Source organism: Streptomyces sp. V1I1, assembly GCF_030817355.1.
Classification (GTDB): Bacteria; Actinomycetota; Actinomycetes; order Streptomycetales; family Streptomycetaceae; genus Streptomyces.
In genome coordinates this window covers 4,269,098-4,375,000 of sequence record NZ_JAUSZH010000001.1, presented here as the reverse complement: position 1 = coordinate 4,375,000, position 105,903 = coordinate 4,269,098, and the positions used below count along the sequence as shown (strand labels likewise).

The 105,903-nt window shown below is 69.7% G+C and carries 92 protein-coding genes, 10 tRNA genes, 1 other RNA gene, 4 pseudogenes and 1 riboswitch (1 of these 108 running past the window's edge); of the genes and pseudogenes, 52 read left to right on the top strand and 55 right to left on the bottom strand.

Going from position 1 to position 105,903, the window contains the following annotated elements:
• Positions 1 to 620: 620 nt before the first annotated feature.
• Entirely contained in the window at positions 621 to 1,205 is a 585-nt protein-coding gene (locus QFZ67_RS20625; RefSeq protein WP_307662551.1) for a MarR family winged helix-turn-helix transcriptional regulator, read from the bottom strand.
• A gap of 145 nt (positions 1,206 to 1,350) precedes the next feature.
• Here QFZ67_RS20625 and QFZ67_RS20620 point away from each other — a divergent pair, with 145 nt between their 5' ends.
• On the top strand, positions 1,351 to 2,625 hold the full coding sequence (locus QFZ67_RS20620) for an MFS transporter (protein WP_307662550.1): 1,275 nt from the start codon (positions 1,351 to 1,353) through the stop codon (positions 2,623 to 2,625).
• Between the two features lie 18 nt (positions 2,626 to 2,643).
• On the opposite strand, the gene QFZ67_RS20615 is transcribed toward QFZ67_RS20620, so the two are convergent.
• Together QFZ67_RS20615 and QFZ67_RS20610 are read right to left on the bottom strand one after the other, a co-directional pair.
• Entirely contained in the window at positions 2,644 to 4,293 is a 1,650-nt protein-coding gene (locus tag QFZ67_RS20615; protein WP_307662549.1) for a SpoIIE family protein phosphatase, read from the bottom strand.
• Between the two features lie 116 nt (positions 4,294 to 4,409).
• The gene (locus QFZ67_RS20610; protein WP_307662548.1) at positions 4,410 to 5,933 is read right to left on the bottom strand and encodes an FAD-dependent oxidoreductase; all 1,524 of its coding nucleotides are present in this window, start codon (positions 5,931 to 5,933) and stop codon (positions 4,410 to 4,412) included.
• 326 nt (positions 5,934 to 6,259) lie between these two features.
• On the opposite strand from QFZ67_RS20610, the gene QFZ67_RS20605 reads away from it, so the two are divergent.
• Both QFZ67_RS20605 and QFZ67_RS20600 read left to right on the top strand, forming a co-directional pair.
• Positions 6,260 to 7,018 (top strand): TetR/AcrR family transcriptional regulator, encoded by a 759-nt coding sequence (locus QFZ67_RS20605; RefSeq protein WP_307662547.1) that lies wholly within the window; start codon positions 6,260 to 6,262, stop codon positions 7,016 to 7,018.
• A gap of 240 nt (positions 7,019 to 7,258) precedes the next feature.
• The gene (locus tag QFZ67_RS20600; protein WP_307662546.1) at positions 7,259 to 9,253 is read left to right on the top strand and encodes a sigma-70 family RNA polymerase sigma factor; all 1,995 of its coding nucleotides are present in this window, start codon (positions 7,259 to 7,261) and stop codon (positions 9,251 to 9,253) included.
• 78 nt (positions 9,254 to 9,331) lie between these two features.
• Here the strand turns inward: QFZ67_RS20600 and QFZ67_RS20595 are convergent, their stop codons facing one another.
• Positions 9,332 to 11,443, bottom strand: a complete 2,112-nt coding sequence (locus tag QFZ67_RS20595) for an asparagine synthase-related protein (protein WP_307662545.1) — start codon at positions 11,441 to 11,443, stop codon at positions 9,332 to 9,334.
• A 764-nt stretch (positions 11,444 to 12,207) separates the two neighbouring features.
• Between QFZ67_RS20595 and QFZ67_RS20590 the strand changes: the two genes are divergently transcribed.
• From QFZ67_RS20590 to QFZ67_RS20575, 4 genes are all read left to right on the top strand, one after another.
• Positions 12,208 to 13,626, top strand: a complete 1,419-nt coding sequence (locus QFZ67_RS20590) for an MFS transporter (RefSeq protein ID WP_307662544.1) — start codon at positions 12,208 to 12,210, stop codon at positions 13,624 to 13,626.
• An 89-nt stretch (positions 13,627 to 13,715) separates the two neighbouring features.
• Positions 13,716 to 14,984 carry an L-2-hydroxyglutarate oxidase gene (gene lhgO / locus QFZ67_RS20585; RefSeq protein WP_307662543.1) on the top strand — a complete coding sequence of 423 codons (1,269 nt, stop codon included), beginning with the start codon at positions 13,716 to 13,718 and terminating at the stop codon, positions 14,982 to 14,984.
• A 158-nt stretch (positions 14,985 to 15,142) separates the two neighbouring features.
• Positions 15,143 to 15,934: a tRNA (guanosine(46)-N7)-methyltransferase TrmB gene (gene trmB / locus QFZ67_RS20580; RefSeq protein WP_307662542.1), complete on the top strand. Its 792-nt coding sequence runs from the start codon at positions 15,143 to 15,145 to the stop codon at positions 15,932 to 15,934.
• Positions 15,935 to 15,994: 60 nt separating this feature from the next.
• A complete protein-coding gene (locus tag QFZ67_RS20575) occupies positions 15,995 to 17,338 on the top strand; it encodes a PrsW family intramembrane metalloprotease (protein ID WP_307662541.1) in 1,344 nt (447 codons plus the stop codon).
• Here QFZ67_RS20575 and QFZ67_RS20570 read toward each other — a convergent pair.
• From QFZ67_RS20570 to QFZ67_RS20515, 12 genes are all read right to left on the bottom strand, one after another.
• Positions 17,335 to 18,282 carry an aldo/keto reductase gene (locus QFZ67_RS20570; RefSeq protein ID WP_307662540.1) on the bottom strand — a complete coding sequence of 316 codons (948 nt, stop codon included), beginning with the start codon at positions 18,280 to 18,282 and terminating at the stop codon, positions 17,335 to 17,337. The two genes, QFZ67_RS20575 and QFZ67_RS20570, sit on opposite strands and share 4 nt — an antisense overlap.
• 218 nt (positions 18,283 to 18,500) lie before the next feature.
• Complete coding sequence (locus QFZ67_RS20565; protein WP_307662539.1) at positions 18,501 to 19,565, bottom strand: M23 family metallopeptidase; 1,065 nt, start codon at positions 19,563 to 19,565, stop codon at positions 18,501 to 18,503.
• An 11-nt stretch (positions 19,566 to 19,576) separates the two neighbouring features.
• Positions 19,577 to 19,732: riboswitch (cyclic di-AMP (ydaO/yuaA leader) on the bottom strand.
• A 299-nt stretch (positions 19,733 to 20,031) separates the two neighbouring features.
• On the bottom strand, positions 20,032 to 21,195 hold the full coding sequence (locus QFZ67_RS20560) for a PP2C family protein-serine/threonine phosphatase (RefSeq protein WP_307662538.1): 1,164 nt from the start codon (positions 21,193 to 21,195) through the stop codon (positions 20,032 to 20,034).
• Positions 21,196 to 21,382: 187 nt separating this feature from the next.
• Positions 21,383 to 21,456 (bottom strand) — tRNA-Met (locus tag QFZ67_RS20555).
• Between the two features lie 153 nt (positions 21,457 to 21,609).
• The gene (locus QFZ67_RS20550; protein WP_307662537.1) at positions 21,610 to 21,825 is read right to left on the bottom strand and encodes a hypothetical protein; all 216 of its coding nucleotides are present in this window, start codon (positions 21,823 to 21,825) and stop codon (positions 21,610 to 21,612) included.
• Entirely contained in the window at positions 21,822 to 22,070 is a 249-nt protein-coding gene (locus tag QFZ67_RS20545; RefSeq protein WP_307662536.1) for a hypothetical protein, read from the bottom strand. Before QFZ67_RS20545 ends, QFZ67_RS20550 begins: the two co-directional genes overlap by 4 nt.
• 338 nt (positions 22,071 to 22,408) lie before the next feature.
• The gene (locus QFZ67_RS20540) at positions 22,409 to 23,644 is read right to left on the bottom strand and encodes an RNA polymerase sigma factor (RefSeq protein WP_307662535.1); all 1,236 of its coding nucleotides are present in this window, start codon (positions 23,642 to 23,644) and stop codon (positions 22,409 to 22,411) included.
• The gene (locus QFZ67_RS20535; protein WP_307662534.1) at positions 23,638 to 24,051 is read right to left on the bottom strand and encodes a YciI family protein; all 414 of its coding nucleotides are present in this window, start codon (positions 24,049 to 24,051) and stop codon (positions 23,638 to 23,640) included. The genes QFZ67_RS20540 and QFZ67_RS20535 overlap by 7 nt, the downstream gene beginning before the upstream one ends.
• 185 nt (positions 24,052 to 24,236) lie before the next feature.
• Positions 24,237 to 24,509, bottom strand: coding sequence for a hypothetical protein (locus tag QFZ67_RS20530; RefSeq protein ID WP_307662533.1), 273 nt, complete (start codon positions 24,507 to 24,509; stop codon positions 24,237 to 24,239).
• Positions 24,510 to 24,560: 51 nt separating this feature from the next.
• Positions 24,561 to 24,824, bottom strand: a complete 264-nt coding sequence (locus QFZ67_RS20525; protein WP_307662532.1) for a hypothetical protein — start codon at positions 24,822 to 24,824, stop codon at positions 24,561 to 24,563.
• On the bottom strand, positions 24,821 to 25,063 hold the full coding sequence (locus tag QFZ67_RS20520) for a hypothetical protein (RefSeq protein WP_307662531.1): 243 nt from the start codon (positions 25,061 to 25,063) through the stop codon (positions 24,821 to 24,823). Before QFZ67_RS20520 ends, QFZ67_RS20525 begins: the two co-directional genes overlap by 4 nt.
• Positions 25,060 to 25,638, bottom strand: coding sequence for a DUF5994 family protein (locus tag QFZ67_RS20515; RefSeq protein WP_307662530.1), 579 nt, complete (start codon positions 25,636 to 25,638; stop codon positions 25,060 to 25,062). The genes QFZ67_RS20520 and QFZ67_RS20515 overlap by 4 nt, the downstream gene beginning before the upstream one ends.
• A gap of 315 nt (positions 25,639 to 25,953) precedes the next feature.
• Here QFZ67_RS20515 and QFZ67_RS20510 point away from each other — a divergent pair, with 315 nt between their 5' ends.
• From QFZ67_RS20510 to QFZ67_RS20490, 5 genes are all read left to right on the top strand, one after another.
• Positions 25,954 to 26,457: a DUF5994 family protein gene (locus tag QFZ67_RS20510; RefSeq protein WP_307662529.1), complete on the top strand. Its 504-nt coding sequence runs from the start codon at positions 25,954 to 25,956 to the stop codon at positions 26,455 to 26,457.
• 119 nt (positions 26,458 to 26,576) lie between these two features.
• Positions 26,577 to 26,759: a hypothetical protein gene (locus QFZ67_RS20505; RefSeq protein WP_307662528.1), complete on the top strand. Its 183-nt coding sequence runs from the start codon at positions 26,577 to 26,579 to the stop codon at positions 26,757 to 26,759.
• Positions 26,760 to 27,205: 446 nt separating this feature from the next.
• The gene (locus QFZ67_RS20500) at positions 27,206 to 27,646 is read left to right on the top strand and encodes an STAS domain-containing protein (RefSeq protein WP_307662527.1); all 441 of its coding nucleotides are present in this window, start codon (positions 27,206 to 27,208) and stop codon (positions 27,644 to 27,646) included.
• Between the two features lie 40 nt (positions 27,647 to 27,686).
• On the top strand, positions 27,687 to 28,481 hold the full coding sequence (locus QFZ67_RS20495) for an ANTAR domain-containing protein (RefSeq protein ID WP_307662526.1): 795 nt from the start codon (positions 27,687 to 27,689) through the stop codon (positions 28,479 to 28,481).
• Between the two features lie 77 nt (positions 28,482 to 28,558).
• Positions 28,559 to 29,275 (top strand): GAF and ANTAR domain-containing protein, encoded by a 717-nt coding sequence (locus QFZ67_RS20490; protein ID WP_307662525.1) that lies wholly within the window; start codon positions 28,559 to 28,561, stop codon positions 29,273 to 29,275.
• A 90-nt stretch (positions 29,276 to 29,365) separates the two neighbouring features.
• Here QFZ67_RS20490 and QFZ67_RS20485 read toward each other — a convergent pair whose 3' ends face one another.
• Complete coding sequence (locus QFZ67_RS20485; protein ID WP_307662524.1) at positions 29,366 to 30,202, bottom strand: DUF1206 domain-containing protein; 837 nt, start codon at positions 30,200 to 30,202, stop codon at positions 29,366 to 29,368.
• A 201-nt stretch (positions 30,203 to 30,403) separates the two neighbouring features.
• On the bottom strand, positions 30,404 to 30,673 hold the full coding sequence (locus QFZ67_RS20480; RefSeq protein WP_307662523.1) for a hypothetical protein: 270 nt from the start codon (positions 30,671 to 30,673) through the stop codon (positions 30,404 to 30,406).
• A gap of 378 nt (positions 30,674 to 31,051) precedes the next feature.
• On the opposite strand from QFZ67_RS20480, the gene QFZ67_RS20475 reads away from it, so the two are divergent.
• Positions 31,052 to 31,732, top strand: coding sequence for a class I SAM-dependent methyltransferase (locus tag QFZ67_RS20475; RefSeq protein ID WP_307662522.1), 681 nt, complete (start codon positions 31,052 to 31,054; stop codon positions 31,730 to 31,732).
• A 58-nt stretch (positions 31,733 to 31,790) separates the two neighbouring features.
• Positions 31,791 to 33,773 carry a SpoIIE family protein phosphatase gene (locus tag QFZ67_RS20470; protein ID WP_373430074.1) on the top strand — a complete coding sequence of 661 codons (1,983 nt, stop codon included), beginning with the start codon at positions 31,791 to 31,793 and terminating at the stop codon, positions 33,771 to 33,773.
• A gap of 257 nt (positions 33,774 to 34,030) precedes the next feature.
• On the opposite strand, the gene QFZ67_RS20465 is transcribed toward QFZ67_RS20470, so the two are convergent.
• Positions 34,031 to 35,050, bottom strand: a complete 1,020-nt coding sequence (locus tag QFZ67_RS20465; RefSeq protein ID WP_307662521.1) for a DUF2599 domain-containing protein — start codon at positions 35,048 to 35,050, stop codon at positions 34,031 to 34,033.
• Between the two features lie 103 nt (positions 35,051 to 35,153).
• The gene (locus QFZ67_RS20460; protein ID WP_307662520.1) at positions 35,154 to 35,657 is read right to left on the bottom strand and encodes a hypothetical protein; all 504 of its coding nucleotides are present in this window, start codon (positions 35,655 to 35,657) and stop codon (positions 35,154 to 35,156) included.
• A gap of 201 nt (positions 35,658 to 35,858) precedes the next feature.
• Here QFZ67_RS20460 and QFZ67_RS20455 point away from each other — a divergent pair, with 201 nt between their 5' ends.
• From QFZ67_RS20455 to QFZ67_RS20410, 10 genes and pseudogenes are all read left to right on the top strand, one after another.
• Positions 35,859 to 38,153 (top strand): LAETG motif-containing sortase-dependent surface protein, encoded by a 2,295-nt coding sequence (locus QFZ67_RS20455; RefSeq protein WP_307662519.1) that lies wholly within the window; start codon positions 35,859 to 35,861, stop codon positions 38,151 to 38,153.
• A gap of 276 nt (positions 38,154 to 38,429) precedes the next feature.
• Positions 38,430 to 39,086, top strand: a pseudogene (locus QFZ67_RS20450) (beta-1,3-glucanase family protein); the annotation flags it as partial.
• A 508-nt stretch (positions 39,087 to 39,594) separates the two neighbouring features.
• On the top strand, positions 39,595 to 39,939 hold the full coding sequence (locus QFZ67_RS20445) for a DUF397 domain-containing protein (protein WP_307662518.1): 345 nt from the start codon (positions 39,595 to 39,597) through the stop codon (positions 39,937 to 39,939).
• A 1,114-nt stretch (positions 39,940 to 41,053) separates the two neighbouring features.
• On the top strand, positions 41,054 to 41,326 hold the full coding sequence (locus QFZ67_RS20440; protein ID WP_307662517.1) for a LuxR C-terminal-related transcriptional regulator: 273 nt from the start codon (positions 41,054 to 41,056) through the stop codon (positions 41,324 to 41,326).
• Positions 41,327 to 41,473: 147 nt separating this feature from the next.
• Positions 41,474 to 41,824: a hypothetical protein gene (locus tag QFZ67_RS20435; RefSeq protein WP_307662516.1), complete on the top strand. Its 351-nt coding sequence runs from the start codon at positions 41,474 to 41,476 to the stop codon at positions 41,822 to 41,824.
• 7 nt (positions 41,825 to 41,831) lie between these two features.
• Positions 41,832 to 42,473, top strand: coding sequence for a DUF5819 family protein (locus QFZ67_RS20430; RefSeq protein ID WP_307662515.1), 642 nt, complete (start codon positions 41,832 to 41,834; stop codon positions 42,471 to 42,473).
• Positions 42,470 to 43,456: an HTTM domain-containing protein gene (locus tag QFZ67_RS20425; RefSeq protein WP_307662514.1), complete on the top strand. Its 987-nt coding sequence runs from the start codon at positions 42,470 to 42,472 to the stop codon at positions 43,454 to 43,456. Before QFZ67_RS20430 ends, QFZ67_RS20425 begins: the two co-directional genes overlap by 4 nt.
• Positions 43,457 to 43,471: 15 nt before the next feature.
• On the top strand, positions 43,472 to 44,320 hold the full coding sequence (locus tag QFZ67_RS20420) for a serine hydrolase (RefSeq protein WP_307662513.1): 849 nt from the start codon (positions 43,472 to 43,474) through the stop codon (positions 44,318 to 44,320).
• A 54-nt stretch (positions 44,321 to 44,374) separates the two neighbouring features.
• Positions 44,375 to 44,581 carry a hypothetical protein gene (locus QFZ67_RS20415; protein WP_307662512.1) on the top strand — a complete coding sequence of 69 codons (207 nt, stop codon included), beginning with the start codon at positions 44,375 to 44,377 and terminating at the stop codon, positions 44,579 to 44,581.
• Positions 44,582 to 44,656: 75 nt separating this feature from the next.
• Positions 44,657 to 46,111: an NAD(P)/FAD-dependent oxidoreductase gene (locus tag QFZ67_RS20410; RefSeq protein WP_307662511.1), complete on the top strand. Its 1,455-nt coding sequence runs from the start codon at positions 44,657 to 44,659 to the stop codon at positions 46,109 to 46,111.
• Positions 46,112 to 46,348: 237 nt separating this feature from the next.
• Here the strand turns inward: QFZ67_RS20410 and pssA are convergent, their stop codons facing one another.
• The 4 genes from pssA to QFZ67_RS20390 all read right to left on the bottom strand — a co-directional run bounded on the left by pssA (position 46,349) and on the right by QFZ67_RS20390 (position 49,590).
• Positions 46,349 to 47,173, bottom strand: a complete 825-nt coding sequence (gene pssA, locus QFZ67_RS20405) for a CDP-diacylglycerol--serine O-phosphatidyltransferase (RefSeq protein WP_373430073.1) — start codon at positions 47,171 to 47,173, stop codon at positions 46,349 to 46,351.
• Positions 47,174 to 47,344: 171 nt separating this feature from the next.
• Positions 47,345 to 47,908, bottom strand: a complete 564-nt coding sequence (locus QFZ67_RS20400) for an aminotransferase class IV (protein ID WP_307662509.1) — start codon at positions 47,906 to 47,908, stop codon at positions 47,345 to 47,347.
• Entirely contained in the window at positions 47,880 to 48,461 is a 582-nt protein-coding gene (locus QFZ67_RS20395; protein ID WP_307662508.1) for an HD family hydrolase, read from the bottom strand. The genes QFZ67_RS20400 and QFZ67_RS20395 overlap by 29 nt, the downstream gene beginning before the upstream one ends.
• A 13-nt stretch (positions 48,462 to 48,474) precedes the next feature.
• Positions 48,475 to 49,590 carry a helix-turn-helix transcriptional regulator gene (locus QFZ67_RS20390; RefSeq protein ID WP_307662507.1) on the bottom strand — a complete coding sequence of 372 codons (1,116 nt, stop codon included), beginning with the start codon at positions 49,588 to 49,590 and terminating at the stop codon, positions 48,475 to 48,477.
• Positions 49,591 to 49,721: 131 nt separating this feature from the next.
• On the opposite strand from QFZ67_RS20390, the gene QFZ67_RS20385 reads away from it, so the two are divergent.
• Both QFZ67_RS20385 and QFZ67_RS20380 read left to right on the top strand, forming a co-directional pair.
• On the top strand, positions 49,722 to 50,144 hold the full coding sequence (locus QFZ67_RS20385) for a recombinase family protein (protein ID WP_307662506.1): 423 nt from the start codon (positions 49,722 to 49,724) through the stop codon (positions 50,142 to 50,144).
• Between the two features lie 73 nt (positions 50,145 to 50,217).
• On the top strand, positions 50,218 to 50,730 hold the full coding sequence (locus QFZ67_RS20380) for a hypothetical protein (RefSeq protein ID WP_307662505.1): 513 nt from the start codon (positions 50,218 to 50,220) through the stop codon (positions 50,728 to 50,730).
• A 312-nt stretch (positions 50,731 to 51,042) separates the two neighbouring features.
• Here QFZ67_RS20380 and QFZ67_RS20375 read toward each other — a convergent pair.
• The 9 genes from QFZ67_RS20375 to QFZ67_RS20335 form a co-directional block, all read right to left on the bottom strand.
• Positions 51,043 to 51,118: transfer RNA gene (locus QFZ67_RS20375), tRNA-Lys, on the bottom strand.
• A gap of 120 nt (positions 51,119 to 51,238) precedes the next feature.
• Positions 51,239 to 51,886: a VCBS repeat-containing protein gene (locus QFZ67_RS20370; RefSeq protein ID WP_307662504.1), complete on the bottom strand. Its 648-nt coding sequence runs from the start codon at positions 51,884 to 51,886 to the stop codon at positions 51,239 to 51,241.
• Between the two features lie 191 nt (positions 51,887 to 52,077).
• The gene (locus tag QFZ67_RS20365; RefSeq protein ID WP_307662503.1) at positions 52,078 to 53,097 is read right to left on the bottom strand and encodes a VCBS repeat-containing protein; all 1,020 of its coding nucleotides are present in this window, start codon (positions 53,095 to 53,097) and stop codon (positions 52,078 to 52,080) included.
• Positions 53,072 to 55,180: a hypothetical protein gene (locus QFZ67_RS20360; protein WP_307662502.1), complete on the bottom strand. Its 2,109-nt coding sequence runs from the start codon at positions 55,178 to 55,180 to the stop codon at positions 53,072 to 53,074. The genes QFZ67_RS20365 and QFZ67_RS20360 overlap by 26 nt, the downstream gene beginning before the upstream one ends.
• Positions 55,181 to 55,411: 231 nt before the next feature.
• Positions 55,412 to 57,634 (bottom strand): DEAD/DEAH box helicase, encoded by a 2,223-nt coding sequence (locus QFZ67_RS20355; protein WP_307662501.1) that lies wholly within the window; start codon positions 57,632 to 57,634, stop codon positions 55,412 to 55,414.
• Between the two features lie 205 nt (positions 57,635 to 57,839).
• Positions 57,840 to 58,424, bottom strand: a complete 585-nt coding sequence (locus tag QFZ67_RS20350) for a hypothetical protein (protein ID WP_307662500.1) — start codon at positions 58,422 to 58,424, stop codon at positions 57,840 to 57,842.
• 71 nt (positions 58,425 to 58,495) lie between these two features.
• The gene (locus QFZ67_RS20345) at positions 58,496 to 58,858 is read right to left on the bottom strand and encodes a CrcB family protein (protein WP_307662499.1); all 363 of its coding nucleotides are present in this window, start codon (positions 58,856 to 58,858) and stop codon (positions 58,496 to 58,498) included.
• Positions 58,855 to 59,343 carry a CrcB family protein gene (locus QFZ67_RS20340; protein WP_307662498.1) on the bottom strand — a complete coding sequence of 163 codons (489 nt, stop codon included), beginning with the start codon at positions 59,341 to 59,343 and terminating at the stop codon, positions 58,855 to 58,857. Before QFZ67_RS20340 ends, QFZ67_RS20345 begins: the two co-directional genes overlap by 4 nt.
• Complete coding sequence (locus QFZ67_RS20335; RefSeq protein WP_307662497.1) at positions 59,340 to 59,690, bottom strand: metallopeptidase family protein; 351 nt, start codon at positions 59,688 to 59,690, stop codon at positions 59,340 to 59,342. Before QFZ67_RS20335 ends, QFZ67_RS20340 begins: the two co-directional genes overlap by 4 nt.
• Positions 59,691 to 59,764: 74 nt before the next feature.
• Between QFZ67_RS20335 and QFZ67_RS20330 the strand changes: the two genes are divergently transcribed.
• The 7 genes from QFZ67_RS20330 (at position 59,765) to QFZ67_RS20300 (ending at position 66,744) form a co-directional block, all read left to right on the top strand.
• Positions 59,765 to 61,318 carry a metallophosphoesterase gene (locus QFZ67_RS20330; RefSeq protein ID WP_307662496.1) on the top strand — a complete coding sequence of 518 codons (1,554 nt, stop codon included), beginning with the start codon at positions 59,765 to 59,767 and terminating at the stop codon, positions 61,316 to 61,318.
• Between the two features lie 80 nt (positions 61,319 to 61,398).
• Positions 61,399 to 61,471, top strand: a tRNA-Glu gene (locus QFZ67_RS20325).
• A 39-nt stretch (positions 61,472 to 61,510) separates the two neighbouring features.
• Positions 61,511 to 61,585 (top strand) — tRNA-Asp (locus QFZ67_RS20320).
• Positions 61,586 to 61,607: 22 nt separating this feature from the next.
• A tRNA-Phe gene (locus QFZ67_RS20315) sits at positions 61,608 to 61,681 on the top strand.
• Between the two features lie 438 nt (positions 61,682 to 62,119).
• On the top strand, positions 62,120 to 66,052 hold the full coding sequence (gene hrpA, locus QFZ67_RS20310; protein ID WP_307662495.1) for an ATP-dependent RNA helicase HrpA: 3,933 nt from the start codon (positions 62,120 to 62,122) through the stop codon (positions 66,050 to 66,052).
• Positions 66,053 to 66,144: 92 nt separating this feature from the next.
• Positions 66,145 to 66,219 (top strand) — tRNA-Asp (locus QFZ67_RS20305).
• Between the two features lie 330 nt (positions 66,220 to 66,549).
• A complete protein-coding gene (locus tag QFZ67_RS20300; RefSeq protein ID WP_307662494.1) occupies positions 66,550 to 66,744 on the top strand; it encodes a DUF6274 family protein in 195 nt (64 codons plus the stop codon).
• A gap of 321 nt (positions 66,745 to 67,065) precedes the next feature.
• Here QFZ67_RS20300 and bldC read toward each other — a convergent pair whose 3' ends face one another.
• Both bldC and QFZ67_RS20290 read right to left on the bottom strand, forming a co-directional pair.
• Positions 67,066 to 67,272 (bottom strand): developmental transcriptional regulator BldC, encoded by a 207-nt coding sequence (bldC, locus tag QFZ67_RS20295; RefSeq protein WP_003949541.1) that lies wholly within the window; start codon positions 67,270 to 67,272, stop codon positions 67,066 to 67,068.
• A 487-nt stretch (positions 67,273 to 67,759) separates the two neighbouring features.
• Positions 67,760 to 68,599 carry a hypothetical protein gene (locus QFZ67_RS20290; RefSeq protein WP_307662493.1) on the bottom strand — a complete coding sequence of 280 codons (840 nt, stop codon included), beginning with the start codon at positions 68,597 to 68,599 and terminating at the stop codon, positions 67,760 to 67,762.
• A 185-nt stretch (positions 68,600 to 68,784) separates the two neighbouring features.
• Here QFZ67_RS20290 and QFZ67_RS20285 point away from each other — a divergent pair, with 185 nt between their 5' ends.
• Both QFZ67_RS20285 and QFZ67_RS20280 read left to right on the top strand, forming a co-directional pair.
• The gene (locus QFZ67_RS20285; RefSeq protein WP_307662492.1) at positions 68,785 to 69,876 is read left to right on the top strand and encodes a Glu/Leu/Phe/Val dehydrogenase dimerization domain-containing protein; all 1,092 of its coding nucleotides are present in this window, start codon (positions 68,785 to 68,787) and stop codon (positions 69,874 to 69,876) included.
• Positions 69,877 to 70,153: 277 nt separating this feature from the next.
• Entirely contained in the window at positions 70,154 to 70,405 is a 252-nt protein-coding gene (locus QFZ67_RS20280; protein ID WP_307662491.1) for a DUF3073 domain-containing protein, read from the top strand.
• An 83-nt stretch (positions 70,406 to 70,488) separates the two neighbouring features.
• Here the strand turns inward: QFZ67_RS20280 and purM are convergent, their stop codons facing one another.
• The 10 genes from purM to purS form a co-directional block, all read right to left on the bottom strand.
• Positions 70,489 to 71,559 carry a phosphoribosylformylglycinamidine cyclo-ligase gene (gene purM, locus QFZ67_RS20275; RefSeq protein ID WP_307662490.1) on the bottom strand — a complete coding sequence of 357 codons (1,071 nt, stop codon included), beginning with the start codon at positions 71,557 to 71,559 and terminating at the stop codon, positions 70,489 to 70,491.
• A 33-nt stretch (positions 71,560 to 71,592) separates the two neighbouring features.
• The gene (gene purF / locus QFZ67_RS20270; RefSeq protein ID WP_307662489.1) at positions 71,593 to 73,110 is read right to left on the bottom strand and encodes an amidophosphoribosyltransferase; all 1,518 of its coding nucleotides are present in this window, start codon (positions 73,108 to 73,110) and stop codon (positions 71,593 to 71,595) included.
• 240 nt (positions 73,111 to 73,350) lie between these two features.
• Positions 73,351 to 74,169, bottom strand: coding sequence for an META domain-containing protein (locus tag QFZ67_RS20265; protein ID WP_307662488.1), 819 nt, complete (start codon positions 74,167 to 74,169; stop codon positions 73,351 to 73,353).
• Between the two features lie 71 nt (positions 74,170 to 74,240).
• Entirely contained in the window at positions 74,241 to 75,032 is a 792-nt protein-coding gene (locus QFZ67_RS20260) for a maleylpyruvate isomerase family mycothiol-dependent enzyme (RefSeq protein ID WP_307662487.1), read from the bottom strand.
• 39 nt (positions 75,033 to 75,071) lie between these two features.
• Positions 75,072 to 76,343, bottom strand: coding sequence for a hypothetical protein (locus QFZ67_RS20255; protein WP_307662486.1), 1,272 nt, complete (start codon positions 76,341 to 76,343; stop codon positions 75,072 to 75,074).
• A 47-nt stretch (positions 76,344 to 76,390) separates the two neighbouring features.
• The gene (locus QFZ67_RS20250) at positions 76,391 to 77,245 is read right to left on the bottom strand and encodes a M23 family metallopeptidase (protein ID WP_307662485.1); all 855 of its coding nucleotides are present in this window, start codon (positions 77,243 to 77,245) and stop codon (positions 76,391 to 76,393) included.
• 24 nt (positions 77,246 to 77,269) lie between these two features.
• Entirely contained in the window at positions 77,270 to 77,776 is a 507-nt protein-coding gene (locus QFZ67_RS20245) for a helix-turn-helix transcriptional regulator (protein ID WP_307662484.1), read from the bottom strand.
• A 121-nt stretch (positions 77,777 to 77,897) separates the two neighbouring features.
• Positions 77,898 to 80,147 carry a phosphoribosylformylglycinamidine synthase subunit PurL gene (gene purL / locus QFZ67_RS20240; protein WP_307662483.1) on the bottom strand — a complete coding sequence of 750 codons (2,250 nt, stop codon included), beginning with the start codon at positions 80,145 to 80,147 and terminating at the stop codon, positions 77,898 to 77,900.
• 121 nt (positions 80,148 to 80,268) lie between these two features.
• Complete coding sequence (gene purQ, locus QFZ67_RS20235) at positions 80,269 to 80,949, bottom strand: phosphoribosylformylglycinamidine synthase subunit PurQ (protein WP_307662482.1); 681 nt, start codon at positions 80,947 to 80,949, stop codon at positions 80,269 to 80,271.
• Entirely contained in the window at positions 80,946 to 81,191 is a 246-nt protein-coding gene (gene purS / locus QFZ67_RS20230; protein ID WP_215092426.1) for a phosphoribosylformylglycinamidine synthase subunit PurS, read from the bottom strand. The genes purQ and purS overlap by 4 nt, the downstream gene beginning before the upstream one ends.
• Before the next feature lie 291 nt (positions 81,192 to 81,482).
• On the opposite strand from purS, the gene QFZ67_RS20225 reads away from it, so the two are divergent.
• From QFZ67_RS20225 to QFZ67_RS20190, 8 genes are all read left to right on the top strand, one after another.
• Positions 81,483 to 81,818 carry an Lsr2 family protein gene (locus QFZ67_RS20225; RefSeq protein WP_307662481.1) on the top strand — a complete coding sequence of 112 codons (336 nt, stop codon included), beginning with the start codon at positions 81,483 to 81,485 and terminating at the stop codon, positions 81,816 to 81,818.
• A 99-nt stretch (positions 81,819 to 81,917) separates the two neighbouring features.
• Positions 81,918 to 81,989, top strand: a tRNA-Gly gene (locus QFZ67_RS20220).
• Between the two features lie 80 nt (positions 81,990 to 82,069).
• Positions 82,070 to 82,142: transfer RNA gene (locus QFZ67_RS20215), tRNA-Gly, on the top strand.
• Positions 82,143 to 82,281: 139 nt separating this feature from the next.
• On the top strand, positions 82,282 to 83,199 hold the full coding sequence (locus tag QFZ67_RS20210) for an ABC transporter ATP-binding protein (RefSeq protein ID WP_307662480.1): 918 nt from the start codon (positions 82,282 to 82,284) through the stop codon (positions 83,197 to 83,199).
• A gap of 1 nt (position 83,200) precedes the next feature.
• The gene (locus tag QFZ67_RS20205) at positions 83,201 to 83,965 is read left to right on the top strand and encodes an ABC transporter permease (protein WP_307662479.1); all 765 of its coding nucleotides are present in this window, start codon (positions 83,201 to 83,203) and stop codon (positions 83,963 to 83,965) included.
• A 14-nt stretch (positions 83,966 to 83,979) separates the two neighbouring features.
• The gene (locus QFZ67_RS20200; protein WP_307662478.1) at positions 83,980 to 85,206 is read left to right on the top strand and encodes a sensor histidine kinase; all 1,227 of its coding nucleotides are present in this window, start codon (positions 83,980 to 83,982) and stop codon (positions 85,204 to 85,206) included.
• Complete coding sequence (locus QFZ67_RS20195; protein WP_307662477.1) at positions 85,203 to 85,811, top strand: response regulator transcription factor; 609 nt, start codon at positions 85,203 to 85,205, stop codon at positions 85,809 to 85,811. Before QFZ67_RS20200 ends, QFZ67_RS20195 begins: the two co-directional genes overlap by 4 nt.
• 21 nt (positions 85,812 to 85,832) lie before the next feature.
• Positions 85,833 to 85,905: transfer RNA gene (locus QFZ67_RS20190), tRNA-Gly, on the top strand.
• Positions 85,906 to 85,968: 63 nt separating this feature from the next.
• On the opposite strand, the pseudogene QFZ67_RS20185 reads toward QFZ67_RS20190, so the two are convergent.
• The 6 genes and pseudogenes from QFZ67_RS20185 to ffs all read right to left on the bottom strand — a co-directional run bounded on the left by QFZ67_RS20185 (position 85,969) and on the right by ffs (position 94,406).
• Positions 85,969 to 86,869: pseudogene (locus QFZ67_RS20185) on the bottom strand (phosphoribosylaminoimidazolesuccinocarboxamide synthase).
• A gap of 146 nt (positions 86,870 to 87,015) precedes the next feature.
• Positions 87,016 to 88,476 carry a N,N-dimethylformamidase beta subunit family domain-containing protein gene (locus QFZ67_RS20180; protein ID WP_307662476.1) on the bottom strand — a complete coding sequence of 487 codons (1,461 nt, stop codon included), beginning with the start codon at positions 88,474 to 88,476 and terminating at the stop codon, positions 87,016 to 87,018.
• A 171-nt stretch (positions 88,477 to 88,647) separates the two neighbouring features.
• On the bottom strand, positions 88,648 to 90,405 hold the full coding sequence (locus tag QFZ67_RS20175) for a hypothetical protein (protein WP_307662475.1): 1,758 nt from the start codon (positions 90,403 to 90,405) through the stop codon (positions 88,648 to 88,650).
• 212 nt (positions 90,406 to 90,617) lie between these two features.
• The gene (purD, locus tag QFZ67_RS20170; protein WP_307662474.1) at positions 90,618 to 91,868 is read right to left on the bottom strand and encodes a phosphoribosylamine--glycine ligase; all 1,251 of its coding nucleotides are present in this window, start codon (positions 91,866 to 91,868) and stop codon (positions 90,618 to 90,620) included.
• A gap of 60 nt (positions 91,869 to 91,928) precedes the next feature.
• Positions 91,929 to 94,181, bottom strand: coding sequence for a DNA polymerase III subunit gamma and tau (locus tag QFZ67_RS20165; RefSeq protein ID WP_307662473.1), 2,253 nt, complete (start codon positions 94,179 to 94,181; stop codon positions 91,929 to 91,931).
• Positions 94,182 to 94,307: 126 nt separating this feature from the next.
• An RNA gene (ffs, locus tag QFZ67_RS20160) (signal recognition particle sRNA small type) lies at positions 94,308 to 94,406 on the bottom strand.
• A 72-nt stretch (positions 94,407 to 94,478) separates the two neighbouring features.
• Between ffs and QFZ67_RS20155 the strand changes: the two genes are divergently transcribed.
• The 6 genes and pseudogenes from QFZ67_RS20155 to QFZ67_RS20130 form a co-directional block, all read left to right on the top strand.
• A tRNA-Ser gene (locus QFZ67_RS20155) sits at positions 94,479 to 94,566 on the top strand.
• Positions 94,567 to 94,793: 227 nt separating this feature from the next.
• Entirely contained in the window at positions 94,794 to 95,072 is a 279-nt protein-coding gene (locus QFZ67_RS20150) for a CopG family transcriptional regulator (protein ID WP_307662472.1), read from the top strand.
• Positions 95,069 to 95,494, top strand: a complete 426-nt coding sequence (locus tag QFZ67_RS20145; protein WP_307662471.1) for a PIN domain-containing protein — start codon at positions 95,069 to 95,071, stop codon at positions 95,492 to 95,494. The genes QFZ67_RS20150 and QFZ67_RS20145 overlap by 4 nt, the downstream gene beginning before the upstream one ends.
• A 479-nt stretch (positions 95,495 to 95,973) precedes the next feature.
• On the top strand, positions 95,974 to 98,403 hold the full coding sequence (locus QFZ67_RS20140) for a helicase-associated domain-containing protein (RefSeq protein ID WP_307662470.1): 2,430 nt from the start codon (positions 95,974 to 95,976) through the stop codon (positions 98,401 to 98,403).
• Positions 98,404 to 98,506: 103 nt separating this feature from the next.
• A complete protein-coding gene (locus QFZ67_RS20135; protein WP_307662469.1) occupies positions 98,507 to 98,722 on the top strand; it encodes a type II toxin-antitoxin system VapB family antitoxin in 216 nt (71 codons plus the stop codon).
• Positions 98,719 to 99,123: pseudogene (locus QFZ67_RS20130) on the top strand (PIN domain nuclease); the annotation flags it as partial. The gene QFZ67_RS20135 and the pseudogene QFZ67_RS20130, both read left to right, overlap by 4 nt.
• Before the next feature lie 433 nt (positions 99,124 to 99,556).
• Here QFZ67_RS20130 and QFZ67_RS20125 read toward each other — a convergent pair.
• The 3 genes from QFZ67_RS20125 to QFZ67_RS20115 form a co-directional block, all read right to left on the bottom strand.
• Complete coding sequence (locus QFZ67_RS20125; protein ID WP_307662468.1) at positions 99,557 to 102,604, bottom strand: hypothetical protein; 3,048 nt, start codon at positions 102,602 to 102,604, stop codon at positions 99,557 to 99,559.
• A gap of 150 nt (positions 102,605 to 102,754) precedes the next feature.
• On the bottom strand, positions 102,755 to 102,877 hold the full coding sequence (locus QFZ67_RS20120) for a hypothetical protein (protein WP_307662467.1): 123 nt from the start codon (positions 102,875 to 102,877) through the stop codon (positions 102,755 to 102,757).
• A gap of 374 nt (positions 102,878 to 103,251) precedes the next feature.
• Positions 103,252 to 103,410 carry a hypothetical protein gene (locus QFZ67_RS20115; RefSeq protein ID WP_307662466.1) on the bottom strand — a complete coding sequence of 53 codons (159 nt, stop codon included), beginning with the start codon at positions 103,408 to 103,410 and terminating at the stop codon, positions 103,252 to 103,254.
• On the opposite strand from QFZ67_RS20115, the gene QFZ67_RS20110 reads away from it, so the two are divergent.
• Positions 103,388 to 103,603 carry a hypothetical protein gene (locus tag QFZ67_RS20110; protein ID WP_307662465.1) on the top strand — a complete coding sequence of 72 codons (216 nt, stop codon included), beginning with the start codon at positions 103,388 to 103,390 and terminating at the stop codon, positions 103,601 to 103,603. The genes QFZ67_RS20115 and QFZ67_RS20110 overlap by 23 nt on opposite strands.
• 200 nt (positions 103,604 to 103,803) lie before the next feature.
• Here QFZ67_RS20110 and QFZ67_RS20105 read toward each other — a convergent pair whose 3' ends face one another.
• On the bottom strand, positions 103,804 to 104,022 hold the full coding sequence (locus QFZ67_RS20105) for a hypothetical protein (protein WP_307662464.1): 219 nt from the start codon (positions 104,020 to 104,022) through the stop codon (positions 103,804 to 103,806).
• Positions 104,023 to 104,566: 544 nt separating this feature from the next.
• Between QFZ67_RS20105 and QFZ67_RS20100 the strand changes: the two are divergent.
• Both QFZ67_RS20100 and QFZ67_RS20095 read left to right on the top strand, forming a co-directional pair.
• A pseudogene (locus QFZ67_RS20100) lies at positions 104,567 to 105,502 on the top strand (PP2C family protein-serine/threonine phosphatase); the annotation flags it as partial.
• 215 nt (positions 105,503 to 105,717) lie between these two features.
• A protein-coding gene (locus QFZ67_RS20095) for a PRC-barrel domain-containing protein (protein ID WP_307662463.1) crosses the window boundary here: on the top strand, positions 105,718 to 105,903 show its 5' portion. The gene runs 171 nt beyond the window's last position; only the first 186 of its 357 coding nucleotides appear in the window; it begins with the start codon at positions 105,718 to 105,720; its stop codon lies off the right edge, out of view.

Below are 105,903 nucleotides of genomic sequence, written 5' to 3'. Positions count from 1 at the left end.
GAGAGCGGAACGGTCAGACCGGAATAAGGCCTGCCGTCCACAGCATCCTCGCTGTGTAAATGCCTACCCGCCACATGGGCCAGTAGGACTTCAAAGGAACCACGACCATCCGAAGATGGACGGGGTATCAACATATCTGGCGTTGACTTTTGGCACGCTGTTGAGTTCTCAAGGAACGGACGCTTCCTTCGTACTCACCGCAGAACATTTTCTGAGGCTTTCCTCCGGGCGCTTCCCTTCGGTCTTGCGTTTCCGACTCTATCAGACTCTTTCGTGTCCGATTCCCCGTCAGAAGGGGCTCGCTTTCCGGCCTTTCGGCTTTCCGGCGGTGCCGACTCTATCAGATCCTTTCGGGTCTGATTCCCGGTCGAACTCGGGTTGCCTTTCCGGCTGTTGGGCCGTTCCGACGTCCAAACTCTAGCGGATTTCCCGGGCGACTCATAATCGAGTCTTCAAAATGAATTACGGCATGCCGAAATTCATCCCGGCTGGGAGATCGTGCTGAGTTGGTTGCCGCATTCGCGGCGGGAGTGGCTGTCGCGGAACTGTTCCGGCTCCGTGACAACTCGAAGAACCTTACGTACGGGTGAAGGGTGTGTCAACTCCGCCCCACCGGGGTCCTAGTCCAGGTCGGTGAGCCTGCCGCCGGCGTCCGGCTGGGCGTGTTCCACGCGGCGCAGGACGCGGATCAGGAGCTCACCGAGCAAGGCCCGTTCGTCCGACGAGAGGTCCTGGAGCAAGTCCTCCTCGAAGTTCGTGGCCATGCGCATCGCCTCGAGCCACTTCGTACGGCCCTCGTCCGTCAGTTCCACGATGACCCGCACCCGGTTGGTCTCGTCGCGGTCGCGGGTGACCAGGCCCTCGTTCGCCATGCGGTCGATGCGGTGGGTCATCGCGGCCGGGGTGAGGCCGAGGCGCTTTGCGAGTTCGCCCGGGCCCATCCGGTACGGGGCCCCCGCGAGCACCAGGCTCTTCAGGACCTCCCACTCGGCGTTGCTGATGCCGAGCTCGGCGACCTGGCGGCCGTATGCGACGTTCATCCGGCGGTTGAGGCGGCCCAGGGCCGAGACGACCTTTTCGACCTGGGGGTCCAGGTCGCCGAACTCTCGCTGATAGGCGGCGATCTGTTCGTCGAGGCTCGGCTCCTGCAGGCCGGGGCCGGGGCTGCCGGGCGACTCGGGGCCCTCGGGGCTCTCGGTTGGCATGCGCCGAAGTATCGCATGGAGTGCGTTGGCGTTGAAGTCCTTCACTGTGTACTGTTGAGGTTCGAACTTTAGTTTTGAAGTCTTCAGACTTCAGTCCTTCAAGACCTCAAGGCAGGTGAGTGTGACCAGGGCGACGGGTGCAGCGATGCGCCGGATTCAGGCGGGGAACGCGCTGAGCGCGTTCGGACTCGGCTTCACCGTTCCGTATCTCTACGTCTATGTGGCGCAGGTGCGGGACCTGGGCGCGACGACGGCCGGTGCCGTCCTCGCCGTCTTCGCGATGGCCGCACTCGTCGCCCTCCCCTTCACCGGGCGGGTCATCGACCGGCGCGGGCCGCTGCCCGTGCTGGTGGGGGCTGCCGTGCTCGCGTCCGTCGGCGCGGCGTCGATGGGGCTCGCGGGGAGTGTGCCGGCCGTCGTGCTGTCGGCCGCGCTGCTCGGGGCCGGTACGGCCGTGATGCAGCCCGCGCTCGCGACGATGATCGTCTGGAGCTCGGAGGCCTCGACCCGTACCCGCGCCTTCGCCACGCAGTTCTTTCTGCAGAACCTCGGGCTCGGCATCGGCGGGCTGATCGGCGGGCACATCGTCGACGAGAGCCGGCCGGGCAGCTTCGTCCTGCTGTTCGGCATCGAGGCCGCGATGTTCCTGGTGCTCGCGGGGATCGCAATCAGTGTGCGGCTGCCGCGTTCCCTCTCGCTGCAGGAGGCGCGGCCCGAGAACACCGAGGCCAAGGCCAAGGGCGGGATGCGCGCGCTGCTCGGGCACCGGGCCATGGTGCAGCTGTGCGTGCTGGGCTTTGTCCTCTTCTTCGCCTGCTACGGACAGTTCGAGTCGGGGCTCGCCGCGTACGGGACCGAGGCCGCCGGGATCGAGCCCGCGACCCTCGGGACGGCGCTGGCCGCCAACACCGCGGTGATCGTGGTCGCGCAGTTCGTCGTGCTGAAGTTCGTCGAGCGGCGCAGGCGCAGCCGGGTGATCGCAGCCGTCGGGCTGATCTGGGCCGTCGCGTGGATCGCGGCGGGGTACGCAGGGCTCGGGCACGGCAGCCAGGCGATGGCGACCGCCGCGTTCGTCTCCGCGTACGGGCTCTTCGGGCTCGGTGAGGCGATGCTGTCGCCGACCGTCGCGCCGCTTGTCGCCGATCTGGCGCCGGAGGCGATGGTCGGGCAGTACAACTCCGCTTTCGCCCTGGTCAAGCAGCTCGCGCTGGCGGTCGGTCCGGCCGTGGGCGGCCCGATGGGGGCCGCGCTGCACGGTCCGTACATCGTGACGTTCGTGCTGTTCTCGCTCGGCATCAGCGTGCTGGCGCTGCGGCTGGGCAGACGGCTCACTCCCGTACAGGACCAGCCCTCGCTCGTGTCGAGGTCGCGGGTGGTCGCCACGCACAAGCCGGCCGAGCAGCTGGAGCCCGCTGCCTGACGAGGCACGCGGGAAGGACTACGCGGGCAGGGCGAACTCGCACCACACCGCTTTGCCGCCGCCAGGAGTGCGGCGGCTCCCCCAGGACGAGGCGATCGTCGCGACGATGGAAATCCCGCGGCCTGCCTCGTCTTCCGTTTCCGCGCGGCGGCGGCGCGGCAGGTGATCGTCGCCGTCCGTCACTTCGATGATCAGGCGGCGGTCGGTGCGGCGGAGTCTGAGGCGCATGGGCGGGGTGCCGTGCTGGAGGGAGTTGGCGACCAGTTCGCTGGCGGCCAGCACCCCCAGATCGTGCAGCTCGGGGGAGAAACGCCAGGAGGCCAGGACGCCGGAGGCGAAAGCGCGGGCGCGCGGCGCCGCTTCGATGCCGCCGAGCAGCTCTAGGGCGGCGTTGTGGAAGAGCTCGGCGGACACGCCCGTACGCGTGGGGTGTTGCACGACCAGTACGGCCACGTCGTCGTCGTGCTCCGCGGTCACTCCCAGGGAGCGGATCAGACGGTCGCAGACGACCTGCGGCGTGCCGGTCGCTCCGCGGAGCGCGCGCTCAAGGGCGGCCACTCCCTCGTCGATGTCCTCGCCGCGGCGCTCGACAAGACCGTCCGTATAGAGGACGGCACTGGAGCCGGGCGGGAGGGCGATGGTGCCGGACGTGTGGAGCCAGCCGCCGGTGCCGAGCGGCGGGCCCGTCGGTTCCTCGGCGCGGCGGACCGTGCCGTCCTCGTCCCGTACGAGGATCGGGAGATGGCCCGCCGACGCGTACACGAGCCGGCCTTCGTTCGGGTCGTGGACGGCGTAGACGCAGGTGGCGATCTGGCTGGCGTCGATCTCGGAGGCCAGGCCGTCGAGCAGCTGAAGCACCTCGTGCGGCGGGAGGTCGAGGCGGGCGTAGGCGCGCACGGCCGTGCGGAGCTGGCCCATGACGGCGGCCGCGCGCACGCCGCGGCCCATCACGTCGCCGATGACTAGTGCGGTGCGGCCGGCGCCGAGGGTGATGACGTCGTACCAGTCGCCGCCGACCGCGGCGTCCGTGCCGCCCGGTTGATATGTCGCGGCGATGCGCAGATCGTCGGGCTGCTCCAGCTCCTGCGGGAGCAGCGATCTCTGGAGGGTGACAGCGGTCTCGCGGTGGCGGCGCTCGCTGGCGCGCAGCCGCTCGGCTGCCTCGGCGTGGTCGGTGACGTCGGCGGCGAAGACGAGGACTCCGCCGCCTTCCTTGAGGCTCTCGGCGGGCAGGCAGGTGACGGTGTACGAGCCTTGGCCGTGAACCTTGCGGGACTTGACGGTGCGGGGCTTGCCGCTGCGCAGCACCTGGTCCATGAGCGGCAGCAGGCCCAGTTCGGCGAGCTCGGGGCAGGTGTCGGCGGCGGCCGCGCCGGCTTGGCGGTGGCCGAAGGCCGAGGCGTACGCGTCGTTGACGTACGCGACGCGGTGCTCGGTGCCGTACACCACGGCGACCAGGGCGGGCAGGCGGCCGAGGATCTCGGGCACGGAGAAGTCATCAAGGGCGGGGACGCCGGACAGGGGCTCCGGCTGCTGTTCGTACTCGACACGGGCCGCCGGCACGGAGCCTTCCCCTCGCTGAGCGGGGGAGATCCCACGGTCGGTCCTCCGCGCTGCGGCGCGGCGCTGCGTCCCGGGGAGCCTTGCGCTCCAACGCGTGAAGTTCACTGACTTTCTAGCCTCAATGGTTGTCGCCAAGGGTCACTCTGTGCAGGTGTGAGCCCATCTATGGTCACACGTCCAGTGTGACCGACCGGACTGACAGTCCTCGTCGTCCAGTTCCCTCAGTTCCCTCTGGAGCCACTCTGCGGGTCGTCGTCGGAGCCGGGCTCGGGTTCGGCCTTCGGTCCGGGCGGGGAGCCGGGCTGGGAGCCGGGTTTGGGCCCCGGTTTGGGTCCGTGGTGCGGTGCGCTGTCCGGCCCGTGGCCCGGGCGTCTGCCGCCCGCGGCGAGTTCGAATTCGGCGCGCGGGTGTTCCAGCGAGCCGAGGGAGACGATCTCGCGTTTGAACAGCCCGGACAAGGTCCACTCGGCGAGCACCCGGGCCTTGCGGTTGAAGGTGGGGACGCGGCTGAGGTGATACACGCGGTGCATCAGCCAGGCCGGATAACCCTTGAGCTTACGGCCGTAGATATGCGCGACGCCCTTGTGGAGGCCGAGGGAAGCGACCGATCCGACGTACTTGTGGGCGTACTCCTTGAAGGGCTCGCCGCGCAGCGACGCCGTGATGTTCTCGGCGAGGACCTTGGTCTGGCGCACTGCGTGCTGGGCGTTGGGCGCGCATTCCTTGCCCGGCTCTTCGGCGGTGACGTCCGGGACGGCCGCGGCGTCGCCTGCTGCCCAGGCGTGGTCGACGCCGGCGACGGTGAGCTTGGCGGTGCAGACGAGCCGGCCGCGCTCATTGAGCGGCAGGTCCGTGGCGGCGAGGACGGGCGCCGGCTTGACGCCCGCGGTCCAGACGACCGTGCGGGTCGGGAAGCGGGTGCCGTCGCTGAGTACGGCGACACGGTCCTCGCAGGAGTCCAGGCGGGTTTCGAGGCGTACGTCGATATTGCGCGAACGCAACTCGCGGATGGCGTACTTGCCCATCTCCTCGCCGACCTCGGGGAGGATGCGGTTGCTGGCCTCGACGAGGATCCACTTCAGGTCCTCGGGCTTGATGTTGTGGTAGTAGCGCGCGGTGTAGCGGGCCATGTCCTCCAGCTCGGCGAGTGCCTCCACGCCCGCGTAGCCACCGCCGACGACGACGAAGGTGAGGGCCGCGTCGCGGATCGCGGGGTCGCGGGTGGAGGAGGCGATGTCCATCTGCTCGATGACGTGGTTGCGCAGGCCGATGGCTTCCTCGACGGTCTTGAAGCCGATGGCGTAGTCGGCGAGGCCGGGAATCGGGAGGGTGCGGGAGACCGACCCCGGCGCGATGACGAGTTCGTCGTAGGTGATCTCCACCGGGCCGGTGCCCTCTTCCAAGGTGGCGAGGGTGGCGACGGTCGCGGTGCGCTTGCCGTGGTCGACTGCCTTGGCCTCGCCGATGACGATCTTGCACTGGCTGAGCACGCGGCGCAGGGGGACCACGACATGACGCGGGGAGATGGAACCGGCGGCCGCTTCCGGGAGGAAGGGCTGATAGGTCATGTAGGGCTCGGGCGCGACCACCATGATCTCCGCCTCGCCACGTGCCAGCTCCTGCTTCAGTTTCCGCTGGAGACGCAGTGCCGTGTACATCCCGACGTAGCCGCCGCCGACGACGAGAATGCGCGCGCCCTGCGGGGGGCCGGGGGTCGTCCCCCGGAAGTTAGCAGCCTTCACCATCCCATGAGGCAACGACCTCAGGCGTTTGTCCACAGCCTCGGCAAATTGTGTGACCGGAGGCTTCACGCCACTCTGCGGCGGCGCTCCGCCGGGCGGCGAGGAAGGTGTGCAGGTCAGACCCTGCGAGGGGGGTTGCGGGAGGGGGCCTAAACAGGAACCTTCCGGCCCTTGCTCCGATCGGGGGGCGCTCTGTGCGGAACTACCCCCTTCTGAATTGACCCTGGCTCAACTATGTTCGTACCTCGTCGGGGTGTCCGGTCAAGGCACGCTCGACAGACTGGGCGGGGAGGTCTCCGGGGGGAGACATCATGACCGGGGGAACGTGTATGACCATTCAGGATTCGCATTGGCAGGCTGCCGTCGCACAGGGTTCGACGGCCGACGGGAACGGACGGGCGGGATCGGGCGGGGCCAGCCGCTCGGCGCCGCTGCGTGTGGACGCACAGCGCAATCTCGAGCATGTACTGCGAGCTGCGCGCGAGGTGTTCGGCGAGCTGGGGTACGGCGCGCCGATGGAGGACGTGGCGCGCCGGGCCAGGGTCGGCGTCGGGACGGTGTACCGCCGCTTCCCGAGCAAGGACGTGCTGGTGCGGCGGATAGCCGAGGAGGAGACCTCCCGGCTGACGGAGCAGGCGCGTACGGCTCTGGGGCAGGAGGAGGAGCCGTGGTCGGCGCTCTCCCGTTTCCTGCGTACGTCGGTGGCTTCTGGCGCGGGACGGCTGCTGCCGCCGCAGGTGCTGCGGGTGGGCGTGGACGGAGACGAGGCGACGGCCGGCGTACGGGACGGGGCGCGGGTGCCGCTTCAGCGGGTCGGCGCGCAGCCCGGCCTGCGGGTGGTCGGGCCGCGTCCGGTGCCGGCCGATGAGCAGGACGACACGGGCGCGGCGGATCTGCTGGAAGTCGTGGGGCAGCTGGTCGACCGGGCGCGGGCGGCAGGTGAGCTGCGCGACGATGTGACCGTGGCGGACGTGCTGCTGGTGATAGCCACGGCCGCGCCTTCGCTGCCGGATGCGGCACAGCAGGCGGCGGCTTCGGCCCGGCTGCTGGACATCCTGCTGGAGGGCCTGCGGTCGCGATCCGCGTGAGGTGCGCCGGCGGTGAGTGAGCGATCCGCCGGCTCTGCCCGCCGGCTCTGCCCTGGCCTGCTCGCCAACTGACTTTTACACAAGGCCGGTTGAGCCTTCCCCGAACGAGTGAGGGGTGGCTCGGATTCGGGAAGCCTCCCCGGATGAGTGGTTGACGTGACAGAGGGTATGGACTCATGCCGCTCTGTGGCACTCTTGGCCGGTGTTCGGGTCTGATGGTGCTTTACGGGGGCTTCCGCGATGAGCGGTGACGGTCGGGACGAGTTACTCGATGGATCGGGCGGCACTGAGCGGGCCGCGCTGCCCTCTCGCCAGGTGCCGGGCCAGGGCGGGCCCGGTGGGTCGTCCGGGGTGCCTGGTGCCTCGGGTCCCCCCGACGCGTCCGGCGCGTCCGGTTCCGGGGTGGGTGGCGTGCACGAGCATGTCGTGCCGTCGCAGCGCGAGGGCGGGAACCTAGACTCCGTAACTCCGCCGCGCGAACTGCCGGCGTCCGACGCCCAGTTGATCCAGCGGATGCGGGACGGCGACGACAGCGCCTATGAGGAGTTGTTCCGCCGCCACTCGGTGGCCGTCCGCCGGTATGCGCGCACCTGCTGCCGGGACGCGCACACCGCCGACGATCTGACGGCCGAGGTGTTCGCGCGAACACTCCAGGCGGTACGCGGGGGCTCGGGGCCCGAGCACGCGGTGCGGGCGTATCTCCTCACGACCGTCCGGCGAGTCGCCGCCACCTGGATGAAAACGGCAAAGCGGGAGCAACTGGTCGAGGACTTCGCGGTGTTCGCCGCGGAGGCCGTCCGCAGCTCGGACGCGGCCCGCGACGCCGCGCTCGACCTGGGCGCCGATGTGCGCGCGATGCACGAGGCCGAGCAGTCGCTGGCCATCCGGGCCTTCCGCTCGCTGCCCGAGCGCTGGCAGGCGGTGCTCTGGCACACCACCGTCGAGGAGGAGTCGCCGAGCGAGGTCGCGCCGCTCTTCGGGCTGACCGCCAACGCCACGGCGGTGCTGGCCAGCCGGGCCCGCGAGGGCCTCAAGCAGGCCTATTTGCAGGCCCATGTGAGCACCGCGCTCACCTCCGGTGGCGACTGCGCCCGGTACGCAGACCGGCTGGGTGCGTATGCCCGCGGGGGTCTGCGGATGCGGGCCGAGCGGGGGCTGCGCAAGCACCTGGACGAATGCCCCAGGTGCCGGCTGGCCGCGCGCGAGCTCGCGCATGTCAACGCCGGGATTCCGGCGCTGCTGCCGGTCGCGGTCATCGGCTGGTTCGCCGCCGGGTACTCCCTCAAGGTCGCCGGGGTCGTGGCCGGCGGGGCCGCGGGAGCCGGTGCGGCCGCCGCTGCCACGGGCGGTGCGTCGGGCGGTGCGTCGGGCGGCTCCGGGGTTGTGGCTGGTGGAGCCGCGGCATCGGAGGGACTGGGCGCACCGGCGAAGGCCGGTATCGCGGCGGCGGTGGCCGTCGCGGCGGCCGCCGGGCTGGTGTGGGCGTTCTCGGGCGACGGCCCCAAGACCGCGCCGCAGCCCGAGGCGAAGCCCTCGGCCGCGCAACCCGTCGTACCGCAGAAGCCCGCGCCGTCATCGAAGCCGGAGCCCCCGGCGCGGTCCGCGGCGGACCCGACCCCGTCGGAGCCGACCGCACCGCCGAAGAATTCCACGGCCGCGCCGGCGCCCACGCCGACCGCCGAGCCGACTTCGACTTCGACGCCCGAGCCCACGCCTGCCCAGCCAGAGCCCAAGCCGTCGGCCCCGCCCGCCCCCAAGCCCACGCCTGAGCCGACGCCCACCCCGCCGCCCGCGTCGGCCCTGCGGGTGTACCAGGTCAACCGTCTGGAGTACGGCCTGTTGGGCGACCACACCCGGCCCGAGGTGCGCCTGCGTGGGAGCAGCTGGCTCTGGCAGCGCTCGGGGATGTCGATCGACGGCAGGCGGTACGGACACGGGGTGACCGTGCACGCCAAGTCCTCCGTCACCATCGACCTCAACCGGCAGTGCGCCAGTTACGACGCGCTGGTCGGGGTCGACGACCTGACGCTGGGCCTGGGCGCGATGCGCTTCTCCGTCTACGGCGACGGCGAGCGGCTGCGGCGGTCCCCGGTGATGCGCGGTGGGGACGCGGCCGTGCCGGTGCATGTGTCGCTCGCCGGACTGAAGACGATCCGGCTGGTCGTCGAACCGCAGAAGGCGCTCGACTCGGCGGCGTTCGGAGACTGGGCCCAGTCCCGGATCAGCTGCCGCTGACCGAGCCCGACTTCAGCCCGGCCCCACGGCCCCGGGCCGCCCCGCAGCCGTCACCCCGAAGCCGTCACCCCGCAGCCGTCACCCCGACTGCAGCGTCGGTCTCGGCGGAACCCCTCCCGCGACCGCCCTCTGCCTCGGCGCCGCCGTGCCCGTCCAGCATGTGCCCCGGCGCGAGAGCAGCCGCCGTAGCCACAGTTCCGTCGAGATGAGGTCCGCCAGGCCGTCCAGCGGGACCGGTTCGCCCTCCGACGCCGCGCGCAGGGCCTTGCGGATGACGCGGGCCTCCACCAGGCCCGCGTCCGCGAGCAGCGGGACGTCGAAGAGGGCGATCAGGTGGGGGAGCGAGGCGCGCAGGCCCGTGCGGGCCGCTGCCGTGGACGAGGCGTGGGTCGTCGCGCCCCAGCCGGGGGGCAGGTCATGGATGCCCGCGCCGGCGAGGACCTTGCGGAGGATTTCAGCGCGGGCGCCCGGCTTGACCCGTAGCGATTCGGGAAGGTCGCGGCAGGCCCGTACGACCTGGTTGTCCAGAAAGGGCGCATGCAGGCGCTGGCTGCGGATTTCCGCAGCCTGTTCCAGGATCCGCTGGTCCGACGCGTGGCGGGTCAGCGCCGCCCGGGCGCGGGCCTCGCCGGGGCGCTGGACCGACGTCGGGCGCGTCGCCGCCACCGTCAGGCGAACCGATACTTCAGCAAGCGCCTCACCCGTCAGCCAGCGCGCGGCAGGCCCCGGCCGGGACCAGGTCAGCGCGGCGAGCGACGCACCCAGCGGCCCGGTGCCGCCCCGCAGGCCGCCGGGCCGGTTCGCCTCGAGCAGGTGGTCCGCCGCCGTCTCCAGGCCGGTGCGGTAGGGCGTACGGGCCAGCCGCCGCGCCGCCCGGTACACCGTCAGCGGGATGAACAGCGACTGCGGCGAGGGGCCCTCGGCGCGCGCCAACGCCGCGGCCGGGCGCAGCAGATGACGACGCCGCCGGTCCAGCAGCAGGTCCGCCAGCCGCGCCGGATGCGCGTCCAGGACCTGCCGCGCACCCGCCCCCGTGAAGTGGTCGGCGCTCCCCGCGGCCAGTCGGCTGCGGTGACGTTCCGCCCTGACCAGCGACGGCGCGGGCTCGTCGGTCAACTGCCCGTCGAGGCCCGCGTAAGGCAGGCTCTCCTCCCCGGCCGCGACCACCACATGGTGCAGCCGCGGATTCGCCGCGATCGCCCGCGCCCGTTCCAGCTCGGCTGCTTCTTCCGCCTCGCGCCCGCCCGTCACCAGATCGTTGAAGGTGACGGCGAGCAGCCGCTCCCCCGCGCCCGTGCCATGGCCGAGCACCGTGCCCGGCCGTCCCGGCAGCCCCGCCGCCAGCAGCGCGATCGTGCCGGACGCGCTGCCGCCGGACAGGTCCGCGCCGATCCCCGGAGCCGGACCCCCGCGCGCGGCGCGCCGATCCGCAGGCCCCATCCCCGGTACGGGCCCGGGGTCGGACGGCAGGGTCTCGGGCGCGTGCCGTGGCGCGGTGAGCCTGGCCCGTACCGCATCGATCAGCGCGTCCCGTACGCCGTCCACCGCGCGCTCCGCCTCGATCTGCGGCCCGGCCACGGCGAGCGAGGCCACCGGCTCGTATCCGGTGATCTCCCTCGAACCCTCGCGCAGGATCAGCGCGTGTCCCGGTGGGATGCGCTTCACACCGTCGTACGGAGTCGAGTCGCGCAGCGCCTCCGGCGTCTCCGGGCAGGCGAGCAGCGCCGCCAAGTGCCCGATGTCCAGCTGTGCTTCGATCAGGTCGGCGAGCGGCAGCGCGGCGGTTGCGTACGCGGTGCCGTTCGCCCAGGGCGTGTAGAAGACGGGTCTCGCCCCGGCGAGATCGCCGACGATCGTGATCCGGCGGCCGACCTGCACGACGCACGTATAGCTGCCGGCCCACGCGGTCAGATGCCGCAGCGCCCCGCCGCGCGCCGCGAAGAGCCCGACGCGCAGCTCCTCGTCAGTGGCCGCGCAGCAGCCGAGGACGGCGAGCTTGGTGATGGAATCGACGGTGACTATGCGCACCTCGTCCGGTCGCCAGTCGCCAACCGCCCAGAGTGGATCCGGGTCGCCCCACAGGAGTTGGGCGCCCACGGGGTGGACGGTACGGCCCTCGTCGGACGCCCCGACGGCCCCGGCCGTACCGAAGTTCGCGGCGATACTGCTCCAGCCCACCAACCACCGCATCGCCGCCTCCACAGGCTGTGGACAAACCCGGCCCCTGGCCGTAGCCGTTCGGGGACATGCCGCTTCGGGAACATGCTGCCACGAAGGCGGCGCACAGGAGGGGCTCCGGGTCGCACGCGCAAAAAGCGAACGCGCCCCTGGCATTGGCGATTTGACGACGTTCCAGGACACATCCAGGGCACGACGGTAAGGACGGCCGACGCCCGCAAAGGCGCAAAAGGGACGCAAGGGACGGTCGGCATTCAGCCATTCTGCGGACATTCTCCGGATCGCTGACCCGTCCATCACCGGTGCACACACAGTCCGGGAGGCGCTGTTCGCCTCCCGGACCGGTCCGCCACCCGCGGGGATTGAGGCAGCGGTGTCCCCCAGCCCACTGGTTCCAGTACGCAGCGGGCCGACCCACGCAGGACTCATCGAAGCGCTCGCCCACCGGCCCGGCCAGAGCGCACGGACGGGCGCACGGCCACACGCCCGGAGCACGCCAGGGAGCAGGACGACGACCCGCCATCCACCCACCGTCTCCTCCAACACACAACAATCTCGCCATACGGAACACCGCCTCTTAACGGTCGGGATGCGGCGAACTACGCTGGGTTTACTGATGTTCTCCGCACGGGTGCATATTCCGAGGGGCTCGGCCAGGTGCTTTTGCAGCCGGGACCCCAGTGCTGCTCGGAGCTGTTCACCAGCGGAGGACACAGCACGAATGCCGTGCGCCCAGGCAGCGACGCGGCGGCCGTCTGTGTGTCGAGGGGTGGCTCATGTCCAGGGAGCAACGCGGGCCGAACGAAAAACTCGGAACCGTTCTCGCCCTCGCGGGAATCAGCAACGCCGGCCTCGCCCGGCGGGTCAACGACCTCGGCACGCAGCGCGGTCTGACCCTTCGATACGACAAGACCTCCGTGGCGAGATGGGTGTCCAAGGGCATGGTGCCGCAGGGTGCAGCGCCCCATCTCATCGCCGCCGCGATCGGCGCCAAACTGGGCCGTCCGGTGCCGCTGCACGAGATCGGTCTTGCTGACGCCGACCCGGCCCCCGAGGTCGGGCTCGCTTTCCCGCGTGATGTGGGCGAGGCGGTGAAATCGGCCACCGAGCTGTACCGCCTGGATCTTGCGGGGCGGCGGGCGGGCAGCGGGGGCATCTGGCAGTCGCTGGCCGGTTCCTTCGCAGTGAGCGCTTACGCGACGCCCGCGTCCCGATGGCTGATAACCCCCGCCGACTCTTCGGTCGAGCGGTCGGTGGACGCGGCGGAGGACACCCCCGCCCGCGTGGGTCACAGCGACGTGGCCAAGCTCAGGGAGGCGGCGGAGGACGCGCGGCGCTGGGACTCCAAGTACGGGGGTGGGGACTGGCGTTCGTCGATGGTGCCGGAGTGTCTGCGGGTGGACGCGGCGCCGCTGCTCCTCGGGTCGTATTCGGACGAAGTCGGCCGCGCGCTGTTCGGCGCAGCCGCCGAACTGACCCGGCTGGCCGGGTGGATGGCCTTCGACACGGGTCAGCAGGAGGCGGCGCAGCGGTACTACATCCAGGCGTTGCGGCTGGCCCGCGCGGCGGCCGACGTGCCGTTGGGGGGCTACGTACTGGCTTCGATGTCGCTGCAGGCGACGTACCGCGGCTTCGCGGACGAGGGCGTGGACCTGGCGCAGGCGGCCCTGGAGCGCAACCGCGGCCTCGCCACCGCCCGCACCATGAGCTTCTTCCGGCTGGTGGAGGCGCGGGCGCATGCGAAGGCGAGCGACGCGCCGGCGTCGGGGGCCGCGCTGAAGGCGGCGGAGGGCTGGCTGGAGCGCTCGCGGGAGGGCGACGCGGACCCGTCCTGGCTGGGCTTCTACTCGTACGACAGGTTCGCCGCGGACGCCGCCGAGTGCTACCGCGATCTGAAGGCGCCGCGCCAGGTGCGGCGCTTCACCGAGCAGGCACTGTCGCGGCCCACGGAGGAGTTCGTGCGCTCGCACGGGCTGCGGCTCGTGGTGTCGGCCGTCGCCGAACTGGAGTCGGGAAACCTGGACGCGGCGTGCGCGGCGGGCACGCGCGCGGTGGAGGTCGCGGGGCGGATCTCCTCGGCGCGGACCACGGAGTACGTACGGGATCTGCTGCACCGGCTGGAGCCGTACGGCGACGAGCCGAGGGTGGTGGAGCTGCGGGAGCGGGCCCGGCCGCTGCTGGTGGCTCCGGCGTAGGACTACTGGCCGATGGCGCGCAACCCGGCTCACCTGGTTTAAGGGCATTGTCAGTGGGCCAGTGCACTATCGGGGTGGGAGGTGACGCGGTGACGGCGTCCGGGCAGGACTTCGCGCATGGCTACGGGCAGAGCCATGGGCATGGTTTCGACTGTGACGTGCTGGTGATCGGCGGCGGGATCGTCGGCCTGTCGACTGCGTATGCGCTCACGCGCGCGGCTCCCGGCACCCGGGTGACGGTCCTGGAGAAGGAGCCCGGTCCCTCGCGGCACCAGACCGGCCGGAACAGCGGAGTGATCCACAGCGGGATCTACTACCGGCCGGGGTCGCTCAAGGCTCGGTTCGCGGTGCGCGGGGCGGCCGAGATGGTCAAGTTCTGCGCGGAGTACGGCATCGAGCACAAGGTCACCGGAAAGCTGATCGTGGCCACCGGCCGGGACGAGCTGCCGCGGCTGCACGCACTGGTCCAGCGCGGCCGGGAGAACGGCATTCCGGTGCGGGAGCTGGGCCCCGCCCAGATCGTGGAGTACGAGCCGCAGGTGCGGGGCCTCGCGGCGATCCGGGTCGGCACCACCGGAGTGTGCGACTTCGGGGCGGTGGCGGCGCAGCTGGGGGCCGCGTCCGACGCGGACATCAGGTACGGCGAGGAGGCCGCCGCGATCGACCGCCGCAGCTGGGGCGTCGCGGTGCGTACGGCATCGGGGGCGGTGATCAGGGCGCGGGTGCTCGTTAATTGCGCGGGACTGCACTGCGACCGGGTCGCACGGCTGGCGGGCGACGAGCCAGGGATGCGGATCGTCCCCTTCCGGGGCGAGTACTACGAGCTGACGCGGCCCGAGCTGGTCCGGGGCCTGGTCTACCCCGTCCCGGACCCGGCCTTCCCGTTCCTCGGGGTCCACCTCACCCGCGGCATCGACGGCGGCGTCCACGTCGGGCCGAACGCGGTCCCGGCGCTGGCCCGCGAGGGCTACAGCTGGTCGGCGGTCCGCCTCCGGGACATGGCACAGACGCTGGCCTGGCCGGGTTCCTGGCGGATCGCCCGCAGGCACTGGCGGTACGGGGCGGGGGAGCTGCACCGCTCGCTTTCGAGGCGGGCGTTCGCGACGGCGGTGCGGAGGCTGCTCCCGGTGGTGACTGAGGACGATCTGCGCCCGGCCCCCGCGGGGGTGCGGGCACAGGCGGTGCTGCGGGACGGGACACTGGTGGACGACTTCCTGATCCGCGAGGCCCCGCGGACGGTGCATGTGCTGAACGCGCCGTCCCCCGCGGCGACGGCGTCGCTGCCGATCGGCCGCGAGGTGGCGCGCAGGGCCCTGACCGCGCTGACGGGCGGCAGCCTGGCCCAGTCGCGCCGCTAGCCCCGCGCGGGCCCTGCCGCTCGACGCTTGATTTCAAGGCGCCCGGTAATTTCAAAGCGTCCGGCGTTGGCGGACAAAGCGTCCGGTCGTTGTCGGACAAAGCCGACTGCCGGGCGGCCCCGGACCCACCCCCACGCCCCCGTAGAATTGACGCCACTGTGTCTGAGCTCCGAAACCACACCCCCGACGGCCCCCCGGCCCCCATCCGCGCCAACCGCGAGCCCCGCTTTCCCGGCGGGCCCGTCGCCGATCCCGCCGGGTCGCACCATGAGCGGCGTATCCGCAGCTTCCAGCCCCGGCGGAGCCGGGTGACCGCCGGGCAGGGCGATGCGCTTCAGCGGCTGTGGCCCGTCTGGGGCCTCGACATCGACGGGCATCGCGTCCTCGACCTCGAGGAGATGTTCGGCGGGCTGCCCGTAGTCCTGGAGATCGGGTTCGGGATGGGCGAGGCCACCGCGCAGATGGCCGCCGCGGACCCCGGCACCGGGATTCTCGCCGTCGACGTCCACACCCCCGGCCAGGGCAACCTCCTCGGTCTCGCAGAGCGGAACGGACTGTCCAACATCCGGGTGGCCAACGGCGACGCGATCATCCTCCTGCGGGAGATGCTCCCGCCCCGCTCGCTCGACGGGCTGCGTGTCTTCTTCCCCGACCCCTGGCCCAAGAAGCGGCACCACAAGCGGCGGCTGATCCAGCGCGAGTTCCTCTCCCTCGCCGCCACCTGCATGAAGCCCGGCGCGATCCTGCACTGCGCGACCGACTGGGAGCCGTACGCCGTGCAGATGCTCGAGGTGCTCTCCGCGCACCCGGACTTCGAGAACACCCAGGAGGACGGCGGCTACGCCCCGCGCCCCGCCTTCCGCCCGCTCACCCGATTCGAAGGACAGGGCCTGGACAAGGGTCACAAGGTGCACGACCTGCTGTTCCGCCGCCCGTTGGGGCCCGCGTAACCCTGAGTAGCATCCCGGACACCGTCGCCAGTTGTCAGTGACCCTCGTTAGGGTCATTGGGTGTCCGAGTCGCCCCCGCAGGAACCCGCACCGCATCCGGCGGTCCCGGCGTTCGAGCAGCAGCACCTCGCCGAGCTGCTCGCCGCTGTGCCGGAGCGTGCCCGCTGGCGCTACAAACCGCGCCGCGCCTCCCAGCTCTGGCGCAACAGGGCGGTACGGGCGGGGGCGCTGATCACCCTCCTCGCCCTCTCCGGCCTCGTCATCCTCGCGCTCGTACGCGAACAGACCGGCACCCAGGGCTTCCTGGTCGGTCTCGGCCTCGCGACCCTTCCCGTCCCGCTCCTCGCCGCGGCCTTCCGCTGGCTGGACCGGGTCGAGCCGGGTCCCTGGAAGAACCTTCTGTTCGCCTTCGCCTGGGGCGCCTTCGCCGCCGCCCTCGTCGCGATCATCGCGAACACCTTCGCGACCCGCTGGATAGCCACCGCCACCGCCGATCCGGCGAGCGCGGACACGCTCGGCGCGACGGTGATCGCCCCGATCGTCGAGGAGAGCGCGAAGGCCACGGCGATCCTGCTGATCTTCATCTTCCGCAGACGGGACTTCACCGGGATCGTCGACGGCGTGGTCGTGGCCGGTTTCACCGCGACCGGCTTCGCCTTCACCGAGAACATCCTCTACCTGGGCAGCGCCTTCGGCGAGGACCAGGAGATAGGCACATCGGGGTTCGCCTCGGTGACCGCGGCGACCTTCTTCGTACGCGTCGTCATGTCGCCGTTCGCGCACCCGCTCTTCACCGTGCTGACCGGCATCGGCTTCGGGATCGCCGCGCTCGCCGCCCAGCGCCAGCGCATCCGCCGGATCGCGCTGCCGCTGCTCGGCCTCGCCCTCGCCATGGGCATGCACGCCCTGTGGAACGGCTCGTCGTCGCTCTTCGGCCCGTGGGGCTTCTACGCCGTGTACGGAGCGTTCATGGTCCCTGTCTTCGGGCTGCTGACCTGGCTGACGGTCTGGACCCGGCAGCGCGAACTGCGCACGATATCCACCGAGCTGCCCGCGTACGCCGCGGCCGGCTGGCTGACCGCCGCCGAGCCGCGCGCGCTCTCCTCGATGCGGGCGCGCACGATGGCCCGCGACGTCGCCCGGCGTGCGCACGGACCGGCCGCCGCACACGCGGTGTCGGAGTACCAGCGGTTCGCGACGTCCCTGGCCTTTCTGCGCCACCGGGCCCACCGCGGCGCGGCGGGCCCGGACTTCGCGGAGCGCGAGCAGGAGCTGCTGCACCACCTGTGGCAGCGCAAGGACGTCGCCGGTCCCGCGCTGACGTACGCGGCACGGGCGACGGGCCGGGTGTGGACGCCGCCGCCGTACCGCGACTACGGCGGCTACAACCCGTACCGCGGCTAGCTCGCCGACGCCGCGGTCAGCTCGGCCAGCTCGTCGGCCGTCAGCTCCAGCTCGGCGACCGCGGTCAGCGCGGGCAGCTGCTCGACCGTGCGGGCCGAGGCGATCGGCGCGACGACTGTCGGCTGCGCGGCCAGCCAGGCGAGCGCGACGGTCGCGACCTGCGCGCCACGGGCCCGGGCGACCTTGTCGAGCGCGGCGAGGACCGCCAAACCCCGCCCGGTCTCCAGATGCTTGCCGGCGCCCGCGGCCCGTGCGCTGTCCACCGGCACACCCGGCCGGTACTTGCCGGTGAGGAAGCCGGAGGCGAGCGCGGAGTAGGGGACGGCGGCGAGCCCGGCACGGGCGGCGGTGTCCCGCAGCCCGCCTTCGTACGTGTCGCGGGAGACGAGGTTGTAGTGCGGTTGCAGCGCGACATAACGGGCGAGCCCCTCGCGCTCCGAGAAGTCCAGGGACGCCTGGAGCCGCTCGGCGCTGAGGTTGGAGGCGGCGATGGCACGGACCTTGCCGTCCTGCACCAGCTGGTCGAGGGCGGTGATGATCTCCTCGACGGGGACCCTCGGGTCGTCGAAGTGCGTGTAGTACAGGTCGATGTAGTCGGTACGCAGCCGCTTCAGGGATTCCTCGGCCGCGGCCCTGATGGTAGTGGCGGAGAGCCCCCGGTACTGAGGGTGCGCGCCGACCTTGGTCGCGACGACGACGTCGGAACGGTTGCCGCGCGCGGCGAGCCAGTTGCCGATGACGGTCTCGGACTCGCCGCCCTCGTGGCCCGGCGCCCAGGAGGAGTACGCGTCGGCAGTGTCGACGAAGTTGCCGCCGACGGCGGCGTACGCGTCGAGCACGGCGAAGGACTGCGCCTGGTCGGCGGTCCAGCCGAAGACATTGCCGCCGAGGGCGAGCGGGGAGACGGCGATGTCGGACGAACCGAGGGTCCGAAGAGAAGTCATGGGTTGATCAACGACCGTGGTGGCGCGCGCTATTCCGGTCCACGCGCTCTTCCGGTCCACGCGCTCTTCCGGTCCACGCGCTCTTCCGGTCCACGCGCTCTTCCGGTCCACGCGCTCTTCCGGTCTACGCGCTCTTCCGGTCTACGGTCTACGCGCTGTACCGGCAGCTCTGGCGTCGGGGGGTGTGCGCCAGAGCTGCCGGGGACTGTGGCGCACGATCAGATGCTGAGACCCTTGCCACGCAGCCATGCCATCGGGTCGAGCCCCGACCCGCCCGGCGTGTGGACCTCCAGGTGCAGGTGCGGGCCCGTCACATTGCCCGTCGCGCCGACGCGGCCGATCGTCTCGCCCGTCGTCACCTTCTGGCCGGCGCTGACCGAGATCGAGGACTGGTGGGCGTACCAGACCTCCGTGCCGTCTTCGAGCTCCAGCACCGTGCGGTAGCCGTAAGAGCCGGACCAGCCCGCCGACTTGACGGTGCCGCTGTGCACCGCCTTGATCGGCGTGCCCGTCGGAGCCGCGAAGTCCAGGCCGGTGTGGTAGCCCGAGGACCACATGGAGCCGGACTCGCCGAACGTGGAGGTGATCGTGTACGAGGAGGTGGGCAGGGCGTAGCTTTTCGCGAGCTGGGCCAGCCGCTCGGCCTCCGCCTTGGCCGCCGCGGCCTTCTCGGCCGCGAGCTTCTCGGCCTCGGCCTTGGCCTCCGCCGCGGTCTGCTGCTTCGCGGCCTCCGCCGCGGCCTTCTCGGCCGCGAGCTTCTCCGCGGCCGCCTTCGCCTCGGCGTCCGCCTCCGCCTGCTGCTGCTCGGCCTGCTGGAGAATGCGGGCGCGCAGCGCCTCACCGGCGCCGGCCGCCCTGTCGACTCCGGCCTCGGTGCCGGAGTCCGTGGCGAGGCTCATCGCCGTGAGCGGGGCCGCGTTCACGTTCCCCGCGTCGGCGTCCGACGCGTCGTCGGACATCAGGGAGCCCACGCCCGGCAGGGACTTGGCGTCGGGCAGGTTGTCCGCGATCGAGTCGGGGAGCGATATGGAGACCGGCGGCTTCGCCTGCGCGGTGGCCATGCCGCCCGCGCCTACCGCGGCGATCACGCCGACGCCGAGCACCGTGGAGCTGCGGGCGAGCCCGCCGCGCTGCTTCATGACGCGGTGCCGGCCGCGCACCGGACGGACGGAGTCCTCGGTGGGGTTCCATTCCTCCCATGCCCGCTCCGCCGGTTCGTCGCCGAAGAATTCAGTTTCCAGGGTTCCGAAGGGTGCTTCGGGGGCAGGCTTGTTGGACGCCACGGAGGCGTGCTCCTTTCCTTCCTTCTCGCCTACCGGGTTAGCTGACGGGTTCGGAGCAGGAAGGTCTCCTACGAGCGCCTCGACCGCGGAAAGAGCGGCAAAAGGTGCCCGATTCACCCCAATTGGTGGTTCCCCGGTTCCCTTGCGGGATTCGGCGCGTGCGCACGGTGCCGTCTCTAGCGACGACTGGGACGACCGCGCTGCGTTATCGAACGTTAATAGACTCCGGGGTCGTATTCCAAGCTGTTCCGACTGATCATTAACGACTTTGACAGGGACTTACCAGGACACAAACGGCCGGAGTCGGGCGACTTGATCTACTCTCGGACCAGGACCTTCATCTGACAGTGCTTCAAATGTTATGCGGAGGGGTGTGCTTCGACTACGCACGGTGCCGGGTCCTGCGTCGGACGCGTCGGGCACGTGGCCGCGTCCTGCGTCGGGCCCATCGCCGCGCGATGGGCCTTCACTTGCTCCGGCGCTCCGAACCTGCAAGGGCTCTGACCACCGGCACGATCCTGCGGCGGTCCGGCTGCCCCTCGGTGGGGCGGCTGACCGCCAGCAGCGCCATGTCGTCCGTGGCCCCACCGCGCGTATGCCGTCGTACGTCGTCGACGAGCACGTCCAGCAGCTCCTCGGGCCCTGGAAAGAGCCGGCCCGCAAGCCGCTCGCCGGGGTCGTAGAAGACGCCGCTCGCGTCGCGCGCCTCGGAGAGACCGTCCGTGTAGAGGAGCAACGTGGCCCCGGGGGGCAGCGGATGCGCATCCGACCGGTCCGGCCACGCCCCCAGTTCGCCCATTCCGAGCGGCAGCGCGGCCTGGGTCGGCTCCAGGATGTCCACGTCCCCGTCGGCGTACAGCACCAGCGGTTCCGGATGGCCCCGGTTCACTACCCGCAAGACGCCCTCGCCGTGCGGGATCTCGGCGAGCACGGCGGTGGTGAACCCCTCGACCGCGTCCAGTTCGTCCCGCCGCGTGCCCTCACGCGCCAGCGCCCGCTCAAGACGCGCGGCGACCCCTTCGAGCGAACCCTCCTGCTCGGCAGCCTCCCGGAACGCCCCGAGGATCACGGCCACCGTTTCGACCGCCTCCAGCCCCTTGCCCCGTACGTCTCCGACCACCAGCCGCACCCCGAAGGGCGTGTCCTGTACGGCGAAGAGGTCGCCGCCGATGAAGGCGTCGGCCTGCGCCGCCTCGTACCGCGCGGCGATGTGCAGCCCGGCGATCCGGGCTGCGGGGGCGGGCAGCACGGCGCGCTGGGCGGCCTCGGCGATCACCCGGGCGGAGGCGAGGCGCTCACGGCTGAGTCTTACGAGGCGGTTGATGAGCAGGGCGAGCCCGGCGACGGTGAGCACGGTGAACAGCTCGGTGAACGACGTGACCTCGGACACGGTCTCGTTGTAGTAGCGCAGACCGAGCACGGACAGGGTCGCCGCGATGCCGGTCAGCAGGGTGGCGATCCAGGAGGAGAAGGGCGCGGCGATCAGCGGGGCGGCCGCGAAGAACGGCACGGCCGTGAATCTGGGCGGGGTGAAGTAGTCGAAGACAAGACCGCCGACGATCATCAGCGTGGGCAGCACACGGACGATACGAGGAGCGCTGTAGCCGCCGGCCTGCTGTCGGTGCCCCACCTGTGATCTCCTGCCCGTCCGCCTGGCTGCGGACGGTACCGCGCCCTTCCCAGGCTGGCCGTAGCCGCGCCGGGCGGCGACTCACCATCGGCCAACCGGGCGACGCGGGCGTGAGCGAGGAGACGACAAGTGAGGGGATACGGCAGTGGCCCGGCACTCTCATCGAGTGCCGGGCCACTGCCTTCAGTAGCGGGGACAGGATTTGAACCTGCGACCTCTGGGTTATGAGCCCAGCGAGCTACCGAGCTGCTCCACCCCGCGTCGGTGAACACAACCTTACGCCATCCGGAGCAAGATCAACTCCATTTTATGAGACGCCTGCTCTGAAGCCGCTCCCGAGCCGCTCCGGAGCGGCTCGGGAGCCCCTCCAGAGGGATGTGTCGCCCAGCTGGGCAGCGGCCTGGGCGCGCTGTTTCAGCGGCGGCGCAGGCGGAGTGCGGTGAGCGCGCCGCCGGTCGCGATCAGGACCGCGGCGGTGATCGCCGCGTACCAGGTGGAGCTGGACGCTCCGGTACTGGCGATGGCCCCGGTGGTGGTGACGGCGTCGTTCGCGGCGGCCGCCGCCGAGGTAGTGGCGGAGGCGGGCGGGGTCCCGGACGGCTCGCGCCGTCCGTCTCGCCGACCAGTCACGGCTGGAAGTCCACCGGCTTGTCCGCGGAGTTCTTCACCGTGAAGGAGAAGGTCTCGCTCGCGCCGCCGCGGGTCAGCGGCCCGCCCGGCGCCGGGGCGCCCAGCTCTATGGTGAGCGGCTTGCCGGAGCCCACCGGGGTGGCGTAGGCGGCGGCGGTGAGCGGGACAGGGTGGCGGTGGCGGTGGCGGTGGCGGTGATCGCGGCTGCGGCGGCAAGGCGAGCGGACCTGGTGGACTCCCCCCAAGGAATCGACTAGGGCCGAACTGCCGCTGGATGGGCGACAGTTGGCCGTACAAAAGAGCAGCGCGGCAGAGCGCCGCGACAGACGGTGAAGCGAGATGAGAGATCGCCGTCCGTCCGGTTCTCTTCGGTCCCTCTGGGTCCCCCTGGGTCCCTCGCGGGCCTCTTCGGGCCCGTTCGGTTCTTTTCGGTCCCGGCTTGCGGCGATGTGCTCACCTTCACCACTGAAGATCGGCCGGACAATCCCCGTACTGTCACCACTTCGCAACAGCGCCCGCCGTGCCAAAATCCCGCCGCTGACCTGGGGGTTGGCCGGTCCCGCCGCGAGCTGCGCCGGCCGCGTCAGGGCAGCAGCCGGGCCGCCCGCATCTGGAGGTAGCGCGTCTCCGGGACGCTGAGGGTGCGCCGGGCCGCCAACTGATAAGCGGCGCGTGCGCCTTCGGCGTCTCCCGCCTTCTCCAGCAGGTGCGCGCGTACGGCGTCGAGCCGGTGGTGGCCCGCCAACCGGTCCTCCAGCTTGGCGACTTCGGCGAGCCCGGCCTCGGGCCCGTGCACCATGGCGAGGGCCACGGCCCGGCCGAGTTCGGCCATCGGCTCGGGAGCGAGGCGTACGAGAAGGTCGTACAGGGCCAGGATCTGCGGCCAGTCCGTGTCGTCGGCGCGCGCCGCCTCGTCGTGCAGCGCCGCGATCGCCGCCTGCAGCTGGTAGACCCCGGCCGGCCCCTCTGACAGAGCCTCCTCCACCAGGGATGTGCCCTCCGCGATCGACTCCTGGTCCCAGCGGGTGCGGTCCTGCTCGTCGAGCGGGATCAGCTCGCCGTGCGGGCCGGTGCGCGCCGCGCTGCGGGCGTCGGTGAGCAGCATCAGCGCCAGCAGCCCGGCCACCGCACCCTCCTTGGGCAGCAGCCGGCGTACGGCCCGGGTCAGCCGGATCGCTTCGCCGGCCAGGTCGGCACGGTTCAGGTCGCTGCCGGAAGTGGCCGTATAGCCCTCGTTGAAGATCAGGTAGAGCACCTGGAGCACCACGGCGAGCCGCCGATCGCGATCCTCGGGCCCCGGCTGCCGAAAGGGCACGCCCTTGATCTTCTGCTTGGCACGGCTGATCCGCTGCGCCATCGTCGCCTCGGGCACCATATGTGCGCGGGCGATCTCGGCCGTGGTCAGACCGCCGACGGCCCGCAGCGTGAGCGCGACCTGCGCGGCCGGGGTGAGTTCGGGGTGGCAGCACAGAAAGAGCAGAGTGAGGGTGTCGTCCTCGGAGGGGGCGCGGCTCTCACCGGGCGCAGGCGCCGTGAACGCGTCCCGGGGGGTCAGCGCCGCGACCGTCTCCTCGCGTCTGCGCCGGGCCTCGTCGCTGCGCAGCTGCTCCGTGAGACGACGGGACGCGACCTTGATCAGCCAGCCGCGGGGATTGTCGGGCAGTCCCTGCTCAGGCCACTGCTGCGCGGCGGCGAGCAGCGCTTCCTGTACGGAGTCCTCGGCCGGGCCGAAGTGTCCGTACCGCCGTACCAGCGCACCGAGGACCTGCGGCGCGTGCAGGCGCAGCAGGTCCTCAACCTCGGTCGTACGTCTCAACAATCGCCTCCGCCGTCTTGGATGGGCCGGATGACCACGGGGTAGTCGGTGGCCCCTTCCGGAATGGGGCACTGCGCGACGCGCGCGGCGATCTCGGTGACCCGCTCCAGGCTCTCGCATTCGAGCACCCAGTACCCGGCGAGCAGCTCCTTGGTCTCTCCGTACGGACCGTCGGTGATCACAGGCCGTCCGTCCTTGTCCACGGTGACATGGCGGGTCAGGGCCGGCTCGGCCAGTCCCTGCCCGTCCACGAGCTCGCCGGACTCGGAGAGGTCGTTGTTGACCTCGCCCATGAAGGCGAACATCGCCTGCAGATCCTTCTCGCTCCAGGCCGGGCTGTGGGCGGACGCCTTCCCGCGCATCGCTTCGTAGTCGGCCTGCGAGCCCTGGACCATCACCAGATACTTCATGACGTCGCTCCTTCGGATGCGTAGCCACCCTTGGTGGGCAACTCTCACAGGGGACGTCGCAGCCGATGACGGATTCTCGACATCGCGCGGAGAATTTTTTCGGAACCACTCGCCGGGAGCATGCGGGCTCCTCGGGGAGCAGGCAAGGGAGCAGGCCGCCGCCTATCCGGTCCGCGGGCGTCACCTCAGCCCTGCTCCTCCTCTTCAGCCTCCATGAGCCGGATTCCTTGATGCGTCAGCGTGACCATCGAGGGCGTATTGCCCGTCGCCCAGTCGACCGCGATCAGCCCCTCGCCCACCAGATACGTGCACGCCGCAGCCAGGTCCTCCTCATGGACACCGAGGTCGTCGCGCAACTTCGCCCCGGTGACACCCAGAAGGCGGTTGCCCTCGGTGGCTTCGTACAGGGCCTTCATGACCTGCTCCCGGTAGGCCTTCCGCTCGCGCAGTGTTGCCATGACTGCCTGCCGTCCTCTCGTGCTCGGCGTGGGTGCAGGAGTCCTGCTGCGTCAGGTGCCGTCCGCCTGCGCAGGGTCGTCGCCCGCTGACCGGCTGGCCGCAAGCCACGACCGCGCGGGCTCGGCGGCATGCGTGGTGTCCACGGTGAGGTGGAGTCTGGTTCCACCGTCGCGGCCGGCGGGGTAGCTGCGCTGTTCGGTGGAGGCGAAGCAGCGCCGGAGAACCTCTGCGACCTGACGGGCGGCCCCGGGGGACGCGGCGACGATCTCGACTTCGGCGCGCCCGGCGGCAGGCACTCCTTCCGCGGGGCTCATCCGCGGCCTCCATCGTGCTGGTCGCCGTGGGTGCCGGCCTCGGGCGGTCCGGGGGGCCCGGTGGCCGGCCGACGGCGCCTCGGCCTCCGGCGGCGGCCCAGTCCCTGGATGGCTTCGCCGTAGTGGAACGAGGCGATCCGGGCGTCGTGCTGGGCATTCAGCTGGTGGATCAGAAAGATTCCCATGGCGATCACGGCGAGAACCACTGCCACGGTGATGACGGTCTCCACATTGCTCACATCCCTTGGGCGCAGCGCTGGAGGCCGCTCGGGATCCCGAGCGGTGAGGACCCGGCCCCGCCGGACCCGGCGCCGCCGTCGGTCTCCCATTCCTCTTCCCGGCTCCGGGCATCCGTCGCGCCGCGAGCAATGGCCTCGTCAGCCATCAGACGGCTGGCGGTGCGGAAACTCCCGGGAGTGGCTGCGGCGGCCATGAGCCGCGCGGCGGAAGCCGCATCGGTCTCCGGTGGAATCACCAACAGGTCCCAGCGGCCGACGGTGTAGGAAAGCAGGATCAGTTTGTGCGGGTCCTGCTCGTCCCTGAACCACCCCACGTGCAGCATGCGCCCGGTGACCGGCACCTTGCGCGGGACCACGGGCCAATAGGCGGGATTCACCGTGACGCGCGTGATCCTGCCCCAGAGTCCGTCCAGCGCGTCCGTCAGGGCAGGGAGTTCGCGGGAGAGGTCGCGGGAGCGAGGCCACCAGGCGCCGTCCAGCAGGCCCCGAACCGAGCCCGCCGACGTCAGGGACAAGCGGGCCCCCGGCGAGGAAACCCGCCCGGGGATTGTCGTACGGCCGATGGTCACGGTCATGATGCGGACCCGCCCCCGGGCCGTCGCAAAACGGCCCGGTGTTGCTGCTCTCCGAGAGCGGCACCCGCATGGGAGCAGATGCGCGAAATGCCCCCGGTCTCTTCACTGTACTCCGGTCCAGGGGTCACAAACATGGGCGCGACCAGGCATTTCCTCCTGATTCTCAGCACCGCTCCCGGCCTCGGGCCAGAGGCTGCCGTCGGCTCCCCGGGGTACGGTTGAGCCAAGGAGACTTCCCTGGCGCGCAGCCACGCCGACACCGCCATCCCATCTGACGACCGGCGGACACAGGAGTCTCGGACGGGCGGACACGCAATGGGCGACTCCGACACCCCCGACCTTGGCAAGCTCCTGCCGGACGCCATTTACCACGCCGTGAAACCCGGCACAGCTCTCTTGCGGCTGGAAACGACCCGGGCCCGGGAGGGGACGCTGGACGGCGCGTGGTGGCCGCATTCCCGCAGTGTCGGCGCCGAGCTGCCCAGTCTTGTCTCCGCGTTGACCGAACACCTCGGCCCCATAACCCGCGTCGGACTGGATGCGAGCGCCTGGGAGGGACTCCCGACGCGCCTGAGCATCGACGACCGGGTCGTGCACATCGACTCGTTCCCCGTGGGTGACGACACCGTCCTCATCACCCGAGGCGACGGGGATCACTTCTCACTGCTGGTGGTGCCGCCGCAGGCAACACCCGATGCGGCGCGCGCCGCGATGGCCAGAGCGGTCGAGGCACACAACACCACCGAGGCCGAACAGATCCTCATCGACACCGGCGCCGACTCGGCCGACTCACGCCCCGGGCCGTCCGCACACGCGTGAGGCTCGCGCACGCGTGAGGCTCGCGCACGAATGCTCGGCTTTTGGCAGGGCAGACGATCGATAGCGGCGCAACCACCGGGACCACGTGTGGTTCGCCGTCCACTGGCAGGAGAAGTCAGATGCTGGCATTCGCGGCGGCCGCGCTCTTCGTCATCGCCTTCATCATTCACGTAACCGAAACGTCGACCGAGGCGATCTTCAGCCCGACGAGCCTCATGTTCGTCGGGCTTGCCCTCCTCGCCCTGCACTCGGGGGGCGTGGGTTCCGGATTGTCCCCCAGGGGCCGCGGACGCCGGCGCTGAGCGAGACGACGACTTCGAGACCCGCTGTCCGTTCCGTCGCCGCGATCACGTCCCCGCGGCTTTTCGTACGTCCCCAAGTACCGTGCGGCGCAACGGATATGTGCAGCGTTGCCGCCTCCAGGAGAGTGTCCAGTCCCTGAGAACGAGGTCTTTCGGTCGCCCATCGGACCGGACTGAGGACTATGCTGCTGCGTGGACGTCCCAGACCCCGGCGGCATGTTGTTGCTCAACACAGATGGCTGCGGGGAGCGGATCTTCCGTCCGGTCACCCGGCGCATCCCCCTGGAGGGAACTGGGTGGGTCCCCTGTCCTGGTACACAGGCTGCTGGACCGGTCATTCGCCTGCCTCCGCCGAAAGTATGCCCCGACCGGCAGCGCGCCAGGAGGAGCCGGAAGTCCGGCATCGCCGCATCCGCTGTCCTGATGGTCTCCTGAACCGAGGCGTCATGCCCATTCCGCAGCTGAAGGTCTATCGGCACGACAGAGAGAGCCGGGCGTTGCTCACCCTGGCCGGTGAAATCGACATCGACACAGCCCCGCTGGTGCGCGAATCGCTTGAGCAGTGCCTGCGCGACGGCATCCGCACCATCGACATCGACCTCACCGCTGTCGCCTTCTGCGACTGCAGCGGCCTCAACGCTTTCCTCCACGCGTCACAACGGACCACCGCAGCCGGTGGATCACTCCAACTGCACTACCCGCGGCCGCTGGTGGCTCGGCTCGTCGATCTCACCGACTCCGGCTTCTTGCTCCGCGGCCTCCCGCTCGGACGCCTGCTCGCTCCTCTCCAGGGCGGACCCGTCCCGACTGCTTCAGCCTCGCCGCGTCGGCCTGCCCCGGTCGTGCCTGCCCTCTTGGGCGGTGTGCTGGGATGGCCTGCCGGGTGAACCGCCGGCAGGTCGAGGCCTTGTGTGAGCAGTGGCCCGGATGACGCCCCAAAGCCGGTCGGCGCGGATCCGGGTGCTGGTGGCCGAGCAGGCGGCCCCACGGGGCGCCCGCGTCGGCGTGGTGGATGTGTGCACCGCCGCGGTGGCAGCCCTGCCGGTCGGCGGGGCCGGGGTGTCCGCGATGTCCCGGACCGCGGCCAGCCATCCGCTGTGCAGCACCGACGACATCAGCCACCAGCTGGAGGAACTGCAACTCACCCTCGGTGAGGGGCCGTGCGTGGATGCCTTCGCCCTCGGCACAGCCGTTTTGACGCCCGATCTGCGCACCGGTGAAATACAGGGCCGCTGGCCTGCGTTCGCCGCTGCGGCCCTGGAGGCCGGAGCGGGCGCGGTCTTCGCGCTCCCTCTACAGATCGGGGCGATCAGTCCGGGAGTTCTTGACCTCTACTCCAGCATGCCCGTCGAGCTGAACGCTGAGGAGTTGGCCGATGCCATGGCTTTCGCCGACACCGCGACGCTGGTCCTGCTCGATGCGCAGATCGAAGAGCCGCATACGCCGCCCGCCGGGATCCCGCTGGACAGGCCGTCCGAAGACCTGGGCAGGTACCGGTCCCAGATCGACCAGGCCACCGGCATGCTCACCGTACAACTCGGTGTCGGCGTCGAGGAGGCCTTCGTCCGACTGCGCGCCCATGCCTATGCCCACGGACGCCGGCTCGCCGACGTGGCCGCCGACGTGGTGGGCCGCCGACTCCAATTCCTCCTGGAGACAGACCAATTCCTCCCGGAGACAGACACAGACACGGACGCGGATCAGGCCGACGAGGATGCCTGAGGCAAGGAGCCGACCGATGCACGTGCTGCACTTCCCGCCCCTCCCCGGCGGGAGTAGTTTCGACGGAGGGTGGCACGATGAATGAGCAGCTCCTCGCCAAAACTTTCGTCGAGTTGGCGGACAACCTGGTCGCCGACTTCGACCTGATCGACTTCCTGCGCCTGCTGACCGACCGGTGCGTCGGCATGCTCGGTGCCAGCGCGGCCGGAGTGCTACTCGCCGACCGGGACGGCGAACTCCGCGTCATGGCCGCCTCCGACGAACAAGTACGCCTGCTCGAGCTCTTCCAGCTCCAGAACGACGAAGGCCCCTGCCTGGAATGCTTCCACACCGGCGCACCCGTAACAGTCCCCGACCTGCGCACGCAGGCCGACCGCTGGCCACGCTTCGTCGCACACGCCCAGCACAGCGGGTTCACGGCAGTCCAAGCCCTCCCGATGCGGCTGCGGGACGAGGTCGTCGGCGCCCTCAACCTCTTCCGCACCCACCCCGGCCCCTTCGACCCGGTCGGCACACCCATCGCCCAAGCCCTGGCCGACGTCGCCACCATCAGCCTCCTGCAACAACGCTCCACCCACCGCAGCAACGTCCTCAACGAACAGTTGCAGACCGCGCTGAACAGCCGCGTACTGATCGAACAGGCCAAAGGCAAACTCGCCGAACGCCAGGGCATCGACATGGAGCAGGCCTTCACCGCACTGCGCGGCTACGCCCGCGCACACAACCGCCGCCTGTCTGACCTCGCCCGCGCCTTCATCGACGACTCCGAACCCCTCGCCGGCCTGGGCACCTGACCCTCGCCACGGCGGTTGCACGACCACAACAAGCAGCCCTGGCCCCCGGCCTCGACGCCACACGACTCGACGACCGCCGCCGGTGAACGGTCACAGGCGGCGCCACCGCGCCGAGGCGAAGGAGAAGATGCCGAAGAGAATCAGTCCGACCGCGACGGCGACCAGAAGCCACGGCCCCATAGGGGTGTGCGCGAAGCTGCGGAGCGTCTCGTCCACGCCCTTGGCCTCGTTCGGGTCGAAGCGGACGGCCGCCACCAGGATGAAGATCCCTGCTGCGGCGAACACCGTGCCACGCGCCACTCCGCCGCCCACGCCCAGCCCCGTCACGACCTGCCGCGTGCGGCGGCCCATGGCGCCGGTGTCCAAATGCCGCAGGAAGCGCCGCAGCGCCGCTCGTACGGCGAGCACCACGCCGACGCCGATCAGGATGCAGCCCACGACACCCACCAGCACACGTCCGTACGGCAGTTTCAGCGCCGATGCCGTCCAGTCCTGAGACTTCGCATCGCCGCTGGAGCCCTGGCCGCTCCCGGCGGCAAACGCGGCAGTTGCCCAGCAGACCGCGGCGTAGAAGACCGCCCGGCCACCGTCCAACAGCCGGGAACCGGCCTTCCGCCGAGGCCCCCTGGTCATCACCGCGCGGGCGCCCCGCCAGAGCGCCATACAGCCGAAGCCGACGACAAGCGCCCACAGCATCATTCTCCCGAAGGGCTGCTCCGCGACCTGGCGGAGCGCGCCCTGGCGATCAGCCTCCTCGCCACCGCTTCCCAGAGCGATCCCGACGGCCAGCGCGCCGATGAGGATGTGCACGACACCCCGGGCGGCAAAGCCCGCCCGCCCTGCGGCGGTCAACGTCTGCTTCTCCGCGGAGCGGCGGGCCGTGAACCTCGAGGCTCGGCCCCGCCCGTGTGTGTGGGACGACGTCACGATGTCTCCCTCGGGTGTGGGCGCGCGGTACGCGTCCTGAGTCCCCGAGTGCCCCCGGCTGAGGGTCTGATGCGCGTTGCCGGCCGCCGACATTCTCGCCACGCCCCACGCCCCACGCCCCACGCCCCACGCCCCAAGATCCAAGACCCACCACGCCGACCTGCCGCGCGGGCGGCTCTATCAGGCGGCGTCGACCGTCGCTCACCTGCGATGATCGTGGTCCCGACGGTCCTGGCGATTCCAGCGGCTCCGGTGTTGCCGACTGTATCGGCGGTCCCAGCGGTCCTGTTGATCGCGGTAGTCCCGGTAATCCCGGTAATCGGCATCGTCGCCATGGCCGCGGCGCCCGGAACCACCGCGGCCGTAGTGGCCGAGACCGAAGAGCAAAACGGCCGCGGCCACCCACCAGACGGAGTTGAGGAAACCGAAGCCGATCAGAGCCACGACGAGGATGAAAAGCAGGACGAGCATGGCAGGCCTCCCGGAGCAGAACAGGTCATGGCTGCCAGGGGCTGGGGCTTCACTGAACAGAGTAGTCCTGCCCAAGAGTTGCGGATAGCGCCCCCTGTCGACTCGTACTGCCGCGCAGACGCCTACTTGACACCCACTCAGGGAATGCCGGGAGGTCTATCGTGCACAGTGCGGCCCGCGCACGATACGGCCGTCGCACGCATCACCGACGCCACCAAGGCGCAAGCGGTGGTGATCTCCACACGATCAAGGAGACCCTGCGTCACTCCACGATCACGCTCACCTCGGACACGTACACGAGCCTGCTCGTGATCGACGGCCGTGGACGGGCAATGCGATTATGGGATACTTCAAAATGACTTACGGAAGGGTGCTTTCGTGATCAATGGGGACAGCGGGACCGGCTACGAGAGCATTCGGCTCGACCGCAGGGGCCAGGCCGAGGCCTTCGATGCCATAGGCGACCGCTACGACGAGGCCTTCCCGCACAAGGAGGGTCAGCTCTCCGCCGGCGAATGGCTGGCCGCGTCCCTGCCTGCCGGATCCCGGGTGCTGGACTTGGGCTGCGGCACCGGCATGCCGACCGCGCGCCAGATGGCGGACGCAGGGTTCGAGGTTGTGGGCGTCGACCTGTCCGACGGGATGGTGAAACTCGCCCGGCAGTACGTCCCCGGCGCGGCATTCCACCAGCTGGACATCGCAGACCTGCGGCCCGGTGGCCCTGTGGACCTGGGCCGCTTCGACGCGGTCGCGGCCTTCTTCTCCCTGCTGATGCTCCCGCGCGCCGAGATCCCACTCGCGCTGCGGACTGTCCACGAGCTGCTGGTTCCCGGCGGGCTGTTCATCATGTCGATGGTGGAGGCCGATGTGGACAACTTCTCGATCCCGTTCCTCGGAAACACCATCCGGGTGTCCGGCTACCTGCGTGAGGACCTGCACAAGGTCATGGAGGAGGGGGGCTTCGAGATCATCAAGGAGTCCTCCTACACCTACGCCCCGGCGATCACGGACGTGCCGCCAGAGGAGCAGCTCTTCCTCTGCTGCAGGCGACGCGGCTGAGACGCGCCATCCGTCTGCCGCGGTCCGCGGCGCCAACCCCCCGAACGGGACGAAACGCGTGACGGAGCACCGTATCCCCGATGAAGGCCCAGCCGGGCCGTCCGCCGAGGCCGCCCGGCCGGCGGGCGGTCCCCTGGCGCAGGTGGGGGGTACCGCGCCCATGGACCCGCAGGTCACCCGGACACCCCGGCCGCCCCCGCCGCGCCGTGGCCGCGCCGGGGACGCGTCCGGGCGGCCGGAGTGGGGGCCGCTCGCCCCGGCGCGCGACGCGGGGCGAACCGCGTCGCGCGCCGAAAGTCCCGAAGTGGAACATTCCCGGGACGCGGCGACACACGATGCCGGGCCGCAGACGGACCGGCTTCGATACCTCGACGTGGCGACCCGGCAGATCGCCCGCGGGATGGACCTGGACGAGACGCTCCTGGAACTGCGCCGGGCAGCCGTCCCCGCGTTCGCCGACGCAATAGTCATCCACCTGCACGATCCGCTGCCGGTCGGGGACGAGAAGCCTGCCACGCCCGTCGCCCTGAAGCTGCACAGCATCGACATCGCGCCGGAGGCTCGGGACGCCGACTGGTCCCGGATGCCCCTGCTGGGCAGCCTTCTCACCTGCCCGGATGTCGCCGAGCTCACGGGGCTGCTGCGGGCCGGGCGGCCTGCGTTCGGCGACGCGCCGGGGATCGCGCCCGCGGTGGCCGAGTTGCTGGGGCGGATGGCGAGTGCCCCGGGGACGCTGCCGCCGGGCCGGAGGCTGATTATCGCCCCGTTGCACGGCCGCCACCGCGCCCTGGGCACCGTCGTCCTCCTGCGCCGGCCCGACCGGCCCGCCTTCACCGGTGACGACCTGCTCGTCGCCTCCCAGCTCGCGACGCACACCGCTCTCGGCGTCCAAAAGGCAGTGATGTACGGACACGAGGCCTCCGTCACGGACACGCTGCAACGCACCATGCTCCCGTCGTCGCTGCCCGAGCCCACCGGCGTCCAGCTGGCCAGCCGGTATCTGCCGGCCTCGGAGACCGCCCAGGTCGGCGGCGACTGGTACGACGCGATACCCCTCCCCGGCAACCGCGTCGCGCTGATCGTCGGCGATGTCATGGGTCATTCCATGACGTCGGCCGCGATCATGGGCCAGCTGCGCACCATCGTGCAGACCCTCGCCGGGCTCGACCTCCCCCCGGACGAGGTCCTGCACCACCTCGACGAGCAGGCCCAGCGCCTCGGCAGCGAGCACATAGCGACCTGCCTCTACGCGGTCTACGACCCGATATCGCACCGACTGCTGGTGGCGAACGCCGGCCATCCGCCCGCGGTTCTTCTGCACCCGGACGGTCGCGGGGAGGTGCTGCACGTCCCGCCGGGCGCGCCGATCGGTGTCGGCGGCGTCGCCTTCGAATCCGTGGAGATGCCCGCACCCACCGGAGCGACCCTGTTGCTCTACACGGACGGCCTCGTCGAGTCCCGCGGCACAGACGTGTGGACAGGTATTGAGTCGCTGCGCGGCCGCCTCCAAGCCGCAGCCCAAAGGCTCGTATCCGCACCGCTGGAGCTGTTGTGCGACCAGGTGCTGGACGCTTTGGGCCCGGGTGACCGGGACGACGACATCGCACTGCTCACCGCCCGGTTCGACGGCTTCCCTCCGGACAGCGTCGCGTACTGGTTCCTGGAACCTCATCCGCTGACCGCGGGGCGGGCACGCCGGCTGACCCGCAGGGCGCTGCACCGCTGGGGCCTGGACTCCATGCTCGATTCGACGGAACTCCTGGTCAGCGAGGTCGTGACGAACGCCGTACGCTTCGCCTCGCGGCCCGTCGCGCTGCGGCTGCTCCGCACCGACGTGCTCCGCTGCGAGGTGGCCGACGACTCGCCGCAAGTGCCCAGGATGCGGCACGCGGAGCCGGGCGACGAGGGCGGCCGCGGCCTGTTCCTGGTCGATCAGCTCGCGCGGCGCTGGGGGGCGAGGAGGCTGAGCACCGGCAAGGTTGTCTGGTTCGAGCAGCAGATCCCCGAGGAACTTCGCGAGAGTCGCCCGGAAGCGCCGTAACACCAGCCAGAGTTGGTCTCCGGCACCCCGGATATACGTCGACGGGACGCCGAGACGTTGAGGTTTTCCCAGTCCGTGTAAGGGAGTTGCCTGCGGCCTGGCAGTCGGGTGATCGCGGCGAAGGTTGCCAGGCGACCGGACTCCCGAATGCGAGGCCTCTGAACGTCTGTCGAGGGGCCCGCGCGAAGGCACGGGCCCCTTTGCTATGCGCGGCTATTCGTCGACGTGGGTTTCAGCGACGGCGAGGGTGTGGATGGTCAGGTCCAGTTGCAGCCGTGGAGGCCGACGGGGATGGGATTCATGGCGTAGTCCCAGGACACATCCGGCCGCCACGACTCCAACTGCCAGGTGTCGCCTCCGTTGTGACCGCCTCCGGGGAGTGGGTAGGAGTAGCGGGCGTGGCAGGCGAGCTGCTTGTACATCGACGACCCTTGGGCGTCGGTGAGCTTCTTCGGGTAGGGGACCGCGCTCCATGCCTGGTCCCACAGGCGGTCGTAGTCGCGGTCGGCGTCTTCGAAGCCAGCGTCGGTGGGGAAGATCTCGACATCGACGTTGCCGTTGTCGATGCCGCGCGCCACGCGTGTCTTGCTGATCCATTCCGCGTTGGTGTGGGCCTGGTAGCCGACACATTCGCCTTCGCAGACGCCCTGCTTGGGGCCCATGGAGGCGGACCAGTACAGGGTGGCCTGGCGGCCGGAGAAGGACTGGGTGACGCCGTTGATTCTGTCGACGGGGGTTTCGTCGCTGGTGGGGTAGCCGAACTCTCCGCCTTCCCATCCGTGTTCGCCCCACAGCTCGCCGATCCTTCCCCACACGGGGTGGGCGCCGTGGGAGAGGGTGGGGTGCCAGTAGACGGTGCCGCCTTCGAACTGCTGTCGTTTGCCCTGGCCGTCGGTGTTGGTCAGCTCGTCGCCGACGGGGAAGCCGAGCTTCCCGGCCTCCCAGCCGATGCCTGCCCACTTGTCGCGGATGGCTCCCCATACGGGGTGGGCGCCGTGCTCGGGGGTCCAGTAGATCGAGCCGCCGGTGAAGGTGTTGTACTTGCCTCGCCCGTTGGGGGTGGTCAGCTCGTCGGATGTGGGGCATCCGAGGGGGGAGTTCTCGCCGCCGATGTCGCGGTACTTCTTCAGGATGTCGCCGCCGACCTGGTGGCCGCAGATGTCGTCGGCGGCGGCCGGAGGCGTCTGCACGGTCAGGGCGGCGACGGCCGCGAGGGCGATGGCCGCGGCGCGGGCCAGCGTGGGCTTTGTGCGGGCGGATCGCCGTGGTGTGGCCAAGAGGGGTTCCTCTCCACGGTCGGGCGCGCGGATGCGCGGCACCGGTCGGACCATCGTGACCTAACCGGCCTTCCCCCAGGGTGTGTTGAGGTAATCCTGAAAACTACTGCGGGGGTGTGTGGATGTCGATGTCGGTGATGAGGCTCCCGCCGTCCGCGTCGAGGATTCCGCACAGGCGGTTGACCGGCGTGTACAGGGGCCTGGCGTCGGATTCGATGCCGTCTTCGTCTTCGAAGTCGAAGAGCCGGTCGAACGGCACGGTGACGAACGGCCACACGGCCGGGTCGGCGTCGGCGGAGTCAGGGTGGTACTGCCACTGGGTGCCGCAGGTGCGGTTGTGGACCTCGCCGACATACCAGGCGGCAGTCTGGAGGAAGTCGCTGCCGCGTTCCTCCCATGCCTGGTCGCTGCTGGTGTAGCGGGAGCGAACGAGGGCCTCCAGGCGCTCAAGGGAGCCGGGGGTGAAGTCCCAGTCCCCGTCGTACCGCTGGGCCCATGCGGGGAACTCTTGCTGCTGGATCTGAAGCCAGGCGTCCAGGACGGGGTTGCTGGAGCGTATGCGGTCCAGCTCGGCCAGTTCCTGGTATTCGTCGTCGGTCATCTCCATACCGGCCGACCCTACCCGGCACCTCTGACAGAGCGGCGGCGGCACGTACGACGCGCCCCAATAGGGTTGCATTCACAAAGAGTTCAGGTACTAGGCTGCCTCGTTGGCGGTGTCATGTCACGGGGGCTCACACCGCTCTCTCACATGTCCCCAGGCCCCCGCAGGTAAGGGACAAAGCACTTGAAAACCATACGTTCACGCGTGAGGGCACGCCTGGCATCCGCTGTCGCGGTCGCCGCCGCGGCAACCCTCGCGTTCACCGGCCTTCCGGGCCTGACCTCCAGCGCGGATGCCGCACCGGGGAAGCCGCCGAACCCGGGCATGCTCTGCCGCGACTACTTCGATCTCGCGGAAGACCTCGTTGCCATCGTGGAGGTGCCCGACGGGGATGCGTCACGGGCGAAGTCCCAGTGGGACACCTACGAGTACGAGAATCCGGGCAAGAAGTGGGACGGTCTTCAGGGGCCGTCCGAGGCGGACTACAAGCGCCTGGAGAAGGAGACCAAGGAGCCTCCGAAGTCCCGGCCGGTCGACCGAGTCTGGTGGAAGTGGATCCGGGCCAGCAAGAAGAACCCGAACGCGTTCGGGGACTTCACCTACTGGCGCGACATCATCCTGATCAAGAACGCCGGGAACGACCCGCGCGGCAAGGCGTTCGAGAAGAAGATCATCAAGGAACACGGTCTCGTCGGTGACGACTGGATCTGCCAGAAGGAGTTCGACTACACCGACCCCGATACCGGCAAGACTCACCGGCGTCAGGCGGATGCGTGGAACAAGAGCACCGGGCAGGCGCTGGAGATCAAGTCCAACGGGCATCCGGAGCCGAAGCAGAAGCCGGGCGACATCGCCTGGTCGAAGCAGAAGGAATCCCCGGTCAAGTCGCTGAAGTACATCTTCGCCGAGCCGCAGGAGAAGTCCGCCAAGGACCACCTGAACGAGCTGAAGAAGAACGCTCCGGGCAAGGTCACCGAGTACAACTACCGCTCCCGCAAGGTCGAGCTGGCCCCGGGCGGCGGCGTGCGGGACAAGTCGACCACCATGCAGCCCCCCGGATCCAAAGGGGTGACCGGCGGCGGCGCGCAGGATCTGATCCGTGAGTCGCGGCCGAACCCGAAGGACATGAAGGAGTTCCTGGACCGTAAGAACGCAGCCGACCCCAACCGGCTCCAGCCCAAGGGGCCCGGCGGGGTGGACTTCACCACCCTGGACCTGCGGTACATCGGCAAGCCGGTCAAGGGCAAAGGCGTCGACTACAGCTTCTCCGCCAAGGAAGTCACCGAGGACACCGCGGGCTGGGGAGGCAAGGAAAAGGCGCAGCTCATCAACGACGCTTTCTTCACCTGGCTCGCCCTGAGCCCGGAGAAGTTCTGGGTCAACCTCAACCCGGACCAGCCCGACAAGATCATGGACAGCGCGTTCGGGAAGACCGACGCCGGACGGATCCTGCTGGAAGCCGACCTGGAGCTGAAGAAGGACTTCGCCGACGCGATGAACCCGAAGAAGCGCCCGGAGGCCGACCAGTACTGGAAGTCGCTGCCCCGCAACGCTGAGGGCATCCCCTGCTGGTTCCAGGTCCGCAACTGGATCGAGCCGGACACCGCGGTCGTCCGCGAGGAGAACGGCGGCATCCACATCCTGGACACGCCGCTGAAGGTCAAGGCCCAGTACCTGAAGATCGACAACATGCCCGGCGACCCGTACCTGTGCGAGTTCAACGAGGCCGAGAAGAAGGCCACCGAAGACCGCATGAACCGGCTGATCATGCCCGAGGTCGAAAAGCGCGTGAACAACGACCCGCGCTACGCCGACCTGCGCCGCGCCTACACGGCCCGTGTAGCGGCGGAGTTCATCCGCCAGCAGGACGCCAAGACCCCCACCGACTACCACAAGGTCATCAACAGCAACGACGTCTCCTCGTGGCCGCTGCGCGGCGAGAACAAGGACTGGACGCGGGAGAGCGTGTTCCAGGCGTACCTGAAGTCGCTGCGTGAGGGCGAACAGCAGTGGGAGCACGACGCCGGCGGCGGCCCCTACACCATGAGCGTGGGTGGAGTGGACTTCTCCAAGCAGCCCAAGCGGAACATGACCAAGCTCCGCTTCGACACCGAGCACCGCTACCTCCCTCGCGAGACGAAGTCATCGGTGCGCACGCTGACGGACAACGCCAAGGACGGCGACGCGAACCTTCTGCTCTTGGGCGGCAACACCGTCTCCTCCGACGTCTCTGGCGGCGGTGACACCCCCGACCCGACGCCGACTCCCACGCCGACGCCGACCAAGCCGGGTGAGCCGACGGACAAGCCCACCGACCCCACCACGCCCCCGGCTACCGGCAGCAGCGGCGGCACGGGCGGGAAGGACCCGGAAGGCGACCTCGCCGACACCGGCTCCAGCACGCCGGTCGGACTGATCGCCGGACTCGCCGCAGCCCTCGCGGCCATCGGCGGCGGCCTGGTGTGGTGGAAGCGCCGCCGCACCGCCGACCAGGAGTAGCCTGACCACAGCTCTCTCATAACGGCTTCGGCCCCGCACCCTACGACTGGGTGCGGGGCCGAAGCCGTCTATCAGTTCACTCCCGCTAGTGCGGGACGGGCCACCGGCATGTTGCTGTACGACAGGTAATGGGCGTCCCATGTCTTCCCAGGTCAACCAGCACTTCGGGTGGTAATCGATCTTCACCCGGGCGGTGAAGACGCGGAACGGCTCGATTGGGCCGCTGACCTGGACGAAGGCTGCACGGACCCCGGTTTCGTCGGTGGATTCAGGCCTAGGCCGGGCGGCTGCAACGGCTTCTTCAACGCGCTCCGGGGCCAGCCGGGCGGCTGGGCCGGTCTGATCCAGACCCGCTCCGACGGCACCGTGCTGCGCGCGCCGGCGCCCGGCCACGGGATCGCGTCGGGCGCTCTGCCCGCGAGCGTCATGAACGACTACCTGAACCGTGTGTGGAGCAAGTACTCCACCTCGACGCTGACGGTCACTCCGTTCGCCGACCAGCCCAACGTCAAGTACTACGGCTGGGTCTCCGGCAACACCATGAACTTCACCAACAGCTCCGGGGCGGTCGTCACCTCCTTCCAGAAGCCGGACTCGGACAGCATCTTCGGTTGCTGCAAGCTGCTCGACGCCCCGAACGACCAGGTGCGCGGCCCGATCTCCCGCACGCTGTGCGCGGGCTACAACCGCCCCACGCTGCTGAGTAACCCCAACCAGCCGGACGCGAGTTCAGCGGGCTTCTACAAGGACCTGGTGACCAACCATTTCGCGCGGAAGATCCACGCGCAGATGGCGGACGGCAAGGCGTACGCCTTCGCCTTCGACGATGTCGGCGCCCATGAGTCGCTGGTGCACGACGGCAATCCGCAGCAGGCGTGCATCACCTGCGCCAAGACGCCGGCCAGCTCACCGGCGACGCCACAGGCGACATGACGGCCGCCGCCGAGGCTGCAGGCGTCACCATGGCCCCCGTACTGTCCGACTGCCTCACCGTCATGCGGCACAGCCCCAAGATGCACACCGTCGACCTGCTCGCCCGGCTGGAGAACCTCGACGAGGACTACGGCGACTGGGACGCCGAACGCCTCGCCAAGGAGCTTGAGGACGCGGGCGTGAAGCGCGCCACCAAGGAGGTCGGAGGCCGCATTCTTCACTGGCAACGTGAAGTAGCGACCAAGGGAGGTGAGCGCCCGTGGCCGACAACCCGCGCAACGGGCGCCGCTAGCGCCGTCTGCACAGCGCCGTCATGCGCCGCCGCATCGCTTAGGCCGGCGGGCACTGCGAGACCGCCGAAGGTGAGAGCGACGAGCCCGCTGAGAAGGCGCGCGGCCGGCTGCGTACACCCCACTGACGCCCGCCCCGACCGGATGACTCCGGCCAGGAAACCCCGGCCGGGGCGGGTTGCACGGACAGCGCACATCCACGAGAGAGGACACCACTCATGGGCACACTCAGCAATGGCCGCGGAACGGTCGCTTTCGAGAACGCGAACGCCCCCGGGCTGGACTGGCACAAGGCAGGGCGGACCGACCTCGACCCGATCGTGAAGGACTGCGTGATTCTGGCCGCGGCGCCGGACGCCAAGGACCATCCGCACGACCGCATCCCGGACGGCACCCGCATGGTGGCGATCTCCGACGACAAGGACACGGACGGTCCGGTCCTGTTCATGAGCCGTGTGGAGATCAGCAAGTTCTTCGACGGAGTGCTCGCGGGCGAATTCGACCACCTCCGGGCGAGCGAGGAGGAGCTGGCGGCCGCTCTGGAGCTCGCCGCGGCTGTCTGACCATGGACGCGAGCCAGGTGGTTCAGGCACAAAGGTGCATCGAGCAGTTCCGCCACACCCCGTGCCGGGAGTGCCGGAGTCGGCAGACGGTCCCGCTGATCTATCAGGGCCTGGTCGTCGTCTCTTGCGAGAACTGCGGAGGAGCCACGCCGAAGGGTCGCCTCTCCGGTAGCGCGCCAGCCACCGCCTAGCCCCCTCCAACTGCCCCGGCCTGTCTGCGTCCCCCGTCGCGGACAGACCGGGGCTCTTTCATGTCTTGATCGTTTGCCGATCGGGCCGGCAATCGACCCGGGCGCCCCCGGAAACAAGATCAGCCCCAAGCCAGAGAGTCTCTGACCTGGGGCTGAGTGGTAGGCCGTGTGGGACTCGAACCCACAACCAACGGATTAAAAGTCCCGGCGGGATCCTGCCGGGGCTTCCGCCGTGCACCCCCCTCGTCCAGAACGGCCTGGTCAGCGAGCTGGAGCTTGACGTCCAGTCCAAATCTGGAGGCGTCATCCCAGTACGTCCGCTCACGCATCGCTCACGCATCCAGGGCTCCGCGACGACCGTTGCGGCCCAACACGCTTTCCAAGTCTTCGTCTGGGCGTTCGGGGGCGGGCGGGGGTGTTCTGACCTGCGGCGGAGCAGACGGGAGGGGGTGTGACGAACGCCCATGGACGCTGGTGAACGAGACCGAGACTGAGACCACGGCGCGGGTACTTTCTGCCTGGTCAAGCCGCCGCCAGGGGCGCTACCAGTTCGTGGCGTCGACGTGCTGTTGCAGGGCTTCGGCGATCTCCTCAGTGTGGCCGGTCAGGATCCGACTTCTTCGAAGGGGCGCCGTTCACGCCGCTCATGGCCCTCATGCTCTACCGGAGGGCGGCCGAGCAGCGGGTCGTTGGTACGCGCCAAGCACCTGGGCGAGTACGGGGACAGCGAGGGACCGTCCGCGACCTCGCTCGCCCAAGGTCATCTCCTCGGAGCGCCCTGTAAGCTCCAACAGTACAGTCCAGCCGGGTGGTTGACGTGTAGGCAACTGACCACTGCCTCTTGAACAACTCCACCCCGCTGACCCTGTTGCGCCGCTCTGCCCGGGGCCAACAGGTGAACGTAGTCAGGGGGAGAGATCACGATGACCACGGGTGCAGAGATCCGCGCGTTTCCCGTTTCCGTGGATGCGGCGAGGCTGGCGAAGCTGACCGGCCGGGAGCGCGAGGTGCTGCGCAACCTTGCCAAGGGTGAGTCGAATCGCCTTCTCGCTCGGCGGCTCGGAGTCGCAGAACGAACCGTCAGGGCCCACATCACCAGCATCGTGCGCAAGCTGGGTGTCGGATCCAGATTCGAGGCGAGTCTGGTGGCGCTCCATTATCGGGAAACTTTGACCGAGGACGCCATTGCCTCTTGAGGCAATGCCTCAAGAGGCAATGGAGAGACCGGCGTCAAAGCGGCAGGCTCAAGGGTGTTGTCCGCTGCGCACCATCCCGGCACGCCTTGTTGGGGTGGTCGAAGCATGGCCACACCTGGATCGTCCAAATCGGGGAAGGAAATTTCAATGAATATCAAGAAGATTGCCACCGCTGCCGGCGTCGCCACTGCCGGGGTCGCTCTCTTCGTCGCGGCTCAGGGCAGCGCTCAGGCCGCCCCGGCCCAGCCGGCCGCGCCTGTCGCCGCCGTCGAGTCGTCGCAGCCTGCCCCGCAGGCCATCGGCTCCATGCTGGGAAAGGCCGCCAAGTCCGTCGGCAAGGCTGCCACCAAGGGAGCGCACAAGGCCACGGCCGTCGGCAAGGGTATGTCCGTGGTGGCGAAGAGCAATGCCGACAACATGCTGTCGCACGGCAGCCTCTTCGCTGCCCCTGCCGAACTGCCGCAGGGTGTCTCGGCCGACACGGTCTTCGACCGGTAATCACCACGTGACGAAGACGTACCGCACAACCAGGAGGGCGGCGCTGCTCATCGGCGGCGCCCTCCTGGGCGCGCACATGACCATGGCCGCATTGTCCCAGGCACCGCTCAGCCCGGCGAAACTCGTATACGGAGACCGGGTCGCGGAATATCTGGATCCCTACTTCTCGCAAAACTGGCAGCTCTTCGCTCCGACGCCCGTATCCGACGACCGCGGCATTCTGGCGAGGGCCGCCTGCGCGGACGGATCGGTCTCGGAATACTTCGATGTCTCGGCGCGCGGACTTGAAAAGGCCCAGAGTTCCCGTCTCTTCCCGTCGCGTGAAGTGCGCATCGTCTCTGCCGGCCTCCAGAACGTCACCAGCAGCGAGGAGATCCTCAGGAGGCTGAGGGAGAAGCAGACCAACGACAAGAAACCCATGTTGCCCCCGCTGCCCTACGAGAAGGTCACGGAGGCGGAGGCTGTGAAGTCCCTTTCCCGCTACGCGTACGACCAGATGCCGACCGCGTGCAACGGAAAGGCAGTGAAACTGCAAGTCCGCATGTATGTGCACGAGTTGCCGCCCTGGTCCAAACGGAACGACTCCTCAGCCGAAGGCAAGGTTCTGGTGAAGGACTTCGCCTGGACCCCCACCAAGGATCTGCGATGAAGAACTTCGGTGCCCGCCTGGACGCCTGGTCGCTGCATGCGGTTGCCGTCACCGGGATCTCGGGAACCCGCATGCTCCTGGGGTTCGTCGGCCTCATGTACTACGTGAGCCAGTACCGGGAGCGGAACTACCTGTTCGGTCCCGACGGAGTGTTGCCTCACGACGAGTTCAAGGAACAGCTGACGGGATTCAGCCTCTATGCGCTGTCCGCGTCCCCCGTCTGGTTCGAGGTGGTCTTCCACGTCGGGTTGTTCGCGGCCTTGGCCGTCATGCTCGGTATCGGAGGTCGACCGGGCCTTGCGTTCCACTGGGTCCTGCTGTGGTCCCTCTATCAGCGGCAACCCGCCCTCTTGGACGGTGGGGACAACCTTGCCTACGTCGTCCTTCCGTTCCTGCTCCTGACGCATTGCTATGACCGGTTCGCCCTTCCCGTCGGTCTCGCCAAGCGCTTCGCCGGGCGGGTGCCGGGGCATGTGCGAGCGGTTTCCGTGCCGTTCCACAACCTTGGCGTCCTCATGGTCGCGACGCAGATCTGTCTCGTCTACGTCGTCTCGGGTCTCTACAAAGTCATGGGCGAGGAATGGCAGGACGGCACGGCCCTCTTCTACGTGATGCGGGTGCCGGAGTTCGAACTGCCCGGCTGGTCGAACCTGGTGTACGAGAGCGACTTCCTGGTCGTTCTGGGGACCTACGGGACAGTCGCCTTCCTGGTCTACTTCCCGCTGGGCGTCCTCGTCCCGGCATTGCGCCCCTGGGCGGCTGCCATGTCCATCGGCTTCCACGTGTCGATCGCGTTCTTCATGGGGCTTACAGGCTTCGCGCTGACCATGATCGCCTGCGATCTCGTCTTCCTGTCGGGTGCTCTCGACCGCGCGGTCGCATGGCTCCGTGCCCGCCGTAACCGGCCTCAGGAACCTGCCGGCGGAGCGGCGGCGATGGCAGCAGGACGAAACGAGGCCGTGCCCGAAGCTGAACTCGTCTGACGGGAGCAATGGAAAGTGCTGACACCGACTTGCCTTCTCGGCGGCGCCGGTATTCGTGGCCATCTCACCCATGGCCACGATGCGGACCGGTTCGTCGAGATCGGCTCTCTCACCAAGGTCTTCACCGGAACGGTCCTGATCCGGCTGGCGAAGGAGAGAGACCTCAGCCTCGACACACCGCTGGAGGAATGCCTGACCGAGGTGCCCAAGGGGACGGCCATCACCCTCCGGCATCTCGCCGAGCACACCTCAGGTCTACCGCGTCTGCCTTCCGGGCTCTCCAGTCCTCCCGACGACCCGTACGCCGGCTTCACGGAGTCGGCCTTGCGTGAATCACTGTGCCGCCTGGACCAGTTGGCGAGTGGACGACTGGGCGAGGAGGAGTACTCGAACTTGGGCTATGCGGTTCTCGGGCATGCCCTCACCACCACCACGGGACTCACCTTCCAGCAACTGGTGGACGAGTACGTCCTCCTCCCCCTGGGGCTGGAAGCAGGCGCGATGACGGCACTCCCCCCGGAGGACCGACGCCTCATACCGCGAAACCTGTTCGGCCGGCCACGCCCCCTGTGGACTCTGACCGGACCGATCCTGCCAGCGGGCGGCCTGTGGTCCACCTGCCGGACCCTGGCCGACCTCCTCGTCGGCTTGCTCGTCGACCGCAGGCTGGGCCCCCCGGCACCCAGCTGGCGCCGGGGCTCGTCGACCTTGTGGCACAACGGAGCCACCCGCGGCTCTTCCGTCGTGGCCGCAGCACACGACGACGGCCGCTGGATCCTCGTCCACCGCCTCGGCACCCCGGCCCGCACCGACCGACTCGCGGTGAAGACCCTCGCCGCGACTCCCTCGCTGCGTGGAAGGTAAGGATCAGATGGTTCCGCCACTGCTCCGGCCCTCAGTAATCACGGAGAGAGCGTCATGAGGCTTGCCTGGTTTGCTTGGTTCATACGCCACTGCGGTGAATTCGGCTACAGCCATGGGCCGTTGCGAGGCGCGTTCGGCACGATCGCCGTGCTGCTCACCGCCCTGCTGCTCGGATACGCGTTGCGCCGCCACAGGGTGGCCGCCCTCGCCGTCGCGGGGGTCACCTGCGCCGCCGGTATCGGATGGCTGGCCGTCCATTGAATCCGGCCTGACACACCGTCACTGACGCGATGGCGCTCGCGGAGACGCACGGGACCTGCCGCAGGAGGCTCTCACATGACGGATGCCGTTGTCGTCGGCTCCGGGCCGAACGGCCTCGCTGCCGCACTCACCCTCGCCCGGGCAGGTCTCGGGGTCGAGGTGTTCGAAGCGCATGACCGCATCGGCGGCGGCCTGCGCACGGAGCCGCTCTTCGATTCGGAGGTGGTGCACGACATCTGCGCGGCGGTGCATCCCATGGCTCCGGTATCCCCCTTCATGAGGTCGCTCGATCTGGAGGAGCACGGAGTCCGCCTCATGCACTCGCCCGCCGCCTACGCCCACCCCCTCAAGGGCAGGCCGGCGGTCGTCGCCTGGCGTGACCTCGACGCCACCTGCGCCGAGCTGGGAGACGACGGGCCACGCTGGCGACGTCTCATGCTCCCGTTGATGGAGCATTCCTCGGCCGTGGTGGACCTGATGTTGTCCACGCAGCGAACGGTTCCTCCGTTGCGGGCTCTGACAGTGCTCGCGCCCCGTCTGCCTGCTCACTCCCTCCGCCTGGGCGGCAGTCTGCGCACCGAGACAGCACGAGCCCTGCTCGCGGGCGTGGCCGCCCATGGCATCGGCAGGCTCCCCTCACCGACGTCATCCGCGGTCGCGCTGCTACTCGGACACCTGGCCCACACCACGGGCTGGCCCGTAGCGCAAGGTGGCTCCGGATCCATCGCCACTGTCATGGCCGCACAGATAGAGAAGCTCGGCGGCCGGATCCACACCGGCGCCAGAGTGAACAGCCTGCGGGACCTTCCAGCCGGCCGGAGCATCACCATGCTGGACATCTCGCCCCGCGAGCTGGCCCGCATCGCGCCCCTGCCCCGCGGCTACCTCCGCCGGCTGTCCCGGTACCGGTACGGCCCGGGGGCCGCGAAGGCGGACTTCCTCATCGACGGGACGATCCCATGGACCGATCACCGGCTCTCCAGGGCCGCCACCGTCCACCTGGCCGGCGCGCACGGCACAGCGGCGGAACTGGCCCGTGCGGAGACAGTGACCGCCAAGGGCCTCAAGGCGGCGCACCCCTACATCATCCTGGTCGATCCGGCTGCCGCGGACCCGGCACGGGCCGTCCGAGGGAAGAGGCCGGTGTGGGCCTACGCGCATGTGCCGAACGGCGACACCCGCAATCACCTGCCGATGATTCGTGCCGCCATCGAGGCCCACGCACCGGGCTTCACCGACTCCGTGGTCGCCGAACGCGGACTGTCGGCGGCCCAACTCGGTGAGTACAACACGAACTACGTGGGCGGCGACATAGGCTCCGGTGCGATGAGCCTGTGGCAAACACTGGCCCGCCCCGTGGCCCGGTGGAATCCCTACCGGACACCCCTTCCTGGTACCTGGCTGTGTTCGTCGGCTACCCCGCCCGGCCCCTCAGTCCACGGAATGTGCGGGTATCACGCAGCGGTGGCGGCACTGGAGGACCGGAAACACCCCTACCCCTCCGGGGTTCGACCCAAGATCTACGCATGACGAGGGCACGAGTGATCATGCCGCCTGGTGACGGCTCGTGCTGCGGGATGCCGTCCTGCCTGATCAGACCACACGCGCCGTGCTCTGCGAGCGGTACCCCGTGCTGCACTGTCCAAAGGCGTCCGGCCACCCCTCGGCCACCCCGAACGTCCAACGTGGACTCCTCCGTATCGAAGCCGCCTCTTGTGGAGGGTCAACAGCCCTCTGCGTGAGGCGGCCCCGTAGCGGCCGCCTCAGTCAAGCTGCCCCGGCCGAGTGCGCCGAGCGCATGTTGCGCGCAACGCCGATGCGTCGAACGGTGGCGAAGAGCGGAAGCACTGCCGCCAGGGTGAGCTGAAGCGTGCAGCCGGTGACCAGAAGGATCTCGGCCCCGGGAGCATCGGCGGCCCACGCGACCAGGCAACCAATGTTGATCGCTGCCCACCCGATCGTGGCGAACGCCAGCTTGCCCGTGGGCTTGGGGTACTCGACCCGGCTGACCATGAGCCAGGCGACGCCGAGCACCGCGATCAGGGTGACCACGAAGGGCAGTTCGAGCAGGACGACGGAGACCACAGTGAGCGCGGCGAACGGGATCGGCATGCCCTGGAACATGCCGTCCTGCATCTCCGTGACGGAGAAGCGCGCGAGACGCAGCAGGCCGCCCAGGAGCACGGCGACGGCGGCTGCGACGACCATGCCCAGATGCGAGTCGTCGCTAACCAGGCCCCACACCACCACGAAATAAGCGGGCGCAAGACCGAAGCTGATCAGGTCCGAGAGGTTGTCGAGCTCCGCGCCCATTCCTGAGCTGCGGAACCTGCGGGCGACCAGCCCGTCGCACAAGTCGAAGAGCGAGGCCATCAGGATGAGCATGACCGCGGCGGCGGCACCCTGGCGCACAGTGCCCTCGCCCCGGCCGTCCGTGAGGTAGGGAACCAGGACGGACGTCGTGATGAAGTAGATGGAGGAGAAGCCGCAGACCGCGTTGCCCAGAGTCAGCACATCGGCGACCGACAGCCTCGAGGGCGACGGCCGACGAGCCGCATCCTCGGGCACTTCCTCGGCCCAAGGCGCTGACATCTCGGGATCGGTAATGGTCAAAGCCGTCTCCTACGCACGTGTGTGTGGCTGCCGGTCGCTGGCGGCGAGCATCATCCCAGCAGAGTGCCGGGATCGGCAGCCGGGGGCGGGTGCCGCGCTCAGGCGCGGTCGACCGTACTCCGAGAAGCGGCACCCGGCCCCGAAGATCGATCAGAAGGGAATCTCGGTCAACCAGTCTGCATGCTCCGGGGATTCGCCCCGGACCACGGAGGCGTAGGCCGTATCCAGCGCACGGGTCACCGGACCGGTGGACCCCTCCCCCACCTTGAGGCCGTCCACCCAGGTCACCGGCAGGATCTCCCAGCCCGTGCCCATGAAGAAGACCTCATCCGCCAGATACAGCTCGGCGCGATCGACATCACGCTCGACGACCGTGTACCCGAGCTCCCGAAGCAGGGTGATCGAGGTCTCGCGGGTCAGGCTCTCAAGGATCCCGCTGGTGGTGGAGGGCGTCGAGACCACACCGTCGCGGACGATGGCGATGCACGCACCCGGTCCCTCGCTGACCTTCCCGCGCTCGTTCAGGAGGATGGGCCAGTCGTGGCCGTTCTCCCGCGCCTCGATCATGGCGAGCCGATCGTCTGCTGCGCTCGATCCGTCCCTCCGCCAATACCCGTAACGAAATGCGTGACGCAATGCGCCCCTCTCACCTTCGGGTGGAAGGGGCGCATTCGTGCGTCCGGGGTCAGGCTGGCTTCTCGCCCAGGGCGGCACGCAACCAATCCAGCGACCCGTGCGAGAGAAGCTCGTCGGCGAGACGCTGCCCGGTTTCGGTGACGAGCCGGCCGCGACTGTTGTCGATCCACCGCTGCGCGTTCTCGTATCCCTGCGCCTTGTACTCGATGCCCTGCAGCATGCACTCGAGCTTGTCCGCGTCCCGGGCGCAGATCGCTTCCGGGGTCTCCTTCGCCTCATACTCGGCCACCAGGTCCCGCACGGTCGAGGCCAGCACCTCGGGCATGCCGGCCGTCTGGTCCGCGGTCACGTCCTCCGGGTTGGCCTCTGACGAGTACTTCTTGCCGAGGTAGTTCACGTCTCCGGTGCGGGTCTCCTGCGAGTCGTGCCACACCGCGAGAAACGCTGCCCTCGAGGGGTCGGCGCCCTCAAGCTTCGCGATGATCGAGGCGATCAGCGACGTGCGCCACGCGTGCTCGGCGACGCTCTCCGGGTCGCGGACGCCCGCCATCCACCATCCCGTGCGCCGCGCGTGCTTGAGTGTGCCCGCCTCGTACAGGAAGTGCGCCACCGCGGACAGGTCGTCAGCCACCGTCCGTCTCCTCTCACGCCTCGGCGAGGCGGATTGCGTACCGGATGCCCTCGAGCTCTCGGCGCGCACGCGTCGACAGCTCTGGGCTATCCAACATCACGGGGAGCCGTTCGCGCAGCGCGCGGCCTACAGGAGAAGGACGCAGGAGGCTCGGGCGTGCAGCGAGGAGCGTCCACAGGGTGTGCACGTTGAGGTCGAAGAACCCGTGGTGTGGCGTGAGACCGCGTACCAGGTGGCGCATCAGCCTGTCGCCTTGCCAGGGACCCGCTTCGGACGCGGCAATGAAGTCGTCGGACAGCTGGATGTGCGGAGCCTCACCGATCCAGTAGGCCCAGTAGTTGAGGTTGGCGGCCTCGCCCGCGTCATCGTCTGCGAGTGTCGTGGTGATGAAGTGCCCCATCCGGTCACGGTCGCCCTGCCGTGCTGCCACCGCGGCGACGGAGCGGGCGTTGAGCCACCTGGTCAGCCAGTCGTCGGGGCGCTCCGTGCGCTGCTGCTGAGTCAGCCACTCGGAGGTGTCCGGCTCCTCGTCGTAGCCGGCCAGATAGAGAGCCTGGCGGCGAAGGAGGAAGTGCTCGCCACCGCGAGCCTGTTCGGCGGTGCGGCGCATGCGGGAGAAGAAGCGTCTGCGGTCGTCGGCCGGCAGCTCCGGACCGTCCGGAACGGGGCCGCGGCGAGGGCGAGGCGGGGCAGGCAGATCCCGAAGCGGAGTGGGTGCGACGCCGTTGAGGGGCCAGGAGAGAACCTCGACCAGATCGCGCTGCATGACCCACGCACCGATCGGGCTGTCGGTGGCGGAGACGTCTTCGTCCAGGGCGCTCGCCAGCAACACGTCGGCTCCCATGGCTCGTTCGAGAGCTAAGAGCAGCGACGGACTGGTACCCAGCTGCATGAGCCGGTGGCGGTGTACGAGCATCTGGCCGACGGGTACGGCGGTGAGCGGGCGTCGGCCGCACTCCCATCCCGCGATGGTGTCGGGCGACACTCGGAACTGCTCGGCGAGGGCATCCTGCGTGTGCCCCAACTGCTCGCGAATCAGGCGGAAGACGTACCCGGAGACTGTGCCGCCGCGGCCACGCTGAGCGGTTCCCTGACCGGTGGTCGGGGTGGATCTCGAGCGGCTGTCCATGGCATCCCCTTTGCCCGTACACGGCGGCCGGTTACCCGTACCTACGGTCACTTCAAGCGGTGATCTGCGCTTTCTAGTGTCGTAACCGGAGTGATGACCGGGCAACTCAGCGTAGTAGGAAGGGCGTCATCGTGGATGCCGTAGAGCCGACCCACTCGAGAACCCAGGACGCGGCAGTCGAGGCGAAGACACGCGCCTTCATCTACGACCGGCACGCGACGGCTTCCACGGTCATCCTCGACATCCGCCTCGACCGGTGCCGCGCCTACGCCGAGTCCCGCGGTTGGGAGATCGCGGGCATCTGGCTCGACCTCGGCGACCACGCACTGAGCCACTACCGGCCGCAGTTCGAGGCGCTGTGTGTGGCCATGGACGGCACACCGGGCCCCGTGGCCTGCCTCATCGACGACTGGGACCGCCTCACCCGGGACACCGCTCGGGGTGCCGCCATGCGGCGCCGTGTCGAGCAGGCCGGCGGCCATTGCGAGACCGCCGAAGGCGAGAACGACTCGGCCGCAGAGAAGGCGCGCGGCCGACTGCGTACACCCCACTGATCCCCGCCCCGGCCGACGCCCCGTCCCGGCCCGGCCGGGGTGGGCCCCGCCCCATCGAGCAGAGGAGAGAACCGTGAGCACACCCCAGACCCCGCCGGTACCGGACCCGCCGGGCAGCCCCATCCCCGCCGTGTCGGCCCGGTCGTTACTGTCCGACGCCGAGTTCAACTCGGTGCTCGGCACGATCCTCACCAACAACCCCGGCATGGCGATCGAGATGGGCGGCCGGATCATCACGGAGGCCCTCGCGTTCGTGGCGACCGCGGCGGCTCGGCCTGGCCGCGCCATGACACCGAGCCGTGTGGTCGACGAGGGATGGCACACGCTCATCCTGCACACCGGCCTCTACTACAACCTGTGCGCGAGGTTCGGCAATTTCGTGCACCACGTGCCCGAGCAGCCCGACCCTGGTCGGTTCGATCAGGCGCTCATCGACCGCACGATCGCACTGATCGAGGCGGCCGGCTACGCGGTGGACCGCGATCTGTGGCGGGGACCGGAGGACACGCTGGTATCTGTGGCTGCGTCGTGCCAGCACTCGGACGACAGTGGTCCGATCGTCATCATCCCCAAGCCCAAGGGCTGACGGCCTAGGCTCTCGGCCATGGCGAAGGAATGGATTGACCCGCGGTACGCCAATCTGGTCGCAGCGTGGAAGCGCGCGCAGCAGCCGGACTCTCGTGATCCGCAGCCCAGGCCCCGGAGGGGATTCGTTACCCCGCCCAAGGCCTGACACCCAGCGAGCCCCGGTCTGCCCGCATCCCCCGCGCGGACGGGCCGGGGCTCCTTCATGTCTTGATCGTTTGCACTTCGATTGAGCATCGGTGGAGCAATCGACCCGAACGGCCCCCGAAACGCCTTCAGCCCCAGATCAGATGCGCTCTGACCTGGGGCTGAGTGGTAGGCCGTGTGGGACTCGAACCCACAACCAACGGATTAAAAGTCCGCTGCTCTGCCAATTGAGCTAACGGCCCTCGGCACAACACCCCCGAGCATAGCCGGACGGAACCGGTGAGCCGATCGGGTATCGGATCACCGGCCCGTCACCGGTCACAAGATGGGGCAGGCCAGGCCCAGTGACCTCGCCCGGGAGGCTAGGACAGCGCCTTGTACGTCTGCCAGCCGGAGCCGATCTTCACGCGGGCGCTCAGCGTGCCCGTACCCGTGCCGTTGTAGCGCCACAGCACACCGGCCGTGTCGCGGGCGACCACGTCCGCCCCGCCGTCGCCGGTGATGTCGCCGACACCGGCAACCGAGTTGTAGATCTGCCGGCCCGTGCCGATCTTCACCCTGGCCTTCAGCTTGCCCGCGCCACCGTCCGCGTACAGGTACAGCTCACCGGCCGATGTACGCGCCAGCAGGTCGGCCCGAGCGTCGCCCGTCAGATCGCCGGGCGAGGTCAGCGTGTTGTAGATGTTCCAGCCGGTGCCGAGCGCCAGCTTGGGGCCGCTCGGCGAGAACGCCTTGCCGCAGCTGCCGTCGTACCGCGTCAGCGCGCCCGAGGAGTTCCGTACGAGGAGGTCGTTGCACTTGTCCCCCGGACAGATCGCCGAACGGGACGACGAGCGACGACGACGGCCAGCCGGTCGCCGACACGCCGGTCCCGAGGCCGCCAGTGCCCGTGCCCGTGCATACGGCCAACGTCCCGCCCGACGTGAGCGCGAGCAGGTCGCCCCTGCCGTCGCCGCTGAAGTCGCGCCACTTGGGCAGGGGCGCGGGGGGTGCGGGAGCGGTGGTGGCATCTCCCGCCGCAGGTGGGAGGGGCAAGCCGCACATGCAGCGGACGGGGCACAACTGTCGCCTCACAGCAGCAGACAGGGCCCGTACGGCATCCGACTGCCGTACGGGCCCTGTGTCAGTCGCTCACGGCAGGACTCGATCGTTCCAAGGCGCCACGCCGGCACATTCGTTGGCGTAAAGGCGCCGGGAACGGTCAGAACAGCGCGGCGTACTTCTGCCAGCCGGTCCCGATCTTCGTCCTGGCCGTGAAGGTGCCCTGTCCCGTGCCGTTGTAGCGCCACAGAACGCCCGCGGTGTCACGAGCCACCAGATCGGCCTTACCGTCGCCGCTGAGGTCACCGATGCCGACGACCGCGTTGTAGATCTGCCAGCCGCTGCCGACCTTGACACGGTTCGTGAGGGTGCCACCACCGGTGCCGTTGTACCGCCACAGTGTCCCGGAGGCATCGCGCGTCAGAACATCTCCCTTGCCGTCGCCGTTCAGGTCGCCTGCGCCCACAGTCATGAGGCCCTTCCAGCCCTTGCCGATGCGGACGCCCGCGCGCACACCGCCGCCGGTCGCATTGGCCGCGTACAGGAAGAGATCGCCCGTGGTCGTCTGGCGGGCCAGCATGTCGGGGCGGCCGTCGCCGGTGAGGTCCCCCGGGGAGACCATGACGTCGAACTGGTTCCAGCCGCTGCTGCCGACCAGCTTGTCCGGCACCTCGGGCCAGGGCTCCCTGGAGCAGCCTCCGTCCATCAGGTACAGCCGACCGGGCCAGCGGCGGACCAGGAAGTCGTTGCACCGGTCCCCGTTCAGATCGCCCATCGGAACGATCTTCGCCCGGTCGTCGAGGGCAGGTCCGCCCTCGTATCCGCCGATCGTTCCGTTGCTCCGGCCCGGCCTGATGGACATGACCGGGTTGCCCTTGCTGAGGGTGATCAGGTCGCCGATCGTGTCCCGCCCATCGAGGTCACGCCACGCCGGCGTCCCATACACCTGCTGGAAGGTGCCGCTCCAGACTCCGGGGGCACCATGGCCGTCGGCGGGCCTCGCGGTCACGGTCCAGGTGTAACGGCCGTTGGGCAGCTGGGCGTAATCGTCCGAGACTCCGGTCCATTCAGCAGAGAGAGTGTGCCTCGCCTCGCCGCCCGTCCGCGTGCGGACCGTCTTCCCTGTGCGGGGGTCCTTGAGGGTCAGGGTCCAGTCAACCACCGGCTTGGACAGACGCACCTGGAACTTCCCGGTGTCGGTATAGACCGTCCGGCCGTCGCTGCCTTCCGCGCCAGTCCCCCAGTGCTGGTACACCGTCTTCCACCCGCTGAGCGGCTGTGTGGCGACTCCTACCGGCACCACATGCACGCGCTGAGCGGCATCCGCGTACGCAACATGACCGCCGAACTTGTCGACCGTCCAGGTCACCCGGCGCTGCGGCCGCTGCGTGGCGGGGAAGTCGGCCAGCGGGCGGCTGACCGCCGTGCCGGAGGAGAAGTCGGTCAGCTCGAGTTTGCCGTCGGGCCTGTTGTGCCGTACGAGATAGCCGTCGCCCAGCAGGGCCTCGTCGGCCGGTACGGGGACGGACTTCTTCGCCGTACGGTCGTACACACCGGCTCGGGTGCCGCAGGGACCAGTACAGCCAGCGGCCGAGCGCCTGAAGCTCCTCGGGGGTGCAGCCCGAGCCGGTGTCGATCTCGCCCGCGGGCTTCTTGGCCGCCAGGTCGTACGCGGTCACGGTGCCGGAGCCGGTGCCCGTGCCCCCCGTCGCACTCCACAGCGTGTCGGCCCACAGGGCGGAGGCCACCGGAGTGCGCGTCAGAACCTTCTTCTCGCCGGTGGTCCGGGTGTTGTAGACGATCTGCTGGTTCGTGCCCTTGTGGGTGTAGACGACATAGTGGTCGGCCGCGTCGGTGATGGTCCCGCCGGACAGGCCAGTGGCCACGACGCCGGCGTAGCGCGTAGTGATCTGGTCGTCTCCGTCCGTCCTTTGGGTGAGGCTGACCATGTCCCCGCCGTCGGAGTACAGCTGGTGGCAGTCGGGGGCGGACGGCAGGCAGTCTCCGCCGAGTGCCATGACCGGGCTGCGCTGACCGTATTCGGGCGCCCCCTGCACACGGAGTTCCCGTGTATACGCGTGGCGCTTGCCGCTGCTGTTGTCCCCGACGAAAAGGGTGCCACCGCCCACTGCGAGGCCCTGGACTGTGGCCGGCACCGGCGACAGGTCCACCACCCGGGTCACGACGGGCGTGCCGTCCTCGCCCTCGGTGATGCGGTACGCGCCCCAGTCCGCGGTGCCCGTGACACCGCCCACGATCGTGGCGGAGCCGTCCTCCGCCGAGGCGAGGCGCAGTGCGCTGTCCTTCAACAGCCGGCGCGGTTCACCACCCTTCATGGGCGTCGCCATGACCGGCTGGCCGGGGCCCTTGAAGTGGATCACCCAGTCGCCGACGATGGCGATCTCGTAGCTGTAGCGGTCCAATCCAAGGGGAGCCGGGAGCGCCGTCGGCTCCGCGCCGAGATCGGACCTGGGAACCACCCTGATCTCGCTCTGCCCGGTCCCGACCGTGTACCAGGCGACATGACGGGGCGACAGAAGTACGGCGGGCCGGTCGAGCAGCTGGGTGTGGCCGGTCATCCGGGCGGTCGCGACATCGATGTTCGCCAGCCGTGGGATTCCGTCCACCTTCAGCCGGAGGAGGACGGACTGCGAGTCACCACCGGCGGCCGCACCGGGCCAGAGCATTTCGGCGCCGTCGGGCAGCCCTTCGACCGGCCGCCTGCGTACGACACCATCCTCGGCGACGTCCAGCAGCTGGGGCTCCACGGCCTTGGTGGTGGTCGTACCGCCGGACTCCTCGGTCACGGTCTTCACGGCGAGGATGGTGTTGCCGTACGCCCCGCCGAAGACGAAACCTTGCGGCACGGTTATGAACCGGGTCGTCCCGGCCGCCATGTCGCGCAGCTGGATCGACCCGTTCCCGAAGTACACGATGGTGTCCGTGCCGGTGCCTCGTGCGGATCCCCAGCCGGTTCCGGTCGGATTCGCGGGGACCGACTGCCCGTCCGAGTAGCGCGTCCAGAAGTAGTGGCCGGTGCCGCTGTGGCGGTGGAAGAACCCGAGCCGGCCCGCCCCGTCCCCGTAGAGCGGGTTACCGGTGTCCACCAGGTGCATCGATCCTTTCTGTGTCGTGAAGGTGGCCGGGATCTCCACGGCGTCCTCCGGCGATACGGAGGCAACGCCCGCCTCGGCCTGCGCGGCCGCAGAACCGAGTCCGGCCGCGAGCGAAAGCGAGATGGTCGCGGCTACGGCGCCGCGCATGAGGGCACGATGGGCCACTCAGTCCCTCCCCAGGACAAGAAGATGGCATGGGGGACCAAGTGCCTGTCCGGCACCGGAATCTTGTGAAACTGCCCCCCGGCAGAACCCCCACGCGAGTGGACGGATCGTAACAGCAGCAACAGCCGCCTCACAGACGCAAACAGGGCCCGTACAACACCGAAGTGCCGTACGGGCCCTGCCAGTCAGACCGTCTGGTCAGACCAGATCGGATCAGCCGTTGCGCTTCCAGCGCGGCTTGTCGTCACGGCGCCCGAAGGAGCCGGTGTTCGTGCCGGTACCGGTACCTCCGCGGTGGTCGTCGCGGCGGCCGTACGGACGGTCATTGCCACCAGAGCGGAAGCCGCCCGCGGGGCGGTCGTCGCGGCGGTCGCGGTTGAACGGGCGGTCGCTGCCACGGTGGCCGCCGGTCGGGCGGTCGTCACGGCGGAAGCCGCCCGAGGAACGGTCGTCACGGCGCTCGAAGGAACGGCCGCCACGGTCGTCACGGTCACGGTTGAAGCCACCCGTGGGGCGGTCGTCGCGGCGGAAGCCGCCGGACGACGGACGGTCGTTGTCACGACGGAAGCCACCGCGGTCGTCACGACGCTCGAACGAACGGCCACCACGGTCGCCGTCACGACGGTCATTGTCGCGGCGGAAGCCACCCGAGGACGGACGGTCGTTGTCACGACGGAAACCGCCGCGGTCGTCACGACGCTCGAACGAACGGCCACCACGGTCGCCGTCACGACGGTCATTGTCGCGGCGGAAGCCACCCGAGGACGGACGGTCGTTGTCACGACGGAAACCGCCGCGGTCGCCGCGGTCACCCCGGTCGCCACCCCGGCGCTCGAAGTTGCCCCGGTCGTCACGACGCTCCTCGCGACGCTCCGACGCCTGCTCCGGCACGGACGCCGCGGCAGCCGCGGCCTCCACCTCGGCCTCGGCGACAGCCGTCGCCTCGGCAACCGCGGTCTCCGGGTCGTCGCCCCGCTCGCGCGCCGCGCGCGCCACCAGGCGGTCGGCCTCCTCGCGGAGTTCGGCCGCACGGCGCTGCACGCGCTCGAGCTGCTTGGTCAGGTCGACGACCTCGCGCTCCGCCTGCTTGGCTGCGTTGTTCGCGGAGTCGGCCTGGACCTCGGTCAGCGAACGCGCGCCGGTGATCTCGGCGACCTCCGGGTCGAACGCGCCCGCTCCGGCCACGATGTGGCGCGAGGCGTCGACGCCCGCGTCCTCCATCAGACGGAAGATCTGGCGGCGCTGGTGCGGCAGCGAGAGGGAGACGACAACACCGGACCGGCCGGCGCGAGCCGTACGGCCCGAACGGTGCAGGTAGTCCTTGTGGTCGCCGGCCGGGTCCACGTTCAGGACCAGGTCGATGCCGTCGACGTGGATACCGCGGGCGGCGACGTCGGTCGCGACGAGCGCGTTGACGTAGCCCTTCTTGAAGTCCTCGAGGACGCGGGTACGGGCACCCTGCGTCATGCCGCCGTGAAGCGCGTCGGCCTTGACGCCCGAGTCGCACAGCTGCTCCGCGATGCGGTCCGCGCCCAGCTGGGTGCGTACGAAGATGATGGTGCGGCCCTTGCGTGCGGCGATCGCAGCGGTGACCGGCGCCTTGTCCTTCGGCTTCACGACGAGCACGTGGTGCGTCATGGTCGTGACGTTGCCCTGGGCGCTGTCGACCTCGTGGCTGACCGGGTTGACCAGGTAGCGGCGGACAAGCGTGCCGATCTCGTTCTCCATGGTGGCGGAGAAGAGCATCCGCTGGCCGCCGGCCGGGATCTGGTCGAACAGCTCGGTGACCTCGGGCAGGAAGCCCAGGTCGGACATCTGGTCGGCCTCGTCGAGGATCGCGACCTGGACGTTCTCGAGCGAGCAGGCCCCGCGGTTGATGATGTCGCGCAGTCGGCCCGGGGTGGCGACGAGTACATCGACGCCGCGCTCGAGCGCGTAGATCTGGTTGCCCATGGACGTACCGCCACAGACGACCTTCATCTTCAGGCCGAGCACGTCGCCGTACGGCTGGAGAGCGTCCGCGACCTGCATCGCGAGCTCACGGGTCGGGGTGAGGATGATGCCGCGGGGCTTCTTCTTGTCGGTGTGGCCGCCGGCCAGGGTGGCGAGCAGCGGGAGGCCGAAGGAGAGGGTCTTGCCGGAGCCGGTGCGGCCGCGGCCCAGGATGTCCTTGCCGGCCAGGGCGTCCGGGATGGTCGCGGCCTGGATCGGGAAGGGTGTGGTGACGCCGTTCTGCGTGAGCTTGCGGACGACGCCCTCGGGCAGGCCCAGGTCGGCGAAGGTGACAGTCGGCTCAGCGGCCTCGGTGTCAGCGACCTCGTCGGCCTCGACAGCGGACTCGACAGCCTCGACGGCGTCGAGGGCCTCGGCAGCGGAAGCCGCCACGGCCTCGTCGTTCTCGGGCATGACGGCGTGATCAGTACTGAAAGTGGACATGCGAAATGCGAAACCTTCCGGAGTCTCGGCACGCGCCCAAACTCCGTGATTCGCAATTCGACCGCCTCAATGCGGTCAGCCACGGCTAGGGAGAGTACGCGCCACGCGGCGCTCTTCTGTGTCGGCGCCGGGCAATGGGATCAAACGATCTACCACCATACGCACCCTCCCCCACTAAAGGCAAACCCGGCTCAAGTGACCCCCGTTACATGGGTCCCACCTGCGGTGACGCCGACGGTTCCGTATACATGCCCTGCCCGTCGGCCCCTTGTATTGCCCCCGCGTGCACCTCAGGAGCGGACGACGGCGGCGGCGGATCGGACGGCTCGCTCGGCTGTGGCGTTGGACTCACCGGTGGCGGCTCGGACGGCGTCGGCTGCGGCGGCAGTTCGGACGGGGACGCTCCGCCTCCGGTCGGCTGGGGATCCCGCGGCGGCTGCGGCTTCTGCCCGCCCCGCGCGGGCTTCGCCGCGGGCTTCGCGGTACCGCTCGGGCTCGGTGACGCGCCCTTGCCGTCCGCACCCTCCTTGCCGGCCTTGTCCGGCTCGCCGTGCTCGCCGCGCGCCCGGTGCCCGCCCGGCGCCGCCCGCCCGCCGTCCGGCTCGGCCACCGCACCACGCCGGTCCGTGGCCGTACGGGGTGGCGGTTTCCCGCCCTCGTCGTCGCTCACGCTCATACAGCCTGCCGAGGCCGCGATCGCCAGCGAAGCGGCGATCGCGACAGCCAAACGGCCGGGTGCGGACAGCTGGCGCACGGGCGGCACCTCCAGGGCACAGGACTCGGGTTTCACTACCCAACTCCCTGTGCCCCACAAGGGACACGCCCCCGCGCCGCACAAGGAACGCGCCCTTGTACTTCCCCCTACGCCACGAGCCCGCGCGCCAACTCCGCGCCCAGGAACACCGATCCGAGCCCCACCAGCAGCGACGCGCCCACATTTGCCGCCGCCAGGAATATCCACCCGCGCTCGGCCAGCCGCAGCGTCTCGTACGAAAACGTCGAGTACGTGGTGAGCGCCCCGCACAGACCCGTACCGAGGAGGGCGTACGTCCCCGAGGTCACCGCCGCCCCCGAGAGCGCGCCCAGCACCAGACTCCCGGCCGCGTTGACGACGAAGGTCCCCCACGGGAACACCGAGTCGTGGCGCGCCTGCACCGCACGGTCCGTCAGATACCGCAGGGGCGCGCCGACCGCCGCGCCCACCACCACCAGCAGCCAGTTCACCTAGCGGCCCCTCTGGTCAGGACCGTCCTGGTCACCGAGGCGGCCAGCCACACCGCGGCCATCGCGCCCGCGACGGTCCCGGCCGCGTAGACCATCGCGGTGTCCGCCTCCTCACGCTCGAGGAGCTCGGAGAAGTCGAGCGCGTACGTCGAGAAGGTCGTGAACCCGCCGAGCACCCCGACTCCCAGGAACGGCCGCACCAGCGGATGCGCGCTCCGGCCGCCCTCGCTGACCAGCACCATCAGCACCCCGATCAGCGCGCAGCCCAGCACATTGACCCAGAAGGTCGCCCACGGGAACGCGCCCGGCGCCGCGGGCCACAGCACCAAGGCGGCGTACCGGGCCGTCGCCCCCACCGCTCCGCCCGTCGAGATCGCCGCGAGCACCGGCCACTTGTGGCTGCCCGCGGTCTCGGCGCGCTGCGCGGGCACATGCAGATCGACATCCGGATCGATCGCCTCCGGCGGCGGGCCCGGACTTGTCACCCGTATCCCAGCGCGTGCAGCCGCTCGTCGTCGATCCCGAAGTGATGGGCGATCTCGTGCACCACGGTGATCTCGGTCTCCGCGACCACGTCCTCGCGGGTCTCGCACATCCGCAGCGTCGGCCCGCGGTAGATGGTGATCCGGTCCGGCAGCACGCCCGCGTACCACTCGCCTCGGTCGGTGAGCGGAGTCCCCTCGTAGAGCCCGAGCAGCTCGGGGTCGTCGGCGGTGGGCTCGTCCTCGACGAACACCGCGACGTTGTCCATCAGCCGCGTCAGCTCCGGCGGGATCCTGTCCAGCGCTTCGGCGACCAGTTCCTCGAACTCCTCGCGCGTCATCTCCAGCACCCGGCCATTGTCACGTACGGCGCCCGACCGGTCGCCCCGGCATGGCCGCCCGCCGGGCTGGGCATACGGGACCAATGGCCCGCGAAGCCCCGGAACGGATCCGAGCCGCGCTCACCCGGCTCCAGCACCACTACCGCTCACGCAACACCAGCCCCACCAGCACCCTCGTCCACACCCCGCACCCCTGGGCCCGCGCGCTGGGCCTTGCCGCCGTGGTCCTCCTCGGCGCCTGGCTCGGCCTGCTGATCGTCGGCAGCGTCCGTACGCCGGTCGGCCCGATGGACACGAGCATGACCCTGCGCCCGTCCCTGTCCGGCGGCACAAAGATCAACGTCTCGCCGCTGGGCGCCCTGGAGCTCGACTCCCATGTCGCACCCATCCGACTCGACGTCGACGTCGACCAGCTCGACCCGGTCCGCTCCCAGGCCCTGGTCGAGCACCCCGAACGCCTCTCCGGCCTCCAGGACGAGGTCGCCCACGACGTGACGGACGGGACCACGGAGCTGGCCGTACGCTCCTGCGTCGCCGTCGTCTCCGGCGCGACCGCCCTCGGCCTCGCCGTCTACCGCCGCCCGCGCCGCGCCCTCGCGGCGGGCGGCCTCGCGCTGGCCCTCCTGACCGCCTCCGGCATCTCCGCGTACGCGACGTGGAACCCGAAGTCCGTCCTGGAGCCGAAGTTCTCCGGACTGCTCTCCAGCGCCCCCTCGGTCGTCGGCAACGCGCGCTCCATCGTCACCGAATTCGACGTCTACCAACAGGAGTTGGCGCGCCTGGTCACCAATGTCACCAAGCTGTACGAGGCGACCTCGACCCTCCCCACCTACCAGCCGGACCCCCGCACGATGCGCGTGCTGCACGTCTCCGACATCCACCTCAACCCGGCGTCGTGGCACATCATCGGCTCGCTCGTCGAGCAGTACGGAATCGACGTGATCATCGACTCCGGCGACACGATGGACCACGGCACCGCCGCCGAGAACGGCTTCCTCGACCCGATCCCCGACCTCGGCGCGCCCTACGTCTGGGTCCGCGGCAATCACGACTCCGGCACCACCCAGGCGTATCTCTCCCGCCTGAAGAACGTGCACGTCCTGGACGACGGCCGGGCCGTCACCGTCGCCGGCCTGCGCATCGCGGGCATCGGCGACCCCCAGTTCACCCCCGACCGCTCGGTCGTCGCCCAGGGCGACCCGGCCGAACGCATGGCGGGCATCCGCCTCGCCTCCGCCCTGCGCGACCAGACCCGCGCGGGCACGCCCGTCGACATCGCGATCGCCCACAACCCGGTCGCGGCGCGCGAGACGGACGGCGAGGTCCCGCTGGTCCTGGCGGGCCATGTCCATCAGCGCCAGACGGAGGTGCTCGGACAGGGCACGCGCCTGAAGGTCGAGGGCTCGACGGGCGGCGGGGGCCTGCGCGCGCTGCAGAATCAGAAGCCGGAGAAGGTGCGGGCGTCGGTCCTCTATCTGGACCGTACGACCAGACGGCTGCAGGCGTGGGACGAGATCACGCTGGGCGGCCTGGGCCTGACGACGGCCGAGGTCAGCCGCCACCTCCCGGACGAGAACGTACCCGGGGCGACCCCGTCCCCGAGTGCTCCCTCCGGCACCCCCTCCCACCGCCGGTAAACCGTTTTGGCGATAGCTCCCCACATCCCATATGCTTCTCACGTCCCCGACGCGCTGCGAAGCGCCCAGGTGGGCCCTTAGCCCTCATCGTCTAGTGGCCCAGGACGCCGCCCTTTCAAGGCGGTAGCACGGGTTCGAATCCCGTTGGGGGCACGCATCACCATGTGCGAGACTTGTGCTCGCACATTGCTTGGTCCTGTGGAGCAGTTTGGAGTGCTCGCCACCCTGTCAAGGTGGAGGCCGCGGGTTCAAATCCCGTCAGGACCGCTGCGGCTGTCGAAGGCCGCGTGGCTGGGTAGCTCAGTTGGTACGAGCGATCGCCTGAAAAGCGATAGGTCGCCGGTTCGACCCCGGCCCCAGCCACAACCCGAAAGCCCCGGCCCCCACGGACCGGGGCTTTCGCCATACCCACCACCGCCCAGCGAGCCACCCTGTCAAGGTGGAGGCCGCGCCCGCGGCGCAGCCGCAATCGGGTACAGCAAATCCCGTCAGGACCGCTGCGGCTGTCGAAGGCCGCGTCGCCGGTCAGCCCAGCCAGTACGAGCCATCGCCCGAAAAGCGACAGGTCGCCGGTTCGACCCCGGCCCCAGCCACAACCCGAAAGCCCCGGCCCCCACGGACCGGGGCTTTCGCCATACCCACAGGTCGCCGACGCCCAGCGGGGCCCGTTCGGTCCCGGCTGAGCGGCGTGGACGCGCTCTTACTTCCCGCGGAACCGGACGGATGCGCTCCGTCCTCCACCGGCTTGTGGTGGAAATGTGTTCGCCAGCGCTTTCCCGGGGGTGCGATCCTGGGATCCGTATGTCTACTTCCTTCGCCGACCTTCAGACCCTGCTGGCCGGGGCGTCCCTGCGCGACGCCCACCGGCTCGGCCGCCGTCTCGATGGCGCCCGCCGTATCCGTAAGCCCGAGGCGCGGCAGGCCGTGCTTGAGGACATCGCCGCCGAGGCCGAGCAGTCCGCGGCCCGCACGGCCCGGCGGGCCGGCCGGGTGCCCGGGGTCACGTACCCCGAGCAGCTGCCGGTCAGCCAGCGGAGGGACGAGATCCTCGAGGCGATACGGGACCACCAGGTCGTGATCGTCGCGGGCGAGACCGGCTCGGGCAAGACCACCCAGATCCCGAAGATCTGCCTGGAGCTGGGCCGCGGCGTACGCGGCATGATCGGCCATACGCAGCCGCGAAGGATCGCCGCCCGCACCGTCGCCGAACGTGTCGCGGAGGAGCTCCGCACCCCCCTCGGCGAAGCGGTCGGCTGGAAGGTCCGGTTCACGGACCAGGTCGGCGGCGACACCTTCGTCAAGCTGATGACGGACGGCATCCTCCTCGCCGAGATCCAGACGGACCGCGAGCTGCGCGCGTACGACACGATCATCATCGACGAGGCCCACGAGCGTTCCCTCAACATCGACTTCCTGCTCGGCTATCTCGCCCAGCTGCTGCCCAGACGCCCCGACCTCAAGGTGATCATCACCTCCGCGACGATCGACCCGGAGCGCTTCTCACGCCACTTCGGCGACGCCCCGATCGTCGAGGTCAGCGGCCGTACGTACCCCGTAGAGGTGCGCTACCGCCCCCTCCTCGAGGACGACAGCGAGGACAGCGACCGCGACCAGATCACCGCCATCTGCGACGCCGTCGAGGAGCTCCAGGGCGAGGGCAAGGGCGACATCCTCGTCTTCCTCTCCGGCGAGCGCGAGATCCGCGACACCGCGGACGCGCTCAACAAGAAGCAGTACCGCTTCACAGAGGTGCTCCCCCTCTACGCACGGCTTTCGCACGCCGAGCAGCACCGCGTCTTCCAGCCGCACACCGGCCGCCGCATCGTCCTCGCCACGAACGTCGCCGAGACCTCGCTGACCGTGCCCGGCATCAAGTACGTGATCGATCCGGGCACCGCCCGTATCTCCCGCTACAGCCACCGCACCAAGGTCCAGCGCCTCCCCATCGAGCGGATCAGCCAGGCCAGCGCCAACCAGCGCAAGGGCCGCTGCGGCCGTACCTCCGACGGCATCTGCGTCCGCCTCTACTCCGAGGACGACTTCGACTCCCGTCCCGAGTTCACGGACGCCGAGATCCTGCGTACGAACCTCGCCTCCGTCATCCTCCAGATGACCGCCGCCGGCCTCGGCGACATCGAGAAGTTCCCCTTCATCGACCCGCCGGACCACCGCAATATCCGCGACGGCGTCCAACTCCTCCAGGAACTGGGCGCGTTCGACCCGGCCCAGAAGGACCCCAAGAAGAAGCTCACGCAACTCGGCCGCAAGCTCGCCCAGCTCCCGGTCGACCCGCGCCTGGCCCGTATGGTCATCGAGGCCGACAAGAACGGCTGCGTACGCGAGGTCATGGTGATCGCTGCCGCGCTCTCCATCCAGGACCCGCGCGAGCGGCCCGCCGACAAGCAGACGCAGGCCGACCAGCAGCACGCCCGCTTCAAGGACGAGACCTCCGACTTCCTCGCCTACCTCAATCTCTGGCGCTACATCCGCGAGCAGCAGAAGGAGCGCGGCTCCTCCAGCTTCCGCCGGATGTGCAAGCAGGAGTATCTGAACTTCCTGCGCATCCGCGAGTGGCAGGACATCTACGCGCAGCTGCGTACGGTCGCCAAGCAGATGGGCATGCATCTCGAGGAGCCCTCGGCGGAGGCAGCCGCTCCCGAGCAGTCCGTCCACACCTCGCTGCTGGCGGGCCTGCTCTCGCACATCGGCCTCAAGGACACCGACAAGAACGAGTATCTGGGCGCACGCAGCGCCAAGTTCGCGGTCTTCCCCGGCTCGGCACTCTTCAAGAAGCCCCCGCGCTTCATCATGTCGGCGGAGCTCGTCGAGACGTCGCGCCTGTGGGCCCGCGTCAACGCCAAGGTGGAGCCCGAGTGGATCGAGCCGCTCGCCGGGCATCTGATCAAACGCACCTACAGCGAGCCGCACTGGGAGAAGGACCAGGCGGCGGTGATGGCGTACGAGCGGGTCACGCTGTACGGCGTGCCGATCGTGGCCCAGCGCAAGGTGAACTACGGACGCATCGACCCGGAGACGTCCCGCGAGCTCTTCATCCGTAACGCGCTGGTCGAGGGCGACTGGCGTACGCACCACAAGTTCTTCGCCGACAACCGCAGACTCCTCACCGAGGTCGAGGAGTTGGAACACCGGGCGCGGCGCCGCGACATCCTCGTGGACGACGAGACGCTCTTCGACTTCTACGAACAGCGAGTGCCCGAACACGTGGTCTCGGGCGCGCACTTCGACTCCTGGTGGAAGCACAAGCGCCGGGACGAGCCCGAACTCCTCGATTTCGAGCGCGAGATGCTCATCAACGAGAAGGCCGGGCAGGTCACCAAGGACGACTACCCGGACTCCTGGCGGCAGGGCGGGCTGAAGTTCCGGGTGACGTACCAGTTCGAGCCGGGCGCGGACGCGGACGGTGTGACCGTCCACATCCCTCTCCAGGTGCTGAACCAGGTCACGAGCGAGGGCTTCGACTGGCAGATCCCGGGGCTGCGCGAGGAGGTGGTGATGGAGCTGATCCGCTCCCTCCCCAAGCCGATCCGCCGGCACTACGTCCCTGCCCCGAACTATGCGAAAGCGTTCCTGGAGAGGGCTGTGCCGCTCCAGGAGCCGATGCCTGTCACCCTCGCGCGCGAGCTGCAGCGCATGGTCGGCGTCCCGGTCACGGCGGACGACTTCGATCTGTCCCGGGTCCCCGACCACCTCAAGATCACGTTCCGGATCGTCGACGAGCGCCGCAAGAAGCTCGCGGAGGCCAAGGACCTGGAGGCGCTGAAGCTCCAGCTGAAACCGGAGGCGCGCCAGGCCCTCTCGAAGGCCGCCGCGGCCGCCACGTCCGGGCCCGCCGGCCAGTCCCTGGAGCGCACCGGCCTCACGGACTGGACGATCGGCACGCTGTCCCGCGTCTTCGAGACGCGCCGGGCCGGCCAGCCGGTCAAGGCGTACCCGGCGCTCGTCGACGCCGGTGAGAGCGTGTCCGTACGCCTCTTCGACACCGAGGCCGAGCAGCAGCAGGCGATGTGGCAGGGCACGCGCAAGCTGATCCTGCTCAACATCCCGGTGAACCCTGCCAAGTTCGCCTCGGACAAGCTCACCAACCAGCAGAAGCTGGCCCTGTCCCGTAATCCGCACGGCTCGATCCAGGCGCTCTTCGACGACTGCGCCTCGGCCGCGGCGGACAAGCTGATCGCCGACCACGGCGGGCCGGCGTGGGACGAGGAGTCCTTCCGCAAGCTGTACGACAAGGTCCGCGCGGATCTCGTCGACACGACGGTACGGACGGTGGACCAGGTCCAGCAGATCCTGGCCGCCTGGCAGGCCTGCGAGCGCCGCCTGAAGGCGACGAACAGCCTGGCCCTGGTCGCCAGTGTCCAGGACGTCCGCGAGCAGCTGGCGGCCCTCATGCCGCCCGGCTTCGTGACCAGGACCGGCCTGAGGCGGCTGCCGGACCTCATGCGCTATCTGGTCGCGGTGGACCGCCGCCTCCAGCAGATGCCGACGAACGTCCAGCGCGACACGACGCGCATGGAGAAGGTCCACGAGATGCAGGACGAGTACGCCTGGCTGCTGGAACAGATGCCGCAGGGCCGCCCGGTCCCGCGGGAGGTCCTGGACATCCGCTGGATGATCGAGGAGCTGCGGGTGAGTTACTTCGCGCACGCGCTGGGCACGGCGTACCCGGTCTCGGACAAGCGCATCGTGAAGGCGATCGACGCGGCGGCGCCGTAACGCGTCCGTCGCCTTGAGTGAGTTCGACCGGACCCTCCGAGCTGCTGTACAGTCTTGCTTCGCAGCGCACGGCAAAAAGCGCGGCGAAATCTGGTCCTGTGGAGCAGTTTGGAGTGCTCGCCACCCTGTCAAGGTGGAGGCCGCGGGTTCAAATCCCGTCAGGACCGCAGTGATACGAAGGCCCGCATCCGTCAAGGACGCGGGCCTTCGTCATGCGTGGACCCGGCCGAGACCCGGATCCCGTCAAGGACGCGGGCCTTCGCCGTACGTGGACACGGCCGCCGGAGGCCGCGCCCGCGGCGGAGCCGCGAACAGACACAGCAAATCCCGTCAGGACCGCCCGCCCCGCCCAAGGCCCGCATCCCTCCAGGACGTGGGCCTTCGCCGTGCCCGCACCCCTCCCAGGCGCCGGCCTTCCCCATCCGGGCGTCTTGACGGCGTCATCTGCCGCCGGTACCCAATCACTAAGGGGACGGCACACACCGGAGGTGACGTGCATGGCGGCGTCCGCAGCGAGGCAGCACGAGACCAGGGCGCTGTTGCGCGCCCATCTGAAGGCCGCAGCGTCCGGCTACCGGCATCTCACCCGTCACTGCCCCATCTGCCATCGCCTCCAGCGGCTCGCCATGGAACCCTCCGCACCCGGCTCCGCACCCGCCCACGCCGAGGACGAAGGCCCCATCACCCAGTGACAGACTCGTCTTTGGCAAGGGTTGTGCAATGTGACGGGAGTCACCGAACGGGATTTCCGAAACGGTGAACTTACCCCCTCCCTACAACCAGCCAATTTAATATGTGCAATTGCACCACCCCCTGAGCACCTCCGCGCACCTCCGCCCACCCCCCGGACCGGTCGCGCCCCGCCCCTCCCCAGGCACAAAAAAGATCGCGCTGGACCCGGCGGAGTCCAGCGCGATCGATGACGAAGTCCGTTGGGGCAGACGCCCGTCATGTGGAGCTATAGGTGGGCTTACCGGGATGGGGGTCCCGGAAATGCCCGATCAATGGGGTGTTCAGGCCTCGCTACGCTGCTGCGGAATACCCGCAAGCAGTGCGCGGACCTCTGCCTCGCGATACCGACGATGCCCACCGAGCGTGCGGATGGACGTGAGCTTGCCTGCCTTGGCCCAGCGGGTGACCGTCTTCGGGTCCACGCGGAACATCGTGGCAACCTCAGCCGGGGTCAGCAGCGGCTCGGCATCAGGGGTGCGAGCGGTCATGAGCGGCCTCCTCGGGAGAACCGAACCTTCTCGGTTCTTTCCTCTAAATTCTGCACCTTGACCCGCGTTGCCCGAAATGGCGGACGCGGGTCGAGTCGGTTATAGGACGAACGGCTTGTCCTCGGCACTACAACTACACCATCCGTCCAGCCACGTCGGCCAAACCGACGGAATTGCCCTCTGAGGTGTTCATCAGCGGCGGAAGCCCGATGGACCATGCCATAACGGACAGTTACGTCGCAGTGACGATCAGTCACAGAGCTATCAGGAGTCGCCAGACCCCCCATAGGGTGCAATGCCGAGTTTTCCGCCCTTAGTTGGACGGAAGGAGTCCTCCCCGGACTCCTTGTCCTATTTTGACACGAGGGTAGGCGATAGGCGCAAGGGCCCAGTAAGTGCCGTCCGTCACGCTTGAGACAAAGGCCCGGATCGGGTCCTACGTCCTGGACCGATGGCCTCGATGATCCTCAATGCCCATCAGAAACGCTCAGTTCGCGAACTGAAGGTCCCTCACAGCCCGCCAGCGCTCAACCAGACGGCCGTACGCCTCGCCCGCGCCCTCGCCGTCCCCGGCCCGCAGCGCCTCGATCCCCGCGGCCAGATCCGCCGCCGAGCGGTCCTCGGCGAGCTGGGGTCCCGCAAGAGCGTGCACCAGGCCGCCGTAGTCGAGCTCGACCAGGGAACGCGGATGGAACTCCTCCAGCCACCGCCCCACGTCCACCAGGCCTTCGGTCAGCTGTCCCTCGTCGATCGTCTCTCGCAGCGTCTTCAGTGCGCGGGCCACCCGCCGCCTGGCCTGCACCATCGGCGTCCGGTAGCGCAGCACGGGCGCCGCGGGCCCCGCCGGCTCGTATTCGCGCTCTTCGTCCGAGAAGAGCGCGAACCAGCGCACCGGCACCTGCCAGACCGACGTACGGATCCAGGGCCGCGCGTCCGGGTTCCGCTCGCGCCACTGCTCGTAGTCCGCCGCCGCCTGCCCGCGCACCACCGGCGGCAGCGCCGCATCGAGGAGCGCGGCGGGCAACAGCTCCGTCAGCTCCTCCAGCGCCAGCCAGCCGCGCAGCCTGGTACGCCACGGGCAGACGCACACCACGCCGTCCACCTCCGTGACAAAAGCGTCGCCGCTCTCGTGGACCGGCACGGGGACCGGCGGGGTGGGCAGCAAGTCGGCCAGCGAACGCCGCAGTTCGTCCTGTGCGGTGGGGGTGTGCTCCCGGCGGGCGTAGCGGGCCCAGTGGCCCCGCTCCGGCTCGGGAAAGGCCGCCAGCGGCTCGTACACCCGCAGGTAGGCCGCGTACGGGACGAGGACCGAGGACAGCGCTGGCATGCCGCGAATCCTTCCACGCCAGTACTCCGCCAGGGGGTGATCCTCAGCACTGCGTCGGATCTACGCACGCGTAGGACTTACTCTCGTGCCGAACTCAAGGCTTCCCCACCCTTCCCCTGCCACAAGCGACGGGGAGACCCCCAGGAAGCCCTTCCACCGCCGCTTCGTACTTGGGAGTCACCACCGTGACCGATGTGACCGACGGCGTCCTGCACACCCTGTTCCGATCGGACCAGGGAGGCCACGAGCAAGTCGTGCTGTGCCAGGACCGCGCCTCTGGCCTGAAGGCCGTCATCGCCATCCACTCCACCGCCCTGGGCCCGGCCCTGGGCGGCACCCGCTTCTACCCGTACGCCACCGAGGAAGAGGCCGTCGCGGACGCGCTGAACCTGTCCCGGGGGATGTCGTACAAGAACGCCATGGCCGGCCTTGACCACGGCGGCGGCAAGGCCGTGATCATCGGTGACCCGGAGAGGATCGAAGCCCGTCAGAGAACAGAGCTGCTGCTCGCCTACGGCCGCTTCGTGGACTCCCTCGGCGGCCGCTATGTGACGGCCTGCGACGTCGGCACATACGTCGCGGACATGGACGTCGTGGCCCGCGAGACGCGCTGGGCCACCGGCCGCTCCCCCGAGAACGGCGGCGCCGGCGACTCGTCGGTCCTCACGGCCTACGGCGTCTTCCAGGGCATGCGGGCCTCGGCCCAGCACCTGTGGGGCGACCCGACGCTGCGCGGCCGCAAGGTCGGCATCGCGGGCGTCGGCAAGGTCGGCCACCACCTGGTCGAGCACCTGCTGCAGGACGGCGCCGAGGTCGTGATCACGGATGTGCGCGAGGAGTCCGTACGCCGGATTCTCGACAAGCACCCGCGGGTCACAGCGGTCGCGGACACGGACGCCCTTATCCGTACGGAGGGTCTGGACGTCTACGCCCCGTGCGCGCTCGGCGGCGCGCTGAACGACGACTCCGTGACGGTGCTCACCGCGAAGGTGGTGTGCGGTGCTGCCAACAACCAGCTCGCGCACCCCGGCGTCGAGAAGGACATCGCGGACCACGGGATCCTCTACGCCCCCGACTATGTGGTGAACGCCGGCGGAGTCATCCAGGTCGCCGACGAGCTGCACGGCTTCGACTTCGACCGCTGCAAGGCGAAGGCGGCGAAGATCTTCGATACCACGCTGGCAATATTCGCACGTGCGAAGGAAGACGGGATTCCGCCGGCCGCGGCGGCGGACCGGATCGCCGAGCAGCGGATGTCAGAGGCCCGCGGCCTCTGACCTGGCAGGCTCTGACCCGCCGACTGGGAGACAAGACTCACCCCGGTCGGCGGGTCGACTGCCGAGAAGAGGTTAAAATCGCAGTTGACCAGCGAGGACAGGGCTCCTCGCGGGTCCTGTGAAGTGGCGCGTCATGCGGGCGGCGTACCGTATGGCCGCGGAAGCAGGTACCGTTGAAGTCCTACGGACCGGTCTCTCCACGGAGAGCCCGTTCCGAATCATGAACGCGTGTCAAGACTCTGGGGCCGTCGAGCCCCGTCACCGAGGGGGTCGAGCCATGGGGCGCGGCCGGGCCAAGGCCAAGCAGACGAAGGTCGCCCGCCAGCTGAAGTACAACAGCGGCGGGACTGACCTGTCGCGTCTGGCCAATGAGCTGGGCGCATCGCCTTCGAGTCAACCACCGAACGCTGAGCCGTTCGAGGATGACGACGAGGAAGATGACCCGTACGCACAGTACGCGGATCTGTACAACGACGACGATGACGAGGACGACGAGTCCGGTCCGTCGTCACAGCGCCGCGGCGCTTGACGTACGTACACCTCAAAAAGCATTGCTACGTGACCCGGTCAGGGGCGTTCGCCCCGGACCGGGTTTCGCGCTGCCCTGCGGGCTCAGTTCGCGTAGTCCCCGGTCAGGGTCGCACCGGTGGCGCGGTCGCCGCGGTCCGTGATCTCTCCCGCGACCCAGGCGTCGACGCCGCGGTCCGCGAGCGTACTCAGCGCCGCGTCCACCGACTCCTCGGGGACGACGGCGATCATGCCCACGCCCATGTTGAGGGTCTTCTCGAGCTCGAGACGCTCGACCTGGCCGGCCTTGCCGACGAGGTCGAAGACCGCGCCGGGGGTCCAGGTCGAACGGTCGACGACCGCGTGCAGATTGTCCGGAATGACCCGGGCGAGGTTGTTGACAAGACCGCCGCCGGTGATGTGGCTGAAAGCGTGCACCTCGGTGGTCCGGGTGAGCGCCAGGCAGTCCAGCGAGTAGATCTTGGTGGGCTCGAGCAGTTCCTCGCCGAGGGTGCGCCCGAACTCCTCCACCTGCTCCTCCAGCGCCATGTTCGCGCGGTCGAAGAGCACGTGCCGTACGAGCGAGTACCCGTTGGAGTGAAGGCCTGAGGACGCCATGGCGATGACCGCGTCACCCGTACGGATACGATCCGCGCCCAGCAGCCGGTCGGCCTCGACCACGCCCGTACCGGCGCCGGCGACGTCGAAGTCGTCCTCACCGAGGAGCCCGGGGTGCTCGGCGGTCTCGCCGCCGACCAGCGCGCAGCCGGCCAGCACACAGCCCTCGGCGATGCCCTTGACGATGGCGGCGACGCGCTCGGGGTGGACCTTGCCGACGCAGATGTAGTCGGTCATGAAGAGCGGCTCGGCGCCGCAGACGACGAGGTCGTCGACGACCATGCCGACGAGGTCGTGGCCGATCGTGTCGTACACGCCCATCCGGCGGGCGAGGTCGACCTTCGTGCCGACGCCGTCCGTGGCCGAGGCGAGCAGCGGGCGCTCGTAACGCTTGAGGGCGGAGGCGTCGAAGAGACCGGCGAAGCCGCCGAGGCCGCCGAGGACCTCGGGGCGCTGCGTCTTCTTGACCCACTCCTTCATCAGCTCGACGGCGCGGTCACCCGCCTCGATGTCGACACCTGCGGACGCGTAGCTGGCACCGGTGGACTCAGCAGACATAGCCAAGAACTTTCGTGTCGTAAAACGGGGGCGTTACGGGCGACGGAGCGCGTCGGCGGCATCGGCGCCGCCCGCCAGCTCGGTCTCCAGAAGCTGCTTGCCGAGCAGCTCGGGATCGGGCAGATCCATCGGGTACTCGCCGTCGAAGCAGGCGCGGCAGAGATCCGGCTTGGCGATGGTGGTCGCCTCGATCATGCCGTCGAGAGAGATGTACGAGAGGGAGTCGGCGCCCAGCGAGTTGCCGATCTCCTCGATCGTCATGCCGTTGGCGATCAGCTCGGCGCGGGTCGCGAAGTCGATGCCGAAGAAGCAGGGCCACTTCACCGGCGGGGACGAGATCCGGATGTGGACCTCGGCGGCGCCGGCCTCGCGGAGCATCTTGACCAGGGCGCGCTGGGTGTTGCCGCGGACGATCGAGTCGTCGACGACGACCAGGCGCTTGCCCCGGATGACTTCCTTGAGGGGGTTCAGCTTGAGGCGGATGCCGAGCTGGCGGATGGTCTGGGAGGGCTGGATGAAGGTGCGGCCGACGTAGGCGTTCTTCACCAGACCGGAGCCGTAGGGGATTCCGCTGGCTTCGGCGTAGCCGATGGCGGCGGGGGTGCCGGACTCCGGCGTCGCTATCACCAGATCCGCGTCGACCGGGGCTTCCTTGGCGAGCCTGCGGCCCATCTCCACACGGGAGAGATAGACGTTCCGGCCGGCGATGTCGGTGTCGGGGCGAGCCAGGTAGACGTACTCGAAGACACAGCCCTTGGGCTTCGCTTCCGCGAAGCGGGAGGTGCGGATGCCGTTCTCGTCGATGGCGATGAGCTCGCCCGGCTCGATCTCGCGGACGAAGCTGGCGCCGCAGATGTCGAGCGCGGCGGACTCACTCGCGACGACCCAGCCGCGTTCGAGGCGGCCGAGGACGAGGGGGCGGATGCCCTGCGGGTCGCGGGCGGCGTACAGCGTGCCCTCGTCCATGAAGACGAGCGAGAACGCGCCCTTGACGTCCGGGAGCACCTTGCCCGCGCCCGCCTCTATGGTGAGCGGCTTGCCGTCGTCGTCGACCTGGCCCGCGAGGAGCGCGGTGACCAGATCGGTGTCGTTGGTGGCGGCGACCTGGGTGGCCCGGCCGTTTTCCTTGGGGAGGGCGGCGACCATCTCGGCGAGCTGGGCCGTGTTGACCAGGTTTCCGTTGTGGCCGAGCGCGATGGAGCCGTGGGCGGTGGCCCGGAAGGTCGGCTGTGCGTTCTCCCACACGGAGGCGCCCGTGGTCGAGTATCGGGCGTGACCGACCGCGATGTGGCCCTGGAGCGAGCCGAGAGAAGTCTCGTCGAAGACCTGGGAAACCAGGCCCATGTCCTTGAATACGAGGATCTGGGAGCCGTTGCTCACCGCGATTCCCGCGGATTCCTGGCCTCGATGTTGGAGGGCGTACAGCCCAAAGTAAGTGAGCTTCGCGACCTCTTCGCCCGGAGCCCAGACACCGAAGACGCCGCAAGCGTCCTGGGGGCCTTTCTCACCGGGGAGCAGGTCGTGGTTGAGTCGTCCGTCACCACGTGGCACGGCACCGAGTGTAGGCGAGATCGACCACTGGTCCGAATTGGGGATGCGGGGGAGGGGTCGGCGGGGGTGTGGGTGAGGGTGCCGGTGGGGGCCCGATCGGGGCTGGGCCTGCGGGTCAGCGCCCGGAGGGGCGTCCGGACGGGCGTCCACACTGCGGGACGATTGTTGACAGGTACGCGCCCATCAGGCGGGCTGACCCCGTCTGATCACTTACCCCGTGTGATCACTTACCCCCTCTGATTACTTCGCCGGCGCCGCCGTCGCGGCCAGTCCCTTGCCGTCCGCCGCGGTGAGGGACAGACCGCGGTGGTGCAGTTTGTACGTCACCTTGCCGTCGAGGACCTTGAGCAAATGGCTCTCCAGCGTCATCGCCGTGCCCGTGCACACCTTCCGCGTGGTGGCCAGGCGGTCGAAGGTGATCGTGGAGCCGGAGATCTTCGCGGTGCTGGTGAAGGTGTTGCAGCCGAGGCTGCCGCGTACGGAACCGTCCTTGCCGAAGGTCAGATGCGCGTTCTTCTCCGTGCCGGGGGGCAGCGAGGAGGCGGTCTCGCCGGAGAGGAGGGAGTTCACGGTCCACTTGGTGCCGACCAGCGGCGCCGGGGCCTCGGAGGTGAGGGCGATGGAGTCGCCCTTCTCGGTGGTCAGCGTGAGCTTCTCGTCGACGATCTTCGCCTTGAGCTTGCCGGAGAAGGCCGCCCGCAGCGCGTCCTCGAAGCCCTGGATGTCCTTGGCGCAGCCCATCTCGGTCATCTCGCCCGGGCCCACGGTGATCGTGTCACCGTCGACCTTGACGTCCGCGCCGAAGTGGTTGCAGCCGTAGTTGCCCTGGGCGCGACCCTTGCTGGTGATCTCGACGTGCGCGCCGTCCGGGGCCGCGGACTTCTTGCCGTCGACGGTCACGCTGTCGACGGACCAGTGGACGCCGGTGAGGGGCAGATCGGTCGTGACCGATCCGTCTCCGTCTCCGCCGGCACCGGATCCGGAACCCGATTCCGTGCCGCAGGCGGCGAGGGCGAGTAGGGCCAGGGCGGTGACAGGAATGCTCAACTGGTTACGCATACCGATGGGACGGGGGTGGCGGAGCTCTGGTTCCCCCCGTTCCCCCGGTTGCCGCGGCCTGAACGCCGCCGTCAGCCCAGGATCGGGAGCAGCCCCGAAAGGTCGGCGCGCTCGCCGCTCGCGCTGACCTTCGCCGCGTCGACGGCCTCGGCCCATCCCGTACGCCCGGTGGCGAGGCGGATCCAGGTCAGCGGGTCGGTCTCGACGACATTGGGCGGGGTGCCACGGGTGTGCCGCGGCCCCTCGACGCACTGGACGACTGCGAACGGCGGCACCCGCACCTCGACCGATCCGCCGGGCGCCTTCACCGCGAGGGCGTCGGCGAGCAGGCGCGTGCAGGCCGCGAGCGCATTGCGGTCGTACGGGATGTCCAGCCCGGTCGCCGCGTTCAGATCGTCGGTGTGGACGATCAGCTCGACGGTCCGGGTGACCAGGAAGTCCCCGAGCCGCATCCCGCCGAACCGCATCGGCACCAGCCGGTTCTCGGAAGCGGTCGGCAGCAGCTCTTCGAGCCGGGCCGTCGTACGCGCGAACAGCTCGCCGGGCTCGGAGGCCGCCGCGAATGCCCTGGTGTCCTCGTCGACCTGCCCGGCGGCCGTGACCGTCGCGAACGGCCAGTCCAGCAGGGCGACGTCCGCCTTCTCCGGCTCGGGCAGGGTGAGGTAGCGGGCTACGAGGCCGGCGACCAGGGCGATGTGCGCGGTCAGTTCGCGCACGGTCCAGTCCCCGAGGCGCGTGGGCAGCGCGAACTGCTCGGGTGTGAGGGTGTTTACCGCCTGCCCTACCTGCCCGAACTGCGCGAGCACGGCGGCGCGGATGGTGGCGTGGTCGTAACTGCGGGTGCGCTTCTTGGCCGGTGGCATGGAACCGACACTAAGGGTTGGGTACGACAGCGGCCGTGGTCACTTCGTGGCGAAGTCCGCGGGCTTGGGGAACTTCACATCCGTGCAGCCGCGGCGCTCGGTGACGTCGTCGGCGTACGCACGCAGCAGCGCGCCCAACTGCTTGCCGACAGCCTTCTCGTAGTGGTCGGCCACGGTCAGGGTGTGCACGGTCGGTACGCCCCGGCAGACGGCCGAGGCCCACCAGACGTTCGCCCGCGGATAGCCGCCGGCGGTGCCGGGTGCGAGGTGGCGCTGGGACTTGTAGCCGGCCTCCGCGTACATGACTTTCGCCTCGTCCCCGAACCAGGAGTCCAGGGCGGCCCACCACGGGTCGATACCGTGGAGCCCGTCGTCGGCCTCCTCGCCGCTTTCCCGCGCGGCCCGCGCAGTGGCGGACGGGCTGAGCGCCAGCAGGCAGCGCTCGCTCCAGGCCTGCCCGGCGGCGGGGGTGGAAAGGGCCCGGTCGGGGAGGTGCCCGCGGGCGGAGGTCCGCAGCAGCCGTGGGTACCAGGCGCAGGTGCCGTCCGCCCGCGCGGCGGGGGTGAGGCGGCGGCCGGGTGCCGCCAGGGTGGCATCGGGCGCTTCGGGCACCTTCGTCGCGCAGCCCAGCTTGTCGGCGGCCCTGCGCGCCGCGTGTACCGCGATGTCCGCGAGGCGCGCCCGGTCGCCGGTCGGCACGTCGTCGTACATCGCCGACACATCGATGGTCAGAGAGGTCAGAGAGGCCCCCGAGGTCCCCGAGGTCGAGCCGGCCTTCGAGGCCGGCTTCGAGCAGACTGCGTTGACCGAGACAGTGTCGTCGTCGAACGTGCCGAGGCGGCCGTCGCCAAGCGGCTGGTCGGGTGTGTAGTCCGCGGTGCTCGTGAGGTCGTCGGGCCGGTCGTCGTCGTAACGGTCGCCGAAGGGCTCCTCCTCCCGCGCCCCGACGATGTTGCCGTACTCCTCGTTCGGCCGCGGAGTGAACGACAGGGCGAAGTATCCGTAGCTGGTGCCGGGTTCACCGACCCGGTAGATCTCGCACGAGCCCGGGACCGAGGGGTGCAGGTCGAAGCTGTCGCTGTACGAACTGCCCACCTTGGCCCGGTCGATCCCGCCGCCCAGGTCCATGACCGCGGCCGGATCGACCACGTCCCCACAGGCCTCCGCGATCGCCTTCTCGCTTGCCGCCCGGTCCCTGTTCTCGTCGTACTCCAGCCAGAAACCCCAGCAGGCCCCGCCGATCCCCGCCACCGCCACCGCGCACAGCAGCCGGTTGACCGTATTACGCAGACGGCTCCCGCGGTCCGGCATGGACTCCCCCGTACGACGAGCCGGTGTCGGCCCGGCCGCCGAAGTTGTCAGGCCGGCAGCACCGGCTCCCCGGCGGTGAACGGCTCGCCGTTCCTCGGGACTCCGATACCCCGCCACCGGAACGGGATGCCCCGCGCCGTGTCCAGATCGGGCCCGTCCATCAGCTGGAAGTGGACATGCGGCTCGGTGGAGTTGCCGGAGTTCCCGCAGCGGGCGAGCTGCTGTCCGGCCCGCACCCGGTCGCCTTCGCGGACGGCGAGCGAGCCGCGCTGGAGGTGCGCGTACATCGCGTACGTACCGTCCCCGAGGTCCAGCACGATGCGGTTGCCCGTGACGCGCGTGGCGCCGCCCATCTCCCGTACGGCTGCCTCGATGAGCATCAGATAGACCAGCGCCGGAAGGGAGTTGCGGCTCAGATGGTCGCGCTGGCCGTCGGTCGCGCGGACGACGGTGGCGTCGGCCACCGCGAGCAGCGGGGCCCCGAAAGCCGGGAAGTCGCGGCTGCGGCGGACGACGGGCCACAGCCAACGGAAGGCGGGACGGGAGCCGTCCTTCGCCTCCGGGAGCCCTTCCGCCTCCGGGAGCCCTTCGGGTTCGGCCACGATGTCGATCGCGTACGTCTGTCCGTAGCCGTGCGTGCCATGGCTCGGGACCTTGTCCGCAGGGCTGTTCAGCGCCGACCAGCGGCCCGCCACCGGCGCGTCCACCTCGACGGCGGGCGGCCGCCCCGCCTGTTCCGCGTGGGCCTTACGGCTCATCCCGAGGGCGATGGCAATCGCCAGTGCCGCTGGCAGCCAGACCCATGCCAGCGGCAGATCGGTGAGAGACGCGACGACGACCAGGGCGATGAAGGCCACGATGCAGCAGCGATAGACGATCATGAGCAGCTTACGGACGGACATACTGATTCCCCCTCGGCGATCACGTCAGTGCGGGCGGGCTGCGGCCAGCACCACGAGCAGTGGCACCACCCGGGTGCCCGGCACCTCGTAGCGGCCACGGCTCGGCGTGTGCAGCCAGCCCGCGCCGGTCAGCTGGCGCAGATGGTGGTAGATCTGGCCTGTCGTGCCGAGGCCTTCGAGCTCGGTCAGTTCGGCAGCCGTACGCCGGCCGCCGAGGATCTCCCGCAGCAGCCGCAGCCGTACGGCATTGCCGAGCGCCGCGAAGGACTCCGCGGTCTGCTCCCAGTCGGCGGCGAGCAGGCCGTCCGTGAGCGCGCCGTACTGCCACTCGTACCGCTCCTGCGTGGGCAGTCGTACGGACCCGGTGAACAGCACACCGCCGTCCGGCGCACCGGCCCCGGCGAGCTGCTGCTTGAGGCCGTCCAGTGCCCAGAAGTCGCCGGCGCCCAGCTCCGGCGCCTCGGCCGGCCCCGCGCTCTCCAGCGCCGCGAACCGGCGCTCCAGCTCGGCGACGCGCTCCTCCAGATCCATATTCCAAATCTACGTAGTTACGTAATCCCGCGCAAGAGGGAAACGGCTGAGCCCCCACCCCGAGAGGGGTGGGGGCTCAGCCGGCAGCGCGCGATCCAGCAGACGGCCGGAGCAGCAGACGTCAGACCAGCAGACCGGGAATGGTCTCCTCGTGCGCCGTACGCAGCTCGCTCAGCGGGATGCTGAACTCGCCCTGGATCTCGACCTCTTCGCCGTCCACGACGCCGATCCGCGTCACCGGCAGCCCCCTCGCCCCGCACATGTCGTTGAAGCGGAGCTCCTCGCTGCGCGGCACCGAGACGACCGCGCGCCCCGCCGACTCGCTGAACAGGAACGTGAACGCGTCCAACCCGTCGGGCACGATCAGCCGCGCGCCCGTCCCGCCGCGCAGGCACGACTCGACGACCGCCTGGATCAGACCGCCGTCCGACAGGTCGTGCGCCGCGTCGATCATGCCGTCGCGGGATGCGGAGATCAGGATCTCGCCGAGCAGCTTCTCGCGGTCCAGGTCCACGGCCGGCGGCAGTCCGCCGAGGTGGTCGTGGATCACCTGGGACCAGGCCGAGCCGCCGAACTCCTCACGCGTGTCGCCCAGCAGGTAGAGGAGCTGGCCCTCTTCCTTGAAGGCGATCGGCGTGCGGCGGTTGACGTCGTCGATCACACCGAGGACCGCCACGACCGGCGTCGGGTGGATGGCGACCTCGCCGGTCTGGTTGTAGAGCGAGACATTGCCGCCCGTGACGGGGGTTCCCAGCTGGAGGCAGCCGTCCGCGAGACCGCGCGTGGCCTCCGCGAACTGCCACATGACGGCCGGGTCCTCGGGCGAGCCGAAGTTCAGGCAGTCCGAGATGGCGAGCGGTTTGGCGCCGGATGCGGCGACATTGCGGTACGCCTCCGCCAGCGCGAGCTGCGCGCCCGTGTACGGGTCGAGCTTCGCGTACCGGCCGTTGCCGTCGGTCGCCATGGCCACGCCCAGGTTCGACTCCTCGTCGATCCGGATCATGCCCGCGTCCTCGGGCTGGGCCAGCACGGTGTTGCCCTGCACGAAACGGTCGTACTGGTCGGTGATCCAGGACTTCGACGCCTGGTTCGGCGAGGAGACCAGGGCGAGGACCTGCTCACGCAGCTCGTCGGAGCTCGCCGGCCGGGGAAGCTTGTTCGCGTCGTCGGCCTGGAGCGCGTCCTGCCACTCGGGACGGGCGTAGGGACGCTCGTACACCGGGCCCTCGTGGGCAACGGTCCGCGGCGGGACGTCGACGATCTGCTCGCCGTGCCAGAAGATCTCCAGACGCTCGCCCTCGGTCACCTCACCGATGACGGTGGCGATGACGTCCCACTTCTCACAGATCTCCAGGAAGCGCTCGACCTTGTCGGGCTCGACGATCGCGCACATGCGCTCCTGCGACTCGCTCATGAGGATTTCCTCGGGCGAGAGGCTCGCGTCACGCAGCGGGACGGTGTCGAGCTCGACGCGCATACCGCCGGAGCCGGCGCTCGCCAGCTCGCTCGTCGCGCAGGACAGGCCAGCGCCGCCGAGGTCCTGGATGCCCGCGACCAGCTTCTCCTTGAAGATCTCGAGCGTGCACTCGATGAGGAGCTTCTCCTGGAAGGGATCGCCGACTTGGACGGCGGGGCGCTTGGCGGGACCCGTCGAATCGAACGTCTCGCTCGCCAGGACCGAGACGCCGCCGATGCCGTCGCCGCCCGTGCGGGCGCCGTACAGGATGACCTTGTTGCCGGGGCCCGAGGCCTGCGCGAGGTGGATGTCCTCGTGCTTCATCACGCCGATGCAGCCCGCGTTGACCAGCGGGTTGCCCTGGTAGCAGGCGTCGAAGACGACCTCGCCGCCGATGTTCGGCAGGCCGAGGCAGTTGCCGTAGCCGCCGACGCCCGCGACGACGCCCGGCAGGACGCGCTTGGTGTCAGGGTGGTCGGCAGCGCCGAAGCGCAGCGGGTCGACGACCGCGACCGGGCGGGCGCCCATGGCGAGGATGTCGCGGACGATGCCGCCGACGCCGGTGGCCGCGCCCTGGTAGGGCTCGATGTACGACGGGTGGTTGTGCGACTCGACCTTGAAGGTGACCGCGTACCCCTGGCCGACGTCCACGACGCCGGCGTTCTCGCCGATGCCGACGAGCATCGCGTCGTTCTCCGGGACCTTCTCGCCGAACTGCCTGAGGTGGACCTTGCTGCTCTTGTACGAGCAGTGCTCGGACCACATCACGGAGTACATGGCGAGCTCGGCACCGGTGGGACGGCGGCCGAGGATCTCGTGGATGCGCTCGTACTCGTCCTGCTTGAGACCGAGTTCGGCCCAGGGCTGCTCGACGTCCGGGGTCTCGGTCGCGTGCTTGACCGTATCCAGGCTCATGCTGCGGCCCTTTCGTTCTCCCCCAGAGCTGACGCCTGGGTGGTGCCCCCATCTCCGCCCGCGCGGCGCAGAGGTGCGGCATGCTTCTTCGTCTGCAGCCCGGCGGCCACGCGTGCGTCGCTCACAGGGAGACCAGCTTCTTGAGGATCGAGGTGAAGAAACCGAGGCCGTCGGTGCGGCCCGTGCCGATCAGGGGCTCGACGGCGTGCTCCGGGTGCGGCATCAGGCCGACGACATTGCCCGCGGCGTTGGTGATGCCGGCGATGTCGCGCAGCGAACCGTTCGGGTTGAAGTCCAGATAGCGGAAGGCGACCCGGCCCTCGGCCTCCAGCTCGTCGAGCGTGCGCTCGTCGGCGACGTACCGCCCGTCCATGTTCTTGAGCGGGACCGAGATCTCCTGGCCGGCGGTGTAGTCCGCGGTCCAGGCCGTCTCGCTCGTCTCCACCCGCAGCTTCTGCTCACGGCAGATGAAGTGCAGGTGGTTGTTCTGGAGCATGGCGCCCGGCAGCAGATGCGACTCGGTGAGGATCTGGAAGCCGTTGCAGATCCCGAGAACCGGCATACCGGCCTTCGCCTGGTCGATGATCGTTTCCATCACCGGCGAGAACCGGGAGATGGCTCCGGCCCGCAGATAGTCGCCGTAGGAGAAACCTCCGGCGAGAACCACGGCGTCGACCTGCTTGAGGTCCTTGTCGCGATGCCAGAGCGAGACCGGTTCGGCGCCCGCGAGACGTACGGCGCGCAGGCTGTCCCGGTCGTCGAGCGTGCCGGGGAATGTGACGACTCCGATACGAGAGGTCACGACTCCACCTTCACGACGAAGTCCTCGATGACGGTGTTGGCGAGGAACGTTTCGGCCATCTCATGGATGCGGGCGAGGGCGGCGTCGTCGACCGGCCCCTCCACCTCCAGCTCGAAGCGCTTTCCCTGACGTACGTCCGCGATTCCGTCGAATCCGAGACGGGGCAGTGCACGCTGTACTGCCTGTCCCTGGGGGTCGAGGATCTCGGGCTTGAGCATGACGTCGACTACGACGCGTGCCACGGGCACTCCCGGTGGTGTGTTGCGAGGGCGGTTCCCTCAGCGTACCCGCCCGAAAAATCTACGCGGGTAGATATCGGGAGAACGCGCAACGAAAATCCAGGGAAAATATCCCGCCACCCATTGCCCCGGACACGCGCATGTAATTGGCTGGGCTTCACAATGCGCCGCCTGTCGCTGTACAAAGGAATACAGAGGAAAGCAGCATTGCCCCTCAGCATCCGCAAAGTCGGTATCGCCGCATGTCGCAGCAGCATGTCAAACCGGTGATACCGCAGGAAAGGACCGATATCCGTGGCTCAGCGAGTAGTGGTCACGCTCTCCGACGACATCGACGGCGGAGAAGCGGCGGAAACGGTCGCGTTCGCCGTGGACGGGAAGTCGTACGAGATCGACCTCAATCCCTCCAATGCAAAGAAACTGCGCAAGGCCCTGGCCCCGTACATGGCGGCCGGCCGGAAGCAGACAAACGCCGGGAAGCGTGACAAGTCCCGCATCACCTACCGGCACACCTTGCTCGAGCCCGCCCCGGCGGCCGTTCGGGCCTGGGCGCAGTCGAACAAGATGGACGTGCCTGCCCGCGGCCGAATCCCCAAGAGGGTCTACGAGGCCTTCCGCCAAGCCAGTTGAGGGCCCGAGCGGATCGGAGTTGCGCTGCACCCCTGGCGGTCGGCTAGAGTCTGGAGCACGCCGAAGGGCGAGGCCGCAAGGCCCCGTCTCACGCAGCGTGCGGGTGTAGTTCAGTAGTAGAACATCCCCCTTCCAGGGGGAAGGCGCAGTGTGCAATTCCTGTCACCCGCTCTGCATCGCTTTAGCGGCCACTGATGTGGATCAGGTAGAGTGGTGGACGCACCGCCCAGTGAGAGCTGAGCGGCAGCAATGCGGACGTGGCTCAGTTGGTAGAGCATCACCTTGCCAAGGTGAGGGTCGCGAGTTCGAATCTCGTCGTCCGCTCAGAGAAGAAGGCCCTGGTCGATTCGACCGGGGCCTTCGTCGTATGCGCTGGACGGGTGCGAACCCTGATGACATTTGTCATCGGGGCCGGTGACAGCGCGCACTGCCCGTCGCTCCTCGTCGGCTGAAGCCTTGAGTCATGACCAGCGACGAGTACGTGATCGAGGCGGAAGGGCTGCGGCGGACCTACGCCGGTGGCTTCGAAGCAGTGACCGGGATCTCCTTCTCCGTGGCGCGCGGCGAGATCTTCGCCCTGCTCGGAACCAATGGCGCGGGCAAGACCTCCACGGTCGAGCTGCTGGAGGGCCTCGCCGCCCCCGACGACGGGCGGGTGCGGGTACTCGGCCACGATCCCTTCCGCGAGCGCGCCGCCGTCCGGCCCCGGATCGGCGTGATGCTCCAGGAGGGCGGCTTCCCCTCCGACCTGACGGTCGCCGAGACCACCCGGATGTGGGCGGGGTGCACCAGCGGGGCCCGCCCCACCGGGGAGGCGCTGAAGCTGGTGGGGCTCGCGGAGCGCTCCGGCGTACGGGTCAAGCAGCTGTCGGGCGGTGAGCGGCGGCGGCTGGATCTGGCGCTGGCGCTGCTCGGGCGGCCCGAGGTGCTCTTCCTCGACGAGCCGACGACCGGTCTTGACGCCGAAGGGCGACGCGACACCTGGGAACTGGTGCGGAGGCTGCGGGAGGACGGCACCACCGTGCTGCTGACCACGCACTATCTGGAGGAGGCCGAGGCGCTGGCCGACCGGCTGGCGATCATGCACCGGGGGCGGATCGTGACCACGGGGAGCCCGGCCGAGGTGACGGCCGCCCGGCCTGCCCGCATCCGTTTCGTACTGCCCGAGGGGGTGGCGGCAGGGCGGCTGCCACTCTCGCTGCGGGCCGCGGCGGCCGGCCGGCGGATCGAGATCCGTACGCACCGGTTGCAGCAGGCGCTCGAAGAACTGCTGCGGTGGGCGCGGGAGTCGGACGTACGGCTCGAAGGGCTGGATGCCCGCACTGCCTCGCTCGAAGAGGCCTTCCTCGATATCGCGCAGACTCAGACGGCGGGTGTGTGACATGACTGCGACGGCCGGACGGCTGACCGCTCTCGGGCGGGCCGAACTGACTCTTCTCCTGCGCAACCGGACCGCACTCTGCGTGGCGCTGCTGATGCCCGGGGCGATGGTGGTGGGGACGAAGTCGTCGCTGGACCAGATCGATCCCGACCAGGCCGGGATGAGCGCCGCCGAGGCGGCGATGACCGGCGGGATCGGCATGGTGCTGATCCTTGTCGTCCATCTCAACCTCGTTTCGGCCTATGTGGCCCGGCGCGAGGAGCTGGTGCTCAAGCGGCTGCGTACAGGGGAGGTGCCGGACCGCGAGATCCTCGTCGGGACGGCACTGCCCGCCGCCGGTCTCGCCCTCGCGCAGTGCGTCCTGCTGGTGGTGGCGGGGGTCGCGCTCCTGCACCTGGGGGCGCCGGAGCGGCCCGAACTGCTCGTGCTGGGCGTGGTGTTGGGGATAGTGCTGCTGACCGCACTGGCGGCAGTGACGTCCGCGGTGACCCAGACCGTGGAGAGCGTACAGATCACCACCATGCCGATGTTCGTGATCTCGATGGCGGGCTCCGGTCTCTTCCTACCCCTGGAGGTGATGCCGGAGAAGCTCGCGTCGATCTGCGAACTGCTGCCCCTGACCGGGGTGATGACGCTCGTACGGGCCGGATGGCTGGGCGGGGCCGACGCCAAGGACCTGCTGGGTGCCGCCCTGACGACGCTGGCCTGGACCGCGATCTCGGTGTTTGCTGTTCAGCGGTGGTTCCGATGGGAGCCGCGCCGCTGACTGAGGGGGTCCCTGTGCGGGTGAAGGGCTGGAGCGGTCGCAGCGGGCTTGCCAAGGTGGACCTCTACACGCGCGGCACGGTCCATCTGATCGTGTGGGTGGGCGTCCTCGGGCTGACGCTGCTGCTGCTGGGCCAGCCCCTCCACGAGGACTGGCAGCTGGTCCTGGTCGGGACCGCCTCGGTGCTGGCCATCGCGGAGGGGGTGCTCTGCGGACGGCTCGCCCGGCACGCGATGGACGCCTATCTGGGGCAGGGGCAGGTGCCCCGGAGGCTGGTCTCAAGGGCGGCAGCGGTGACGGCCGGGACGACGGCCGCCGTGGTGGCGCTGGGGGCGACGGTCGATCTGACCGGGCTGCTGCCGACGATGCTGGCGGCGGCGCTGGCGCCCTTCCTGGCCGTCCACAGCCTGCTCATGAGCAACCGGACCACGGCCGTGATCCAGCTCGCGGTGCTGGCCGTGGTGTGCGGGATGGTTTCGCTGACCGGGCGCACGGCCGATGAGGTGGTGTTCGCCGTCGTGACCACCGGCTTCGTGAACGGGTGGATGGCCTTCACGGCCCGCTGGTCCATGTGGGTGCTGGCGGTGATGTGGGAGCTGCGAGAGGCGCGTGACGTACAGGCGCGGCTGGCGGTCGCGGAGGAGCGACTGCGCTTCGGCCGCGATCTGCACGACGTGATGGGCCGTAACCTCGCCGTCATCGCGCTGAAGAGCGAGCTGGCGGTGCAGCTGGCGCGGCGCGGGAGGCCTGAGGCGGTCGACCAGATGGCCGAGGTCCAGCGCATCGCCCAGGAGTCGCAGCGAGAGGTACGGGACGTGGTGCGCGGCTACCGGGAGGCGGACCTGAGCGTGGAACTGGAGGGTGCGTGGGGCGTCTTGGCGGCGGCCGGGATCAGCTGCACCGTCCGGTCCGGGGACGCCGAGCTGCCCGTGGGCGTCCAGTCGGCGCTGGGCTGGGTGGTCCGTGAGGCCACGACGAACGTGCTGCGGCACGGGGACGCACGGTGCTGCACGATATCGCTGCGCACCGCGGACGACGCGGTGGTGCTGGTCGTCGAGAACGACGGGGCGGCCGAGGCGGCAGCCGGCACCCCGGGCTCGGGCCTGGCGGGCCTGCGGGAGCGGCTGTCCGCCGTGGACGGCACGCTGGAGGCGGGACCGGCGCGAGGCGGGCGGTTCCGCCTGACGGCCCGCGTTCCACTGGGACAGCGGACGGGACAGGACATGGAGGAGGCGGTGTGACCGTACGGGTACTGCTCGCCGATGACGAGCATCTGATCCGCGGCGCACTGGCCGCGCTGCTCGCGCTCGAGGACGATCTCGTGGTGGTCGCCGAGGCGGCCTCGGGCACCGAGGCCCTCGCCATGGCGCGGGCCAACCGGCCCGATGTCGCAGTCCTCGATCTTCAGATGCCCGCCCCGGACGGTGTGAGCGTGGCCACATCCCTCCGTGCCGAACTGCCCGAATGCAGGACGATGATCGTGACCAGCCACGGACGGCCCGGGCACCTGAAGAGAGCGCTGGCCGCGGGCGTGCGGGGCTTTGTCCCGAAGACGGTCAGCGCCCAGCGGCTGGCGGAGATCATCCGTACCGTGCACGCCGGAAACCGTTATGTGGACCCGGAGTTGGCGGCGGACGCGATCTCCGCGGGCGACTCGCCGCTGACCGCCCGCGAGGCGGAGGTGCTGGAACTGGCGGCGGACGGGGCACCGGTCGCGGAGATCGCGGAGCGTGCCTCGCTGTCCCAGGGGACCGTGCGGAACTACCTCTCTTCCGCCGCCTCCAAACTGGGGGCCGAAAATCGGCACGCGGCGGTGCGTCTCGCACGCGAGCGAGGTTGGGTATAGTGGTCTCCGCGCACGGCGCATGCGGACGTAGCTCAGTTGGTAGAGCGCAACCTTGCCAAGGTTGAGGTCGCCAGTTCGAACCTGGTCGTCCGCTCAGATTGAAGGCCCCGGTCACCACGACCGGGGCCTTCTTCGTGTCTACGACCAGCCTTCGTGGCTACGACCAGCTCGTGCCGGCAAGCAGCTCGTACGCCTCGATGTACTTGGCGCGGGTCGCGTCGACGATCTCCTGCGGGAGGGCCGGCGGCGGCTGTTCGCTCCTGCGGTCCCAGCCGGAGGCGGGCGAGGTCAGCCAGTCGCGGACGTACTGCTTGTCGTACGAGGGCTGGGCGCGGCCGGGCTCCCAGGTCGCGGCGGGCCAGAAACGAGAGGAGTCCGGGGTCAGCACCTCGTCGGCGATGACGAGCTCGTCGCCCTCGAAGCCGAACTCGAACTTGGTGTCGGCCAGGATGATGCCGCGGTCGCGGGCGATGTCGCGGGCCCGGCTGTAGACGGCGAGGGTGGTCTGGCGCAGCTGGGCGGCGGTCTCGGCGCCGACCTGGCGGACCACTTCCTCGTAACTGACGTTCTCGTCGTGGTCGCCGACGGCCGCCTTGGTGGCGGGCGTGAAGATCGGGGCGGGGAGCTCGGCGCCGTCGGAGAGGCCCTCGGGCAGCGCGATCCCGCAGACGGTACGGGTCCTCGTTGTACTCGGCGAGGCCCGAGCCGGTGAGGTAGCCGCGGGCGACGCACTCGACCGGGACCATGCGCAGGGACTTGCAGACGAGGGTGCGGCCCGCCCAGTGGGCGGGGGCACCGGCGGGCAGCTCGGTGGAGATCACATGGTTGGGGACGAGGTCCTCGAGGCGCTCGAACCACCACAGCGACAGCTGGGTGAGGACCCGGCCCTTGTCGAGGATCTCGGTGGGCAGCACCCAGTCGTAGGCGGAGATGCGGTCGCTTGCGACCATCACGAGGTCGCCCGCCTCGTTCTGGTACAGGTCGCGCACCTTGCCGGTGTGCAGATGTACCAGGCCCGGCACCTGAAGCGGCTCGGGCTTTTCGACGAATCCGGACACGGTTCCTCCCCGTGGTTGAACAAAAGGGGCGCCCAGAAGGGGCACAAGTAGGGCGGTGGTGGGAGACGGGCGGGCCAGTCGCCTCGATTCTCCCGTATGCGGGGAGGGCGGGCCCGGCCAGGGGGTCCTGCTCGGTCCTGTCGGTCCTAATCGCGTTTGCAGATGCGGTCGAGGAGGTTGGCCGTCGCCCGCTGGACGCGGGTCTCGACATGGCCGGGTCGGTCCAGCGCCGGGGACCAGGCGAACGTGCCGGACGCGAAGACCAGGGCGCCGGAGGGTGCGCGGTACAGCGATGTCTCCTGGTGGCGCACGGCGCCTTCGCTGTCCTGGTAGGGGGAGTGGGCCAGCAGGATCCGTCCCCGGTGCTCGGGGAGCGCGGTGCGCGGGAAGTAACGGTCGGCCTCGCCCGCGACCAGGCCGGGGAGTTCGTCGCCCTCGACTGCGCCCGTCGCCTCCCAGAGCCAGTGGTCCGCGTTCCGTACGACAAGAGGGTGCGGCTCGGGGACCCTCCCCGCGTACTGGATGCCGAGCAGCTGCTGCTCGGCCCGGTCGATCTCGCGCCACAGGGCGGACTTTCCCGGGCTGCGGCGCTTGCGGCAGGTGAGCAGGCGGTCCTCGACGCCGGAGGGGGACGGGCCGAGCTCGACCTGCCAGTACATGGTGTTGGCGGAGAGGAAGACGAGCGAGGTGCCGTGGTCGCGGGCGAGTTCGGCGGTGCGGCGCATGGGGGCCGACCAGTACTCGTCGTGGCCGGGGAAGACCAGTCCGCGGTAGCGGGTGGGGTCGACGCGGCCGGCGTGGAGGTCGCGGGTGTCGGCGTAGGCGAGGTCGTAGCCGTACCGCTCGGCCCAGCGGATGAAGTCGTAGGCGTGGCCGACGTGGAGAGGCAGGCCCGCGCCGGCGTACGGGCGGTCGAAGGACACCGTCATCGCGGCGTCCTCCTCGCCGAGCAGGCGGCCCGTCTCGTCCCAGGCGTGGTAGAGGCTGGCGCCGGTGTGGCCGTCCTCCGGGTAGAGGTTGTACGCCTGCCAGGTGATGTCCGGGAGGAGCAGCAGGAGGTCGGCGGGGTGGTCGTCGCGGACGGTGAAGGGGATGTGGGAGCGGTAGCCGTCGGCGGTGGTGAGCACGGCGACGTAGGCGCCGATGGACCAGTAGGAAGGAATCTGCAGCCGCCAGGAGAGCCACCAGTGGTGGCAGGAGACCGTGCGCTGGGCAGTGAGCGGGGCCGGCTGGACGATGCCGGAGAGGCGGGGGCTGGTAGTGATCTTGGCGGCGCCGTCGCCCGCGTAGTGGCCGATGCGGTAGATGTCGACCGAGAACTGCTGGGGCGGGTCCACCGTGATGTGGAAGTCGATCGCCTCGCCGGGGGCGACGGCGCCGGTGGACGTGAAGCCCTTGATCTGACGGCGTACGTCATCGGCGGTACGCGGCCCGCCGGAGCGGCCGCCGGCCAGGGTGGGGTCGACGTACCAGGGGACGACCTGGCCGGTGTCGTCGAAGTAGTGCTCGCTGCCGCGGAGCCAGGGCAGGGGGCCCTGACCGAAAGGGTCTGTGACGGCGTGGGCGAGGGCGCCCGATTCCCATCGCCGGATCTGGTCTGCCCCCATGCTGCGCCCTCCCTCGATGCCCTGGGACAACTGTGATGCGCCGACTGTTCAGCGCCGGTCTCCAGCACATCACATAACGCACTCACTCCGTCACCGTTCGTCGCGAATTGGCGTGAACGGAGCGCAGGGTTCCGGGGACGGGGTGGCCCTGGGCCCGCCGCGGGTGGCGGGTCAGACCAGGCGGACCGGCTTTTCCGGGCGGACACCGAGGGCTGAGAGCCAGGTGCGGAGCGGGGCCGCGTCGCCGTCCTCGGTCAGGCTCAGGACCCGGGCGGCCAGATCCGCGCGGCGTTCGCCGTTGATCAGCAGGGCCGGGCCGTCGAGCCAGTCGAGGCCGGGGACCGCGCCCGCCGTGTCGACGGCGGCGCAGCAGACCATCGCGGTGACATGGTCGGCGAGCAGCTCGCGGCCGGTACGGGGCGGCTGCAAGGGAAAGAGGGGAAGCGGGTCCGCGCCCCAGCCGTTCAGGGCGTCGCCCGGGCTCTTGGGCACCGGCGGAGCCGCCGCCGCCTCCTCGCGGACGGCCTCCTCGCGCGCGACCTCCGCGCTGATCCCGGCCGCCAGGGTGTCGCCGGCCTCGGCGGTGTCGGCGATACCGGCGGTGTCGGCGGTGGCTGCGGTGTCGGCGGTGGCGGCCTCGCCTTTGTGGGCGGTCTCGGCGGCCTCGCCTTTGTGGGCGGTCTCGGCGCCCCGGCCGGACAGATGGTCCATCACCCGGGCGAGCGTCGGGCCGTTCGGGCCGGCCGACGGCGGCACGCCCAAGTCGTCGAGCACCCGGTGGAGACGGGCCGCTTCCGTACGCCACTTCCGGTCGACGACCTCTTCCGGGTACTGCTGCCAGTCCACCGGGGCCCAGTCGGGGCCCGCCTCGGCCGGGCCGCCGTGGAAGAGTCGCGCGGCCAGCAGGGACGCGGCCTCGTCGACCGCGCCGGGCTCTTCCAGCAGGTCACAGGCGGGCCGCTCGCCCAGCCGGGAGGCGAAGCCCTCAGCCAGGCGGTCGCGGCGGGAGAGCTCGGTCAGCGCGGAGACGACGCCCGCGTCGAGCCGGGACGGCCAGCGGCCCATCCGCCAGGCGGGCAGCGCGACCCGGGTCAGCAGCCGGTCCCAGCCTGCGTAGGCGAGGCCTACCTGCTCCTGGGCGACGATCCGCAGGCCGTAATCCACAGCCTGTGCACGCTCGGACGCGGCGGCCGCGACACCCCGCTCCATCTCGGCTGCCTGCACCTGGCAGCTGCGCAGCAGCAGTCGGGTTATCCCGCCGACGAAGCCGAGCGCCACCTTGCCTATCCGCCCCAGACCGGGGTCGGCGGCGACGGCGACCGCCGCGTCCAGACCCCGTACGAAACGGCGGGCCGCGGCTATGTCGGGGTGCGCGGAGGGAGAGGTCCCGGCGACGACCGGCGCCAGCACCGCCCGCAGCTCGGCGACCCGCATCCACCACAGGAACGGCGAGCCGATCACCAGCACGGGCGCCTCGGCAGTGCGACGCCGGCGCCCGCTTCGTATCGCATGGGCCGGGTGGGAACGGTCCTCGAGCCAGCTGTCGCAGTCCGGGGTGAGCGCCAGCGCGGACGGCGCGGGCACCTCGAGGCGCTCGGCCAGATCCCGCACCAGCCGGTACAGATCGGGGGCCGCCCGCTCCGAGAGCTCGACGGTCGGGCTGAGCGCCGGGCTCGCTCGTACGATCACGGCCGCGACCGTCGCGGCGAGCAGCAGCACGACCACCGCGAAGACCGTCACGGCCAAGCGCGCGTCGGCCCAACTCTGGCCGCCCATACGCCCCGTGGCGCCGCCGACGAGGAGCACGACGGCCACGGCCGCGGGCAGCAGCGCCACGGCCACCGCCGTGCTGCGGATGCGCAGCACGGCGAGAGCTCGGGAGCGCGCTGCCTGCGCGCCCATCGACTCACCGATACCGGTACCGGACACGGCCGGACCTCACCCCCTCTGCCCTGCGACGGTGTTGCTCACTCCCCCACTGTGGCACCCGTCACTGACATCGCAATGCCGGTGGGCCAAGTGCCGGAACGCCTGCGCCGCACCCTAGTTGGGGCTCCGACAGGCGTCATCCGGATGGCCCAGCCGTCACTCGATGGAATGGCTTTGGTCAAAGGTGATGACGGTTCTCGCGCGCTAGGGGTTCACTCCCCGGCGGCCTTGCGTGCGATGTCCGTACGGTGCTGGGAACCGTCCAGCCGGATCCGGGCCACGGCCTTGTACGCGCGCTCACGAGCCTGAGTCAGGTCCTTTCCGGTCGCGGTGACCGAAAGTACCCGGCCGCCGGCGCTCAAAATCGCGTCGCCGTCCCGCCTGGTCCCGGCATGCAGAACGTACGCATGGGGCGCATCCTTGGCCGCGACCTCGTCCAGGCCCTCGATCGGGTCGCCGGTGCGCGGGGTGTCCGGGTAGTTGTGCGAGGCGATGACCACGGTCACGGCGGCGTCATCACGCCACCGCAGCGGCGGCTCGAGGTCGAGGGTGCCCTGGGCGGCGTGGAGCAGCAGGCTCGCGAGCGGGGTCTGCAGACGGGCCAGGACCACCTGGGTCTCCGGGTCGCCGAAACGGGCGTTGAACTCGATGACCCGTACGCCGCGACTTGTGATCGCGAGGCCCGCGTACAGCAGCCCGGAGAAGGGCGTGCCGCGGCGGTGCAGTTCGTCGACGGTGGGCTGGAGGACGGTCGCCATGACCTCGTCGACCATCTTGGGGTCGGCCCACGGGAGGGGGGAGTACGCGCCCATGCCGCCGGTGTTGGGGCCCGCGTCGCCGTCGAGTGCGCGCTTGAAGTCCTGGGCGGGCGTGAGAGGGAGGACGGTCTGGCCGTCGGTGATGGCGAAGAGGGAGACCTCGGGGCCGTCGAGGAACTCCTCGATGACCACGCGTTCGCAGGCCAGCGCGTGCTCGCGGGCGGCGGCGAGGTCGTCGGTGACGACGACGCCCTTGCCGGCGGCGAGGCCGTCGTCCTTGACGACGTACGGAGCGCCGAAGGCGTCGAGGGCCTCGTCGATCTCCTCGGGCGTCGTACAGACATAGCTGCGGGCGGTGGGCACTCCGGCCGCCGCCATCACGTCCTTGGCGAAGGCCTTGGAGCCCTCCAGTTCGGCCGCCTCGCGGGAGGGGCCGAAGCAGGGGATGCCCGCGGCCCGTACGGCGTCGGCGACGCCGGCGACGAGCGGCGCCTCGGGGCCGACGACGACGAGCTCAGCCGCCAGCTCGGTGGCGAGCCGCGCCACGGCCGCGCCGTCCAGCGCGTCGACCGGGTGCAGCTGGGCGACCTCGCCGATGCCGGCGTTTCCGGGCGCGCAGTGCAGAGCGGTGACGTCGGGGTCGAGGGAGAGAGAGCGGCACAGGGCGTGTTCGCGGGCGCCGCCGCCGATGACGAGGACCTTCACGGCAGCCAGCCTAACCGCCCGGGAGTGGCTGACCTGTACAGGCCTCCGAGGCGGCCTCCCCTACTCGTTCGTATATTCCTCCACGACCGTGGCGCCGAGCTCGCGCACGATCAGGTCGTGGCCGGAGAGCGCGGAGTCGACGAGGTCGGGGTCGTCCTCTTCCGGCACGTCGTCCTCGGGGGCGACCGGGGGCGGGGTGTGCGGAGTGTGCGAGGTGCGCGCGGGGGCCGCGCGCGAGGGCTCGGGGGCGGAGGCCTGTGGGGCCGGAGCGGACAGGGACGCCGGGGAGGACTGTGAGCTTTGAGGTGCCTGGGGGGCTGCCGGGGCGGGGCGGGGCGCTGGTGCGGGGGCCTGCGGGGCCGGGGCCGACGAGGGCCGGCCGCCGTAGCCGCCTCCACCGCCAGAGCCGTAGCCACCGCCGCCGGACGGGGGCTGCGTGCCGCCGCCGGGGCCGCCCACGCCGCCTGAGGGATCGATGATCGCCTCGACCTTCCACTGCACGTTGAACTGCTCGGCGAGCGCCTGCTTCAGCACTTCCTCGCTGCCGCTGCTAGTGAAGTTGTCGCGGGCGCCGGCATTGATGAAGCCGAGCTGGAGGGTGGTGCCGTCGAAGCCTGCGACCTGCGCATTCTGACTGAGCAGGATCCAGGTGAAGCGGCGGCGGTTCTTCACGGCCTCCAGGATGTCCGGCCACATGTTCCGTACCTGTACGGCGCCCTGGGCCAGGCCGGCACTGGGCGCGGCGGGGGTGGGGGCGGGTGCCGGTGCTGGGGCTGGGGCCGTCGGGGCGGGTTGAGCGGGCTGGGGCGCGGAGGGGCGGCCGCCGCCCTGACCAGGGCTCGACGCCGTGGGCCAGCCGCCGGGACGCCGCCCGGCCTCGGAACCGGTTGCGGCCGCGGCGGGCCAGGCTCCGGGGCGCTGTCCGGCGGGCGGCTGCTCTGCCGGGGGAGCGACGGGCTCGGGAGCCGGCGTAGGCGTGGGCGTGGAGGCGGGCGCGGGTGCCTGGGCGGACGTACGTGCGACGGCCGGACCGCCGCCCTGCGGCGCGGACGGTGCGGTTGGTACGGACGGTGCGTGGGGTACGGGCGCGTGGGCCTCGGCCTCCGGCCCGGGGACGTACCCCATCGCGGGCCCCGGACCCCCGGTCGAGAACGTCGCTCCCCGCTCCAGGCGGTCCAGCCTCGCCTGCACCGACCGCTCGTCGTCGAAGGCGGCGGGCAGCAGTACCCGCGCGCAGATCAGCTCCAGCTGCAGCCGCGGCGAGGTGGCGCCACGCATTTCCGTCAGCCCGGTATTGACCAGATCCGCGGCCCGGCTCAGCTCGGCAGCCCCGAGGACAGACGCCTGCGCCTGCATCCGCTCGACCACGTCGGCCGGGGCGTCGATGAGCCCCTTGCCCGCCGCGTCCGGCACGGCGGCCAGGATCACCAGGTCCCGCAGCCGCTCCAGCAGGTCGGCGACAAAGCGCCGCGGGTCGTTGCCCCCCTCGATCACCCGGTCCACGACCTCGAAGGCCGCGGCCCCGTCGCCCGCCGCGAAGGCGTCCACGACCGAGTCGAGCAACGACCCGTCCGTGTACCCGAGGAGGGCGGTGGCCATGGCGTACGTCACACCCTCCTCGGTCGCGCCCGACAGCAGCTGGTCCATGACGGACATGGAGTCACGCACGGACCCCGCGCCCGCCCGGACGACGAGCGGCAGCACGCCGTCCGCGACCGGGATGTTCTCCTTGCCGCACACCTCGCCCAGGTACTCGCGCAGCGTCCCCGGGGGCACCAGCCGGAACGGATAGTGGTGCGTACGCGACCGGATCGTGCCGATGACCTTCTCCGGCTCGGTCGTCGCGAAGATGAACTTGAGGTGCTCCGGCGGCTCCTCGACCACCTTCAGCAGAGCGTTGAAGCCCTGCGGGGTGACCATGTGGGCCTCGTCGATGATGTAGATCTTGTACCGGCTGCTCGCCGGCCCGAAGAAGGCCTTCTCCCGAAGATCACGCGCATCGTCCACACCACCGTGCGAAGCGGCGTCGATCTCGATGACGTCGATCGACCCCGGCCCGTTCCTCGCGAGGTCGCGGCAGGACTGGCACTCGCCGCACGGCGTCGGCGTGGGCCCCTGCTCGCAGTTCAGACAGCGGGCGAGGATGCGCGCACTGGTCGTCTTGCCACAGCCGCGCGGCCCGCTGAACAGGTACGCGTGATTGACCCGGTTGTTCCGCAGGGCCTGCTGCAGCGGGTCAGTGACATGCTCCTGCCCGATGACCTCGGCGAACGACTCGGGGCGATAGCGGCGGTACAGCGCAAGGGACGACACGCCTACGAGGTTATCGGGGCCTACTGACAAGCGACGCCGCCCGCCGATGTCTGCCGCTGCCGGGCGGGGGCCGGGCCGGTGTCCGACCGGGCCCGGCAGCATCCGCCGGCGCCACCGCCGTCCGCAAACGCAAGCGCCCCCCACGCACCCGCCAGAGCCGACCTACCCTTGCTGCCTTCCGGCCCTGGGGGAGTTCAGTCAGATAGCGCCACGTGAGGGGCTCCGCACAGGGTACCTGATGGCAGGGGGTGGGAACGAGTTCGCTAGCACTCCTCAACGTCTTGTATTGTTTGCCGCGGAGGATTCGCCTAGTGGCCTAGGGCGCACGCTTGGAAAGCGTGTTGGGGGCAACCCCTCACGAGTTCGAATCTCGTATCCTCCGCCATTGCTCTCACCGGGCAATACGTTGAAGGGCCCCACCGTTCGCGGTGGGGCCCTTCGGCGTTGTCCGTCTCAGTTTCCGTCTCAGTTGTCCTTGGGCTGCTCCCAGAGCTCGCGCGCCCGGACCGGAACGAGCCCGCAATACCGAAGCGTCCTGCGCCCCGAGCTGCCTTGCCTGTCCGAGCACGGCAATCTGGTAAGGACACCAATACCCGGAGTATGGTCACTTGTATGGCGACAAAGAAGGTGACGGTGACGATCCCCGAGGATCTCCTTGACGAGATCCGCGCGGAGGCAGCAGAGCGGGGCCTGTCGGCGTATGTCGCCGAGGCGCTGCGCTTCAAGCGCGATCGGGACCGGCTGCGGGAGCTGGTGGACTGGCTGCAGGAGGAACACGGTCCGGTCACCGAGGACGAACGCGCGGCAGCGTTCGAGGAACTGGCGGACCTCGACGCCGAGCACGAGCGCCGCCGCGCCGCCGGAAAGCACAACGCCGGAGAGGCCGCGTGAAGAAGCAGGCCGCCGAGCACAGGCAGCCGCCTCTACGCATCTTCGTACTCGACTGCGAAGCCCTGTCCTTGGCCGTGCGCGGCGATCGGAAGATGATCGCCTGGCTCGACCTCGCGGCCCGGGGCGAGGCGGAGGTCGTGACCTCCCCGATGACGCTGGTCGAGGCGTATGACGGCAGGACCACCGAACAACGCTGGGACTGGGTGCTCTCCCGGCTCAAAGTCGCCGATATCGGGAAGGACGAGGCCCGTCAGGCCCGTCGGCTCCTCGCCGACGCCAAGCTGCACGGCCACAAGTACGCGATCGACGCAGTGCTCGCCGTCATCGCGCGACAGCAGAAGGGGCAGGTCACCGTCTTCACCTCGGACGTGGACGACCTGGAGAGGCTGGTCCCGGACTCAATCGTGGTCAAGAAGGTATGACCCGACGCCCTGGTCTCAATTCTGGTCTCATTCGCCCCCGTCCAGCACCGTCCACCACCCGCCCGTAACCCCGCTCCGTCGCAGGTCAGAACGTTCCTGATCACTGCCGAACCTCCGGACGAACATTTGGAAAGCGTGTTGGGGGCAACCCCTCACGAGTTCGAATCTCGTATCCTCCGCAGCCGCCTGAACAGGCGAAACGAAGAGCCGAGCCGCAATCGCGGCTCGGCTCTTCGCCGTGCGCTGGTTGCAGTTTTGGTTGCATTCATATCCCCCTATTAAGGATATTTCGGCGAGCGGGTAGCCGGATCTTCTACTGCCGTCGGCTCGTCTCGTCGGGCTGGGCCCGCGGCGGGGAGGTGCCCCAAACTCTGTCTTCGTACGGCATCCGCGGATCATGGAACTGCGCCATCCTTGACCTTGGCGCCGAAGCGGCTTCGGCCGCCTGTGACGTTCCCTGTCTGTCGAGGTGCACCCTCATGAAGTCCCGATCGACGCTTGCGACTTGGCTGAGCGAACTCGACGGTTCCCGCCTGGCACGCGTACTCGCCATGCGGAAGGACGCAGCCTCCTCTCCGGAACCACGCTCGGTGGGGGAACTGGCGGACCGTCTCCAACGTCCGGGGTCCGTGGCACTCGTCCTGCCGCAACTCACGCTGCCGTGCTTGCAGGCCGCCGAGGCGCTGGCAGCCCTGGGAGCACGAGCGACCCGGGACAGCCTCGCGGAGTTGCTCGGCTCGACATCCCCTGCGGCGGTACACGCGCTGGACGCGACCCTGGAGGCGCTGTCGGATCGGGCGCTCGTGTGGCACGACGGCAACGAGGCACTCCGCATGCCTACGCCCTTGCGGCAGGCGTGGAGCACGCCCCTGGGACTTGACGCCCCGCTGGAAGAGCTGCTGGCCGGCACCACCTCGGAGGAACTGCGCGGCATGCTGGCGGTCCTGGGTATCAAGCCACCCGGCACCAAGCAGCAGCGACTCGCGGCACTGGTGGAGCATCACAGTGACGCGGAACGGGTCGCCGCGTTGGTGGCTCAAGCACCGGCGGCCACACGGAAGTTGCTTGAACAGAGCGCCAGGTCCACGCCGCGTCAGTCACTGTTCGTCGCGTTCGGGGCTCCTGGCCGCGACCTCCAACCAGACGCCCGATGGGCACTCGACCGCGGGCTTCTGCTCCAGGACCGTCACCGGTACGGGCCCGTCCGGATGCCGGTCGAGGTGGCCTTGGCTCTGCGGGGCCCCGATTGGCACGCTCCGTTCGAACCTCTGCCGCCCGTCACACAGTTGGTGCCCATCACCTCCTCGGAGGTGGAGCGGGAGGCCGCGGTGGCCGCCACCGCGTTCGCGGCCCATGCCGCCTCCGTCCTTTCGGCGTGCGCGACCGCTCCACCGACCCGGCTGAAGTCGGGCGGGATCGGCGCGCGTGAACTGGCCCGGCTCGGCAAGGCCGCCCAAGCGGACGACGCCGTCGTACGCATCGCCCTGGAGACCGCGTACGCCGCCGGACTGCTGGCCCGCGACGGCGATCGCGTACCTCCCACCGAGGCGTACGACGCCTGGGCCGAGCAGGAGCCCGCAGAACAACTCGCCGTACTGCTCCGGGCATGGCGGGACCTGCCGCTCACCCCCACCCGGGCGCGCGACGAAGACAACAAGGCGCTTCCCGCGCTCGCCGGTGCGCCTGACTGCGGCGGCTGTCTGCAGGCCCGCCACGGGCTGCTCACCGCGGCAGCGGGGCTCCCGGCAGGACAGGGTGTGAAGGTCGCGTCGGAGCTGGGGCCACTCGTGGCCTGGCACCGTCCGCTCGCCGACGACGCCTCGCCCCAGGACACGGCACCGTTCAGCACCGTGATCCGCGAAGGCGAACTGCTGGGCGTGCTGGCACGGGGTGCGCTGTCCCCGCTCGGTGCCCACCTGGCGGCCCACGCCGACGAAGAGCTCGACATCACGGCCCGGCGGCTGCTGCCCCCCGCGACCACGACGGCCCGGATCGGCGCCGACCTCACCGCCGTCGTCACCGGCACCCCGTCCGCGCGACTCGCAGCGCTGCTGGATTCGATGGCCGGCCGAGAGACCAGTGGCACGGCGTCGGTATGGCGCTTCAGTGCCGGCAGTATCCGCCGGGCCCTGGACGCCGGCCGCACCCCGGACGACATCACAGCGGACCTGGCAGCCGGCTCCGCCACAGCCCTGCCACAGCCGCTGACCTATCTCATCGCCGACACCGCACGAGGTCACGGGCGGGTGCGCATCGCCCCCGCGGCCTGTGTCATCCACGGCGACGAACCCGCGCTCCTGGCCGAACTCGCCGCCCACCGCGCACTGTCCAAGCTCGCCTTGCGGCAGCTCGCCCCGACGGTCCTGGTCAGCGGCAGCCCACCCGCGACGGCTCTCGCCGCGCTCCGTGCTGCGGGCTACGCCCCGGTCGCCGAGACCGCCGGGGGAACGGTACGCATCGAAAAGCGCCTGCCGCACAGGGCCGCCGCTGCCGTCCCGCCCCCGCGAAGGAACGTCGGGCGGCGCGGCCCCCGGACCACCGCAACCCGCGCCTCGGACATGCCCACCGACGCCGGGATGGACGTCCTGGCCGACCGGCTGCTCAAGGCCCCGCCGACGGCGCCGGAACCCGACCCGTTCGGGAGCGGGGTGCCTTTCGCGACGGACACCGAGGAGATCATCGCCGGATACGCGAAGCACCTGTCGTACAGCGACGTCCGCCAGGTCGCCCATGCCATCGACACCGGTGCGGCCATCACGGTCGAGTACATCGCCACCTCGGGCAACCGGACCGTACGCACCCTCAGCGACCTGGAACTCGACCCGCCCTACCTCGACGCCTGGTGCCACCTGCGCGAAGCGGAACGCGTCTTCACTCTCTCCCGCATCCACGGCGTGATGCCCGCGTAGGACTCGGCGGCCAGGCCGGGTGCCCGGATGACCGGGTGTGCCACCTCGCGGGGCACGCACGCGAGATGTACTTAACCCCACATTTGATATCAGGGAGGCACTCGTGAGTCGGACGGTTATCGACCTGGACGACGACCTGGTCGCGGACGTGGCGAAAGCCCTCGGGACGAGCACCAAGAAGGAGACAGTCAACACCGCTCTTCGCGAGGTGCTGGAGAGTCGGCGTCGCGCCCTGGCTCTCGCCCGGCTGCGGGCCTCGGCCGGGGACGGCGCATTCGATCTGGAGCTGTTCGAGAACAAGGGGAACTACCGCCGGTGAACGCGGCCCAGTTCCTGATCGACACCAGCGCGCTCGCTCGGTTCATGCGCGAGGACGCGGAGCAGTACGGCTGGGACCAGGCGGCAGCCGCCGGGCTCATCGCCACCTGCCCGATCACCGAGCTTGAGTTCTTCTACAGCGCCCGGTCGGCCGCCGACAGTGCGCGCGGCATCGAGGACATGCGGCTGATCTTCGGTTGGGTTCCCGTCGACGACCGCGCCTACGACCGCGCCTGGCAGGTCCAGGAAGCTCTCACCAAACAGGGAAAGCATCGCAGTGCGGGTGCGGTGGATCTCGTCGTCGCCGCGACGGCCGAGCTGCAAGGGCTCACCCTCCTGCACCGCGACCACGACTTCGCCTGCATCTCGGCAGTGACCGGCCAGGCTCTCCAGTGGTACGGAGAGCGGCAAATAGGCGGGCGATGGTTGCAGTTCTGGTTGCATTCACCTCCGTACAGCTCCGTTCAGGAGCCCCACCCGCCACAGCCGCACCGCAGGTCAGAACGCTCCCGCACACCCCTGTACCCCCAGACGAACATTTGGAAAGCGTGTTGGGGGCAACCCTCACGAGTTCGAATCTCGTATCCTCCGCCATTGCTCTCACCGGGCAATACGACGAAGGCCCCGACCCTCCGCGGTCGGGGCCTTCGTCACGCTGCACAGTGCCCTGCTTCGGGTCCAGCCCGTGATCTTCGAGGGCAGTACAACGACGGACGAATGGCCGCTCCAGGGCGTGGAGGATGGTCTTTCAGCACTGGAAGACGCGCTACGGGCCGAACTGGCTATGCCAGGGCGCGTGGGTTCGCGGCCCCGGCTGGGCCGCCGTTGACGTCGATCACCAGGGCTTTGACGTGTCGCCGTCGGCGGTGAGGCCGTATCGCAGCAGGTTCTCCCAATCGGGGTCCCACCGCTTGCGCAGCTCCGCCAGCCGGGTCAGCGCTTCGCCGTATCCCGCATCAGCAGCGGCACGGTAAAGACGGTCGGCGTCCTGGAACTTCCCTCTTCCGGCGCGAAGTTGGGCGAGATCGGAGAACGCCTCCACGTGACCGGCGTGCGCCGCCCTCCGGGCGAACTCGTCCGCCGCCTCGTGGTCCTCCGCCTCTTCCTTCAGACGGGCCAGCTCGCCCAGCACCCGGGTCTCCCCCTTGTCGGCCGCGAGACGGTACAGACACTCCGCGTCCTGAGTCCTTCCGGCCACCTCCCGTAGTTGGGCCAGTTGGGCCAGCACCTGACTGCCTCCTGCCGAGGCCAGGCGTTCGGCCCCTTCACTGTCGCCGCTCGCCTCTCTCCGAAGAACGAACTCATTGAGCGCGAGGCTGTGGCCGGCAAGAGCCGCACGGAGCACGAGATGTTCGGCGCCCTTCTTGTCCCCGGCCTCTTCACGCAACCGGGCGAGCAGTACGAGCGCTCCTGTGTTGCCCGCACGCTGAGCGGTGTCCGCCAAGCGCTCGGCACCGTGGCGGTCACGAGTCTTCTCCCGCAGCCACACCAACTCGAGCAGGGCGAAGGTACTGCCCGCATCAGCGGCGCTGCAGGCCATGCGTTCAGCCTCCTCGCTGGCCCCGGCCTCCTCCCGCAGCAGAGCCAGGGCGGCCAGCGCATCGGTGCTGCCCTTGTCGGCCGCGGCACGGTACAGACGCAGCGCTCCCTCCGCGTCGCCCGCCTTCTCCCGCAGGCGAGCCAGCTCGGTCAGGGCAATCGTGCTGCCCTGGTGCACAGCCGAACGAAGGAGTGATTCCGCCCCGTTGCTGTCTCCCGCCCTCCTCCGCAGGCGAGCCCGCTCGGTCAGGGCGAACCTGCTGCCTGAGCCGGCAGCGAGGTCCAGAAGGCGTTCCGCACTCTCGCTGTCGCCGGCCCGCTGCCTCATCCGGGCCAGCCTGACCGCCGGGCGGACCTTGCCCCGCGCGACGGCGGCCTGTACCAGGCGCTCGGCACCCTCGCCGTCGCCGGACTTCTCCCGCATGCGCACCAGTTCCGACAGGGCGTATGTGCTGCCCGCTCGGGTCAGAGCCGTGAAGGCAAGTTCCTCCGCTCCTTCTTGGTTTCCCGCACCTTCCCTGGACCGAGCCAGCTCAGCGAACGTCCTGATCTCCCCTATGGCAGCGGCGGCGCGCATCAGGCGCTCCGCACTCTCCTCGTCGCCGGACTCCTGCCGCAGCCGAGCCAGCCGCGTCAGGGGGGTGGTGTCGCCCTGGTTGGCGGCCGCGTTGGCCAATTCCTCGGCTTCCCCCACCTCCCCTGTGATCTCCCGCAGCCGGACGAGCTCCCATCGCGCCTGGCGATCGGCCTTCAAGGCGGCCTCGTAGAGCTCCTTTGCCTTGGCGATGTCTCCCGCGCCTTCGCGGAGCCGGGCCAGGTCGGGCTGCACGTCGGTGTTCCCGTCCTCGAGAGCCACCTCGTAGAGACCCACGGCAGCACGCAGCCGACCCCGGGCCTCCGCCGCCTGCGCCAGCGTGGCGCGTTCCTCGTTGCCGTGGCAGTGACGGGCGGCTGCCTCCCAGAAGGAGGCCGGCGGGCACAGCAGCCGGCGCTCCACGCGGCCCTGCTGTTCCAGATAGTCGGCGAGCCGGTACGCCGTCCCGCCGACGTCGTTGCTCCTGCGCGGAATCTTTGTCAGCGGCCCCGGAACCCCATGGCACGGCGTGGCGCAGTACGCCAGAGCCGCATCCAACCAGTCGTCTCCGAGGCAGCCGAGTTCGTGGTCCGTGAGGTAGCCCTCGGCAGCCTCGGCGAGGAGCGCATGGGGCATCGCGGGGCCATGTCCGAGTCGTCGGTAGTCCATGGCCGCATGGATCAGCGCTGCCGCGCCGGGGGGCGCGCATCGATAGCGGGTCATGAGCCTCGGGACGCCGGCGAGGAACTGTGTGATCTCCCCGTCGGTGGCGCCGGTCAGGGCACTGGCCAGTCGTGGGTCGCCGGCCGCCTCCCGACGTGCCTGGCGCATGTCGCTGTCGGTGAACGCCTTGGGCACCAGGATGTACCGGCCAACCCCTGTGAGGAGTTTGCGCTGCTGTTCGAACCGGTCGTCGAACCCCGTGGCGGAGGGGACCGTCAGAGGGTCCCAGAATCGCGGCCAGATGGTGGCGAGGACCAGTAGAGGGCCACGCCGTCGGTCGCCGAGAGCCGTGCGCAGTCCTGCGGTGATGCGTTCGGCGGCCTTCGCGTCCGGGGCGAGGAGGTAGTGCTGGGCTTCATTGAGCCAGATCACGGTTCGTGGGCCGGCTTCCGCGATGTGAACAAGCGCGGAATCGGGGCGCGTCGGATCGTAGGGGTGCCACACACGCCATCCTTCAGGGAGTCGGCGTAACGCCTCCCAGCAGGCCCTGGTCTTCCCCGTCGAGGACTCCCCGACCAGCGTGACAAGGAGGCTCTCGCCACCTGCCGCCCGGTCCACGACCTCGCTCAGCGCGAAATCGTGATCCCGCTCGACGTAGCGGGGCAGCATGGGCAGCGACTCCTGACCGGGCACGCTGATGGCCCGGTGTACCTCCAGGGCGAACGGATCGAGGTCCTTCACGGGGGTCCCCAGAGGCTGTGCGAGCCGGGCGGCGACCCACATGTTCTTGACCCGGGTCCCCACCTCGCTTGCGTCCTTGCCCGCTTCGCGTGCCAGCAGCACGGCAACGGAGACGACATCCTCCTGTCCCGCCAACAGTTCCTCTGAGGCGATGATCCGGTGGACCGTGGCCTTCGAAGGGCTGCCGCGGAACGTGTCGTCGTTCTCGATCTCACTCGCTATGTGCTGCACGGGCGGTGTCCCGGCTTCCACATAGAGCCGGTACACGTAGTCCTTCAAGTCACGCAGCGCCGCCGGGGTCACGGCCCGGGGCTGCGGGATGCACCGCTGGCTGCCCTGCCGCGGACTACTCCTGTGACCGGTCATCGAAGCATCCTTGCGTATCGGAACCGACGCCACACACAAGGTGACGGATTGGCAAGGACGCAGGGCATTCGTCGTCCGCGCCTTCGTTGCTGTACGGGAGCGGAGGGGTGCGCGTCAGGGCATGTGCCAAGGCGCTTCGAGTTCGCTTGCTCACGGCAGCAGCATCCTCAGGGCCTCGCTGGTGGCCGCTCCCGCGATGGCGGAAACGAGGCTGCCCAGGATGATTCCCATCAGGGTCAGTCGCTCGCGACGGCTCAGTGGTCGTCGGGGCATGACAGGTCTCCCGTCTCGGTGCGTTCGACCGGCAGTTGGCCGGCCTGACACACCCACACTCCCGGACGGGAAAGCGCCGTGGACGAGTTGAGACGAGGCAGCGGCAGCTCGTCCTGTCCGCCCAGGTGAGGCGTGTGGGCGCGGGGTCGTCCCCGATGAAGGCGAGACGAGTCGCACGGCAGGGTCGGGGGACGCGAGCCGCGGGGCGGGCCGTCTCGTATCCTCCGCCATTGCCTCACCGGGCGCTTGAAGACCCCGACCGGGTAACCGGCCGGGGTCTTCTGCGTCCTGTGGTTCAGAGCTGTCCGCTGATGCAACAGCGGCCCGTCGGGGCAGGGCGCCGGCAGCCGAGCGGGCCCGAACCGCGCTGTGCGCTACTGGGCGTTGGCCCGCCAATTGCTCACGGGGTGGTCGACGTAGCCGTCGGCGGCGCCGGAGTAGTACGTGGCAGGGTCGCCGGCCGCCAGATCGCGGCCCAGGGCGAACCGGGTGACCAGGTCTGGGTTGGCGATGAGGAAACTGTGGGCGCGCACTGACGTCGCCGCGAGCACCTCGCAGCTCAAGACGGTTGAGCATCCAGAGGTCGGGCGGCTGACGCTCGACTGCGATGTGCTGGAGGCCGCAGGCTCGACGCTGCGCCTGGTCGTCAACACCGCCGCGCCGGGCACACCCGACAACCAGGCCCTGGAGCTGCTCGCCGCCGTGGGCCCGCGGACGTTCGGGTGACGCGCGTGCCCGACGATGTACGCCGGCACTGCAATACCCGTCGCGCCTTCCCCCTCGCATCCGCGCATAAAAGCCCTCGGGAAAATGCATGGACCCCAGAACTGGAGGTTCCGGGGTCCTGGCCAACCCTACTGGTATTCAGATGCACCGGTGGGCCGAGTGATACTCCTGGCCATAACGCCTTGTCGCAAAAGTCGCTGTCAGATGCCGGCGGTCTGCACCGTGACGAGGCTGGAGAGCTGCGAAACGGGCAGGGCGGGCGCGAGGGACTGGACAGTCCCGACGACGTCGCCGACGCTCACGGCGGCGCCGCGGCCGGCGACATCGGCACCGGCGCTGGCGATACCACCGGAAATGTTGTCCAGCTCGCTGTCGGAAATCTCGACGGTCTCGACCTGGGGGGTGAAGTCGTTACGCATGACTTTCCCTTCCTTTCAATGCTCTGGGGTTCCTGGAGTGGCGCCGGCCGGATTTACGGCAAAGCAAAGGCCGGGTGAACGGTCGCCTGGCACCCGAAACCGGGCACCAATAATTAGACTCCCGCACCCCGCAGATGCAATCACGCCGACGGACCGCCCTGCAACTTGCTGGCCGGTCTTTTCCGGGTGCACACTTCGCCACCACAACATGCCTCTGAAGTGCAGTTTCGAACGCCAGTTGGTGACGAACACATTGCATGGACTCTACCGGTCAACACTCACGGAAAAGCCCTCACATGCCCCCGGCCGGGTATATCTGCATTTACGGTCCGACGGATACCCAGTGAGGCGAGATGGCACGAGATGTCCGCATCTTCTGCTTATCGATGTACAGGTGAACCGAAAACGGCATTTAGCCGTGAGGCCCCCTGGGGCACATGCCGGACCCACTCCCGGTGGACAGCAAAGAGGAAATAACTGTGCCACGCGGAAAACGCCCGACGGTGCGCTGTCGCAAAAGCAGGAATTTCGGCAGGCTTCCGGCGCCGGGAGTGTGCGGATGTATCTGCTGCTGCTGGACGGCAGTGCCCAGATCGGGGTGATGGTCGTCACCCTGGACAGCGTCAACGACAACGACCGGCGGCTGCTGCGCAGACTCGCCGGCCTGGTCGCCGACATGATCGTCACCAAGGACGCCTACACCGACGAGTTCTTCCAGGCCCGCCGCCGCGCCCCGATGAACGTGGCCGCCGAGATCCAGTGGTCGCTGCTGCCCCCGCTGTCGATGACCGTCCCGCAGGTCGAGGTGGCCGGAATTCTGGAACCCGCCTACGACGTGGCCGGCGACAGCTTCGACTACGCCCTCAACGGCGACATCCTGCACGTGGCCATGATCGACGCGATGGGTCACGCTCTGGGCGCCGCGACCATGGCGACCGTGGCCATCGGCGCCTATCGCCACACCCGACGCGCCAACACCGATCTGGCCCAGGTGTACGAGTTCATGGACAGAGCCATCAACGAGCAGTTCGGGCCGGACCACTTCGTCACCGCGCAGATGATGTGCCTGAACATCGCCACGGGCAATCTGCAATGGGTCAACGCCGGCCACCCGGCACCACTGCTGATCCGCGACGGCGCCGTGGTGGACCGGCTGGAGAGCCCGACCACGTTGCCGGTCGGCTTCGGTGGTGAGCAGCCGCTAGTCAGCGAGCGGATGCTGGAACTCGGGGACCGGGTGCTGTGCTTCACCGACGGCCTGGTCGAGGAGCACCAAGTCGGCGGGGAACAGTTCGGTGAGGAACAGCTCATCGAGTTCACCAACCGCGTCGTCCGTGACCGCGGTCCGGTGCGGACGGTGGTGCGCGCGCTGTCCCACGCGCTGAAACTGGAACGAGGCGGCATCACCACCGACGACGCGACCATCCTCCTCATCGAGTGGCGCGGCGGCGACGCCGATCATCTCGCCATTCTCGATTGAACGGCTGCGGCAGGACAAATACGGAAATGATGCGCTAGGGGCAGTAGGCTTGACTCTGGGTTGGTGCACTCTCACGTGCAACCGCCCGGAAGGGCGGCCCCGGCGTGTATACGCCGGGGCCGTTGTTCGGGCCGACACCACGGCAGACGCCGTACTCGCCTTCGGGGCAAGCTCGGAGGGACATCCGACCGGTGCACGCTCAGGAAGGAGAGTGCATGATCCAGGCAGCCGACATCCGCGAGTGGCGCAGTCACGATGTCGTCGACCAGAAGGGGCACAAGATCGGCGTGCTCGAAGCGATCTACGTGGACACCACCACCGACGAACCGGCCATGGCCACCGTCCGGACAGGGCTGCTCGGCCGCCAGCGCCTGGTCTTCGTACCCCTCGACAAGGCAATC

Bases quoted from the DNA above. Each gene is read 5' to 3' on its own strand.
- QFZ67_RS20625 (WP_307662551.1), bottom strand. From the start codon at position 1,205: ATGCCAACCGAGAGCCCCGAGGGCCCCGAGTCGCCCGGCAGCCCCGGC.
- QFZ67_RS20620 (WP_307662550.1), top strand. From the start codon at position 1,351: ATGCGCCGGATTCAGGCGGGGAACGCGCTGAGCGCGTTCGGACTCGGC.
- QFZ67_RS20610 (WP_307662548.1), bottom strand. From the start codon at position 5,933: ATGGTGAAGGCTGCTAACTTCCGGGGGACGACCCCCGGCCCCCCGCAG.
- QFZ67_RS20605 (WP_307662547.1), top strand. From the start codon at position 6,260: ATGACCATTCAGGATTCGCATTGGCAGGCTGCCGTCGCACAGGGTTCG.
- QFZ67_RS20600 (WP_307662546.1), top strand. From the start codon at position 7,259: ATGAGCGGTGACGGTCGGGACGAGTTACTCGATGGATCGGGCGGCACT.
- QFZ67_RS20595 (WP_307662545.1), bottom strand. From the start codon at position 11,443: ATGCGGTGGTTGGTGGGCTGGAGCAGTATCGCCGCGAACTTCGGTACG.
- QFZ67_RS20590 (WP_307662544.1), top strand. From the start codon at position 12,208: ATGTCCAGGGAGCAACGCGGGCCGAACGAAAAACTCGGAACCGTTCTC.
- QFZ67_RS20570 (WP_307662540.1), bottom strand. From the start codon at position 18,282: ATGACTTCTCTTCGGACCCTCGGTTCGTCCGACATCGCCGTCTCCCCG.
- QFZ67_RS20535 (WP_307662534.1), bottom strand. From the start codon at position 24,051: ATGAAGTATCTGGTGATGGTCCAGGGCTCGCAGGCCGACTACGAAGCG.
- QFZ67_RS20530 (WP_307662533.1), bottom strand. From the start codon at position 24,509: ATGGCAACACTGCGCGAGCGGAAGGCCTACCGGGAGCAGGTCATGAAG.
- QFZ67_RS20525 (WP_307662532.1), bottom strand. From the start codon at position 24,824: ATGAGCCCCGCGGAAGGAGTGCCTGCCGCCGGGCGCGCCGAAGTCGAG.
- QFZ67_RS20515 (WP_307662530.1), bottom strand. From the start codon at position 25,638: ATGACCGTGACCATCGGCCGTACGACAATCCCCGGGCGGGTTTCCTCG.
- QFZ67_RS20510 (WP_307662529.1), top strand. From the start codon at position 25,954: ATGGGCGACTCCGACACCCCCGACCTTGGCAAGCTCCTGCCGGACGCC.
- QFZ67_RS20505 (WP_307662528.1), top strand. From the start codon at position 26,577: ATGCTGGCATTCGCGGCGGCCGCGCTCTTCGTCATCGCCTTCATCATT.
- QFZ67_RS20500 (WP_307662527.1), top strand. From the start codon at position 27,206: ATGCCCATTCCGCAGCTGAAGGTCTATCGGCACGACAGAGAGAGCCGG.
- QFZ67_RS20495 (WP_307662526.1), top strand. From the start codon at position 27,687: ATGACGCCCCAAAGCCGGTCGGCGCGGATCCGGGTGCTGGTGGCCGAG.
- QFZ67_RS20490 (WP_307662525.1), top strand. From the start codon at position 28,559: ATGAATGAGCAGCTCCTCGCCAAAACTTTCGTCGAGTTGGCGGACAAC.
- QFZ67_RS20480 (WP_307662523.1), bottom strand. From the start codon at position 30,673: ATGCTCGTCCTGCTTTTCATCCTCGTCGTGGCTCTGATCGGCTTCGGT.
- QFZ67_RS20460 (WP_307662520.1), bottom strand. From the start codon at position 35,657: ATGGAGATGACCGACGACGAATACCAGGAACTGGCCGAGCTGGACCGC.
- QFZ67_RS20445 (WP_307662518.1), top strand. From the start codon at position 39,595: ATGGGCACACTCAGCAATGGCCGCGGAACGGTCGCTTTCGAGAACGCG.
- QFZ67_RS20440 (WP_307662517.1), top strand. From the start codon at position 41,054: ATGACCACGGGTGCAGAGATCCGCGCGTTTCCCGTTTCCGTGGATGCG.
- QFZ67_RS20435 (WP_307662516.1), top strand. From the start codon at position 41,474: ATGAATATCAAGAAGATTGCCACCGCTGCCGGCGTCGCCACTGCCGGG.
- QFZ67_RS20425 (WP_307662514.1), top strand. From the start codon at position 42,470: ATGAAGAACTTCGGTGCCCGCCTGGACGCCTGGTCGCTGCATGCGGTT.
- QFZ67_RS20415 (WP_307662512.1), top strand. From the start codon at position 44,375: ATGAGGCTTGCCTGGTTTGCTTGGTTCATACGCCACTGCGGTGAATTC.
- QFZ67_RS20410 (WP_307662511.1), top strand. From the start codon at position 44,657: ATGACGGATGCCGTTGTCGTCGGCTCCGGGCCGAACGGCCTCGCTGCC.
- pssA (WP_373430073.1), bottom strand. From the start codon at position 47,173: ATGTCAGCGCCTTGGGCCGAGGAAGTGCCCGAGGATGCGGCTCGTCGG.
- QFZ67_RS20390 (WP_307662507.1), bottom strand. From the start codon at position 49,590: ATGGACAGCCGCTCGAGATCCACCCCGACCACCGGTCAGGGAACCGCT.
- QFZ67_RS20370 (WP_307662504.1), bottom strand. From the start codon at position 51,886: ATGCCACCACCGCTCCCGCACCCCCCGCGCCCCTGCCCAAGTGGCGCG.
- QFZ67_RS20360 (WP_307662502.1), bottom strand. From the start codon at position 55,180: ATGCGCGGCGCCGTAGCCGCGACCATCTCGCTTTCGCTCGCGGCCGGA.
- QFZ67_RS20355 (WP_307662501.1), bottom strand. From the start codon at position 57,634: ATGTCCACTTTCAGTACTGATCACGCCGTCATGCCCGAGAACGACGAG.
- QFZ67_RS20330 (WP_307662496.1), top strand. From the start codon at position 59,765: ATGGCCCGCGAAGCCCCGGAACGGATCCGAGCCGCGCTCACCCGGCTC.
- hrpA (WP_307662495.1), top strand. From the start codon at position 62,120: ATGTCTACTTCCTTCGCCGACCTTCAGACCCTGCTGGCCGGGGCGTCC.
- QFZ67_RS20300 (WP_307662494.1), top strand. From the start codon at position 66,550: ATGGCGGCGTCCGCAGCGAGGCAGCACGAGACCAGGGCGCTGTTGCGC.
- bldC (WP_003949541.1), bottom strand. From the start codon at position 67,272: ATGACCGCTCGCACCCCTGATGCCGAGCCGCTGCTGACCCCGGCTGAG.
- QFZ67_RS20290 (WP_307662493.1), bottom strand. From the start codon at position 68,599: ATGCCAGCGCTGTCCTCGGTCCTCGTCCCGTACGCGGCCTACCTGCGG.
- QFZ67_RS20280 (WP_307662491.1), top strand. From the start codon at position 70,154: ATGGGGCGCGGCCGGGCCAAGGCCAAGCAGACGAAGGTCGCCCGCCAG.
- purM (WP_307662490.1), bottom strand. From the start codon at position 71,559: ATGTCTGCTGAGTCCACCGGTGCCAGCTACGCGTCCGCAGGTGTCGAC.
- QFZ67_RS20265 (WP_307662488.1), bottom strand. From the start codon at position 74,169: ATGCGTAACCAGTTGAGCATTCCTGTCACCGCCCTGGCCCTACTCGCC.
- QFZ67_RS20260 (WP_307662487.1), bottom strand. From the start codon at position 75,032: ATGCCACCGGCCAAGAAGCGCACCCGCAGTTACGACCACGCCACCATC.
- QFZ67_RS20255 (WP_307662486.1), bottom strand. From the start codon at position 76,343: ATGCCGGACCGCGGGAGCCGTCTGCGTAATACGGTCAACCGGCTGCTG.
- QFZ67_RS20250 (WP_307662485.1), bottom strand. From the start codon at position 77,245: ATGTCCGTCCGTAAGCTGCTCATGATCGTCTATCGCTGCTGCATCGTG.
- QFZ67_RS20245 (WP_307662484.1), bottom strand. From the start codon at position 77,776: ATGGATCTGGAGGAGCGCGTCGCCGAGCTGGAGCGCCGGTTCGCGGCG.
- purL (WP_307662483.1), bottom strand. From the start codon at position 80,147: ATGAGCCTGGATACGGTCAAGCACGCGACCGAGACCCCGGACGTCGAG.
- QFZ67_RS20210 (WP_307662480.1), top strand. From the start codon at position 82,282: ATGACCAGCGACGAGTACGTGATCGAGGCGGAAGGGCTGCGGCGGACC.
- QFZ67_RS20205 (WP_307662479.1), top strand. From the start codon at position 83,201: ATGACTGCGACGGCCGGACGGCTGACCGCTCTCGGGCGGGCCGAACTG.
- QFZ67_RS20180 (WP_307662476.1), bottom strand. From the start codon at position 88,476: ATGGGGGCAGACCAGATCCGGCGATGGGAATCGGGCGCCCTCGCCCAC.
- QFZ67_RS20150 (WP_307662472.1), top strand. From the start codon at position 94,794: ATGGCGACAAAGAAGGTGACGGTGACGATCCCCGAGGATCTCCTTGAC.
- QFZ67_RS20140 (WP_307662470.1), top strand. From the start codon at position 95,974: ATGAAGTCCCGATCGACGCTTGCGACTTGGCTGAGCGAACTCGACGGT.
- QFZ67_RS20125 (WP_307662468.1), bottom strand. From the start codon at position 102,604: ATGACCGGTCACAGGAGTAGTCCGCGGCAGGGCAGCCAGCGGTGCATC.
- QFZ67_RS20120 (WP_307662467.1), bottom strand. From the start codon at position 102,877: ATGCCCCGACGACCACTGAGCCGTCGCGAGCGACTGACCCTGATGGGA.
- QFZ67_RS20110 (WP_307662465.1), top strand. From the start codon at position 103,388: ATGAGGAAACTGTGGGCGCGCACTGACGTCGCCGCGAGCACCTCGCAG.
- QFZ67_RS20105 (WP_307662464.1), bottom strand. From the start codon at position 104,022: ATGCGTAACGACTTCACCCCCCAGGTCGAGACCGTCGAGATTTCCGAC.